Raw genomic sequence first — 115,343 nt, forward strand, 5'->3', positions numbered from 1 at the left:
GGGCTGCTGTTGCTGGAGCAGGCCGCGCAACGCCGCGCCGAACTGCGCGCGCGTGACGCGCTGAAGCGGCAGCTGCTGGCCGCACCAGGCAGCAGCGAATCCCGCAATCTGCACGGGCTGCTGGAACAGAGCGGGCAGTGGTTACGTCCCGGCACGTTGCTGCGGGATGGCGGCTATGGACTGCCGTTGGCCGATGAGCAGGCGGTACTGGCCGGGGCAGTGGCCACCGCCAGTGCGCAGGCAGTCCCTGCATGGCGGGCATTGCGCGTGCAGCTGCGCCAGGCGCTGCCAGCGCCGCAGCGCGAGGAAATGGACGCGATCGATGCCAATCTCGCCAGGCTCGGCGCGCACCTGCGCGAACAGGCCGCGCTACCGGTTACTGGCGCGGAAGCTCAATGACGAAGCGGCTGCCGCCGGCACTGCCGGGCGTGCAGTAGACGCGGCCGCCATGTGCATCGGCGATGGCCTTGACCACCGCCAGGCCCAGTCCGCTGCCGCCGCCCTGGCGCGAGCGCGAGCCATCGGCGCGCATGAACGGAGTGAAGATATCGGTATGGAGTTCCGGGTCGATGCCCGGACCTTCGTCTTCGATTGCCACCTGCACGTGTCCGGGCGTGTCATGCACGGCAATCCTCACCTTGCCCGGGCTGGCGTAGCGGCGCGCGTTTTCCAGCAGCGCCAGCAGCGCCTGGCGCAGCCGGGTCGGGTCACAGTGCGCGTTGTGTTCCTCGCGGCTGGTTTCCAGCTCCAGCACGAAGCCGGCGGCGCGGAACTGCGGGTCGACCAGGGTCATCACCGAGTGCACCTCGGCGACCACGTCGGTGCGTGCGCGGCGCACGTCCAGCCGTGCATTGTCGGACAGGCTGAGTACGCGCAGATCCTCGATCAGCCGCGACAGGCCCTCGACCTGCGCGAGCAGGCTGCGGAACTGTGACTGGTCGGGCTGGAACACGCCCTCGGCCAGGCCCTGCAGGCGACCGCGCAGGATTGTTACCGGGGTCCGCAGTTCATGGGCGATGGCCGCATGCCACATCGCACGCTCGCTCTCCATGTGCTGCAGGCGGCGCGCCATCGCATTGAAATCCTCGACCAGGGTCGCCACCTCGCCCGGCGAATTCTCTTCGACGCTGGCACGTGCCCCCAGGTCGCCGCCAGCGAGCGCGCGCACGCTGTCCACCAGTGAATTCAGGGGTGACAGGATGCGATGGGCGAGACGGAACGAGGCGGCGATGGCCAGCGCCAGGCCGGTCAGGATCACGCCGACCATCCACGCCAGCTCCGGCCCGGTCGGCAGCCAGCCTTCCGGTTCCTCGGTGCTGCCGGGGAAAAACTCGACCAGCACCGCATACAGCAACCATGACGACAGGATCATCATCACGATCACGCCGATCACCATCAGCGACATCGAGACGATGATGTGCCGGCTGAGCCCGGATCGGCGCAGGCGGCCCATCAGCGGTCGGCCATCAACCGGTAGCCGACACCCCGCACGCTGGCCGGTACGTTGACCATGCCGACTTCGTCCAGCTTGCGGCGAAGCTTGCTGACATGGCTGTCGACGGTGCGTTCCAGTGCCTCGCTTTCTGGCAGGCATTCGTGCATCAGTTCGCTGCGGCTGAAGATGCGTGTCGGCGCCAGCGCCATGCAGTGCAGCAGCTTGAACTCGGTAAGGGTGAGCAGTACTTCATGGCTGTAGCCATCGCCTTCGACGTGCACGGCGTGGGTGGCCGAGTCGATCAGCAACGGGCCCGCGCGCAGCGCCGTCGGCGTGTCCACGCGTGAGGCACGCAGCGTACGCCGCAGTACCGCACGCACGCGCGCGGCAACTTCGGCCGGATTGAATGGCTTGACCACATAGTCGTCGGCGCCCATGCGCAGCGCGGTCAGCTTGTCCAGGTCCTGGTCCAGCGCGGTCAGCATGATCACCGGCGTTTCGCCGCGCTGGCGCAGCTGGGTCAGCACGCTCCAGCCATCCAGTCGCGGCAGCTGTACGTCGAGCAGGACCAGGTCGGGGCGGGCGCTGCGGTGCAGGTCCAGTGCGCTGTGGCCATCGGCGGCGCGCAGGGTACGCAGTCCTTCGCGTTCCAGGTAGGCGGTAAGAATATCGGCGATCTCGGCCTCATCCTCGACGATCAGGACGAGGGCGGCGAGGGCGGGGGAGGCATGCATGCAGGGGCGGGGCCTTAAGGTGCTTGCCTCCATCGTATCTCCACAGTTCCTCCATCGAAACCCCATCATCGCCCCGCAGACTGCACGCTTCAGAACCTATCAGCCGCCTGCGCGGCATTGTGCACAGCAATGAGAACCTTCAGGACTCCGGTCGCGTTGATCGCGGCCCTCGCCCTGGCCATGACGGCCTGCTCCACCCCCGAAGCCACGCCCGAAGCCACACCGCGTGTCAGCGTGGTCACCGTCGGCCCGCAGGTGGTACAACGCGATGACGAACTGCCCGGCCGCGTGGCTGCCGTGCGCACCGCGCAGATCCGTGCCCAGGTGGGCGGCATCGTGCAGCGCCGCTTGTTTGACCAGGGCGCGGAAGTGAGCGCCGGCCAGGCGCTGTTCCAGATCGATCCGGCGGCATTCCGTGCCGACGTGGATTCGGCACTGGCAGCCCTTCAGCGCAGTGAAGCGGCGCTGGGCCGCAGCCGCGTGCAGTCGCAGCGCCTGCACGCACTGGCGGCCGCGCAGGCAGTCAGCCAACAGCACCGCGACGATGCCAGTGCCGAGTACGAACAGGCACGCGCTGCGGTGAACGAGGCGCGCGCGATCCTGGCCCGCCGCCAGCTCGACCTGCGCTATGCCACGGTCAGTGCACCGATTGCCGGCCGCATCGACCAGGCGCTGGTGACCGAGGGCGCACTGGTCGGCGTGGCCGATGCCGAGCCGATGGCGGTGGTGCAGCAGATCGATCAGGTCTACGTCGATGTGCGCCAGCCGGCGGCCCAGCTGGAGTCGCTGCAGCGCAGTGCCGGTGGTGGCGAACTGCCGGTGACCATCATTGGTGCAGCGGGCAAGCCACTGACCGAACGCGGCCAGCTGCTGTTTTCCGGTATCAATGTCGACACGCGCACCGGCGATGTGATCCTGCGCATCCTGGTCGACAACCCCCAGCGCCAGCTGCTGCCGGGGATGTACGTGCGTGCGAAGGTGCCGCGCGGTGCACCGGCCAGCGCATTGACCGTGCCGCAGCAGGCCGTGCTGCGCAGCGCCGGCGGCCAGGCCTATGCCTGGGTGATCGCGGGCGATGGCAAGGCGGTGATCCGCACGCTGGAGGTCGACGGCAGCGTCGATCGCCAGTGGCTGGTGCGCACTGGCCTCAAGGCGGGTGAGAAGGTGGTGGTCGAGGGCCAGGAACGCCTGCAGGAAGGCGTGGTGGTCGATGCGCGCGACTGGCAGCTGCCGGTCGCAGGCGCCGGTGCCGTGCAGGCCGGCAGCAAGGGCTGAGCCTGTTCCGGGCCGGTCCCTCCAGGAAAATCCAACATGGCACGTTTCTTCATCGATCGCCCGGTGTTCGCCTGGGTGCTGGCGATCTTCATCATCCTGGCTGGCGTACTGGCGATCCCACGGCTGGCCGTGGAGCGCTATCCGGCGGTGGCGCCGCCCAGCGTCAGCATCTACGCCAGCTACCCCGGTGCCAGCCCGCAGACGCTGAATGATGCGGTGGTCGGCCTGATCGAGCGCGAGCTGTCCAGCGTCAAGCACCTGCTGTACTTCGAATCGTCGGTGGACACCTCCGGCGAAGCGTCGATCACTGCCACCTTCAAGCCCGGCACCAATCCGGAGCTGGCGCAGGTGGACGTGCAGAACCGGATCAAGGCGATCGAACCGCGCCTGCCGCGCAGCGTGCGCCAGAACGGCCTGTTCGTGGAGGCCGCCGATTCCGGCTTCCTGATGCTGGTGGGCCTGCGTTCGCCCGATGCCAGCGTCAGCGAGGCCGCGCTGGGCGACTTCATGGCACGCAACATCATCGAAGAGCTGCGCCGCATCGATGGCGTCGGCCGCGTGCAGTTGTTCGGTGCCGAACAGGCGATGCGTGTGTGGCTGGACCCGACGCGATTGACCGGCTACGGCCTGACCATGGGCGACGTGGCGGCCGCCATCGAGCAGCAGAACCTGGAAATCTCGCCAGGACGCATCGGCGATTCGCCGGGCGTGCCGGGCCAGCGCATCACCGTGCCGTTGAGCGCCGATGGCCAATTGTCGACCCCTGAACAGTTTGCGGCCATCGTGCTGCGCGCCGGGACCGACGGCTCACGAGTGCTGCTGGGTGATGTCGCCCGCGTCGAACTGGGCGCGCAGAGCTATGCCTGGGGTACCCGCGAGGATGGCCATCCCGCCACCGCCGCCGGCGTGCAGCTGCGCCCCGGCGAGAATGCCGTGCGGACCGCATCCGCAGTGCGCGAACGCATGGCCGAACTGGCGCCGCTGCTGCCGCGTGGGGTGGAGTCGAGCATTCCGTTCGACACCGCACCCTTCGTGAAGATCTCGATCCAGAAGGTGGTGCAGACGCTGCTGGAAGCGATGCTGCTGGTGTTCGCGGTGATGTACCTGTTCCTGCAGAACTGGCGTTACACGCTGATCCCGGCGCTGGTCGCGCCGATCGCGCTGCTGGGCACCTTTGCAGTGATGCTGGCACTGGGCTTTTCGATCAACGTGCTGACCATGTTCGGCATGGTGCTGGCGATCGGCATCATCGTTGACGATGCGATCGTGGTGGTCGAAGGCGTGGAACGGATCATGGCCGAGGAAGGACTGCCACCCCGCGAGGCCACCATCAAGGCGATGCGTGAGCTGACCGGCGCGGTGATCGGCATCACCCTGGTGCTGACCGCGGTCTTCATTCCAATGGCATTCGCCAGCGGTTCGGTGGGCGCGATCTACCGCCAGTTCACCGTGGCGATGGCGGTGTCGATCCTGTTCTCGGCGTTGCTGGCACTCAGCTTGACGCCGGCGTTGTGCGCGACCCTGCTGCGCCCCAGCACCCATGGTCATCATGGTCGTGGTGGGTTGTTCGGCGCGTTCAATCGCGGTTTCGAGAAGATGACCGGGCGCTACCAGCGTGGCGTGGCCTCGGTGCTGCAGCGCAGTGGGCGGGTGATGGGCGTGTTCGCTGCCCTGGTGGCGGCCCTGCTGCTGGGCCTGCACTGGCTGCCGGGCGCGTTCCTGCCGGAAGAGGACCAGGGCTACTTCATGACCTCGATCCAGCTGCCGGCCGAAGCGACAGCCGAACGCACGCTGGCGGTGGTCGAAGCCTATGAACGGCACGTGGCCTCGCGCCCGGGCATTGCTTCCAACCAGTCCATCCTCGGCTACAGCTTCTCAGGCTCCGGCCCGAGCGCGGCGCTGACCTACACCATGCTGAAGGACTGGGGCGAGCGTGCAGGCGCCACTGCGGCTGGTGAGGTGGAGGCCGCGCAGAAGGCGATGGCCACGCTGGCCGAGGGCGAGGTGATGAGTGTGATGCCGCCGGCGATCGACAGCCTGGGGCGTTCTTCCGGCTTCTCGCTGGCCCTGCAGGCACGTACCGGGCAGAGCCAGGCGGAGCTGCGCGCGGCGTTGCAGCAGCTGCTGAAGCTGGCCGAGGCCAGCCCGTTGCTGTCGGAGGTGCACGCCGATGGCCTGCCTGCGGGCACCAGCGTGCGGCTGGACATCGACCGCGCCAAGGCCGAGGCGATGGGCGTGGGCTTCGAGCACATCAGCAGCACGCTGTCGGCAGCAATGGGCTCGCAGTACGTCAACGACTTCCCCAACAAGGGGCGCCTGCAGCAGGTGATCCTGCAGGCCGATGCGCCGCACCGGATGGAGCTGGAAGACGTGCTGAAGCTTTACGTGCGCAACAGCGAAGGCGGCATGGTCGCGCTGTCCGAGCTCGTCACCCCGCACTGGACGGAAGCGCCGCTGCAGCTGCAGCGCTATCTGGGCTTCCCGGCATTGAACCTGTCCGGTGCACCGGCCTCCGGCGTATCGACCGGCCAGGCGATGGCGGAGATGGAGCGGTTGGCCGAAGCGCTGCCGTCCGGCTTCGCCCTGCAGTGGACCAGCCAGTCGCTGCAGGAGCGTGAGTCGGGGGCGCAGGCACCATGGCTGCTGATGCTGTCGATGCTGGTGGTGTTCCTGGTACTGGCGGCGCTGTACGAGAGCTGGTCGATTCCGCTGGCGGTGATGCTGGTGGTGCCGCTGGGCCTGCTCGGCGCGGTCGCGGCGGTGTTGTTGCGTGGCATGCCCAACGACGTGTTCTTCAAGGTCGGCATGATCACCGTGATCGGGCTGTCGGCGAAGAACGCGATCCTCATCGTCGAGTTCGCGCGCCAGCTGCAGCAGCAGGGCCGCGGCCTGGTGGAAGCGGCCCTGGAGGCGGCGCGGCTGCGCCTGCGGCCGATCGTGATGACCTCGCTGGCGTTCGCGCTGGGCGTGGTGCCGCTGATGCTGGCGCAGGGCGCGTCGAAGGAAACCCAGCAGGCGATTGGAACCGGTGTGTTCGGCGGCATGGTCAGCGCGACCGTGCTGGCGGTGTTCTTCGTGCCGGTCTTCTATGTAGTGGTGCAGGGCGCGCGGCAGTGGATCGCGCAACGCCTGCGCAGGCGCCGGCCGATGCCGGAAGGATCCGTGGATGGAACGGAACATCGTTGAAGACCTGCATGAGGTGCAGCTGGCGGCGCTGGAACAGCGCCTGTGCCAGGCGTTGCTGGAGGATGACCACGCGGCAATGGCCGCGCTGGTATCGCCTGCGCTGTTCATGATGGATGGCAGCGGAGGCCGCACGCTGGATCTGCCCTGGCTGGGTGATTGGCTGGCGGGCAACCTGCAGGTGTGCGGCCTGCAGCTGCAGGCGGCGGAAACGCTGCTGTGCGGTCGCCTGGCGTTGTTGTCCAGCGACGTGCGCCTGTCGGTGCGCCAACAGGGCCGTGAGCACGAACTGGAACTGCGCCTGCTGCGGGTGTGGACCTGTAGTTCCGGCGATAGCGGCGCACAGCTGCTGTCGATGGCGGTACTGGCCGCATGAGTGCGGTCAGGCCGCTTTCAGGCCCCGCTCACCGGCAGATGGTAGGGTCGAGCCTCTCTGTAGTGTCGACAAGGAGTCGAGCCATGCGTGTAGTTCCCAGTCTGTTGGCAGCCTCCCTCGGGTTGGTGCTGGCCGCGTGCCAGCCGGCCCAGGCACCCGCTGCAAGCGGCAATGACACCCCGCCTGCCACGCCGCAGCCGAACACCAGCGCCGTGGGTGGCAACGAGACCGCCTACCAGTGTGGTGATCTGAACGTGCGCGCGACCTTCAATGGCGAGGATGCGGCCACTGTAGTGATCGGCGAACGTACCTTCGCCATGACCTCCGAACGCGCGGCATCCGGCGCCAAATATGGCGATGGCCAGGGCAACAGCTTCTGGACCAAGGGCAGCGATGACGGCCTGCTGAGCCTGAAGGGCGAAGCAGACCGTGAGTGCCACGCGGTGGAGGCTGCCGAAGGCGATGGCAGTGCCGGCAATGCCGCGTTCCGTGCCACCGGCAATGAGCCCGGCTGGCTTGCGGTCGTTGATGGCGACGCGCCTGGCCTGCAGGTGGAAGTCGACTATGGCGAGCGTCGCTTCGACGTGGCCAAGCCCACCGAAGGTGCTGACGGTTGGAGTGGCAAGGCGTCCGATGGCACCGACGTCAAGCTCAGCTTCCAGCGCACCACCTGCCAGGACGACATGAGTGGCGAGGCGTTCGAGGCCAAGGTGATGCTGACTGTCGGTACGCGCCAGTACCACGGATGCGGCAATTTCGGCGCGAAGTAACGCGTGGTTCCGCCGGAGGGTAGCGCCGGGCCATGCCCGGCGTTGCCTTCCGCGGCCGCTCCGCTCGCCGGGCATGGCCCGGCGCTACCGCCTGATGATGCATTCGATGCACGGGATCGAGCGCGGCCACGCCCGGCGTTCTTCGTTCAGCCCTCGCAGGGCTTCAGGTCCAGCTCGAACACCAGATCGTAGCGGCCGTTGATCGCGATCAGCGCTTCGCGGATCGCACAGTCACCGCGATGACGCGTGACCAGATCGGTGAAGATCTTCTCGCGGCCCTCGCAGTACTGGGCGCTGGCTTCTTCCAGCTCGCGGCGACGCTCGTCGTCGTACGCCTCTTCACCGGCGAAGTGCTGGCAGGTGTTCTCGCGCGCGAGGAAGGCCTGCACGTCGGCCGGCATCCGGCAATAGATGCGCACGTCGTCGACGTCATACACGTCGGTAGGAACCGGGCAGCCTGCGGCTGCACGTGCCTTGTCCAGCGCCTCATCGCCAGAGGACGGGTCGGTAGAGGACTCGGCTTCGGAGGTGGCCTCGACGGCGGCGGGTGCCTCCATCGGCTGAGCGACGGTCACCGCCGGTTCGGCCGGCGCGGCTTTCGGCGCAGCATCGGCATCGGCAGCGCTGTCCGCTGCCTGCGGCGAGCACGCCGCAAGCAGGGACAGGCAGCCGATCAGCGCGAGGCGCTTAGTCGGCACGGCCGGCGAATTCGCCGGTGGCGGTGTTCACCAGCACGCGCTCGCCGTTGACGATGTACTCCGGCACCATGATCTCGATGCCGGTGTTGAGCTTGGCCGGCTTCGGGCGCTTGGTGGCGGTGCCGCCCTTCAGTTCCGGCGGGGTCTCGATCACTTCCAGCACCACCGAAGCAGGCAGCTGGATCGCCACCGGCTGCTCGTCGATGACCTGCACGTAGATGCCGGTCAGGCCGTCGGTGATGTAGCCGGCGTCGTCGCCGATCACGTCCGCGTCCAGGGTGTAGGGGGTGTAGTCCTCGTCATCGAGGAACACGAAGGCATCGCCGTCCTTGTACGAATAGGTGGACTGGCGGCGCAGCAGTTCGACCTCGACCAGGTTGTCGTCGGCATCGAAGCTGGCGTCGAGCTTGTTGCCGCCCGGCACGCTGTACATGATGAAGCGGAAGCGGACGTTGCCGCCGCGACCCTGCGGCGAGCTGCGCTCGATGTCGCGGATCTGGTACACGCCGTTGTTGTACTCGACGACGTTGCCCTTCTTGATGTCGTTGGCTTTCATGGTGATCTAGGTCGTTGGGGGAGGGCGCCGTCCCGGCGCCCGGGGGGAATCACTTCGGAGCGAGGCGGGTAGCGCCGTCCAGGCGGATGGTCTCGCCGTTGAGGTAGGTGTTGCCGAGGATGAAGCCGACCAGGCTGGCGAAGTCTTCCGGCTTGCCCAGGCGCGACGGGAACGGAATCGAGGCGGCCAGCGACTGCTGCACGGCCTCGGGCATGCCGTCGACCATCGGCGTCCAGAACACGCCAGGCGCAATCGTATTGACGCGGATGCCGAAGCGCGACAGTTCACGCGCCATCGGCAGCGTCATCGAGACCACGCCGCCCTTGCTGGCCGCATAGGCAGCCTGTCCGATCTGGCCTTCATAGGCGGCGATGCTGGCGGTGTTGATGATCACGCCGCGCTCGCCGTCGGTGCCGGCTTCGTTGTGCTGCATGCGGTTGGCCGCGGCCTTGGCGACGTTGAAGCTGCCGACCAGGTTGACCATCACCGTGCCCTGGAAACCGGCCAGCGGCATCGGGCCCTCTTTGCCCAGCACGCGACCGGCGCCGAGGATGCCGGCACAGTTCATCGCCACGTTGAGGCCGCCGAGGAAATCGTGGGCCTGGTCGATGGCCGCGGTCACCGCCGCCTCATCGCTGACGTTGACGTTGAAGTAGCGGGCCTTGTCGGCGCCCAGTCCGGCAACGGCGGCAGCGCCCTTGTCGTCGTTGAGGTCGAACAGGGCCACCTTGCCGCCCTGGGCGACGAGGTGCTGGGCCACGGCCAGGCCGAGGCCGGAGACGCCGCCAGTGATCACGGCACGTACGGAAGACAGCTGCATTGAACGGTCCTGCAGGTTCGAGAACCGCCGATTCTAACGGAAGCCGGGACCGTCGCCGTTGTGCACTGCGCCGCCCGGCAAGGGCGGCGCAGTGCCACCATCAACCGGCGGCGGCCAGCGCCTGGCCGGTGCGGCTGGCAGTGGCGCGGCCAAGCAGGCCGGCCAGCCAGCGCCCGGTCTCGGCCAGGGCCGGCAGGTCCACGCCGCTGTCCAGGCCCAGGCCCTGCAGCAGATAGACCACGTCCTCGCTGGCGACGTTGCCGCTGGCACCCTTCGCATACGGGCAGCCACCGGCGCCCGATACCGCGCTGTCGACCACGCGCACGCCTTCTTCCAGGCAGGTGGCGATGTTGGCGATGGCCTGGCCGTAGGTGTCGTGGAAGTGCACGGCCAGTGCCGTCATCGGAATCTCGGCCGCCACCGCCTGCAGCATCGCCCGTGCCTTGCGCGGGGTGCCGACGCCGATGGTGTCGCCCAGCGAGATTTCGTAACAGCCCATCTGGTGCAGGGCGCGTGCAACACGCACCACGTCGGCCAGCGGCACTTCGCCCTGGTAGGGGCAGCCGAGCACGGTCGAGACGTAGCCGCGCACGCGCACGCCATCGGCGGCGGCGCGGCGCAGGATCGGTTCGAAGCGGGCCAGCGATTCATCGATGCCGGCATTGGTGTTGGTGCGGTTGAACGCCTCGGAGGCGGCGGTGAACACCGCCACTTCCTCCACGCCTACCGCACGGGCACGGTCGTAGCCCTGTTCGTTCGGTACCAGCACCGGGTAGTGGATGCCGGGCCGGCGCTGGATGCCGGCGTAGACCTCGGCGGCATCGGCCAGCTGAGGGATCCACTTCGGGCTGACGAAGCTGGTCGCTTCGATGCTGCGCAGGCCGGTGGCCGACAGGCGGTTGATCAGTTCGATCTTGTCGGCGGTGGATACCGACTGCTTTTCGTTCTGCAGGCCGTCACGCGGGCCGACCTCGACGATGCGGACGTAGTCGCTCATGCGGTTGCCCCATCGGCAGGGCGGTGGCAGACCGCCTCGATGTTGTTGCCGTCGGGGTCGAGCACGAAGGCACCGTAGTAATCCGGGTGGTACCACGGGCGCAGGCCCGGGGCGCCGTTGTCGCGGCCACCGGCGGCAAGCGCTGCAGCATGGAAGGCATCCACCTGGGCGCGGCTGGCGCAGGCGAAGGCCACGTGCACGCCGTGGCTGGCAGTGCCGCCATTGCCAAGCCAGAAGAACGGCTTGCCGTCGCTGCCGAAGCCGATGTGGTCGTGGGCGCCGGTCTGTTCGGCGGTCACTTCCATCACCACGCCGATCTGCAGTGGCGCCAGTGCCTGCAGGAAGAAGGTCTTGCTGCGCGCCAGGTCGGCGCTGGTCAAACCAAGATGATCGAGCATGTTCAGGCTTCCGTGACCCAGTGGGGTGCGCGCTTGTCGAGGAAGGCGCCCAGGCCTTCCTGGCCCTCGGCGGACACCCGCAGGCGCGCGATCAGGGCGGCATTATCGCGATCCAGGGTGTCGCGGTCATGGCTGTCGCGGACCTGGCGCACCAGCTGCTTGGCGGTGGACGAGGCGATCGGGCCGGCCTTGTCGAGCAGGGCCAGCTGGCGTTGCACGGCCTCCTCCAGGCGTTCGGGCTCGACCAGCTGGTGGACCAGGCCGATGCGCAGCGCGGTGTCGGCGTCGAAATGCTCGCCGGTGGCGAACCAGCGGCGGGCCTGGCGGGGGCCGATGGCCTCGATCACATAGGGCGAGATCACCGCCGGCAGCAGGCCGAGGCGGCTTTCGGTCAGGCCGAAGCGGGCGGAGGTGCTGGCGATGGCGATGTCGCAGCAGGCGACCAGGCCGACGCCGCCGCCGAAGGCCGCGCCATGCACCCGGGCCAGGGTCGGCTTGGGCAGCTCGTCCAGGGTGCGCATCAGCCGGGCCAGGGCCAGTGAATCCTCACGGTTGTCGGCCTCGCTGGCGGCGGCCATGCCACGCATCCACTGCATGTCGGCACCGGCCGAGAAGGAGGCGCCGTGGCCGGCCAGTACCACCGCGCGCACCGAATCATCGCGGCCGGCGGCCTCAAGTGCAGCGGTCAGACGGGCGATCAGCCCGGCGTCAAAGGCGTTGTGCAGCTCCGGCCGGTTCAGCCAGAGGGTGAGGGCGGCGCCGCTGCGCTCGATCTGCAAAGCATCGTTCATGGGATTCCAGGGTCACTCCATACCTGTATGGATCATAGCGGGCCATTGGTCATGGGCCATGACGCGACGCGGGAATGTTAGAATCGAGAACCATTTACATCCAGCAGAGAATACGCTAGATGACGCTGTCCGAACTGCCGCTGCACACCTCGGCCGTGGTCGAGTCCGTGCAGGACCTGCATGCCAACGATGCCATCGCCCGTCGCCTGCGCGAGCTGGGTTTCGTGAAGGGCGAGGAAGTACGCCTGGTGGCCAAGGGTCCGGTGGGGGGCGAACCGCTGCTGGTGCAGGTCGGGTTCACCCGGTTCGCGCTGCGGATCAGTGAAGCCAAGCGCGTCGTGGTCGACGCCGCCAGCCAGGAACGACGTGCATGACCGCCACTGCCACTACCGCCCCGCTGCGTATCGCGCTGGTCGGTAATCCCAACAGCGGCAAGACCGCACTGTTCAACCAGCTTACCGGCAGCCGGCAGAAGGTCGCCAATTACACCGGCGTCACCGTCGAGCGCAAGGAAGGCCGCCTGCGTGCGCCGTCCGGCCGCGAATTCGCCGTACTCGATCTGCCCGGTGCCTACAGCCTGCAACCGGCCAGCCTGGATGAAGCGATCACCCGCGACCTGTGCCGGGGCTTCTACCCGGGCGAAGCCGCGCCGGATGTGCTGCTGTGCGTGATCGACGCCACCAACCTGCGCCTGCACCTGCGTTTCGCGCTGGAGTTGCGCGAGCTGGGCAAGCCGATGGTGGTGGCGCTGAACATGGTCGATGCGGCGCAGCGCCGCGGCATCCAGGTGGACGTGGCCGCGCTGGAGCGCGAGCTGGGCGTGCCGGTGGTGGAGACCGTGGCGGTGCGCAAGCAGGGCGCCAAGGCCCTGGTCGAGCGCCTGGACGCGATGGTGCCGCACCTGGATGCCCCTGTGCCGGGCCCGGAAGGCGGCATCGACTACCACGCCAAGGTGCGCCAGATCCTCTCGGTGGCCGTGCGCATGCCGGCACGTACCGCGAAGATCGATGACGCGCTGGACCGCTGGCTGCTGCACCCGGTGTTCGGCCTGATCAGCCTGGCGGTGGTGATGTTCCTGATCTTCCAGGCGGTGTACGCCTGGGCCACGCCGCTGATGGATGGCATCGAGGCCGGCTTTGCCTGGCTCGGCCAGTTCGTCGGCAGCGTGCTGCCGGAAGGCCCGTTGGCCAGCCTGCTGACCGACGGCATCATCGCCGGCGTCGGTGGCGTGGTGGTGTTCCTGCCGCAGATCCTGATCCTGTTCTTCTTCATCCTGGTGCTGGAGGAATCCGGCTACCTGCCGCGCGCGGCGTTCCTGCTGGACCGCATGATGGCCGCTGCCGGCCTGTCTGGCCGCTCGTTCATCCCGCTGCTGTCCAGCTTCGCCTGCGCAGTGCCGGGCATCATGTCCACCCGCAGCATCCAGGACCCGCGTGACCGGCTGGCCACGATCCTGGTGGCGCCGCTGATGACCTGTTCGGCGCGCCTGCCGGTGTACGCACTGCTGATCGGTGCGTTCATTCCGCAGAAGACGGTTTGGGGCGTGTTCAACCAGCAGGGCCTGGTGCTGTTCGGCCTGTACGCCGCCGGCATCCTCAGCGCGCTGGCGATGTCGTGGATCATGAAGAAGTGGCGCCGCGACAAGAGCGAGCACCCGCTGATGCTGGAGCTGCCGTCGTACCGCCTGCCGCACGTGCGCGACCTGGCGGTGGGCCTGTACGAGCGCGGCATGATCTTCCTCAAGCGCGTCGGCGGCATCATCCTGGCGCTGACCATCCTGCTGTGGGTGCTGCTGTCGTTCCCGGCCGCCCCGGCCGGCGCCACCATGCCGGCCATCGACTACAGCTACGCCGGCCAGATCGGCCATGCGATGGCGGTGTTCTTCGCGCCGCTGGGCTTCAACTGGCAGATCTGCATCGCGCTGATTCCCGGCCTGGCCGCGCGCGAAGTGGCGGTGGCCTCGTTGGCCACGGTGTACGCGCTGTCTGCGGCCGATGACGATGCCGCCAGCCAGGCGCTGACCCCGCTGATCAGCGACGGCTGGTCGCTGGCCACCGCGCTTTCGCTGCTGGTCTGGTACATCTACGCGCCGATGTGCATCTCGACGCTGGCCACCATCAAGCGCGAGACCAACTCGTGGAAGCAGATGGCGTTCGCCGCGTTCTACCTGTTCGCGGCGGCCTACGTGGCCGCGCTGATCACCTACCAGGTGACCAGGGCGCTGGGAGGCGGCTGATGGATACCGGCCTGCTGCTGCAGTACCTGATCATCGCGGTGGCCGTGCTGGTCAGTGCCTGGGTGGTGCTGAAGAAGCAGTTCCCCGGCACCGTGCGCAAGCTGCGCGGGGCGCTGGCGCTGGCCCTGCTGAAGCCAGGCCGCGCCGCCTGGCTGCAGGCGCTGGGGCGGAAGATCGCGCCGCCAGCGACGGGCGGCGGTGGCGCCTGTGGTGGCTGCGACAGCTGCGGGCCGACTCCGCCGAAGCAGCACTGACGCTGCTTTTCCTGCCCTGGTGGGTGCGAACCTTGGTTCGCACGCTTGCGGGGCCCATCCACGCATGGCGTGGATCTGCTGGGCTGTGGCGCATGGCGTGGATCTACGCAGCCCGTGACCCGAGCTCTGCCGCCAGCGCCAGCCACTTGCTGCGTTGCGCCTGCGAACTGCTGCGCACCGCGCCCAGGCGGCTGATCCGCACCGGGCGGATGCCGCAGAATTCCAGGATGGTCGCGCGAATCTGGGTGATGCCCGGATCGCGGTAGATCCAGCGGTAGTACCAGGGCGGTGTATCCAGCGTGGTGATCACCCGTGCGCTGCGCCCGGCCAGCAGCCGGTCCCACCACACCGAATCGCGCCGGTAGCGGAAGGCGTACCCCGGCAGCAGCACGCGGTCGAAGAAGCCCTTCAGCAGGGCCGGCATCGCGCCCCACCACGTGGGGTAGACCAGTACCAGATGATCGCAGGCCTCGATCGCATCCGCAGCGTCCTGCAGGTCGGCTTCAAGCGGCTGGATCTGGCGATAGCCGTGCCGCAACACCGGGTCGAATTCGAGCTCGCCCAGTGCGATCAGGCGTACCTGATGGCCTGCGTTCTCGGCGGCGGTGGCGTAGCGCTGGGCGAGGGCGCCGCACAGGCTGTCGCGGTCGGGATGGCCCAGCAGGATCAGGATGGAACGGGACACGGGAACCTCGGGCAGTGGAAAGTGCGCGAGGGTGCGGCCTGCCCCTGGGGCAGAGTCAAACCCCGGTGGTGCAGCCGCTGGGTTCCAGCACGCAGTCGCCGCTTCCGGAGTGCAGCCACTGCTGCAGTTCGTCGCTGACCTGTCGCAGGGCGAGTTCGACCTGTTCCAGTCGTGCCCGTTCGCTGGCGATGTGGCTGCGCTGCTGCTCCAGCAAGGCCAGTACCGCGGGCCAGTCGAGCCGCCCATCGGGGCCCTGCAGGCGGGAGATCGCTGCCAGCGTGATGCCCAGCGCCAACGCTTGGCGGATCAGCTGCACCCAGGCCACGTCCTGTTCGCTGTAGTCGCGATAGCGGTTCACGCGTGGCACCGGCGGCAGCAGCCCGCGTGCCTCGTACAGGCGGATGGCCTTGGCGCTGGCGCCGGTCAGGCGACTGACTTCGGAAATGCGCATCGGCTCAGTCCCGCACCAGTCCGCCGTCCACCACCAGGTTCTGGCCGGTCACCGCGCGCGACCACGGGCTGGCGAAGAACAATGCAGCATCGGCGAATTCGGCCGGGGTAGTGACGCTGCGCAGCGGCGTGTTGGCCGCGATGTAGTCGAACACCGCTTCGGGTGTGGCGGCGCTGGCATCGGTGGTGCGCAGCAGTCCGCCGGACAGCATGTTCACGGTGATCCCGTGCGGGCCGAGGTCGCCGGCCAGGGTGCGGGTCAGCGACAGCAGCGCGGCCTTGGCCGCAGTGTAGTCGTGGTAGGGCACCACCGGGTTCTGGAACAGGTTGGTGCCGACGTTGATGACGCGGCCGAAACGCCGGGCCTGCATGCCGGGCAGGGCAGCCTGCACGGTGTTCAGTGCGCCGCGCACGCTGCCTTCGAACTGGGCCTGGAAGGCCGGCCAGCCGATGTCTGCGGCGTTGTCGCGGGCATCGCCATTGAACGAGAACGCCGCCAGCGCGTTGTTGACCACGGTTGTCACGCCCTGCCCGAAGTGGGCCAGTGCCTGCTGCAGCATCGCATCGACCTGGGCGCGGTCGGTGACGTCGGCCGGCAGTGCGATCGCCTGTCCGCCGAGCTCGGCAGCCAGGGCACGTGCGGCGCCTTCGCTGCGGTGGTAGTTGACGATGACGCGCGCGCCCTGTGCGGCGAAGGCGCGGGCGATGTGCTGGCCAAGTCCGCGCCCGGCACCGGTGACCAGCACCAGCTGTTCGCTGATCTGCATGAGGGAGCTGCCATCCATTGCATGAAAGGGCATGCAGCGTAGCAGCGATGGCGCTTGCCGGAGCGGGCGTGCTGCCGCTAGCCTGCAGGCATGAACCAGACTCCCCTGCGATTGCTCATTCACGGCGCCTCCGGGCGCATGGGCCAGGCCCTGCTGCGGCTGGCCGCCGAACACCCCGAAACCCTGCAGATCGCCGCCGCGGTGACCGGTCGTGCGCCGGCCCAGCGCGTGGTCGATGGCGTACCGTTCTTCGCCGCCAGCGAGCTGCCCGGTGCGCCGGTGTTCGACGTGGCGATCGACTTCAGCCTGCCGGAGGGTTTCGACCCGATGCTGGCGCTGTGCGTGGAGCGTGGCGCGGGCTTGGTCTCGGGCACGACCGGCATCTCCAGCACGCAGCGCCAGGCGCTGGAGGCGGCGGCGGCGAAGATCCCGCTGGTCTGGGCCTCGAATTTCAGCCTGGGCGTGGCGGTGCTGGACGAGCTGGTCGAGCGCGCGGCGCAGGCGGTGGCCGGCTGGGACTGCGACATTGTCGAATCGCACCATACCCAGAAGAAGGACGCGCCTTCGGGCACCGCGCTGACCCTGGGTGCCGCCGCGCAACGGGGCGGGGCGGAGCCGCACTACGCCAGCCTGCGTGCCGGCGACATCGTCGGCGAGCATCTGGTCCAGTTCACCGGCCTGGGCGAGCGCATCGAACTGGTGCACCGGGCCACCAACCGTGACATCTTCGCCCGCGGCGCGCTGTTTGCCGCCCGCCAGCTGCAGGGGCGGGCCCCGGGCAGCTATCGGGTGCGGGATCTGCTGGACGGGCCGCGTTAACCGGTAGCGCCGGGCCGTGCCCGGCGTCGGTGTCGGTTCCGCCGGGCATGGCCCGGCGCTACCAGCGGGCGCCGCATACGCCGCCGGATTGAAATGAATGCGCAATCGCCTGTTCATGAAGCGCGATAACCGCTGGCGCGAGCGCCCCGGCAGCGCTACAATTCGCACTCGCCGAATCACGAAAGCCGGACCGGTCCCAGACCGTACGTCCGCGCTTTTTTGCAACCGGATTTCCGTGAAGCGCAGGCGTGACTTCGGCAGCCCCCTCGGTAGCCAAAGTGAGATTCCCGTGACCCAAGCCGCAATCCTCGTCCTCGAAGACGGCACCGTATTCGAGGGCGAATCCGTAGGCGCGCCCGGCCTGTCCGTCGGTGAGGTGGTGTTCAACACCGCCATGACCGGCTACCAGGAAGTGTTGACCGACCCGTCCTACGCCCGGCAGATGGTCACGCTGACCTATCCGCATATCGGCAACACCGGCATGACCGACCAGGACAATGAAGCGTCCAAGGTGTGGTCGGCCGGCCTGATCGTGCGCGATGTTCCGCGCCGTCCCAGCAACTGGCGCAGCCAGGTGTCGCTGCAGGACTGGCTGATCCAGCGTGGCGTGGTCGCCATCGCCGGCATCGACACCCGCAAGCTGACCCGCATCCTGCGCGAGAAGGGCGCGCAGAACGGTGCACTGATGGCCGGCGACATCGACGTGGAAAAGGCACTGGAAGCCGCCCGCAAGTTCCCGGGGCTGAAAGGCATGGATCTGGCCAAGGTCGTCACTACCGAGAAGACCTACACCTGGACCGAGGGCCAGCTGGACCTGGACGCCAATGCCTTCGTCAGCGTGCCGGCGAAGTTCAAGGTCGTGGCCTACGACTTCGGCGTGAAGACCAACATCCTGCGCATGCTGGCCGAGCGCGGCTGCGAAGTGACCGTGGTGCCGGCGCAGACCCCGGCTGCCGAAGTGCTGGCGCTGAAGCCGGACGGCGTGTTCCTGTCCAACGGCCCGGGTGACCCGGAACCGTGCGACTACGCCATCGAAGCGATCAAGACCTTCATCGACGTGAAGATCCCGACCTTCGGCATCTGCCTGGGCCACCAGCTGCTGGGCCTGGCCTCGGGCGCCAAGACCATGAAGATGGGCCACGGCCACCATGGCGCCAATCACCCGGTGCAGGACCTGGACAACGGCCGGGTGATGATCACCTCGCAGAACCACGGCTTCGCGATCGATGAAACGACCCTGCCGGCCACCCTGCGCGTGACCCACCGTTCGCTGTTCGACGGCACCAACCAGGGCGTCGCCCGCACCGACGTGCCGGCGTTCTCGTTCCAGGGCCACCCGGAAGCGTCGCCGGGCCCGACCGACGTCGGCCCGCTGTTCGACCGTTTCGTGGTGCTGATGGAGCAGGCCAAGGCGTGATCAGTACGCCGCCGGCCCTCCGGTGGCGTCGCGATGGACCGTAAGCCGCCGCATCGCTGCTGCCCCTGGCGCGGCGCTGCGGATCAAGATTCCTGATCGACAGCGTGCGATCACCCCCCTTGTCACGCTGTACTGACTTAGAGAAGAAAATGCCCAAGCGCACTGACCTCAAGACCATCCTCATCATCGGTGCTGGCCCGATCGTCATCGGCCAGGCCTGCGAGTTCGACTACTCCGGCGCCCAGGCCTGCAAGGCCCTGCGTGACGAGGGTTACCGCGTGGTGCTGGTCAACAGCAACCCGGCCACGATCATGACCGACCCGGAGATGGCCGACGCCGTCTACATCGAGCCGATCAACTGGCAGACGGTCGAGAAGATCATCGCCAAGGAAAAGCCCGACGCGCTGCTGCCGACCATGGGTGGCCAGACCGCGCTGAACTGCGCGCTGGACCTGGCCGACCACGGCGTGCTGGAGAAGTACAACGTCGAGCTGATCGGCGCCAAGCGCGAAGCGATCCGCATGGCCGAAGACCGCGAACTGTTCCGCGTGGCCATGGGCGAGATCGGCCTGGAGTGCCCGACCGCCGCCGTCGCCCACACCCTGGACGAAGCGCTGGAGATCCAGACCCGCGTCGGCTACCCGACCATCATCCGCCCCAGCTTCACCCTGGGTGGCAGCGGTGGCGGCATCGCCTACAACCGCGAAGAGCTGGTCGAGATCGTCAGCCGCGGCCTGGAGCTGTCGCCGACCACTGAAGTGCTGGTGGAAGAGTCGGTGCTGGGCTGGAAGGAGTTCGAGATGGAAGTGGTCCGCGATACCGCGGACAACTGCATCATCGTCTGCTCGATCGAGAACCTGGACCCGATGGGCGTGCACACCGGTGACTCGATCACCGTGGCCCCGGCACAGACCCTGACCGACAAGGAATACCAGCGCCTGCGCGATGCCTCCATCGCCGTGCTGCGCAAGATCGGCGTGGATACCGGCGGCTCGAACGTGCAGTTCGGCATCAACCCGAAGACCGGCCGCGTGGTCGTCATCGAGATGAACCCGCGCGTGTCGCGTTCCTCGGCGCTGGCCTCCAAGGCCACCGGCTTCCCGATCGCCAAGGTCGCCGCCAAGCTGGCCGTGGGCTACACCCTGGACGAACTGAAGAACGAAATCACCGGTGGCCTGACCCCGGCCTCGTTCGAGCCGTCCATCGACTATGTCGTCACCAAGATCCCGCGTTTTGCCTTCGAGAAGTTCCCGGCGGCCGATGCGCGCCTGACCACCCAGATGAAGTCGGTGGGCGAGGTGATGGCCATGGGCCGTACCTTCCAGGAGTCGGTGCAGAAGGCATTGCGCGGCCTGGAAACCGGCAAGGTTGGCTTCGACCCGACCGGCCTGGACCTGACCAGCGAAGACGACCTGCAGACCCTGCGCCGTGAGCTGAAGGCCCCGGGCCCGGAGCGCCTGTTCTTCGTCGCCGATGCGTTCCGCGCCGGCATGAGCGTTGAAGAGATCTACGCACTGTCGTTCATCGATCACTGGTTCCTGGACCAGATCGAGGAAATCATCGCCGCGGAAACCGCCGTCGCCGCCGATGGCATCGACGCGCTCGACGCTGCGCGTCTGCGCAAGCTGAAGCGTGCCGGTTTCTCCGACGCCCGCCTGGCGCAGCTGACCGGCACCAACGAAGCGGCCATCCGCGCGCTGCGCCGTGCGCACAAGGTGCGCCCGGTCTACAAGCGCGTGGACTCCTGTGCCGGTGAGTTCTCCACCGGTACCGCCTACCTGTACTCGACCTACGAGGACGAGTGCGAGGCCGCGCCGACCAACCGCGACAAGATCATGATCCTCGGCGGTGGCCCGAACCGCATCGGCCAGGGCATCGAGTTCGACTACTGCTGCGTGCACGCAGCACTGGCGCTGCGCGAGGATGGTTATGAAACCATCATGGTCAACTGCAACCCGGAAACCGTGTCGACCGACTACGACACCTCCGACCGCCTGTACTTCGAGCCGCTGACCCTGGAAGACGTGCTGGAAATCGTCGAACTGGAACAGCCGAAGGGCGTGATCGTGCAGTACGGCGGCCAGACCCCGTTGAAGCTGGCGCGCGCGCTGGAAGCCAACGGCGTGCCGGTGATCGGTACCAGCCCGGATTCGATCGACCTGGCCGAAGACCGCGAGCGTTTCCAGCAGCTGGTCGACAAGCTGGGCCTGAAGCAGCCGCCGAACCGCATCGCCCGCAACGACCAGGAAGCCCTGCTGCTGGCCCGCGAGATCGGCTATCCGCTGGTGGTGCGCCCGAGCTACGTGCTGGGTGGCCGCGCCATGGAAATCGTCTACGGCGAAGCCGACCTGGCCCGCTACGTGCGCGACGCGGTGAAGGTGTCCAATGATTCGCCGGTGCTGTTGGACCGCTTCCTCGACAACGCGGTCGAGTGCGACGTCGACATCATCGCCGACAAGGATGGCAACGTCCTGATCGGCGGCGTGATGGAGCACATCGAAGAAGCCGGCGTGCACTCGGGCGATTCCTCGTGCTCGCTGCCGCCGTACTCGCTGTCGGCTGAAACCCAGGCCGAGCTGCGTCGCCAGGTGGTGGAGCTGGCCAAGGCCCTGAACGTGGTCGGCCTGATGAACACCCAGTTCGCGATCCAGACCAGCGACGAAGGTGCCGACACCATCTACCTGCTGGAAGTGAACCCGCGTGCCTCGCGCACCGTGCCGTTCGTGTCCAAGGCCACCGGCATGCCGCTGGCCAAGATCGCCGCCCGCTGCATGGCTGGCAAGACCCTGGCCGAGCAGGGCGCGACCAAGGAAATCGTGCCGGACTACTACTCGGTGAAGGAAGCGATCTTCCCGTTCGCCAAGTTCCAGGGCGTCGATCCGATCCTCGGGCCGGAAATGCGATCCACCGGCGAAGTGATGGGCGTGGGCCGTACCTTCAACGCCGCCTTCGCGCGCGCGCAGGAAGCCGGCGGCATCAAGACCCCGCCGATCGGCAAGGCCTTCGTGTCGGTGCGCGATCCGGACAAGAAGCGCGTGCTGCCGGTGGCCAAGGCCCTGCTGGCGCGTGGCTACAGCCTGGTGGCGACCCGTGGCACCGCTGCATGGCTGCAGCAGCACGGCATGGACTGCGAGATCATCAACAAGGTGGTCGAAGGTCGTCCGCACATCGTCGACTCGATCAAGAACGGCGAGATCGTCTACATCGTCAACACGACCGAAGGTCGTTCGGCGATCAACGACTCGTTCTCGATCCGTCGCGAGGCGCTGCAGCACCGCGTCACCTACTCGACCACCATTGCCGGCGCCAAGGCGCTGGTGGATTCACTGGAATTCCGTGGCACCGGCCCCGTCTGGTCGCTGCAGGAGCTGCACAAGGAGTTGAATGCATGAGAGCCCCCATCACGATGAAGGGCGCGCAGAAGCTGCGCGACGAGCTGGACCACCTGAAGTCGGTCAAGCGCCCGAAGGTCATTGCGGCCATCGCCGAAGCGCGTGAGCACGGCGACCTGAAGGAAAATGCCGAGTACCACGCCGCGCGCGAGGAACAGGGCTTCATCGAAGGCCGCATCAAGCAGCTGGAAGGCGAGCTGTCGCACGCCGAGATCATCGACGTGAGCAAGCTCAATGCCGGCTCGAAGGTGGTGTTCGGCGCCAGCGTGACGCTGGCCGACGTGGAAACCGACGAAGAGAAGAAGTACCAGATCGTCGGCGACCTGGAAGCGGACATCAAGCTGGGCCTGATCGCGATTTCCTCGCCGGTGGCGCGTGCGATGATCGGCAAGCTGGAAGGTGATTCGATCGTGATCGACGCCCCGGCCGGCCAGCGCGAGTACGAGATCGTCAGCGTCAGCTACGTGGACTGACCACGTGGCGACGGCGACCCTGCTGTTGCCTGCACGCAGCCGCTTTGCCGCGGCTGCGCTGCCGGACGATGTGGCGCGTGCGCTTGGCCGTGCCACGACGGTGCAGGTTGCGCCGGGCGAACGCGCACAACTGACGCGCCATTTCACGGTTGCCGCGCCGCACTGGCCGGTGGCCGCGTTGACCCGCCAGCGCGACGTCGGCGATGCCGCCGGCGCCAGCTGGCTGCGTGCCGACCCGGCCTGCATGGTGCCGGACATGCACGGCGCGCGGATGATGGCCTACGGCGAAACGCTGCGGCCGTCGCTGGCCGACAGCCTGGCCCTGCTGCCGGTGCTGCAGCCGTTGTTCGCCGACGCCGGTTTTGTGCTGGATGCGCCCGATCCCTCGCGCTGGTACCTGCGGCTGCCGATCGATCTGGCGTTGCCGGACTTCGACAGCCCCGACGAGGTGTTGGGCGATGACCTGTTCTCGCACCTGCCCGAAGGCGAGGGCGGTCGCCGCTGGCGAGCGCTGATGACCGAAGCGCAGGTGCTGCTGCACAACCATTCCTGGAACCAGCAACGTGCCGCGCAGGGCCAGCAGCCGATCAACTCGCTGTGGTTCTGGGGCGGTGGCGTGATGCCGGTGTCGGTGAGTACGCCGCACGCGCAGGTGCGCAGCCGCGATGCACTGCTGCAGGGCCTGGCCCTGGCCGCAGGGGTTGCCGTCGACGGCGAGCAGGCGGTGGATGCGCTGGTTGACCTGCGCCAGCTGCGCTCGTTGCAGCAGCTGGGCAACGATGCGATCCGCCCGCTGCTGGCCGCGCTGAAGCGTGGTGAACTGCGGCGGCTGGTGCTCGATTTCGAGGACGGCCTGCAGTTCCAGCTGGACCGTGGCCAGCGTTGGCAGTTCTGGAAGAAGCCGCGCCAGCTTCACGATGCCTGAAGCAGTGCTGGTAGCGCCGGGCCATGCCCGGCGGGTGCCCTAGCGGAACTCTGAAACGTAGATCGGCAGCTGCCAGATGGAGGCGCCAGAGCCACTGCAGGTGCCGCCGACGTATTCCATGGCCAGCTGCATCCGCTGCCCATCCCACGACCAGTAACGCCCGGTTTCGCAGCGATCCTGGTCGGTCTCCACGGTTTCCTCGAGAAAGAGCGCCTCCGGCGAGCGCGCGATGAGTGCGCCCTGGGTAATGAATACGGGATTGAATGGTGCCTGCTCGTTGATCACCCACGTGCCCGCCGGCACGTTGAACGCCTGGGTGTGGCAGACAACAGAGGCGAGCAGGTGATGATCGTCCAATCGCTGGATGGCGATGGAATGCGGGGCGGTCTGCTGCACATCTTTGGCGCATGCCCAGTCGGCCTTGCTGATGGGCTGCAGCAGGCGGCGCAGGTCCTCGTGTTCCTCCAGGCGTGCATCTTCCTCATGCGGCTCGACCGCCATGGAGGGTGTGGCCAGCTGCGGCTTGGGCAGGGCAGGTGGCACGCTCGACTCCGGTCCATGCCCTCGTCTCACCAGCGCGCCAGGCGTCTCCAGCCGCTGCTGGAACTGATCCATCTTCAGCATCAGCGCGGCCGCGCCGGATGCGGAGAGCGACCATGCGTGGCCCTTGCCGTCGGTGACGCTGATGGGTGAATGCTCGATGAGGGCTGCACTGAACGCCTGCACCTGGACCGGTGTCAGCGTTGCATGCTCCGTCGCCGACTCCAGTGCGCCGATGCTGCCGGCGGGTGTCCCGTCCAGCCGCAACTGCAGTTCGCCGGTAGGGGACTGTGCCTGCGCTTCGGGATCGTCAACGCTGTCGCGGGCGAGTGCCAGCCGGATCTCCACCGCGGCTCCGGGGCCGCCATTGCGCTCGATCAGCGCGGCCAGCCTCAGCGGCGCCGGTGCGCCGACACCGGCGAGACGACAGGCACGCGTGTTGTCGCAGGCCATGAACCAGTCGCCATCGGCGAACGATCCGCCCACCGCATCCGTGGCCGAAGCAGCCGAAGGCATCGTCAGCAGACCCAGCAGGAACAGGGGCGCCTGCAGTAGAGAAAGGGTGCGCATTCAACGAACCTCGCTGACCAGGGTCGGCAGGTTCCAGTGCCCGCCCGGGATGCCGCGACACAGGCCCGTACTGAACGCGCTGCTGGGTTGGAATCTGCGGCCGTCCCATGCCCAGTCCGAGCCGGAAACGCAGTCGCCGATGCCCCGACCCTTGTAGCGCGCATACAGCGTGCGGTCTTCACGCGAGAAGCCCTCGGCTTCCAGTGTGACCACCTCCGCCGCATACGGTGGCTGATCGCGCGCGATCCAGAAACCATTGCTGTAGTTGTACGCACCCATCTGGCACAGTGCTTGGACCAGAACATGGCTGCCGTCCAGGCGCTCGATCACCATTTCCGGAGTTCCCGTGTACTCGACCAGGTGCGGACAGTCGTCGCTGTCGCCGATCGTGGCAATCAGGGCGTCGCGCAGCGCTTCGCTGGTACCCAGTGTACGGTCGCCGGGTCGAGCGGCCGCCAGCGTGGCGCGCACGATCACCGGTCTGGCCCGTGCAGCCGGCAGGCTTGCCTCGGAACGGGCGCCACGCCGTACCAGGGCGCCGGGGGTGCCGATCCGCCCCTGTGCCTCGTCCATTTTCAGCAGTACGGCGGCAGCCCCTCGGTCGGAAATCGCCCAGCGCGTGCCGTTGCTGTCGATGATCTCGATGCGGGCCTGGCCGGGCAGGGCGGCCAGCAGGGCTTCAACCTGCGTGGGCCGCAGCGTCACGGCCTCATCTGCGCCGGTGTCCTGCACCGGGCCCAGATCACGGCCGTTCACCTGCAGGCGCATCGCGCCAACAGGCGCTGCGCTTTCGCCATCCTCGCCCACCCGCAGCCGTGCCTTCGCCGCCGTTCCGGGGCCGCCGGAACGCTCCAGCATCAGGCCCAGCAGGCCGTCTGCGTTTTCCAGGGCATAACCCGCGGCACGGCAGGTACCTGTGTTGTCGCAGGCCAGGAACCAGTCGTGGTGCACGAACTCGATACCGGCTGTGACCGGCGTGTTTGTGGCATGGCTGGCGAGCGGCAGCAACAGGCCGACAATCAGTGCGGACAACGGGCGATACATGGCGAATTCCGTTTCAGAAGCGAACAAGCATGGGCGATCGCCACCTCTGCGCCAAGCCCGGGAAGAGCCCGGCAAGCCGGGCGGGGTATCATGCCCGGGTCTTCCCTCACCCGGCGATGCCGATGTCCCTTGCCGCCGATGCTGTGCAGCCGTCCTCTGATACGCCGTTGATCCGCCGCCGCGATGCGGTCGCGCCCGGCAGTTGGCCGGAGGGCACGCTGCCGCTGCTGGCGCGTCTCTATGCCAGCCGCGGAGCAGGTACACCGGAGTTGGCGCAGCCGAAGCTGGGCAATCTGCACGCCCCCGAGTTGCTGACCGGCATCGACGATGCGGTGGGCCTGCTGGTCGAGGCCATCGCCAACGACAAGCGCATCCTGGTGGTCGGCGATTTCGATTGCGATGGCGCCACCGCCTGTGCGGTCGGCGTGCGTGGCCTGCGCATGCTCGGCGCACGGCATGTCTTCCACGCGGTGCCGAACCGCATGGTGCATGGCTACGGCCTGTCGCCGTCGCTGGTGGAGGAACTGGCCGCGCTGCAGCCGGACCTGCTGGTCACCGTCGACCACGGCATCGCCTGCCATGCCGGCGTAATCGCAGCCAAGGCGCGCGGCTGGCAGGTGCTGGTCACCGACCATCATCTTCCCGGTCCGCAGTTGCCGCCGGCCGATGTCATCGTCGATCCGAACCTGGACGGTGATGCGTTCCCCAGCAAATCGCTGGCCGGCGTCGGCGTGATCTTCTACGTGCTGATGGCATTGCGCCGTCAGATGCGCGAGGCCGGCGTCTTCGCCGATGGCAAGGGCCCGGACCTGACCACGTTGCTGGACCTGGTGGCGGTTGGCACCGTCGCCGATCTGGTGGCGCTGGACCCGAACAACCGTGCGCTGGTCAGCGCGGGCCTGCGTCGGTTGCGTGCAGGGCAGGGCTGCATCGGCCTGCGTGCCCTGATCGAAGCCAGTGGCCGCGACGCCGCGCGACTGACCGCCACCGACATCGGCTTCGCCCTGGGCCCACGCCTGAACGCTGCGGGCCGCCTGGAAGACATGGCGCTGGGCATCGCGCTGCTGCTGACCGAAGACCCGCGCCAGGCGCGCGAGATCGCGCAGACGCTGGAACAGATCAATTCGGAACGCCGCGCCGTGCAGCAGTCGATGACCGACGACGCCGAGCAGGCCCTGACCCGCGTGGTGCTGGACATGGCCGGGCAACGTCCGGTCGCGGCCTGCCTGTTCGATGCCGACTGGCATCCGGGCGTGGTGGGGCTGGTCGCGTCGAAGATGAAGGACCGCCTGCATCGCCCGGTGATCGCCTTCGCGCCGGCCGAACCCGGTGCCGACACCCTGCGTGGCTCGGCGCGCTCCATTCCCGGCCTGCATATCCGTGACGCACTGGCATTGGTCGATGCGCGCCATCCGGGCTTGATCGAACGCTTCGGCGGCCACGCCATGGCGGCCGGCCTCAGCCTGCGCCTCGATCACGTCGATGACTTCAAGGCCGCCTTCGTCGCCGTGGTGCTGGAAATGCTCGACCCGGCCGCGCTGCAGCAGCAGGTACTCAGCGACGGCGAACTGGCGGCGGACGAACTCGACCATCGCCACGCCGATGCGCTGCGTCTTGCTGGACCGTGGGGCCAAGGGTTCCCCGAGCCGCTGTTCGACGGCCACTTCGAAGTGGCCAACTGGCGCGTACTGAAGGAACGCCACCTCAAGCTGGAACTGCGCCTGCCAGGCGTACCCGGCACGATCAACGCGATCCACTTCGGCGGCTGGCACGGCAACGCGCCGGGCCGCCACGTGCATCTCGCCTACCGCCTGGCCTGCGACGACTACCGCGGCGGCAGCGCCATCCAGCTGATCGTCGAGCACAGCCTCCCCGCATGAAAAAGGGGACGGAGGGGATCAAGTCGCTTGTGCCTTGTTTGCCACTTGCGACTTGATCCCCTCCGTCCCCTTTTCGGGGGATCAGCGGACCTCGGTCACCAGCGTTGGCAGTTCCCAGGTGCCGCCGGGCACGCCCCGGCACAGGCCGGCTGCCACCTCCGAGGTGGCGACGAAGGCTGTGCCGTTCCACGTCCAGGTTGCCTGCGAAATACAGTCAGCGAGGCCACGGCCCTTCTGCGCGGCAATGATCTGGCCGTCGGCGTAATCAATCGCATCGCTGGTTACCCACTGCGCCTGGAACGGTGCCTGAGGGCGGGCGACCCAGTAGCCGTCGCCGGTGTTGTAGGCCGCGCGCCAGCACGGGACAGTGACCAGCACATGCTGCGCGTCCAGGCGCTGGATCTGCAGCGGGGCGTTGCTGAGCGGAACCTCGGCGTCGGTCTCCAGCAGTCCTTCGCAGCTGTTGTCCTTCAGCGTGGCACGCAGCGCCGCACGAAGCGCGGGTGAGGCGGCCAGCCGCGCAAACGCGGGATCGTCCGGAGGCGAGTCCAAGGTTGCGGCCTTGCGTACCACGGGCACCGGGAGTGCTGCCGGGACGTTGGATTCCGGCGTGCTGCCCTTGCGCATCACTGCGCCGGGTGTGCCGAGACGGCCCTGGTACTCATCCATCTTCAGCAGCACCGCTGCGGCCCCCTTGTCCGACAGCGGCCAGCGGTGGCCTGCGGCATCGGTCACGATGATCCCACCGTCGCGCACCAATGCGGACAGCAACGCACTGGTCTGCGCGGGATTCAAGCTGTGCGTGCCTTCGCCCTTGGCGGGAGCCAGGACGCCCAGGTCCTGCCGCTGGATGCGAAGGTGCAACGCGCCCTTGGGCTGGGGCTGGCCTTCTTCCGGCTGCAGCGACAGGCGACCCTGGATGGCCTGGGCAGGACCGCCGTTGCGGGTGAGCAGCACGCTCAGGGTGCTGCCATCGTCGGGGGCATAGCCGGCGGCGCGGCAGGTCAGCGTGTTGTCGCAGGCTACGACCCAGTCGTGGTGCTGGAAATACAGGCGCTTGGGCGGTGCTGCAGCGCGGGTGGCCACTGGGCAGGCCAGGACCAGCAGGGCGAAAATCAGCGGGAATCGCATCGGCATCCTTGCGCGTGTGGGAGAGTGGGGCATGGTGCCTGTGGGTGGGGGCAAAGAAAAGCTGTGCATCGTCCAACCCCGTTCCGGCTGTCCGTGCGTTCAAAGGTTCACGATCCCACTGGAGTCCGGTCATGGTCTTCGCCCGATGCTGCACTGTGTTGTTGCTGGCCCTCGTGGCCTGGCCCGCTGGCGCGCAGTCGCCACGGATCTCCCGGCCGCAGGCCACCACGCCGCTGCTGATCGCGCCCGCCGCCGAACAACCGGTGCAGCTGCAGCGCGCACGCATTGAAGGCGACGTGCAGGCCGGCGTTGCCCAGACCCGGATCACACTGGAATTCCACAACCCGAACCGGCGCGTGCTGGAGGGCGAGCTGCAGTTCCCGCTGGCCGATGGCCAACAGATCTCCGGCTTCGCCCTGGATATCAACGGCGAGCTGCGCGACGCCGTGCCGGTGCCCAAGGACCGTGGCCGCCAGGTGTTCGAGGAGATTGCCCGCCGTGGCGTTGATCCGGGCCTGCTGGAACAGACCGCCGGCAACCAGTTCCGCCTGCGCATCTATCCGCTGCCGGCCGGTGGCAGCCGCCGCGTGCAGCTGGTGATTCGTGAGCCGTTGGCCTTCGCCGGACAAGGTTGGCAGTGGACGCTGCCGCTGCAGTTCGCGGCCGGTGCAGCCTCGGTTGAACTGAAGCTGCAGGCCCCCATCACGGCCAACGCAGGAAAGACGCCGTTCCGCATCAGCGCGGGCCAGCTGCACTGGCAGGGCAAGGGCGCGCAGCTGCCGGCGCAGCTGCAGTGGAGCCTGCCCGCAGCACGTCAGGCACAGGTCCAGGTGGCGCCCTGGCAGGACGGCCACTACCTGCTGGCGCAGCTGCCCGTCCCGGTCAGCCCCACGCCACGCAGGCTGCCCAGCGAGGTCGGGTTGCTGTGGGATGGCTCCGGCTCAGCGGGCCAGCGCGACCGCACGCGCGAGTTCGCCCTGCTGGATCGGTACTTCGCCGCAATGGGTGACGGCACGGTGGCACTGACCGTGCTGCGCGACCGCGCCGAACCGGTACGGCGCTTCCGTATCCGCGCAGGCAACTGGGGCGAGCTGCGCGCGGCACTGCAGGCGGTGCGCCCGGACGGTGCCAGCGCGCTGGCCCAGTGGCAGCCGCAGCCGAGTGTGAAGGAATACCTGTTGGTCAGCGATGGCCTGCTGACCTATGGGCCGGAGCAGTTGCCGACGCTGGCACCGGATCAACGCCTGTTCGCGATCAGCAGCGCTGGTGCCCGCACCGACAGCACGCGCCTGCGCGGCTGGAGCGAATCCCATGGCGGTCGCTTTGTCGCGCTGGGCAAGGATGTGGGGGCGGCTGCCAGCACGTTGCTGTCGTCGCCGTTGGACGTGCAGGTTGATGCGGGTCGTGGCGTTCAGGACGTGGTGATCGATCGTCGCAGTGAGGCCCAGGGCTGGCTGTGGCTGCACGCACGACTGGCCGCCGACGGCGTGCCGATGCGGGTGCGCGTGGGCGGCGGCGAGTGGGAAGCGCTGCCGGCGACGCAGAAGAGCAATGACGGCGAACTGCTGTCCGGCCTTTGGGCGCAGGCGCGCCTGCAGCAGCTGGCGATCGACCGTCGCGGCAACCGCGAGGCCATGCAGCGCCTATCCCAGCAGTTTGGCCTGGTGGGGCCGGATACCTCGCTGATCGTGCTGGAGACCCTGGAGGACTACCTGCGCTATGCGATCCGTCCGTCTGGCACGCTTCGCACCGAATACGATGCACGATTCGCAGTGCAGGTGGCGGATCGCGCCGCGGCAGATCGCCAGCGCCTGGATGAAGTGGCGGCACGCTGGAAGGAGCGCCAGCAGTGGTGGAACCGCAGCTGGCCGAAGGGAATGGCGCCGCAGGCGAAGGGCGGGGCACTGGAAGTGGCTTCTGCGGACCATGCGATGGAATCGGCGCCGGTGGCGATGCTCGCCGCGCCCGCCCCTGCCGCTCCGCCTGCCCCCGCGCCGATGGCGGCAGCGGAGCAACGCATGGAAGCCAGCAGCGCGCGTGCACGTCGCTCGGCGTCTGCATCCAACAAGGCATTGGATCTGATCACGGTCACCGGCAGCCTTGTCGCCACACCCGCCGCTGCCAACGAGGGCGAGCTCGGTATCCAGCTGGCGGCGTGGCAGCCGGATTCGGCCGTCGCCCGGCGCTTGCGCCAGGGCCCGGCGTCGCAACTGTACGACCGCTATCTGGGCGAGCGCGATGCACATGCCGACAGCAGCGCATTCTTCCTCGACGTGGCCGACTTGCTGCTGGAGCAGGGCCAGCGTGAGCTGGCGCTGCGCGTGTTGTCGAACCTGGCCGAGATGGACCTGGACAACCGCCACCTGCTGCGCGTGCTCGGCTACCGGCTGATGCAGGCCGATGCCCCCGCGCTGGCGGTGCCGGTGTTCGAGCAGGTGCTGGCCATGGGCCAGGAAGAACCGCAGAGCTTCCGCGACCTGGGCCTGGCACTGGCAGCGGCCGGCAAGCCGCAACAGGCGCTGGCGCCGCTCTACCAGGTGGTCGTGCGGCCGTGGGACAACCGGTTCGATGGCATCGCCCTGATCGCGCTGGATGAGCTGAACAACCTGGTGGCACGCAGCACCCCCCGGTTGGATACCTCGGCCATCGACCCGCGCCTGCTGCAGGCGATGCCGCTGGACCTGCGCGTGGTGCTGTCGTGGGATGCCGACAACAGCGACATGGACCTGTGGGTGACCGACCCGAACGGCGAGCGCGCCTACTACGGCAACCGCCTGACCTACCAGGGCGGGCAGATGTCACAGGACTTCACCGGCGGCTATGGTCCCGAGCAGTTCTCGCTGCGCAACGCCAAGCCGGGCAAGTACAAGGTGGAAGCGAACTACTTCGGCAGCCGCCAGCAGCTGGTGACCGGGGCAACGACGTTGATGTTGCGCCTGACCACCCACTGGGGCACGCCGAAGCAGAAGGACCAGATGGTGACGATGCGGTTGAAGGACCGCGCCGAAACCGTGCTGGTGGGCGAGTTCGAGGTCCGGTAGCGCTGGGCCGTGCCCGGCGGCTGCACAGCCGGGGGATGGCCTATCCGCGCATGGCGCGGATCTACTGTACGTCTTCGACTGCCGGAAGGCGCTGGCGCGGAATCCACCGCGCCAGCGCTACGCCGCCGCCGAGGATCAACAGCGTGCCGACGGTCTGCCACAGCAGCTCGGTCGCCGGTACCTCCGGCAGCGCCGCAGTTCCGGCAAGCCAGTCGATCAACGGCCGCACCAGCAGGTAGATCAGCACCACGCCCAACACGCGCAGTATCCGCTGCACGATACCCTGCGGATCCATCGGCCAGCCACGCCATTGCAGCCACGCCACCAGCAGGCCCAGTGCGAGCAGCCGACCGGCTTCACCCACCGGAACGAAGCGGGTGGTTGCCGCCGCCCAGGCCATCAGCACGCCCAGCCCCAGCAGGACCGGCAGCTGCCAACGCTGGTTTGAGCGCATGCCTGGCATCAACTGCCACGCCAGCAACGCAACACCGATGCCGACCAGCCAGCCGGCCAGCACGTCGGCCAGGAAGTGCCGGCCCAGGTACATCCGTGACACCGCCATCAGCAGTGGCCAGCCGAACACCAATGCCCAGCGCAGCCAGCGGCGGCGGATGCCGAGCGCCAGCAGCAGGCCCACGCAGGCGGCGGTGGCTACGCCGACGTGGCCACTGTTGAAGCCATAGTCGGCATCGGGCTGCGCGCGCAGCATCGCGGTGGCCCGGGAATCAGGCAGGGACCAGAACGTGTGCCCTCCGCCATCGACCACGAACGGATGCGACGGCACCCCTTTGTCCAGCACGCGTGCGTCCACGTCCGATGGGCGGGGCAGGGCGGCACCCTGCTTGATCGCGTGGGTGGCGCAGGCCATCAGCAGTACCGCCAGCATCACGCACAGGCCGGCGCGTATTCGTGCGCCGAACGCGCAGAGCAGGATCAGCGCGGTGTAGGCCCTTTCGTAGCCGAGCAAGCTGATGAACTGCATCAGCGCCAGCATCCAGCCGCCGTCGAAGGTCTGCTGCAGCCACAGGTGCCAGTGGGTCTGGAACATCCGTTGTCCTCATGGCGCCGTGGTGGCGCGTACCACCAGTGACGATAGCGGATCGGCCTTCAGGCCGAACAGGGGCCGCAGCCAGCGGGAGCGCCGGATCAGCAGCTCGTGGATCAGCAGGCAGCCACCGAGAGTGCCCGCCAGCAGCAACGCCGGTTCCAGCCACGGGCCCAGCTGCATCGGTCGCAGCGCGTACAGCAGGACGATCAGCACGGTCTGGTGGAGGATGTACCAGCTGAACACCGCTTCGCGGCAGTAGGCCAGGCCTGGCCAGGGACGGTCCAGCAATACGCGCGCCCAGCCGAACAGCGTCAGCAGCATGCACCAGGTATAGAGCGCGCGGCCAACGCGTTCGGTCTGGGCCCAGGGCAGGGCCAGCACCCAGGCATCCAGATCGCCCACATGTGGCAGGCGGGACAGTGCGCGGATGCCCAGCTCCAGGCACAGGCCCAGCACCGCCAGGGCCAGGGTCACACGGCGCCCGCGCACCAGCAGATCCCAGCCGCGCTGCCAGCGAGCGGCAAGGAAACCGCCGAGGAACAATGGCAGCGACTCGGCATGCACGTATACGTCGTCCAGCAGGGCGTGGGTGGGGGGCCAGCGCGGCATCAGCACCAGCAGTGCCCAGGCCAACCAGGCCACCGGCAGCACCAGCAGCACGATTCCCAATAGACGGTCGCTCGGCTGCCAGCGTGGCAGCGCACCGCGCAGCGGTCGCAGCACGCAGGCCAGCACCACCGCCAGCACGGTGTAGGGCAGCAGGTACGCGAGGTACCACAGGTGGTTCCAGGTGAAGCCGTAGGCAGCACCACTGAAGTGCGCACCCGGCCATGGCTGGAACTGCCAGTAGCGCCACAGGAACCGGGCCAGCCCGGGTACCACGTCCCCCTTGTCCAGAGCTTCGTAGTAGGCCTGCAGGGACACAACGGCGACGATGCCGAACAGCAGCGGCAGCAGCAGGCGCCAGGAGCGGCGGAGGGTGTGCTGCAGCCGGCCCTGGTCGGGCAGGGAAAGGCCCAGCGCGATACCGCTGATGGCGAACAGCAGCGGCATGCGCCACCGGTTCAGCGCGATCATCGGCCACTGCAGCCATTCGGCGGTGTAGGCGCTCTTGAGATGGAAATCCCAGCCGGCCACGTAGGCCATGGCTGCATGGTAGAGGATCAGCAGGGCGAAGGCGGCGATGCGCAGGGTGTCCAGATCGTGGCGACGGTGCATGGGCTGCAGGCATCAGGAGGAAGCTGCACGCTCCGCCAGCCGAGGCCAGGATGCCAGTGGATGGGGCGCGATGGCGGCCGTTCAGGGGCCAGTGGTGGGGCTGCTGGGACCAATGGCCGGTGCGAGCGGGGCCGGATGGGCAACAATGTCAGCATGGAAAATGGAGATCCGGCGGCGTTGTCCGCCCCTGTTGCCGAGCCACCGCAGCGTCGTGGACTGACCGCCGTCTTCTGGTCATTGCTGTTCCTGGGCACGGCCGCAGGAAACGTGCTGGCACAGTGGATGCGGGCGTTGCGCGACGGGCAGTCCTTTTCCGCTGGGGCGATCTCGATCGAGGAGTTCAGCAGCGCGCTGGCAAGCCTGGGGCTGCTGGCGCTTCTGCATGCGGCGGCACGCCGCTGGCCGTTGCACGCAGACACGTGGAAGCGTCGCATCGGCTTCTACGTGCTGGGCGGCATCGGCTGGTGGCTGCTGCACGTCAGCGCCATGGTGCTGCTGCGCAAGCTGGCTTTCAGTCTGGTCGGGCAGCACTACACCTACGGCGACTGGCCGGCGCAATGGTTCTACGAATTCTTCAAGGACGTGCAGACCTACAGCCTGCTGGTGATCGCCGTGCACGCCGTGGCCTGGTTCGGTCGCCAGCGGCAGGGTGAAGCACACCTGCTGGCCGAGCCCGACGACGGTCCACCGGTCGCGGCGGTCGAGCGCCCCCAGCACTTCCTGGTGCGCAAGCTGGGCAAGGAGTTCCTGGTGGCCACCGCAGACGTGGAGTACGCCCAGGCGGCGGGCAATTACGTGAACCTGCGGGTGCGCGGACATGACTATCCGCTGCGGATCACCATGGCGGTGCTGGAGCAGCGGTTGGATCCCGCAATGTTCCTGCGCCCTCACCGCAGCTGGCTGATCCATCGCGGCCAGCTGCGCTCGATCGAGCCGCTGGACGGCGGCGAGGCCCTGCTGCACATGGCCGACGGGGCCAAGGTGCCATGCAGCCGGCGGCAGCTGCCGGTGCTGCGCCAGGCGCTGGGCGGGGCGGGCGCGGGCGCGGGCGCGACAGGCGCGGGTAGAGTCGACTGTTAGTCGACTATCGCGCGCAGCGCGAGCTCCACCGCAACCTGAATGAAAAGCAGTCGACTGGCAGTCGACTCTACAGAGGCCGGTCTACCAGAGGTTGGCTCCCAGCGGCAGGCCTGGTCCCTCATTCCGGGCACCCCCGGCCTGCGCTATCATTAGCAGTCATCTTTTGAATGCATAACCGCCGACATGATCGAACTGAATCCTGTCCGCCAGCGCATCACCGATCTGACCGATCGTGTGCTGTCGCTTCGGGGGTATCTTTGACTACGACGCCAAGAAAGAGCGTCTTGAAGAAGTAACGCGGGAGCTGGAAAGCCCCGACGTCTGGAACAACGCCGAGTACGCCCAGAACCTGGGCCGCGAGCGTTCCAGTCTGGAAAAGACCGTGGGCGGCATCGCCTCGGTGCTGGACGGCCTGACCGACGCGACCGAGCTGCTGGAACTGGCCGAATCCGAGCAGGACGAGGACACCGCACTGGCCGTGGTCGCCGACCTGGACAAGCACCAGGCGCACGTGGAGAAGCTGGAATTCCAGCGCATGTTCTCCGGCGAAATGGACAATGCGGCGGCGTTCGTCGACATCCAGGCCGGTGCCGGTGGCACCGAAGCCCAGGACTGGGCCGAGATCCTACTGCGCATGTACCTGCGCTGGTGTGAATCGCGCGGCTGGAAGACCGAGCTGATGGAAGTCTCCGGTGGTGACGTCGCCGGCATCAAGTCGGCCACGCTGCGCGTGGAAGGCGACTACGCCTATGGCTGGCTGAAGACCGAGACCGGCGTGCACCGCCTGGTGCGCAAGTCGCCGTTCGACTCGGACAACCGCCGCCACACCAGCTTCACCTCGGTGTTCGTGTCGCCGGAAATCGATGACAACATCGACATCACCATCAACCCGGCCGACCTGCGGACCGACGTGTACCGTTCGTCCGGTGCCGGTGGCCAGCACGTGAACAAGACCGAGTCGGCGGTGCGTATCACCCACATCCCGACCAACATCGTTGTGGCGTGCCAGACCGGCCGCAGCCAGCACCAGAACCGCGACAATGCGATGAAGATGCTGGCCGCCAAGCTGTACGAGCTGGAGATCCAGAAGCGCAACGCCGAAAAGGACGCCGTGGAAGCCACCAAGTCCGACATCGGCTGGGGCAGCCAGATCCGCAACTACGTGCTGGACCAGAGCCGCATCAAGGACCTGCGTACCGGCATCGAACGCTCGGATACGCAGAAGGTGCTCGACGGCGACCTGGACGAGTTCGTCGAGGCCAGCCTGAAGGCCGGCCTGGCCGTGGGCTCCAAGCGCGTCGATGCCTGATCGACGCGCCTGCGCGGATATCGTCACCCTCGTGCGCAACGCCGAGGGTGGCCGATCACGCGTTCTGTAGAGCCGAGCCCATGCTCGGCTGCTGTTGGCGCAGTAGCAGATGCGTCGAGCATGGCTCGACGCTACAACGGGCACGGCGGTAGCGATGATGCGCAGCGAAAGTGAACGCAAGGAACTCGGTGGCTTCCTCAAGGCCTGCCGCGCCCGTGTCGACCCTGCCACGCTCGGCCTGCCGGCCGGGCGCCGGCGGACCCCGGGACTGAAGCGCGAGGAAGTCGCCCTGGCCATCGGGGTCAGCGTCAGCTGGTACACCTGGATCGAGCAGGGCCGTGAAGTGCGCGCCTCGCCCGAGGTGCTGGAGCGGCTGGCGCAGGTGCTGCGCATGAGCGATGACGAGCGCGCCTATGCGTTCGCGCTGTCCGGTTACGGCGTGCCGCTGGAATCACCGGACGAGAGCGTGACCGATGGCCTGCGCCAGCTGGTGGAGGCGATGCAGCCGATCCCGGCTTACGTGCGCAATACCCGTTTCGACATCCTGGCCTGGAACCCGGCCATCGCCGACCTGTTCGTGGACTACAGCCAGCTGGCACCGCATGAGCGCAACACGCTGCGGCTGATGTTCCTGTACCCGCCGTACCGCACGCTGATCCTCAACTGGGAAGAAATGACCCGCGGCCTGCTGGCCGGCTTCCGCGCGGCGATGGCACAGGCGCCGGACAAGGCGCCGTTCCTGGCGCTGGTGGAGGATATCGCGGCGCATAGTGAGGAGTTCCGCCAGTGGTGGCCGGAGCACGATGTGCGGCGGTTCGATGAAGGTGCGAAGAAGTTGAACCATCCCACGCGCGGGTTGCTGGACCTGCAGTACGTGGCGCTGGTGCCGGAGAGCCGGCACGACCTTTCCTTGGTTACTTACCTGCCGCGTAGGTAGGTTGGTCGGCAGGGCTGCGCCCTGCACCCGCGGTAGTGCCGGCCGCTGGCCGGCAACCTCAGAAGCAACGGCAACAGCGTGCATTCCGTGGGATGGCGGGGTGGGTCCGGTTGCGGGAGACGCCATAAACCCATCCATGGGGGCTTGGCCGCGGCATCCATGCCGCGGACACTCCCGCAACCGGACCCACCCCGCCTTCGACAGTTGGCCGGCGGCCAGTAGATCCACGCCATGCGTGGATGGTTTTCGATTTGAGATATTTGATTCCGATGGAGATTCATCCACGCATGGCGTGGATCTACTGTGGCGACCGATTAGCGTCTGGGGCAGAGCCCCCTGAGTCAGGGGGCGGCCGCGAGGCGGCGGGGGTCTGGGGGCTGGTAAGTGGGGCCCGCGGTTCGCGCAGCGAAGCGTGGGAGCGGCAGCGCGCATGCGATGGGGCGTACCAGGGCGCAGCCCTGCCGAACAACCCCATTCAGGCAGGTAAGTGCAGGTCACAGGATAAGCAGACGCCTTGTTGCGTTCATCAATCGGGTCCACATTCCTGTGCAGGAGACGGGCAGCCGCCCGTTGTCGAGACACCAGGAGACCTGCATGTCCGCTGCCCCCACCACCGCCATTTCCCGCGATCCGGCCACCGGCCAGCAGATCGCCAGCCATCCCTTCGCTACCGACGCCGAACTGGAAGCCATCCTCGATCGCGGCCAGGTTGGCTTCGCCGCCTGGAGCGCCAGGAGCCTGGAGCAGCGGGCCGAGGTGCTGCGCGCGATGGCCGCTGTACTGCGCCGTGACCGCGAGAAACTGGCTGCGCTGGCCACCGCCGAAATGGGCAAGGTCCAGGCCGAATCGCTGGCCGAGATCGAAAAGTGCGCCGTGCTGTGTGACTGGTACGCCGATCATGGCGCGCAGTTCCTGCGCGACGAACCGACCCAGGTGCCCGACGACAAGGCCTACGTGTCCTACCTGCCGCTGGGCGTGGTGCTGGGCATCATGCCGTGGAACTTCCCATACTGGCAGGTGATGCGCGCAGCGGTGCCGATCCTGATGGGCGGCAACGGTTTCCTGCTGAAGCCGGCCGAGAACATCGTCGGCACCGCGCAGCTGCTCGACGCGGCCTGGCGCGATGCCGGGCTGCCGGAGGGCACCTTCATCGCCGCCAACATCAGCCGCGAGGGCACCAGCCGCGCGATTGCCGATGACCGCATTGCCGCGGTGACCCTGACCGGCAGCGTGGCCGCCGGCCGCAGCATCGCTGCCCAGGCCGGGCAGGCGCTGAAGAAGGTGGTGCTGGAGCTGGGCGGTTCCGATCCGTTCATCGTGCTGGCCGATGCCGATCTTGATGCGGCCGTCGATGCGGCGGTGGCCTCGCGCTTCCAGAACACCGGGCAGGTCTGCATTGCTGGCAAGCGCATCATCGTCGAAGAAGCAGTCTACGATCGTTTCGTGGCGCAGTTCTGCCAGAAGGTGCAGGCGCTGACCATTGGCGATGGCCGCGACCCGGGCAACCGTATCGGCCCGATGGCGCGCCAGGATCTGCTGGAACAGCTGGACGCGCAGGTGCGCGCGTCGGTCGACGCCGGTGCGCAGCTGCTGGTCGGCGGGCACCAGCTCGATCGTCCCGGCGCGTTCTATGCGCCCACCGTGCTGGCCGGAGTGGAGCCGGGCATGCAGGCCTTCGATACCGAGACCTTCGGGCCGGTGGCCTCGATCAGCCGCGCCCGTGACGCCGACCATGCGGTGGAACTGGCCAACCAGAGCGAGTTCGGCCTCAGCGGCAACCTGTGGACTGGCGACCGTGCCCGAGCCATGCAGCTGGCCCGCCGGCTGCAGACCGGCGGCGTGTTCGTCAACGGCTTCTCGGCCTCCGACCCGCGCGTGCCGATCGGCGGTGTGAAGAAGAGCGGCTTCGGTCGTGAGCTCTCGCACTTCGGCATCCGCGAGTTCGTCAACGCGCAGACGGTGTGGTTCGACAAGCGTTGACGCGCGGCTTCCATCCTTCCTGCAACGATCCACCATCAGTCCAGCGAAAAAAGGACGGCATTCCCATGTCCAAGGGTTCAGACCTGCTCGTCGCCGCACTTGAGAACGAAGGCGTCGAGCGCATTTTCGGCATTCCCGGCGAAGAGAACCTCGACGTCGTCGAGTCGCTCCGCCATTCCAGCATCGAGCTGGTAATCACCCGCCACGAACAGGCGGCGGTGTTCATGGCCGCCACCTACGGCCGCCTCACGGGCAAGCCGGGCGTGTGCCTGGCCACGCTCGGTCCGGGCGCGCTCAATTTCACCACCGGCGCCGCCTACGCGCTGCTTGGCGCGTGGCCGGTCATCATGATCACCGGCCAGAAGGGCATCGTCGCCAGCAAGCAGGCGCGCTTCCAGATCGTCGATATCGTCAGCACGATGAAGCCGCTGACCAAGCAGGCGCGGCAGATCGTCTCGGCACGTACCATCCCGACCATCGTCCGCGAGGCGTTCCGGGTGGCCCAGGAAGAGCGCCCCGGACCGGTGCTGCTGGAGCTGCCGGAAGATATCGCGGCCGATGAAGTCGAGGGCGTGGCACTGATTCCCCCGCACGCGGTGGACCGGCCGATTGCCAGCCCGGAGGCGCTGGATCGCGCGGCCGAGATCATCCGCAATGCCAAGCGCCCGCTGCTGATGATCGCCTCGGCCGCCTCGCGGCCGCAGTCCAGCGAGGCGCTGTCGGCGTTCGTGCTGCGCGCCGGCATCCCGTTCTTCACCACGCAGATGGGCAAGGGCGCGGTGGCCGGTGGCTCCGGCCTTTACATGGGCACCGCGGCGCTGACCGAACGCGACTACGTGCACATGGCCATCGACCAGGCCGACGTGATCGTGACCATCGGCCATGAGGTCACCGAGAAGCCGCCATTCGTGATGCGTCCGGGTGGGCCGACCGTGATCCATATCGGTTACTCGCAGGCGGCGGTGGAGCAGGTGTACTTCCCGCAGGTGGAGGTGATCGGCGATATCGGCCGTTCGCTGACCCAGCTGGCCGACCGCATCGAAGGCGCAGTGCCGAACGCCGACGCACTGCTGCCGTTGCGCGCGACCATCCTCGAGCATCTGGCCGACCGTGCCGAGGAGGCCGGTTTCACCCCGCAGCGGCTGGTGCATGACGTGCGCCAGGTGATGCCGCCGGACGGCATCGTGGCGCTGGACAACGGCATGTACAAGATCTGGTTTGCGCGCAACTACCGCACCCAGGTGGCCAACACGCTGCTGCTGGATAACGCGCTGGCGACGATGGGTGCAGGCCTGCCGTCGGCGATCATGGCCTCGATCCTGTACCCGCAGCGGCGGGTGCTGGCGGTGTGCGGCGACGGTGGGTTCATGATGAACAGCCAGGAGCTGGAGACCGCGCGCAGGCTGGGCCTGAACCTGGTGGTGCTGATCCTCAACGACGGCGCCTACGGGATGATCCGCTGGAAGCAGGCGGTGGATGGCTTCACCGACTACGGCATGACCTTCAGCAACCCGGACTTCGTCAGGTACGCAGAAGCCTATGGCTGCAAGGGGCATGAGGTGACCGCCATCGAGCAGTTCATCCCGACGCTGGAGGCGGCGTTCAACGAGGGCGGGGTGCACCTGGTGTCGGTGCCGATCGATTATTCGGAGAACCAGCGGGTGCTGGTGGACGAGTTGAGGCAGGCGTTCCCCGGGAACGGGTGACGGTCGCCGGGCACGGCCCGGCATTACCGATGCGGCCTCGGGGTAGCGCCGGGCCACGCCCGGCGGATTCGTGCGCCGACCGACCGCCGGGCATGGCCCGGCGCTACCGGGTCTGCCAGGGCCGGGGCAGGGCGGTTTTGGTATGCTGTGGAGCCGGCCGTGCCGGGCGCAACACCCCCCCTCACTACACGATTCCCGCAGATCCATGAGCGAAGCTACCGATACCCCCCCCGTTGACGAAAACAAGTTGATCGCCGAGCGCCGCGAGAAACTCAAAACGCTGCGTGGGCAGGGCATCGCGTACCCGAACGACTTCCGTCGCGAGGACTTCGCCGGCCGCCTGCAGGAGGAGTTTGCCAACGCTGAAACCTGGACCGCCGAGGCGCTGGAAGGCAACGGCCGCCAGGTGAAGATGGCCGGTCGCCTGATGGCCAAGCGCATCATGGGCAAGGCCAGTTTCGCGCAGATCCAGGACGAGTCCGGCCGTATCCAGCTGTTCCTGCAGGGTGCCGTGCTGGGTGATGCCTACACCGCCTTCAAGGGCTGGGACGTGGGCGACATCATCGCCGTGGAAGGCGGCCTGACCCGCACCAAGACCGGCGAACTGTCGGTCAAGGCCGAGTCGATCCGCCTGCTGACCAAGTCGCTGCGCCCGCTGCCGGACAAGTGGCATGGCCTGGCCGACGTCGAGCAGCGTTACCGCCAGCGTTACGTCGACCTGATCGTGACCCCGGAATCGCGCGCGGTGTTCATCAAGCGCTCGAAGATCATCCGCGCCATGCGCGCGTGGCTGGACAACCGCGACTTCCTGGAAGTCGAGACGCCGATGATGCATTACATCCCCGGCGGCGCGGCGGCCAAGCCGTTCACCACCCACCACAATGCGCTGGACCTGGACCTGTACCTGCGCGTGGCGCCGGAGCTGTACCTCAAGCGCCTGACCGTGGGTGGCCTGGAGCGCGTGTACGAGATCAACCGCAACTTCCGCAACGAAGGCGTGAGCACCCGCCACAACCCGGAATTCACCATGATGGAACTGTACGAGGCCTATGCCACGTACAACGAAATCATGGACCTGACCGAAGGCGTGATCCGTGACGTGGCCCAGGCCGTGAACGGTGGCACCGAAGTGGAATGGGACGGCGCGAAGATCGATCTGGGCCCGGCCTTCCGTCGCTGGCGCATGGATGAAGCGGTGCGCCACCACAACCCGGAAATCTCCGCGGCCGACTGCACCGACCGTGAGGCGCTGCTGCGTCATTGCGAGCGCTTGAAGATCCGCGTCAAGCCGTCTTACGGCTGGGGCAAGCTGCTGCTGGAGATCTTCGAAGCCACGGTCGAACACACCCTGATCCAGCCGACCTTCATCACCGATCACCCGGTGGAGGTCTCGCCGCTGGCCCGTGCCAACGACAACGATCCGGGCTACACCGACCGCTTCGAGCTGTTCGTCAACGGCAAGGAGCTGGCCAACGGCTTCTCCGAACTGAACGACCCGGAAGACCAGGCGCAGCGTTTCCAGGCCCAGGTGGCCGCGAAGGAAGGCGGCGACGACGAGGCGATGCACTACGATGCCGACTACATCCGTGCGCTGGAGTACGGTATGGCGCCGACCGGTGGCCTTGGCATCGGCGTCGATCGACTGGTGATGCTGCTGACCGGCAGCAGTTCGATCCGCGACGTCCTGCTGTTCCCCTACATGCGTCCGGAGCAGTAAGTCGCTTTTCTGACTCCTGATTGTGCGCGCCGTCGCGAAACGAGACGGCGCATTTGACGCCTCCCGCACTCGGCGTATCGTTAATGCACTACCTTGACGTCCGTTATGGCTTGATCGGCGTCAGGGGGATGACGCATCGTGGAGAGTCCGCTTCACAATGCGATGACGATCATGAACCGGGACGCATGACACGGGAGTCGGGCCGATGCAGGGTGCGAGCGTTCGCAGCAGCAGGGTATCCTCGCCTGCTGATGATCCAGCATGGTCGAGAAACCAGGCGGAGTACGCGTTGAACATCGTCATTGTTGACGACCAGACGTCCGCGCGGACGATGCTGCGTCACGTCATCGAAGACATCGCGCCGGAACTGAGCGTGTATGACTTCGGTGATCCGCTGACCGCATTGGCCTGGTGCGAGGCGCACCCGGTCGACCTGCTGCTGCTCGATTACCGCATGCCGGAGATGGACGGGCTGGAGTTCGCCCGTCGTTTCCGTCGCCTGCCCAAGCACCGCGACATCCCGGTGATCCTGATCACCGTGGTCGGTGACGAGCCGATCCGGCAGGCAGCGCTGGAAGCAGGCGTGATCGATTTCCTGGTCAAGCCGATCCGCCCGCGCGAACTGCGCGCGCGCTGCTACAACCTGCTGCAGCTGCGCCAGCAGACCGAGAACGTGAAGCAGCGGGCGTTGTCGCTGGAGCAGCGCCTGTTGGCCAGCATGCACGAGGTCGAAGAGCGCGAACGCGAAACCCTGTCGCGATTGGCCCGGGCGATCGAGTTCCGTGATGCCGGCACCAGTGCCTATCTCGAACGCATGGCCCGCGTAGCCGGGCTGATCGCCGAGCAGCTGGGCCTGCCCGAGGATGACGTCAAACTGATCGAGATGGCCGCCCCGCTGCATGACATGGGCAAGATCGCCATTCCCGATGCGGTACTTCTCAAGCAGGGCAAACTCAACGACGAGGAGCTGGCGATCATGCGCCGGCACCCGCGCATCGGCCACGAGCTGCTGAGTGGCAGCCAGAACCGTTTCATCCAGGTGGGCGCGCTCATCGCGCTGCGCCACCACGAGCGCTATGACGGCAGCGGCTATCCCGATGGCCTGGTCGGCGAGGCGATCCCGCTGGAAGCGCGGATCGTTGCTGTCGCCGACGTCTTCGATGCACTGATCTCGCCCCGTCCGTACAAGGAAGCATGGACCATGGAAGCCACACTGGCTTATCTGTACGCCCAGCGTGGGCGATTGTTCGATCCGCGCTGCGTGGATGCGCTGATGCGCGGCCGTGAGCAGCTGGACCAGATCTGCGCCGAGCATTCGATGGCGTCCGCACGCCCGGGGCTGGGCGCGTGAAACGCCTGTTGTCGCGGCTGCGGCTGCGCCTGTCCCAGCGACAGGACAGCGAGCACGGCCAGCAGATTGTCCGTATCGTCCTGATCAGCCTGATCCTTGCCTACGTGCTGTTGCCGGCGCCGCGCCACGATCTGCCGCATGGGCAGTACGTGGGTGTGCTGGCGATCGTACTGACCGGATTGAGCCTCTCCCTGCTGCTGTTCGGGTGGCTGCTGTGGCGACCGGCACGTTCCGACGCGCGCCGCGTGCTGGGCATGCTGGCCGACTACGGCCTGATCGCGGCCGGCATGGTGCAGATGGGTGAGCCGCTGGCCTGGGTCTACATCGTGGTGATGTGGGTGACGGTCGGCAACGGCATGCGGTTCGGCAACCACTACCTGTACGTGGCAGTGGCAATGGCCATGGTGAGCTTCGGCTTCACCGTGCTCCAGACGCCGTACTGGATGCAGAATTTCCGCCTGGCCATCGGCCTCTGGCTCGGACTGGCCGCCGTGCCGCTGTACTTCTCCACGCTGCTGCGGCAGCTGACCGAAGCGATGGCCGAGGCCCGGCGCGCGAGCGAGGCCAAGAGCCGCTTCCTGGCCAACATGAGCCACGAGTTCCGCACCCCGTTGAATGGCCTCAACGGTATGACCGAAGTGCTGGCGACCACGCGCCTGGATGATGAGCAGCGCGAGTGCCTCAGTACCATCCAGGCGTCCTCGCGCAGCCTGCTGGCGCTGGTGGAGGAGGTGCTGGACATCTCTGCCATCGAGGCCGGCAAGCTGCGCGTGGTGGCCGAGGATTTCGCCGTGACCGACGTGATCCAGGCGATCGGGTTGATCCTGATGCCGCAGGCCAGGGCCAAGGGCCTGGAATACCGGGTGAAGGTTGCCGACGGCGTGCCACCGCGCGTGCGCGGCGACGTCGGGCACCTGCGGCAGATCCTGTTGAACCTGGCGGGCAACGCAGTCAAGTTCACCGACCACGGCCAGGTCGAGATCCGTGTCGGTGTGGTGCATGCTGATACCAGCGGCGCGGTGCGGCTGCGCTTCGACATTTTCGATACCGGCATCGGCGTGGCGCCGGCGATGCGTGCGCGCTTGTTCGATGCCTTCGAGCAGGCGGATGTGAGCATGGCGCGCCGCCATGAGGGCACGGGACTGGGCACGACCATCGCCAAGGGCCTGGTCGAAGCGATGGACGGCGACATCGGCTATCTGGAGAACCCACCGCGCGGTAGTCACTTCTGGGTCGAGCTGCCTTTCGCGCCACCGCAGCCGATGGTGCCGGGCGCGGTCCCGACCCTGTCCGGGGAGGAGGACGCGGGGCCCGGCGGGAACGTGATTGCCTTTGCCGATCCATTCCTGCGCCATCGCGCGCGCGTGCGCAGCATGCAGATCCTGGTGGCCGACGACCACGAGGCCAACCGCATGGTCCTGCAGCGCCTGCTGCAGAAGGCCGGTCACCGGGTGCTGTGCGTCGACGGTGGTGAAGCCGTACTGGACGCATTGGCCGACAGCGAGTTCGATGCGGTCATCGTCGATCTGCACATGCCGGGCATGAGTGGGCTGGACATGCTCAAGGAACTGCGCGTGATGCAGGCCGGCGGTGGACCGCGCACGCCGGTGCTGGTGCTCAGTGCCGATGTCACGCCGGAGGCGATCCAGCGCTGCACCCAGGCCGGTGCCCATGCATTCCTGGCCAAGCCCGTGGTGGCGGTACGGCTGCTCGACACCCTGGCCGAGATCGCCAGCAATGCCCAGTTGAGGACCATGGCTGCGCCGGTCGTGCGACCCGCGGCGCCAGTGCAGGATGGCGTGCTCGACAGCAGCGTGCTGGACGAGCTGGCGTCACTGGGAATGGGTGAAGGGTTCGAGCGTGAGTTCATCCGCCAGTGCCTGGAGGACGCAGCAAGCTGCATGGGCAAGGCCGGGCAGGCGGGTGAAACCGCGCAGTGGGAGGTGTTCCGCGAGCAGTCCCATGCGATCAAGGGCGTGGCCAGCAACCTCGGACTGATGCGCGCGTCCAACCGTGCCGGCGAGTTGATGCGGATGGCCGACTGGCAGCTGAAGGCCGAATGGCGCGTACGCCTGGGCGTGCTGCAGGACGCCATCAAGGAAGGCCGGCGTGCGCTGGATGCGCGCGCCGAGCGCCGCCTGCGCGGTGCCGCCGAGGATGGCGAGGCGCGCTGAGCCTGGGCGTGTCGCGTGATAAAAAAAGCCCGGCGGCCAACCGGGCTTGAACCCATCCTGGGGGAGGGGATGAATCAGGCCGCGTCGAGACCGGCGCGACGGGTCTGGGCCTTGATCAAGCGATCCATGGTGCGCAAGGAGCGGTCGCCAAGGGCGAGGGCGGAATCGACCCATACCTTGGTGATCTCCAGCAGTTCGTCGTAGCTGACCGCCTGGGCAATGCTGCGTGCGGCGTTCATTGCCAGATAGGACTGCGGGGTGCGTTGCTGCTGGCGGATCAATTCTTCAACCGCGGCACGACCTTCGCCCTTCTTCGCCAGTACATCGACGATGCCCAGCGCATGCATTTCCTCGGCGCTGTAGACACGGCCGTCAAGGATGATCTTCTCGGCCAGGTGCGGTGACACCCGCCGGCACAGGAACGAATAGGCCCCCATGCCGGGGAAAAGGCCGAACAGCACTTCGGGCAGGCCCATTCCGCTGCCTTCCTCGGCCACGATGGTGTGGCAGGCCAGTGCCATTTCCAGGCCACCGCCAAGCGCGTCGCCCTGGATCAGGGCGATCGAACGCACGTCGCCGCCGAATCCGGTATGCAGGTGGTGCACGCCTTCCACGCACCGCTGGGCGTAGTTCAGCAGGAGGTCGCGGTTGCCTTCGCGGATCAGGCGGGTGAACAGGTCCAGGTCGCCCCCCAGGTTGTAGGCGACGGCATCGGACGCCAGCACGAAATGCCGCAACGTGCCGCTGTGGCGCTCGGCGGGGCTGCGGGTGATGGCGGCCATGAAGCTCCACATCTCGTCGAGCATGTCCTTTCGGCAGCACGGACGGATGCCGGTGGCGGCATCGGCATGCATGAACAGCCAGTGGGCATTGCCGTCGGCGCTGTCCTCGGTACGGATGGTGGCAAAACGCGAGCCGCTGCTGGGCAGCTTTTCGATGGTACTCATGGAAGGGTCCTCGGCATGCGGCCCGCAGAGTCAGGTGGGTGGCCGGCGGGCCGAACGGTCCACACACGCGGCGATGCTACACCGCCACCGGGGCGCCGCATGCGAAAGGGCCCGGAACGTTTCCGTCCCGGGCCCGAAGCCGTTCAAACTGCCCGAAACCCTTACTGGGCGGGCGTATCGCGGAGTTCGCGACGGAGGATTTTGCCGACGTTGGTCTTCGGCAGCTCCTTTCGGAATTCTACGATTTTGGGGTGCTTGTAACCGGTCAGGTTGGCCCGGGCATGTTCCTTGACCATTTCGGCGGTCAGGTTCGGGTCCTTCTTCACGATGACCACCTTGACCACCTCGCCGGATTTCTCGTCCGGCACGCCGACCGCAGCCACTTCCAGCACGCCGGGCATCATCGCGATGACATCCTCGACTTCGTTCGGGTACACGTTGAAGCCGGACACCAGGATCATGTCCTTCTTGCGGTCGACGATGTAGAAGAAGCCGTGTTCGTCCATCTTCGCCATGTCGCCGGTGTGCAGCCAGCCGTCGGCGTCGATGGCCTTGTCGGTTTCCTCCGGACGCTGCCAGTAGCCCTTCATCACTTGCGGGCCCTTGATGCAGAGTTCGCCGACTTCGCCCAGCGGCAGGATGTTGCTGTTGTCATCCTTGATGCAGGCATCGGTGGACGGGATCGGCAGGCCGATCGAACCGTTGTACTCGGTGAGGGTAAGCGGGTTGATGCAGGCCGCCGGCGACGTCTCGGTCAGGCCATAGGCCTCGACCAGGGTAACGCCGGTCACCTTTTTCCAGCGTTCGGCCACGGCGCGCTGCACGGCCATGCCGCCGCCCAGGGTGACCTTCAGCGACGAGAAGTCGACCGTGTCGAAACCGGGGGTATTGAGGAGGCCGTTGAACAGCGTGTTGACGCCGGTGATGGCGGTGAAGCGCACCGACTTGAGCTCCTTGACGAAACCCTTCATGTCGCGCGGATTGGTGATCAGGTGGTTGCAGCCACCGAACTTCATGAAGACCAGGCCGTTCGCCGTCAGTGCGAAGATGTGGTACAGCGGCAGGGCGGTGATGATCCACTCCTTGCCCATCTCGATGCCCGACGCACTGATCCAGGCCGAGGCCTGCTGCATGTTGGCGATCAGGTTGCGGTTGGTCAGCATCGCACCCTTGGCCACGCCGGTGGTGCCGCCGGTGTACTGCAGGAAGGCGATGTCGTCGTGGTCGATCTCGACCGGCGGGAGCGCGTGGCGGCTGCCCAGCTTGAGTGCCTGCCTGAAGCGGACGGCACCCTTGACGTGGTAGTTGGGCACCATCTTCTTGACGTACTTCAGCACGAAGTTGACGATCGCGCCCTTGGCGCCGAGCAGGTCGCCCAGGCCGGTGGTGATCACGTGCTTGACCGGCGTGTCGGCGATGACCTGCTCGACGGTATCGCCGAAGTTGTCGACCACGACCAGCGCGGTCACGCCGGCGTCGACCAGCTGGTGCTTCAGCTCGCGGGCGGTGTACAGCGGGTTGACGTTGACCACGGTGAGGCCTGCGCGCAGCACGCCGAAGGTGGCCACCGGGTACTGCAGGCAGTTGGGCATCATCAGGGCGACGCGGTCACCCTTCTTGAGCTTGAGCTCACCCAGCAGGTAGGCCGCGAACTGGGTGACCAGCGCATCGGTCTCACCGTAGGTGAGCACCTTGCCGAAGCTGGAGTAGGCCGGACGGTCGCGGAATTTCGCGACGGAAGCGTCGAAGACCGAAGCTACCGAATGGAACTCGTTGACGTCGATTTCGGCGGGAACGCCTTTCGGATAGCTCTGCAGCCAGGGACGATCCAGACTCATATTCCCCCTCCAGGAATCGTGATGTATTAGGTTCCGGCCCTGAGCGTAGCGACAATGGCCGTTCATTGCAGCATACCCCGCCGTAGGGAAAACGCGAAGAGGGGTTTGCGTGGCGCATTGTGCGAACGCGTCAAACGGCGCCGGGCATGGCCCGGCGCTACCGAAGGCAGGACGCGCCTGGTAGCGCCGGGCCATGCCCGGCGGGTGTTTCACCGTGAGCGGCTGGCTCAGCCCTGCTTGCGCACCGGTGCACCATTGGCCTTGTAGTACGGCGCGGTGCTGCGGGCCAGCGGGGTGCGGCCGCGGATCACGTCGGCCAGCTTCTCGGCCATCATGATGGTCGGCGCGTTGAGGTTGCCGGTCACCACCTGCGGCATGATCGAGGCATCGACGATGCGCAGGCCTTCCAGTCCGTGCACGCGGCCCTGGCCATCGACCACAGCCATCGGGTCATCGGCATGGCCCATCTTGTTCGAGCACGACGGGTGGTAGGCGGTCTCGGCATGCTCGCGGACGAACGCATCGATCTGCGCGTCGGTCTGCAGCGCGCTGCCCGGCGAGATCTCGCGGCCGCTGTACGGGGCCAGTGCCGGCTGCGCGAAGATCTCACGGGTGATGCGGATCGCCGCGCGGAACTCGCGCCAGTCCTGCTCGTGTGACATGTAGTTGAACAGGATGCTGGGATGTTCGCGCGGGTCCTTCGAACGCACGTGGATGCGGCCGCGGCTGGGCGAGCGCATCGAGCCGACGTGCATCTGGAAGCTGTGTGCCTTGATCGGGTTGGAGCCGTTGTAATTGATCGCCACCGGCAGGAAGTGGTACTGCAGGTTCGGCCAGTCGAATTCGGCGTCGCTGCGGATGAAGCCACCGGCCTCGAACTGGTTGCTGGCGCCGATGCCGGTGCCCAGGAACAGCCACTCGGCGCCGATCGCCGGCTGGTTGTACAGCTTCAGTGCCGGCGCCAGCGAGACTGGCTTCTTGCACTCGTACTGCAGGTACATTTCCAGGTGGTCCTGCAGGTTGGCGCCAACGCCCGGCAGGTGGTGCACCAGGTCGATGTCCAAGCTGCGCAGCAGGTCGGCCGGGCCGACGCCGGAGCGCTGCAGGATCTGCGGCGAGGCGATGGCGCCGCCGCACAGCAGCACTTCGCGACGGGCGGTGGCACGCTGCGGCTGGTCGTTGTGCAGCCACTGCACGCCCACCGCACGCTTGCCCGAGAACAGGATGCGGTCGGTCAGCGCGTGGGTGACGATGGTCAGGTTCGGACGCGGCTTGGCCAGGTCCAGGTAGCCGCGGGCAGTGCTGGAGCGACGGCCCTTCGGGGTCACCGTGCGGTCCATCGGGCCGAAGCCTTCCTGCTGGTAGCCATTGAGGTCGTCGGTACGCGGGTAGCCGGCCTGCACGCCGGCCTCGACCATCGCCGCGAACAGCTCGTTGTTGCCGGCCTTCGGCGTGGTCACGCGCAGCGGGCCATCACCACCGTGGTAGTCATTGGGGCCGATGTCGCGGGTTTCGGCCTTGCGGAAGTACGGCAGGCAGTCCAGGTAGGTCCAGTCTTCCAGGCCCGGCATGCTGGCCCAGTTGTCGTAGTCCATCGCGTTGCCGCGGATGTAACACATGCCGTTGATCAGCGACGAGCCGCCCAGGCCCTTGCCGCGGCCGCAGTCCATGCGGCGGTTGTTCATGAAGGGCTCGGGATCGGTCTTGTACGCCCAGTTGTAGCGCTTGCCCTGCAGCGGGAAGGCCAGCGCGGCAGGCATCTGGGTACGGAAGTCGAGCCGGTAGTCCGGGCCACCGGCTTCCAGCAGCAGCACGCTGACATCGGCATCTTCGGTGAGGCGGGTGGCCAGCACGTTGCCGGCCGAACCGGCGCCGATGATGATGTAGTCGTACTCGTTATGGGTGCTCATGGGTGTCTCCTGCAGGCCGGGGCGCGCTGCATGCAGGCGTCCCGGCGGAATGTCGGATCGGCACGATGGCCGGACGATGGGGCGCGCGCAGGGCGCGCCGGTCAGAACACGCTGGCGTAGTCGCCCAGCTCGACCTGCACCGACTTGATGCGGGTGTAGTGGCCGAGGGTGGAGATGCCGTTCTCCCGGCCGACGCCGGATTCCTTGTAGCCACCCACCGGCATTTCGGCCGGCGATTCACCCCAGGTGTTGATCCAGCAGATGCCGGCTTCCAGGCGGTGGATGATGCGGTGGGCGCGGCTGACGTCCTTGCTGACCACACCGGCGGCCAGGCCGAAGGTGGTGTCGTTGGCGCGGCGCACCACTTCGTCCTCGTCGTCGTAGGCGAGGATGCTCATGACCGGCCCGAAGATTTCTTCGCGGACAATCGTCATGTCATCGCGGCAGTCGGAGAACACGGTCGGCAGCACGTAGGCGCCATTGGCCAGCGCGCCTTCGGTGGCACGACCGCCGCCGGTCAGCAGGCGGGCGCCTTCGGCCTTGCCGCTCTCGATGTAGCGCAGCACGTTTTCCATGTGCGGGAAGCTGGTCAGCGGGCCGAAGTTGGTCTCGGCGGCCATCGGGTCGCCGATGCGGATGCGCTTGACGCGCTCGACAACGGCGGCTTCGAACGCGGCCAGCATGCTGCGCGGAACGAACACGCGGGTGCCGTTGGTGCAGACCTGGCCGGAACTGAAGAAGTTGGCCATCACCGCGATGTCGGCGGCGCGGTCCAGGTCGGCGTCATCGCAGATCACCAGCGGCGACTTGCCGCCCAGTTCCATGGTCACTTCCTTCAGCGACGAGGAGGCGGCGCTGGCCATCACTTTCTTGCCGGTGGCGACGCCGCCGGTGAAGGAGATCTTCTCGATCACCGGGTGCTCGGTCAGCCACTGGCCGATCTCGCGGCCGGGGCCCTGCACCACGTTGAACACGCCGGCCGGCACGCCGGCTTCGGTGTAGATCTCGGCCAGCCGGATCGCGGTCAGCGGGGTCACTTCGGACGGCTTGAACACCATCGCATTGCCCGCGGCCAGCGCCGGGGCCGACTTCCACATGGCGATCTGGATCGGGTAGTTCCAGGCGCCGATGCCGGCGACCACGCCCAGCGGCTCGCGACGGGTGTAGAAGAAGCTCGATTCGCGCAGCGGCAGCTGGATGCCTTCGATGGCGGTGGCCAGGCCGGCGTAGTACTCGACCACGTCGGCACCGGTGACGATGTCCACGGTGGTGGTCTCGGCCAGCGCCTTGCCGGTGTCCAGGGTTTCCAGGTGGGCCAGCTCGTCGTTGCGTTCACGCAGGATCTCGACGGCGCGGCGCAGGATGCGCGAACGCTCCATCGCGGTCATCGCGGCCCACACCTTCTGGCCGTCGGCCGCGCTCTGCACGGCGCGCTCGACGTCGGCCTGGCTGGCGACCTGCACCTCGGCGATCACTTCACCGGTGGCCGGGTTGACGGTCTTGAAGGTCTTGCCGCTGGTGGCGTCGACGCGCTGGCCGTGGATGTAGAGCTGTTGGACGGGCAGGGTGGTCATGGGGCGTACTCCTTGGAAGGGGGCGGGTGCTGAAGCGCTTATAGCGCGCCAGCCTGCAACTGGAAGTCGATGTAGCCGTAGGCAATGCGCCGGGACTTCTCGGCGTTGAACTGGCCGCCGACCAGGCTGCCGCGCAGCCACAGGCCGTCGATCATCGCGGCCAGGCCACGGGCGGCCAGGCGGGCCTGCGGGTGGGGCAGCAGGCGGTTGAACTGGTGGCACAGGTTGGAGAACAGGCGCTGGTCGTTGGCGCGCTGCAGCCGGGCCAGTTCCGGCTGGTGCATGCTCGCGGCCCAGAAGGTGAGCCAGACGCGCATCGCGGTGCCATTGATCTGGCTGTCGTCGAAGTTGCCATCGACGATGGCGCGCAGCTGGTCGCGCGGGTCGTCGCCGACGTCGGCCCGGCAGCGGGCGACCGCGTCCTTCAGCTCGCGCAGGATCTGCCGCATTGCAGCATTGAGCAGGCCGTCCTTGTCGCCGAAGTAGTGGGCGACGATGCCGCTGGACAGCCCGGCCTTCTTCGCGATGGTGGCGACGGTCGCATCGGCCATGCCGATCTCGTCGATGGTCTGGAAAGTGGCCCGGATCAGCTGTTCGCGCCGTACCGGTTCCACGCCTTTCTTCGGCATTGTCTCTCCACGGATTGCGACCCGAAGGATCGGGCTGCCCGCCATTATGCTTTTTATTGATTGAACGTTCAATCAATAAACCCTAGGATGCGCTCGCGCCCCACGCCATGGGCCCGGTTTACCGGTCCGGCCCCGCCCATGTGCTCCCTCGGACTTGATGAGACGACCCCATGTCTTCCCTGGCTCATCCCAAGCGTTCGCCCCTGCGCTTGAACCGTTTTGTGTTCTTCAGTTCCTCGGTGTCGATCGGCATCCTCGGGCTGCTCACCGTTCTCTATCCCGAAGGCAGCGAGCACTGGCTGCAATGGGCGCAGGCCGAGGTCTCGGCGGCGTTCGGCTGGTGGTACATGCTGCTGATCGTGCTGTGCCTGGGCTTCGTGCTGTGGCTGGCGTTCTCGCCGTATGGCCGCATCCGCCTGGGCCACAACGAGGAATCACCGGCGTTCGGCTACGTGGCCTGGGTGTCGATGCTGTTCTCGGCCGGCATCGGCATCGCGCTGCTGTACTACGGCGCCTACGAGCCGCTGGACCATTTCCTCAACCCGCCCGGGCAGCCTGGCGGTACCGTGGCCGCCGGCCGCGAGGCGATGGTGCTGACCTTCCTGCACTGGGGCTTGCACGGCTGGGCGCTGTACGCGCTGGTGGGCGTGGCGCTGGGCTACTTCGCCTACCGCCGCGACCTGCCGCTGGCGCTGCGCTCGGCGCTGTACCCGATCTTCGGTGAGCGCATCCATGGCCGCATCGGCGACATGGTCGATGGCTTCGGCATCCTCGCCACGCTGATCTCGATGGTCACCAACCTTGGTATCGGTGCGCTGGTGGTGCAGTCCGGCCTGGTCTACCTGTTCCACATCCCGGATACGCCGCAGGTGCTGGTGGCGATCGTGCTGGTGATGATGGTGGTGGCCACCATCGGCGTGGTTGCGGGCGTGGAGAAGGGCATCGCCTGGCTCTCCAACCTCAACGTGCGCCTGCTGTGCGGCCTGCTGCTGTTCGTGCTGGTGACCGGCCCGACCCTGCACCTGTTCGATGGCCTGATCCAGAACACCGGCGACTACCTGGGCGCCTTCGTGCGCAAGAGCTTCGACATGTACCTCAACGACCCGAAGGGCCGTGAGTGGATGGGCTCGTGGACGCTGTTCTACTGGGCGTGGTGGATTGCCTGGGCACCGTTCGTTGGTCTTTTCGTGGCGCGCATCTCGCGTGGCCGCACCATCCGCGAAGTGATCATGGGCGTGCTGCTGATCCCGCTTGGCTTCACCCTGGCCTGGCTGTCGATCTTCGGCAATACCGCCATCGACCTGGTGCTGAACCACGGCCAGGCGATCCTGGGTGAGGTGGCCCAGCACGATGCGGCGATGACGCTGTTCAAGCTGCTCGAGTACCTGCCTGCAGCGCCGTACGTGGCCGGTGCCGCGGTGGTGATCGGCTTCGTGCTGTTCCTGACCCCGGTTGATTCGGGCACGCTGATGATCGCCAACCTGTGCACCCGTCGTGTCGATGACGGCGTGGAGGACGGCCACGACGCGCCGATCTGGCTGCGCGTGTTCTGGGCGGCCGGCATCACCGTGGCCAGCGTGGGCCTGCTGCTGGCCGGCAACTTCAGCGCGATGCAGACGGCGGTGGTGCTGTGCGGCCTGCCGTTCTCGTTCACGCTGGCGTTCTACATGTGGGGCCTGCTGAAGGCGCTGCGCACCGACCCGGACGCACCGCGCCGCTGAGAGGTGGGTGTGGATGGGCATCGGCGCGTGCCGATGCCTGCCACATTTCATTGCATTCCTAGATACGTCGCATGGGGTCGTGATCGACCATGGGGTCTTCTCAAACAGGAGATCCCGATGAAGCCATGCCTCTGTGGCCTGTTGCTGTCCGTTGCGGTTCCGCTGCGTGCCGAGCCGATGCCGCCGCCGATGCGGCAGCTGGACTTTCCCGTGCTGGCGGTGGGCGACATCGGCCAGTTCCGTGTCCACGTGCCGGCCTATGCCGGCGGGCAGGGGCGCGTGTCCTACGCCGCGCATGCGCTGATGCCGGGCAGTGCCGACGATCGCGGCTACCGCTTCATCGCGGTGGCCTGCGGCGATGGTGGATTTACCCCGGTGGTGCATTACGAAGACCGTGGCGTGGTCTGTTCGCGCATCGGCCAGGCGCCACATCCCGCGTTCGAGATGGTGGTGACCGTGCTCAATACCGGCGCTGCCAATGGCGGGACGATCATGCCGGAGGGCCTGCGCGGCCTGGTGTACGACGTTGGGCCGAGTGCGGCGCCGTGGCGGATCTACGGCGTCGGGCCGTAATGCAGTGCGGACCAAGGTCCGCACCCACCCAGGGCACTCCGTCCAGTAGAGCCAGGCCATGCCTGGCTGTTGTGGGGCCGAGCCCATGCTCGGCCCCACAGATGGAACGCTACTTGCTGGCCAGCTGGCGCAGCACGTACTGCAGCAGGCCGCCATGGCGGAAGTATTCAACTTCCTTCGGGGTCAGCAGCATCACCGACACCTCGAAGGTCTTCTTCGTGCCATCGGCCTTGGTGGCGGTGACCGTGGCGCGCTTGCTGGCGCCGTCCTGCAGGCCGGTGATGTCGATCACCTCCGAGCCGTCCAGGCCCAGGCTCTGTGCGTTCTCACCGTTGCGGAACTGCAGCGGCAGCACGCCCATGCCGACCAGGTTGGAGCGGTGGATGCGCTCGAAGCTTTCGGCGATGACCGCCTTCACCCCCAGCAGCAGGGTGCCCTTGGCCGCCCAGTCACGCGACGAGCCGGTGCCGTACTCCTTGCCGGCCAGTACCACCAGCGGCACCTTGTCGGCCTTGTACTTCATGGCCGCGTCATAGATCGCCAGCTTCTCCGGCTGGCCGCCGCCGGCCGGGTAGTACAGGGTATTGCCGCCTTCCTCGCCACCGAACATCAGGTTCTTGATGCGGATGTTGGCGAAGGTGCCGCGCACCATCACGTCATCGTTGCCGCGGCGGCTGCCGTAGCTGTTGAAGTCGGCCGGCTGCACGCCGCGCTCCTGCAGGAAACGGCCTGCCGGCGAGTCCTTCTTGATGTTGCCGGCCGGGGAGATGTGGTCGGTGGTGATCGAGTCGCCGAACAGGCCCATCACGCGTGCGCCATGCACGTCGTCGATGCTGCCGGTCTGCATGGTCATGCCATCGAAGTACGGCGGGTTCTTAATGTAGGTGGAGGCATCGCTCCACTCGTACAGGTTGCCGTCCGGCGAGGCGATGGTATTCCAGCGGGTGTCACCCTTGAACACATCGGCGTAATTCTGCTTGAACATCTCCGGGCCGATGGTGGCGGCGATGACATCGCCGATTTCCTTGTTGCTCGGCCAGATGTCGCGCAGGAACACCGGCTGGCCATCGCTGCCGGTACCCAGCGGCTGGGTGGTCAGGTCGATGTCGGTGGTACCGGCGATGGCGTAGGCGACCACCAGCGGCGGGCTGGCCAGGTAGTTCATCTTCACTTCGGGGTGCACGCGGCCCTCGAAGTTGCGGTTGCCCGACAGCACCGAGGTCACCACCAGGTCGCCAGCGGTGATGCCGGCACTGACTTCGGTCGGCAGCGGGCCGGAGTTGCCGATGCAGGTGGTGCAGCCGTAGCCGACCACGTAGAAGCCGATCTTCTCCAGCTCCTTCAGCACGCCGGCCTTTTCAAGGTAATCGGTAACCACGCGCGAGCCTGGGCCGAGCGAGGTCTTCACCCACGGCTGGCGGTTCAGGCCCTTGGCGGCCGCGTTGCGCGCCAGCAGGCCGGCACCGATCATCACCGCCGGGTTGGAGGTGTTGGTACACGAGGTGATGGCGGCGATGACCACCGCGCCGTCCTTCAGCCGAACCTTGCGGTTCTCGATCTCGATGTCGGCAAAGCCCTTGGCCAGCTGCTCGTTGCCGACCGCGGCGCCGCCGCCTTCATTGACGAACGAGGACACATCCTCGCTGCGCTTGTCACGGTTGGCGGTCATGCCGACCAGCGCTTCGCGGTAGTTCTTCTGCACGTCCTCCAGCAGTACGCGGTCCTGCGGGCGCTTGGGGCCGGCCAGCGACGGCTTCACCGTGCCCATGTCCAGTTCCAGCGTGGTGCTGTACTGGGCGTGCGGGCTGCCCGGCTCGTGCCACAGGCCCTGCGCCTTGGCGTAGGCCTCGACCAGGTTGATCTGCTCTTTGCTGCGGCCGGACAGGCGCAGGTAGTTCAGCGATTCGGCGTCGATCGGGAAGATGCCGCAGGTGGCGCCGTATTCCGGGGCCATGTTGCCGATGGTCGCGCGGTCGGCCAGCGGCAGGTGCTGCAGGCCGTCACCGTAGAACTCGACGAACTTGCCGACTACGCCCAGCTTGCGCAGCATCTGGGTAACGGTCAGCACCAGGTCGGTGGCGGTGGCGCCTTCGGGCAGCTTGCCGGTCAGCTTGAAGCCGACCACCTGCGGGATCAGCATCGACGACGGCTGGCCGAGCATGGCCGCCTCGGCCTCGATGCCGCCCACGCCCCAGCCGAGCACGCCGATGCCGTTGATCATCGTGGTGTGGCTGTCGGTGCCGAACACGGTATCGGGGTAGGCCACCGCCCTGCCGTCCTTGTCCGCGGTCATCACCACGCGGGCCAGGTTTTCCAGGTTCACCTGGTGGACGATGCCGGTGTTGGGCGGTACCACCTTGAAGTTGTCGAAGGCCTTCTGGCCCCAGCGCAGGAAGCCGTAGCGTTCCTGGTTGCGCTGGAATTCGATCTTGCCGTTGAGGTCCAGCGCGTCGGGCTTGCCGAACACATCGACCTGCACCGAGTGGTCGATGACCAGTTCGGAGGGAATCTGCGGGTTGATCTGCTCGGGCGAGCCGCCGAGCTTGACCACCGCATCGCGCATCGCGGCCAGGTCGACCACGCAGGGCACGCCGGTGAAGTCCTGCAGGACCACGCGCGCCGGCATGAAGGCGATTTCGGTGTCCGGCTCGGCGGACGGGTTCCAGCGGGCCACGGCTTCGATGTGGTCGGGGCCGACGGTTGCGCCGCCGTCCTCGTGCCGGAGCAGGTTCTCCAGCAGGATCTTCATCGAATAGGGCAGGTGGGAGATATCGAAGCGCTGGCCCAGCGTGGGCAGGCTGAAGTAGTCGTAGGTCTTGCCGCCGACGTTCAGCTGGCTGCGGGTGGAGAACGAATCGCTCATGCGGGGTAACTCCTTCTTGCGGATGGCTTGCAGTGGCTCGCGCGTGGGCGGGCCTGCTTGCGGTCGCCGCGGGCCTGGTGGCCCCGGAAGTTCCAGTATGAACCCGAAACTGAATGGATTCACCCGGGCCGGGTCCGGCCTGCGGCATCGGTTCCAGACTACAGGGGAAGGTGTATGGCGTATGTCACGTTTGTGGCCGATCCTTTGCGAGGCAAGGGCTGGCGGGTCGCCGGTCCTGTTCAGGGTGGAAGTATGCCCGGGGAAGTATGTATAATTTGTGCATACTCTGGAGGGCCTACTGATGGAAGCCACTGTTGCAGAACGCGGACAGATCACCCTGCCCAAGGCGGTGCGTGATGCCCTCGGCCTGACCAAGGGCACGCTGCTGAAGGTCGAGCTGGACGGCAGCCGCATCATCCTCCGCAAGAGTGTTGACGATGCCATTTCACGGGCGCGCGGCAAGTTCGCGCTGGATGGCTTCGAGTCGTCCGACGCAGCCGTACGCGCGGTGCGTGACGAGGAGTAAGCCGTGATGATCGCCGTCGATTCGCCGGTGCTGGTCGAGCTGCTCAGCAACGGCCCGCAGGCCGATGCAGTGGAAGCCATCCTGCGGCAAAGTCTGGTCGGTGGCCGCGTAGTGGTGTGTGGCGCGACCCTGGCCGAAGTCTGCGCATCGCTGCGCGGCGGCGCCGAAGTGCTGGAAGCACTGGAAGAGATGGGCGTGCACTTCAATCCGATGGAGGCCAAGTCGGCGCTGCGTGCCGGCGAGATGCACCGCCGCCATCGCCAGCGCAGCGGCAGCCGCCGCAGCCTGGACGAATTCATGGTCGGTGCCCACGCACTGCTGCAGTGCGATGGCCTGATCACCTGGAACGACACGTTTTACCGCGACTACTTCAAGGGCCTGAAGCTGATCGTGCCGCAAGCCTGAGCCCATTTTGTTTTTTCAACCTACGCATTACCCGGGAGTTGTCATGTTGGAAGCCTACCGCCACCACGTCGCCGAGCGCGCTGCGCTTGGCATCCCGCCGCTGCCGCTGAGCGCGCAGCAGACGGCCGATGTCATCGAACTGCTGAAGAACCCGCCGCAGGGCGAGGCCGAGTTCCTGCTCGACCTGCTGACCCACCGCGTGCCGGCCGGCGTCGATGACGCAGCCAAGGTCAAGGCCTCGTACCTGGCCGCGATCGCGCTGGGCAGCGAGCAGAACCCGCTGATCAGCCGCGAGCGCGCCACCGAACTGCTGGGCACCATGCTCGGCGGTTACAACGTGGCCCCGCTGGTGCAGCTGCTGGACGACGCCAGCGTCGGCACCATCGCCGCCAACGGCCTGAAGAAGACCCTGCTGGTGTTCGATGCGTTCCACGATGTGCAGGAAAAGGCCAAGGCCGGCAACGCCAACGCCCAGGCCGTGCTGCAGAGCTGGGCCGATGCCGAGTGGTTCACCAGCAACCCGGAAGTGCCGCAGAGCCTGACCGTCACCGTGTTCAAGGTGCCGGGCGAGACCAACACCGACGACCTGTCGCCGGCACCGGACGCAACCACCCGCCCGGACATCCCGATGCACGCCCTGGCGATGCTGAAGAACAAGCGCGACGACGCGCCGTTCACCCCGGAAGAAGACGGCAAGCGCGGCCCGATCCAGCAGATCCTCGACCTGAAGGACAAGGGCCATCTGGTCGCCTACGTCGGCGACGTGGTCGGCACCGGTTCCTCGCGCAAGTCGGCCACCAACAGCGTGCTGTGGTGGACCGGCGATGACATTCCGTTCATCCCGAACAAGCGCGCCGGTGGCGTCTGCCTGGGTTCGAAGATCGCTCCGATTTTCTACAACACCATGGAAGATGCCGGCGCACTGCCGATCGAGCTGGACGTGTCGAAGATGGAGCACGGCGATGTGGTCGAGCTGCGTCCGTACGAAGGCAAGGCGCTGAAGAATGGTGAAGTGATCGCCGAGTTCCAGGTCAAGTCCGACGTGCTGTTCGACGAAGTGCGCGCCGGTGGCCGCATTCCGCTGATCATCGGCCGCGGCCTGACCGGCAAGGCGCGTGAAGCGCTGGGCCTGGCCCCGACCGACCTGTTCCGCCTGCCGGTGCAGCCGGTCGACACCGGCAAGGGCTTCTCGCTGGCGCAGAAGATGGTCGGCCGCGCCTGTGGCCTGGCCGAAGGCCAGGGCATGCGCCCGGGCACCTACTGCGAACCGAAGATGACCTCGGTCGGCTCGCAGGACACCACCGGCCCGATGACCCGCGACGAGCTGAAGGACCTGGCCTGCCTGGGCTTCTCGGCCGACCTGGTGATGCAGTCGTTCTGCCACACCGCCGCTTATCCGAAGCCGGTGGACGTGAAGACCCACCACACCCTGCCGGAGTTCATCTCCACCCGTGGCGGCGTTTCGCTGCGCCCGGGCGACGGCGTGATCCACAGCTGGCTCAACCGCATGCTGCTGCCGGACACCGTCGGTACCGGCGGCGACTCGCACACCCGTTTCCCGGTGGGCATTTCGTTCCCGGCCGGTTCGGGCCTGGTCGCCTTCGCCGCTGCCACCGGCGTGATGCCGCTGGACATGCCGGAGTCGGTGCTGGTGCGCTTCAAGGGCAAGATGCAGCCGGGCGTGACCCTGCGTGACCTGGTCAATGCGATCCCGCTGTACGCGATCAAGTCGGGCCTGCTGACCGTGGCCAAGGCTGGCAAGAAGAACATCTTCTCCGGCCGCATCCTGGAAATCGAAGGCCTGCCGGAGCTGAAGGTCGAGCAGGCGTTCGAACTGTCCGACGCCTCGGCCGAGCGTTCGGCTGCCGGTTGCTCGGTGCGCCTGAACAAGGAACCGATCATCGAGTACCTCAACAGCAACATCACGCTGCTGAAGTGGATGATCGCCGAGGGTTACCAGGATCCGCGCTCGCTGCAGCGCCGCATCGAGAAGATGGAAGCCTGGCTGGCCAACCCGGAGCTGCTGGAGCCGGATGCCGACGCCGAATACGCTGCCGTCATCGAGATCGACCTGGCCGACATCCACGAGCCGATCGTGGCCTGCCCGAACGACCCGGACGATGTGAAGACCCTGTCCGAAGTGGCCGGTGCCAAGATCGACGAAGTGTTCATCGGTTCGTGCATGACCAACATCGGTCACTTCCGCGCCGCTGCGAAGCTGCTGGAAGGCAAGCGTGACCTGCCGACCCGCCTGTGGGTGGCCCCGCCGACCAAGATGGATGCCTCCGAGCTGACCAAGGAAGGCGTGTACGGCACCTTCGGCGCCACCGGCGCGCGCATGGAAATGCCGGGCTGCTCCCTGTGCATGGGCAACCAGGCGCAGATCCGCGAAGGTTCCACCGCGATGTCGACCTCGACCCGCAACTTCCCGAACCGCCTGGGCCGCAACACCAACGTGTACCTGGGTTCGGCGGAACTGGCGGCGATCTGCTCGCGCCTGGGCCGCATCCCGACCAAGGAGGAGTACATGGCGGACATCGGCGTGATCAACGCCAATGGTGCGGAGATCTACCGCTACATGAACTTCGACCAGATCGAGGAATACCAGGACGTGGCCAAGACGGTCGCTGCCTGATGCGGTAGTGCCGGCCGCTGGCCGGCACTTCGATGAAGCCAAACGCCGCGATCCCAGGAGGGGTCGCGGCGTTTTTGCATGGGTGCCGGATTGCGCGGCGATACCGCGCTGCGCTCGCCGGGCATGGCCCGGCGCTACCGCACCTCGTGTTCCGGCATCGGCAGAAGATGCGTCACTGCACTCGGAAGTTCAAGCGGCCCAGCGTTTGGCAGTGCTGCACGGCGGCCTGCAGATCGATCGGCGCTGCCGGGACCGCCCGGCGCGCCTGATTGACCGTCGCGGCGGTCTCCCACAAACCAGGCAATGCCGAACCGTGTTCCAGCACGTAGTCGCGCAGCAGCGTGTTCAATGGGCTGGCATGATCGTGTTCAGGCACGATCACGCAGGCGCGGGTTCCCGGCTCTGCCAGCATCTGTTGCAGCAGCATCTCCAGTCGCGCAGCGCCGGCAGGAGCGTCGGCCAGCTGCAGCGGTGCGCTGTCCCGGTCCGCGGGCTGTACCTGCAACCCACTGTCGGTGAACAGAAACACGCCCATGGCGTCCAGTGGTTCGCGTGGCGTCTTCGCTGTGAGCGTCGTGTAGTCCACGTCTGGACGCGTGCACGTCTCTGGCGCGCGCCTGGCCGGCACGGCGAGGCGGACACCTTCGCGATCGACACTATGGACGTTCAGTCTGCAGACCTGACCCACGGTATCAAACTTCACTTCGTAGTCCACACCAGTGACCGGAATGATCTGTACAGCCAGCGTGCCGCTGCAGAACGCGCCCCGGTAGCGGACGTCCGCGTCGAAGATCAACGGTTGCCCTGCCTGCACGGCATATTCGCGATACTTCGGCGACTTCAGGCTGCGCATGGTTTCCGTTTCGGCGATGCCGAGGCTGACGTTACCCGCCTCGCTGTCCTGCGCGGCGACGTCTCTGGAGGCCGGCCAGCGCGGATCATCGAAGCGCCGGCTGCCGTCGGCCAGGCAGTAGGCATCGCTGAGCATGGTGACCCGTTCCGTTGCCGAGTTGAAGACCCGCACGCGCGCCGTACCGTCACCGCTGCCGGCTGTTGGCAGCGGCTCCGGGAAGAACTGTGGCAGCTTGCTGGTAAGGCGCTGCACACAGGAGGCGGCCAGTTCCCTGGCGCTGGCGCGAAGGCGCGCGTAGTCATTGGCCTGCCATTGCTCGAGCGTGGCGTCGCGCCCGGGATCATTGCAATACGCTGCATCCACCGTGCTGCCGTCGGGTTGTTGCAGGCGCAGGCGGGTAAAGTGATTGAGCTGATAGAGCTGTTGCCCCGCCTTGGGCCTCTGGTAGACCAGCGCCCACTGATTTGCCTCCACCCTCAACAGCGTTCGACCCTGGGGGATAGCGCTCGGGAACACGGTGAAGTACCGCTCCAACCAGTCATTGAGCAAACCGGGCATGAGCTCCATGGCAGGGCTGGGTACTGCACGTACACTCGTTCCGCGCAGATACCTGGGGTCAAAGCGCGTTGTGGAGCTGGCACCGAAGACCTGGCGCACGAACTGCCCGGTCTTCGCCGCGCCAGTGATGCGCTCGCCATCTTCCGGGGTGACGATGCGCAGTACCACATCGGGGTGGTGGTCATGGATCTGCTGGCCGGCGCCGGCGCTGATCGCCACGTGTTCGCTCCAGCGCGCGAGGGGCGCCGTGGGTGTCGATGGAGCGCCATCGGTTCGACCTGCACCGCTGGCGAGCGTGGGCAACAGACAGGCCGCGGCAAGCATGCTGCGTGGTGAAATCAGGCGTAATGCCATGATGAAACTCCTTGAAAAGTGGAATAGCACAGGCGGCCTTGGGCGGGCCCCCTGCTGAAAGGCGGCAGCGGGCATTCCCCAGGCCACGTTGTGCGCCAGCGGCCGGCACTACCGGGGCGTCAGGCCTGGGTAACGGCGGCCGCTTCCTCGGTTGCGGCCGGCGCTTCTGCCGGGAGCTCGGCTTCCACCGCAGGCTGTGGCAACACGCCATGGTCGGGGAACAGGCGGGGCAGCTCAGCCACGAAACGCGCGATGCAGGCCTCTGCGAAGTCACGCGAGGCGGCCTTGGCCTTCGCATAGTCGTCTGCCTGCCATTCCTGCAGCGGGGCAACCCGTGCTTCGTCCTGGCAGCGCACGCCCTGGCCGCCACTGGCGGTGCGGAACAGCTTGCGCACCACCGGGAAGCCGATGGTTACATCGTGGCGCAGCTCGTAGGGGGTCTCTGCGTCGCTGAGCTTCTGGTACACCAGCGACCACTGACCGGCGCTGGCTTCCACGGTGCGCTCGTCGCTGGGAATGGCGCCGGGATGGGCCGCGAAATAGAGTGCCAGCTGCTCGCGGATCATGCCGGGCAATGCGCCGAAGGCCGGGCTGGGCACAGAGTGGATGTCTTCGCCACGGACGTTGTTCTTGCTGAAGCTGTTGCTGGTGCCGATGTCACCCACGCCGGTGACGAACGCCAGAGCAGACAGGCCGACCTTGGCCGCGGTGACGGCAGCGGTGTCGGCGCGCATCACCAGGCGCAGCACCTGATCGCCCACGCGATTGCCGTTGGGGCCGGCACCCAGCCCTGAGGTGATCCTGATGCGCTGCAGGCTGCTGTAGTCGAGAGGGGACGCCACGGCGGCTGTGACAGTCTCGATGGCCGGATCGGCTGCGGGGGGCGCGTGCGCCACTTCTGGCGCGGTCGCCGCATCCTTTGCTGGATCGAGCGTTGACCCGCTGGTGACTGCGGAAGCCACGACAGGCGTGGGTGTGGGTGCTTCGTCGTTGGCGTAGGCCGACGGGGCCAGCAGCAGGATGGCCGCGATCGCGGCGGTGAGGCAGGTTGGGCGTAATGCCACGGTAGTACTCCTTGGGAAAACGAGAATGAGGCTCTGTGCGCGCTCTGGCGGTTGATGCCCGGCGAGGACCGAAGGTAGGGGGCGGTTCCTCAGCGCGGCGCGAATTCCTTGATCGGGAACGCATTGCAATGGGCGATCGCAGCGGCGATGTCGACCGGAGCATCGGTGGCGGCCGCCAGCAGCGACGGTGGGTAACGGAAGAGACGCAGGGCCATGGTCAAACTCCTTGGAAAAACATGACAGCCGCGCCGGCCCTTCCGGGGCCGGCATCTGAAAGAGTGAATGAGACGGTGCGATGCTGCGGGCGATCAGCCGCGGGCGAGGGCGAGCAGGCGTTCGGCGATGCGTTCCAGCGGTACCTGTTCCTCGGCCGCGCCGAGCTTGAACGCGGCGCCGGGCATGCCCCAGACCACGCTGGTGGCTTCGTCCTGGACCAGCGTCGGTGCGCCGGCCTGCCGCATTTCCAGCAGGCCGCGCGCGCCGTCGTCACCCATGCCGGTGAGGATGGCGCCGATGGCGTTGCCGCCCGCGCTCTGCGCGACCGAACGGAACAGCACGTCGACCGCGGGCTTGTGACGGTTCACCGCCGGGCCATCGTCGACGCGGCAGCGCCAGCGCGCACCGTCGCGGATGATGCGCAGGTGCTTGCCGCCTGGGGGCAGGTAGGCATGGCCGGGCAGTACCGCTTCGCCATCGCTGGCCTCGCGCACGGCCATCGCCGAGTGCCGATCCAGTCGCTCGGCGAAGGCGCTGCTGAAGCTGGCGGGCAGGTGCTGGGTCATCACCACGGCGGGAGCATCGGCAGGCATGCCTTCCAGCACCACGCGCAGCGCTTCGGTGCCGCCGGCCGAAGAACCAATCGCGATCAGGCGGTCGGTGGTGCGGAACTGCGGTGCAGCCGGGCGCATTGCAGGAGCTGCTTCCAGCAGGAGTTTCGGAGCGGCCGCACGCACCAGCGGGCGCACCCGTGAGCGCGCCGCCATCTTGACCTTGGCGATGATCTCATCGGCGTAGCCCTGCAGGCCGCGCGCGACGTCCAGCTTGGGCTTGGAGACGAAGTCCACCGCGCCCAATGCCAGCGCCTGCAGCGTGGTGTCGGCGCCGCGTTCGGTCAGCGACGAGATCATCACCACTGGCAGCGGGTGCAGCCGCATCAGGTTTTCCAGGAAGGCCAGGCCGTCCATGCGTGGCATTTCCACGTCCAGCGTGATCACGTCCGGGGCCAGGCGCTTGATCTTCTCGCGCGCCAGCAACGGGTCCGCTGCGGTGCCGACCACGTCGATGGTCGGGTCGCTGGACAGGATCTCGGTGAGCATCTGGCGCACGACGGCGGAGTCGTCGACGATCAGGACCCGGCAGGGGGCGTTGCCGGTCAGGGTCATTCGAACAGCTCCACGCCACCGGTGACCGGAGCCTTGGACAGGCGCGCACGCACCGCCGATTCGGTAGCGGCCACTTCGGCTTCGTGGGCATGCGGCAGGCGCTGCACCACCACGCGGCCGGTATCGGCGAAGAACCAGATCTTGCGCGGATGGATGCCGCACAGGTCCTCGGCGATGATCGGAATATGCTCGGCCTGCAGGTACTGGCGCACGAACTCGGCGTTGCGGGTGCCGACCGGATTGCTGGTGAAGCCCTTCAGTACGTTGGCGCCGCCGAACACCTTTGCCTCGATGCGCTTGCGGTGCGCGCCGCGCTTGAGCATGTCGTTGATCAGCAGTTCCATCGCATAGCTGCCGTAGCGCGCGGGCGCACCGTCGCCGGCGTTGCCTTCCGGCAGCAGGAAGTGGTTCATGCCACCGATCTTCAGCACCGGGTCGCGCAGGCAGGCGGCCACGCACGAACCCAGGGTGGTGGTCAGCGCGGTGGTGTCATCGACCACCAGGTACTGGGTGGGGAGCAGCTTGGCGGCAATGGTCTGGAAGCGCGCATCCTGGTAGCGCATCACATCGTCGGTACGCAGTGAGGCGTTCATGCGCCGGCCTTTGCCGCGCGGCGGTACAGGGTGCGCCCGCAGGGCTGGATCAGGTCGGCGGCGTGCAGGTAGTTCTCCGAGTGTCCGGTGTAGAGCAGGCCATCGTCTGCAAGGTGCTGTACCAGGCGGCCGAGGATGGCGCGCTGGGTCGGCTTGTCGAAGTAGATCATCACGTTGCGGCAGAACAGTGCGTCGAACGGACCGCCGACGTCGTAGCGCGGGGCGAGCAGGTTCAGCGGACGGAACTCGATCAGCTCACGCAGCGCCGGCAGCACGCGGCACTGGCCCTCGTTGGGACCGCTGCCACGCTGGAAGTAGCGGCGGCGCAGGTCGGGGTCGAGGTTGGCGACGCGATCGATGTTGTAGACGCCACGGCCGGCGGTGGCCAGTACCTGGGTATCGACGTCGGTAGCGACGATGCGCACCGGCGGCTTCAGCGTACCGAAGGCCTCGCAGGCGGTGATCGCCATCGAATAGGGTTCTTCGCCGGTGGACGCCGCGCACGACCACAGCAGCAGCGGCGTGCGGCCGGAGCGCTGCTGCAGCTCTTCGCGCAGCTTGTCGAAGTGGTGCGGCTCGCGGAAGAACGAGGTCAGGTTGGTGGTCAGGGCGTTGGTGAACGCCTGCCACTCGTCGCCGTCTTCCTGCTCCAGATGGTCCAGGTACTGCTGGAAGCTGCGCATGCCCAGCGTGCGCAGGCGGCGTGAGAGGCGGCCATACACCATGTCGCGCTTTGCCGGCGCCAGGGCGATGCCCACGCGCTGGTAGATCAGGTCGCAGACGCGGCGGAAATCACGGTCGGCGAACTCGAATTCGCGCGGGCCGGTGACGATGGGAGTAGGACTTTGCACGGGGGACGTGTCCATCGGCGAGGGCGGTGGCCGAAGCCACCGCGGGTGGGTCTCAGAATTCCTGCCAGTCGCTGTCGCTGGCCACGAAAGTACTGGCGTTGCTGCTGCGGCGGACCGGCGCGGGCGTGCGGGTCGGCTGCGGACGGGCCACGGTGGTGACGCGCGCCGGTTCCACGCGTTCCGCCACAGCCTTCACTGCGGCGGAAACCTGGTTGTCGAGGCGGAAGATCGCCACGGCGTCGGCCAGCTGCGCGGCCTGGTCTTCCATCGCACGTGCGGCCGCCGTGGCTTCCTCCACCAGCGCGGCGTTCTGCTGGGTGGTTTCGTCCATCTGCACCACGGTCTGGTTGACCTGCTCGATACCAGCGCTCTGTTCCTGCGACGCGGCAGAGATCTCGGCCATGATGTCGGTGACGCGCTGCACCGAGGCGACGATCTCGCCCATGGTGCTGCCGGCCTGATGCACCAGGCTGGAGCCTTCGGCGACCTTGCCGACCGAATCATCGATCAGGCCCTTGATCTCCTTGGCGGCGGCGGCCGACCGCTGCGCCAGGGTGCGCACTTCGCTGGCAACCACGGCAAAGCCACGGCCTTGCTCACCGGCGCGCGCGGCTTCCACCGCAGCATTCAGCGCCAGGATGTTGGTCTGGAAGGCGATGCCGTCGATGACCGAGATGATCTCGGCGATCTTCTTCGACGAGGCTTCAATGGCCGACATGGTGGTGACCACCTGACCGACCACACTGCCGCCCTGCGAGGCGACGCCGTGCGCGCCGATGGCGAGCTGGTTGGCCTGGCGTGCGTGCTCGGCGTTCTGGCGCACGGTGGAGGTCAGTTCCTCCATCGAAGCAGCGGTCTCTTCCAGGTTCGCGGCCTGCTGCTCGGTACGGCGCGACAGGTCGCTGTTGCCGGAGGCGATCTCGCCGGCGGCAAGGGTGATGCTGGAGGCACTGGCCTGGATCTGGCCGACGATCTGGGTCAGCTGCGCGACCGTGGTGTTGGCGTCGTCACGCATGCGCGCGAACACGCCCTGGTAGTCACCCTGCATGCGCGCGGTCAGGTCACCTTCGGCAATCGCCGACAGCAGCTGCGAGAGCTTGCCGAGGTTGTCATCGCTGACCGCCATCATCGCGTTGAGGTTTTCCAGCATCAGGCGGAAATCGTGATCGAAGCGCTGTGCGTCGCCACGACGGCTGAAGTCGCCGGCAGCGGCGGCACTGGCCAGTTGCTTGATTTCGGCGTTGATGCGGCCGAGGTTGGCCTTGACGGTGTCGACGGTGGTGGTCATCGCCGCCTTTTCGCCGGGGTAGCGGGCGATGTCGCGGCTCAGGTCGCCGACCGCGTACTGCTGTACCACGTCCAGCACGTCATGCAGGGTCTGCACGTGGCTGCCGACCAGGGTATTGGTCTCCTGCACCATCAACCCGTACTCGCCGGGGAAGGCACTGGCGTCGATCCGGTAGCTCAGTTCGCCGGCATCGTGACGGCGGGCCATTTCGCGCTGGCCGCCGATCACCGCGTGCAGCTGCTGCTGCATGCCGGACATGGCCTCCAGCAGGCGGCCGGGTTCGTCATGCGCCTGCGGACCGATGTGGCTGTCCAGCTTGCCATTGGCGATGCCTTCGGCGACGGCGGTGGCCTGCTTCAGCGGGCGCGCGATGCGGTTGCCGATGACCCAGCTCAGGGCGAGGACGATCAGCACCAGCACGCCACCGGAGACTGCCATGATGGCGGTGAACACCAGCGCCTGCTGCTGCACGTCGTCCATGTAGACGCCGCTGCTGACCACCCAGTTCCAGGGCGCGAACAGGCCGGCGTAGGCGACCTTCTCGACTTCGCCCTTGCTGCCGGGCTTGGCCCAGCGATAGTTGACGAAGCCGCCGCCGGCCTTGGCCGCTTCGACCTGGTCGTAGTAGATGCGCACGCCGTCGTCGGTACGGAAGTCCTTCATGTCCTTGCCGACCAGGTCCTTGCGGAACGGGTGCATCAGCAGGCGGTAGCCGGTGTCGTAGATGTTGAAGTAGTACGTATCGTTCTCGGCACGCATCGATTCCAGCGCCTGCAGTGCGGCGCCCTTGGCGGCGTCCTCGCTGAGCTCGCCGGTGCCGGCCAGGCGATGGTAGTGCTGCAGGATGCCGTAGCTGAGTTCGACCTGGGTCTTCAGCGCGGTCTTGCGGGTCTCGGTGAGGTCCAGGTACTGCATGCGGGCGGCGATCACCGAGAGCGCGATCACGCCGAGCGCGATGAGCAGCGTCAGCAGGTTGAGCTTGCGCCGGACGGAGAGATTGCTGAAGTAGTGTTGCCAGCGATGCAGGAGATTCATCGAGCAGGACCAGGTCGAAACGGGCGGGCGGCGCCGAGCCGGTCACGGCGGGACAAGCGGTGACAACCCCGTTATCGGCCGCTGGGGCGGGGGATTGAGGTGTCGTGTCCGAACGTATTCAGGTTTTCTTGCAGCGGCGGCTGCGGCGCTGCCTGCGGCAGGCTTTTGAAGCAACGGCAACAGCAACAGCAACAGCAACAGCGGTTGGTCGGCACTGGATTGTCAGTAAGTGGCTGGGCCGGGGTGGGCAGGCAGGACACGCCGTAAACCCCCCTCCGGGGTCCGGCCCAGCCGCTGGCGGCTGTGCGTTCGGGCGCTTGCGAAGCAGTGCTTCGCAAGCAAAGCGCCCTCACCCTTGGGGGCTCGATGGCGCCATCGGTCCTGCCTGCCCACCCCGGCCCAGCCCTCTCGGCACTTCGGTGTCGGACGGAAAGAGCGTTGGGTTTCCAAGTGGAAAGAGGGGTCAGATCCGTTTTCCTGTGGAAAACGGATCTGACCCCGGAAGCAATGCGGCTGTTGCTCTTGCTCTTCATTCTTCAATCCGGGATGGACGCGCACGGAAAGTGTCCGTGGCCGGGAGGGTGGGTTGCGCAGGGGTGTCCGCGGCATGGATGCCGCGGCCAAGCCCCCAGGGACGGGTTCACGGCGTCCCCTGCGCAACCCACCCTCCCGGCCAACCCTCGCTAGCCAAGTGCTTTCCGCGACCACCCGGAGGGGCTTCGCCGTTGGCTGGACAATCAGATGCCCCAGATACCCCGTAAACGAAAACGCCCCAGCGCAGGGCCAGGGCGTTCTCGTGCGTCAGGTCAGGCAGGCATCAGAATTCCTGCCAGTCCCCGTCGGCCAGTTCCGTGGCCATCGGGCGACCACCCGCGGTGCGGCGGGCGGGCGGGGCGGCCGGAGCCGGTGCTGCCGGTGCAGCAGCACGCGGGGCCGGGGCAGCGGCGCGCGGCGGGGCAACCACGGTCTCGGCTTCGTCGACCACGAAGATCGACACGGCTTCGCTGAGGTGGCCGGCCTGTTCTTCCATCGCACGGGCCGCAGCGGTGGCTTCTTCCACCAGCGCAGCGTTCTGCTGGGTGGTTTCGTCCATCTGCACCACGGTCTGGTTGACCTGCTCGATGCCGGCCGACTGCTCCTGCGAAGCCGCAGAGATCTCGGCCATGATGTCGGTCACGCGCTGCACCGAGGCGACGATCTCGCCCATGGTCGCGCCGGCCTTGTGTACCAGTGCCGAGCCGTCGTTGACCTTGCCGACCGAATCATCGATCAGGCCCTTGATCTCCTTGGCTGCGGCGGCCGAGCGCTGGGCGAGGGTGCGCACTTCGCTGGCGACCACGGCAAAGCCACGGCCCTGTTCACCGGCACGGGCGGCTTCCACCGCGGCATTCAGCGCCAGGATGTTGGTCTGGAAGGCGATGCCGTCGATGACCGAGATGATCTCGGCAATCTTCTTCGACGAGGCTTCGATGGCCGACATGGTGGTAACCACCTGGCCGACGACGTCGCCGCCCTGCGAGGCGACACCGTGCGCGCCGATGGCGAGCTGGTTGGCCTGGCGGGCATGTTCAGCGTTCTGGCGCACGGTGGAGGTCAGTTCCTCCATCGAAGCAGCGGTCTCTTCCAGGTTCGCGGCCTGCTGCTCGGTACGGCGCGACAGGTCGCTGTTGCCCGAGGCGATTTCGCCGGCGGCCGAGCTGATCGCGCGGCTGGACTGCTTGATGCGGGTGACGATCTCGCTCAGCTGTGCGGCGGTGGCGTTGGCGTCGTCGCGCATGCGGGCGAACACGCCCTGGTAATCGCCGTGCATGCGCACGGTCAGGTCACCCTGCGACAGTGCGGCAAGCAGGCCGGAGATCTGCTCGATGCTGCCGGCATTGGCGTCCAGCAGACCGTTGATCTGCTGTGCCAGCTGCAGGAAGAAGCCTTCCTTGTCGCTGGCGTCGATGCGGCCGGACAGGTCGCCGGCAGCCGCCTGGGCGATGACGCGTGCTACTTCGGCTTCGACCAGGGCTTCCTGGGTGCGGTCGCGCCATTCCACCACGTAGCCGACGGTGTCACCACCTTCATTGCGGATGGTCGACACCACCTGCGCGAACTGGGCATCGCCGTACTGCATCGGGCGACGGGCGACGCCGTGCGCCTTCAGGTTGCCCAGCAGGGTCTGGTCCATCTCGCCGCGGTGTTCCAGCACGGTGACCGGCTTGCCGATCAGCGAGGCCTGGGCGTCGAAGTCCGGCAGGTCGCGGCGCACTTCGTCCTGGTACTGGCTCAGGGTCTGCTGCAGGGCGCGGTTGCTGTAGACGATGGTGTTGCTGGTATCGGTCAGGTAGACGCCGGTGGAGCTGTAGTCCAGCGCGGTGCGGATGCGCAGATTCTCGCGGGCAACGGCCTGGTCGGTTTCGATGCGCTCGCGCAGGTCACGCTGCATGCGCTGCATGGCCTGCATCAGCTCGCCCACTTCGTCCTGGCGGCTGACATCGATATGGCCATCGAGCTTGCCGCCGGCGACGTCATTGGCCACCGACACGGCGCCACGCACGCTGCCGACCAGGGCGCGGGCGAACAGCCAGACCAGCACCAGGCCGAGTGCGGCGCCGCCCAGCAGGGCGATCACGGTCAGCACGGCCGAGGCGGAATAGGTGGACGCGGCCTCTTCGCGCGAGGCGCGGGCGAGGCGGTTGTCTTCGGCGATCAGCGCTTCCAGCGCCGAAGCAGCCTTGCGGTGCTTGGTGCGGGTCTCGCCCACGAAGGTATCGATGGCATCGTCCGGCAGGTCCAGTTCCAGCATCTCGGTGACGCTGTCATAGGAGGCCAGGGCGTCCTTCCATTCCTTGGCGAAGGTATCGAACAGCTTCTTCTGCTGCGCGTTGTCGACCAGCTTCGGGTAGTCCTTGATCGACGTGTCCATGCTGGTGCGCAGGTCGACGGCCTGCTTGCGCGCGTCGGACTTGACGTCATCGCTGGCGCGGATCAGCTGCTGGTAGGCGGCATTGCGGTACTCGCCCAGCATGCCGCGCATCTCGCCGGCCATGCGGATGCTTTCCATGCGCGAACCGGCCAACTCGGTGGTGACGTTGTTCAGCGAATGCAGTCCGCGATAGGCGACGATGCCCTGCAGCAGCATCACCAGCAGGAGGACACCGAAGGTCAACAGCAGCTTCGGCATCAGTTTCAGGTTGTTGATCCACGGCATGGGCGTTGCGATCTCCTAAGGCAGACGCGTCCGGGCATCGGGCCCGGTTGCAGCAGAAACCACGCCGGCACGAGCTCCGGCGTGGTTCGACGGACAGCGGATTACTTGATGTTGGCCAGCTTCAGGCCCGCCGGCGAGCTGACTTCGATTTCCGCGCGCGAGGCGTCGCGCTGGATCTTGCCGATCACGCACACGGTCTTGCCTTCCAGGGTTTCCAGCGGGAAGGAGAACTTGCCGCGGTTCTCGCCGGCGATGCGGGCCGAGAAGGTGTGGCGCGGGAAGGCACCGCCCATGTACAGGAAGGTCGGCTGGCCTTCGGAACCTTCTGCGTAGCGGGCCTTTTCGACCTTGCCACAGACCATGCCGTCCTTGCCGACCGAACGCGGGGCCAGTTCCGGCGGGATCATGTCGGCCGCCTGGGCGAACGCGGAGGAAGCGGTGGTGGCCAGGACAGCGGCCGAGACGAACGCAAGCAGGGACTTCATCGAGGTGTATCTCCGGGGATGGTGATGGTCGTTCCGGTTCCGCGCGCTCCTGCGCGACCGGCTTCTGTCCCCCTATCGGCACTGCCGGGGGGAACTGAAGGGTTTTGTGACCAGAACGTGAAGCAGGTCCGCTGGGTCAGGCGGCAGCGTCTTCGGCGAGGGTGGTCTGGCCCATGTCGGCGCTGTCGAGCAGGGTCTCGATGTCCAGCAGGATCAGCATGCGGTCGTCGTGGGTGCCGATGCCGGAGATGAAGCGGGTATCGACCGCAGCGCCGAACTCCGGGGTCGGGCGGATCTGCTCGGCCGACAGCGGGATCACGTCCGACACGCTGTCGACCACGATGCCGACCACGCGGTCTTCGACGTTGAGCACGATCATCACGGTGAAGGCGTCGTAGCGGGCATTGTCCAGGCGCAGCTTCAGGCGCAGGTCGATGACCGGCACGATGGTACCGCGCAGGTTGATCACGCCCTTGATGTAGTCCGGGGCATCCGGCACGCGGGTGACCGCATCGTAGCCACGGATTTCCTGCACCTTGAGGATGTCCACGCCGTAATGCTCGGCGCCGAGGGTGAAGCTGAGGAATTCGCCACCGGCGCTGGCGGCGGAGCTGGTCTTGTCGTTCATCGAGGGGTCCTGGTTCTGCCGGAAGTCCCGGTGTCAGGCTCGATATCGGCCCTGCGTGGGGGGACTTTAGGTGCCGGGGGGAGGCATCCACGCATGGCGTGGATCTACCGGGGCGGGGCGGGCATCCGCATATGGCGTGGATCCGCCGAAGATCGGTAGTGCCGGCCGTTGGCCGGCAACGGCAATGTGCGGGTTGCCGGCCAGCGGCCGGCATGACCCATTGAACGCGCCCTACAGCTCGCCGTTGCGGCGGGCCTTGCGCTGGCGGTCGATGCGGAAGATGTAGCGCTGGATGGCGCTGTCGCCACCGCGCGGCAGGCTGTCAAAGCGCATGCCTACGCGCTTGACCTCGATGCCGTTGGGCTGTCGCTGTGGCAGCAGGTTGCAGACCACCAGCTCGATGTCCAGGTCCGGGCCATCGGGCAGCGACAGCTGCGCCGGGTAGCGCTTCTGCAGGCCGAACACGGCGCAGTCGTTGGGTACCACTACGGCCAGGCCACCACCGCTGATGTCCACCACCCGCATCGACAGCGCTTCGGCGCGGGCTTCGCCGGGCGGCAGCAGCAGCTGTGGCGAGTCGGTGACCGGGGTCTCGAGCCGGTACAGCTCGCGGCGTTGCAGGTGCACCAGTTCGTCCGGCAACGGGGCGCGGAAGGCGACGTGGCCATCGTTGTCCACGCGCTGCAGCGCGTGCAGGCGGAACCGCACGAGGACACGTTCAAGCTGGGCGAAGCAGAGCAGATGGTCGGCCTGCTCGGCGGCACGGTTCGATGCTTCCTGCGGGCTGCCGTCGAGCAGCAGGTAGTCTTCGTCCTCGTCCAGATCAAGCAGGGCGGTCGGGAACGAACGATCCCGGCCGTCGATATGCGCATTGATCAGTGATCGCTGGTCGATCAGCGAGCGCAGCAGCTGCCGCAGCTGGCGGGGGTTGCGGACCAGGAAGCGTTCGTCCGCGGCGTCGGCCGCGTGGACATCGTGCAGTTCAGTGTCGTGGCCGTCGGACATGGAATCTGTGATCAGGGGCGGGCGCCAGCACGCGTTGGCGCGAGGCTCGATGGGGATATCGGCCTCTGCATTGGATTATGAAGTGAGATTTGCATCACTTTCCATGCGTAAGGGGTCAGAGCCCTTTCCCGTGGGAAAGGGATCCGGCTCCGTGGCTCTCGGCATCGGTAGATCCACGCCATGCGTGGATGCCTTCTGCGTGGGGTCGGATCCCTCCTCCACGGAAGAGGGATCCGACCCCGGTGTCCTCAGAACTCCTGCCAATCACCCTCGGCAGCCAGCGCCGGCTGGGCGGCCGATGCGCGCAACGGTCGTGCCGGTGCTGCCTTGGTGGCGGGCAGGGCAGCCGCGACCTGGCGTGGCTGCGGCGCATTTGCCAGCCGTGCCGGTGCAGCGGCGACGCCCTGCGATGCCAGCCGGAAGCGCGCTACGGCTTCGCCCAGCTGCACGGCCTGGTCTTCCATCGCACGTGCGGCAGCAGTGGCTTCTTCCACCAGTGCAGCGTTCTGCTGGGTGGTTTCGTCCATCTGCACCACGGTCTGGTTGACCTGCTCGATGCCGGCACTCTGTTCCTGCGAGGCAGCGGAGATCTCGGCCATGATGTCGGTCACGCGCTGCACCGAGGCGACGATCTCGCCCATGGTGCTGCCGGCCTGATGGACCAGGCTGGAGCCTTCGGCGACCTTGCCGACCGAATCATCGATCAGGCCCTTGATCTCCTTGGCGGCGGCGGCCGACCGCTGGGCGAGGGTGCGCACTTCGCTGGCGACTACGGCAAAGCCACGGCCCTGTTCACCGGCACGCGCGGCTTCCACCGCGGCATTCAGCGCCAGGATGTTGGTCTGGAAGGCGATGCCGTCGATGACCGAGATGATCTCGGCAATCTTCTTCGACGAGGCTTCGATGGCCGACATGGTGGTGACCACCTGACCGACCACACTGCCGCCCTGCGAGGCGACACCATGCGCGCCGATGGCGAGCTGGTTGGCCTGGCGTGCGTGCTCGGCGTTCTGGCGCACGGTGGAGGTCAGTTCCTCCATCGAAGCAGCGGTCTCTTCCAGGTTCGCGGCCTGCTGCTCGGTACGGCGCGACAGGTCGCTGTTGCCGGAGGCGATCTCGCCGGCGGCAAGGGTGATGCTGGAGGCACTGGCCTGGATCTGGCCGACGATCTGGGTCAGCTGCGCGACCGTGGTGTTGGCGTCGTCACGCATGCGCGCGAACACGCCATTGAACTGGCCGTCCATGCGCGCGGTCAGGTCGCCGGCAGCAATGGACTGCAGCAGCTGCGAGAGCTGGCCGAGGTTGCCGTCAGCCACCTGCATCATGGTGTTGAGGTGCTCGATCATCAGCTTGAAGTCGTGCTGGAAACGCTGGGCGTCGCCGCGTTGGCTGAAGTCACCTGCTGCCGCTGCTGCAGCCAGCTGCTGGATCTGCGTATTGATTGCCAGCAGGCTGGCCTTGGCTGCATCCATCGACTCGTGCAGGATCGCGCGGCTGCCGGGCAGGCGGCGTGCATCCGGGGTGAGATTGCCGATGGCGTACTGGTTGAGCACGTCGATGGCATCGCGGATTGCGTCGAGGTGTTCGAAGATCACGGTGTTGATGCCGCCGGCCAGCTGGCCGTAGACGCCCGGGAAGTCTTCCGGAATGCGGTGGCTGATGTCCGGGCCGGCATGCATCTGTGCCATCAGCTGGGTCTGCTCGCTGAAGCGGCGCAGCATCGCGGTCATGTCGGCGGTGGCGGCCAGCATCTTGCCGGCTTCGTCCTTGCTGGTGGCCTGGGTGCTGACGCTGAGGTCGCCACGGGCAACCGCCTGGATGGCATGAACTGCCTTGCCCAGGGGGCCGGTCACTGCGCGCGAGATGACCGTGGCCAGTGCCGCGGCCACCAGCGAAAGTAGCACGATGCAGCCGATGATGGCGATCATGCTGGTGCGGTGGGTGGCATTGGCATCGGCGATCTTGCCGTCCATCAGGCCGGCGATGTGGGTGCCGAGGGTCTTCATCGCGGCGAACAGGTCGCGGCGCGCCGGGCGCGACTGCTCGTCGGAGATCTGCTGTGCGAGGGCGCCGTCACCAGCGGCCACGGCAGCGCGCATCGCCTTGTTGGCGGCAAAGTAGCGTTCCAGCTGCACGTTCGCCGCGCGATACAGTTCACGTTCCTTGGCCAGCGCCGGCAGTGCCGAGTACGCGGCCAGCTCGTCATGCACGGCCTTGGCCGTGTCGTCCATGCGCTTGTTGTAATCGGTCACCTTGTCCGGCTGGTCGAGCATGCTCAGCAGGGCCAGTTCATAGGTGCGGAACTCGCCCAGCTGCGAGCGCGCCTCGCCCAGATGCTGCACCGACGGAATGTCGTTGCCAGCCATCTCGCCGAGCTGCTTGTTGGCTTCGCTCAGGCGCAACAGCGCGAACGCGCCGAGGATCAGGGTCATCAGCGTGGTGAGGGTGAACCCCACGGCCAGCTTGCGGGCGATGGGCAGATCTTGGAACCACTTCATGCAGGGTGCTCCAGGTGGGCAGGGCGCCGGCGCTGTTGCGTCGGCTGGGGGTGGTTGCAGAGCGAACGGTGGTGCCCGGTGGGGGTTCGGTGACTGCCGTCATTGCGGAATAACGGCGCGACCTGCGCGGACTTTATGGACGCAGATCACATTCGGATGCGTAGGGATGAAGGCGCGAAAGTGGCGTGGTGGCAGGGCTTTCGCTTGGGTGGCGTGGTTGCCCGCGAAACTATCGTGGCGACGAAGTTCACGGAATGGGCGGCGCCGTTTGTCGGGGTCAGATCCCTTTCCTGCGGAAGGGGATCTGACCCCCATGGCAGAACGCGCGCAAACAAAAACCGCCACCCCGGAGGGCGGCGGTTTCATGAACGCATGCAGGATGGATCAGGCGGCCTGCGGCATCCGCAGCGAACGCACCAGCCCACCGATGTCGACGATCAGTGCCACGCGGCCGTCACCAAGGATGGTGGCACCGGACACCCCACCGATGCGGCGGTAGTTGTTCTCGATGTTCTTCACCACCACCTGCTGCTGGCCGACCAGCTCGTCCACTTCCAGTGCGATCTTCTGGCCATCGCCTTCGACCACGACCACCAGCGATTCGCTGCCCGGTGCACGGTTGCCGTAGCCGTAGTACTCGCTCAGCGAGAGGATGGGCAGGTACTCGCCACGCACGCGCAGCACGCGGCCTTCGCCGGCCATGCTGCGGATGTCCTCGGCCTGCGGCTGCAACGCCTCAAGCACATAGGCCAGTGGCAGGATCAGGGTTTCGCCGGCCACGGCCACGGTCATGCCATCGAGGATGGCCAGGGTCAGCGGCAGGCGGATCAGTGTGCGGGTACCGGCGCCGAGGCTGCTTTCGATCTGCACCTCGCCACCCAGCGCCTGGATGTTGCGGCGGACCACGTCCATGCCGACGCCACGCCCGGACAGGTCGGTGACCGCATCGGCGGTGGAGAAGCCGGGCTGGAAGATCAGGTCCCAGACCTGCGAATCGGTCGGGTTGTCCGGCACGGCCAGGCCGCGTTCGGTGGCCTTGGCCAGGATCTTGGCGCGATCCAGGCCGCGGCCGTCGTCGCTCACTTCAATGACGATATGACCGCCTTGATGCGAAGCGGCCAGGGTGATCGTGCCGGTCTCGTCCTTGCCCGCGCCGCGGCGCACATCGGGCATTTCCAGGCCGTGGTCGATCGAGTTGCGCACCAGGTGCACCAGCGGATCGGCGATCTTCTCGATCAGGCCCTTGTCCAGCTCGGTGCCTTCGCCGACGGTGCGCAGGCGCACCTGCTTGCCGAGGCGGCTGGACAGGTCGCGGACCAGGCGCGGGAAGCGGCGGAACACCGCATCGACCGGCAGCATGCGCACGCCGATCACTGCTTCCTGCAGGTCGCGGGTGTTGCGTTCCAGCTGGTCAAGCCCGGCGAACAGGCTCTCGGCGTGGACCGGGTCCAGCGCGTGGGAGACCTGCTTGAGCATGGCCTGGGTGATGACCAGTTCGCCGACCAGGTTGATCAGCGCATCGACCTTGTCGACGCTGACGCGGATCGAGGTCTCGGCTTCCTGGCTGGCAGCGCCGCCGGCGGCGGGCGCAGCAGGCGCTGCAGGTGCGGCGGCAGCGGGCGTGGAAGGGGCTGCTGCAACGGGTGCCTGGGTGGCCAGGCTCGGCGGCGCTGCCGGACGGATGTCCAGCTCGCAGTCGTCCAGTACCCAGGCGAAGGTGTCTTCGATCTTGCTGCGCGGCACCTTGCCGACCAGGCCCAGGTCCCACGCCAGGTGGGCCTCGAGCGGGTCGAGCTGGGCAAAGCCGGGCAGGCGTTCCATGCGCGCGGCCACCTGCAGCGAACCGAGGTGTTCCAGTTCGCGGATGATGCGCAACGGGTCGTTGCCGCTCATGAACAGCGACGGTGCCGGGGTGAAGCCGATCTGCCAGGCTTCCGGCGTATCGTCCACCTTGGCGGCGGCAGCGGCCGGCGCGCTCGGTGCGGCCTGGCCGGAGAGAACGGCTTCCAGGCGTGCCTTCACCGCAGCGACAGCGGCGGGGTCGGCAGCCTGGCCGTGCTCGGCCTCGCGCAGCAGCGCGCGCAGCACGTCCACCGAGGACAACATGGCATCGACAGCGTGGCCTTCCAGGGCCCGCTTGCCGGCACGCAGCTCATCGAGCAGCGTTTCCAGCACGTGGGTCAGGCCGGCGATGGCATCGAAGCCGAAGGTGCCGGCGCCGCCCTTGATGGAGTGGGCGGCGCGGAACACCGAATTGATGATCTCCGCGTCCTGCTGCCCCGATTCCAGGGCCAGCAGGCCAGCCTCCATCGCGTCGAGGCCTTCGCGGCTCTCCTCGAAGAAGGTGGCGTGGAAGCGTTGCAGGTCCATGCTCATGGCAGTGGTGGTCCGGAAGCGAAGAGGGGGAGCGGTGCGGGGCGATCAGCCCAGCACTTTCTGCACGGTGGCGACCAGCTGTTCCGGATTGAACGGCTTGACCAGCCAGCCGGTGGCGCCGGCGGCCTTGCCTTCGGACTTCTTGTCGGCGGCCGATTCAGTGGTCAGCATCAGCAGCGGGGTGAACTTGTAGTCCGGCAGCTGGCGCAGTTCGCGGATCAGCGCGATGCCGTCCATGTTCGGCATGTTGACGTCGGTGACCACCGCGTTGAAGCGTTGGCCCTTGGCGCGACCGAGCGCGACCGCGCCGTCTTCGGCTTCTTCGACGGCAAAACCGGCCGAGGTGAGGGCGAAGGAAACCATCTGGCGCATCGACGCCGAATCGTCCACCACCAAGATACGTGCGCTCATGCAGCGTTCTCCACAGATTTCAGGTTGTCATGGGTTACGTCCAGGCCCAGGGCCTGGGTGACGCCCAGCAGGCGCGCGGCGTCACGGAAGGTTGCGGTGCAACCGTGGAAGCCGGTGCCCAGGCCTGCCTCGCGGCGGGCCTGCACGAAGGCACACAGCACCTGCACGGCGGCCGTGTGGATGCGGGCGACCTGGCTTGCATCCAGGGTCAGCTCGCCTGCCTGCGCCACCAGCGGGGCGAGGCGGTTCTTGAGCTCGGTGCTGCTCTCGATGCCGAGATCCTCACCCAGTTCGACAGTGCTCATCGTTGCTCCGGACAAACGGTTCCGTGATCCATAACGGCACCCCGGCAGGGTTCTTTAGAAGAATCGACGCGGTGCGTCGATGCGGGCGCTGCTGAAAAGGGGACGTGAAAAGGGGGTGGAGGGAATCAAGTCGCGAACGCCCCTGCGATCTGCCCGCCGTCAGCCGGGTCGGCGCTTTGCGCCGACGCGTTTCCTGTCGGGGACGCCGTTGCTACAGGCAGCCTCGGAGCGGCGCGGGCATTTGCGACTTAATCCCCTCCGTCCCCTTTTTTCGTTCAACTCAACAGACGTGTGGCGTCCAGCAGGATCATCGGGCGCTGGCTGACCCGGGCGACGCCGCGGAACAGATCATTGGAGATCTGGCAGATGCGGGCGGTATCCGGGGGTTCGATCTGCGAATCGGTGAGGTTGGCGACATCTTCCACTGCCGACACACGCAGGCCGATGGTCTCGCCATCCTCTTCCAGCACCACGATGCGGGTCTGGGCGTCGTCTTCCGCCGCCGCGGCACCGAGGTGCAGGCCGAGGTCCATTACCGGCACCACCTGGCCACGCAGGTTCATGATCCCGAGCATCGCCGGTGCGGTGCCGCGCAACGGCAGCAGCGGCACCGGCAACACCACTTCCTGCACTTTCAGCAGTTCGAGCGCATACGCCTGGGTCCCGCAGCGCAGGCGCAGCCAGCGCGAGGTGCGCTCGCCGGCGCGGCGGTTCTGCGGGTGTGGGCTGCTGGCGGGCTGGTGTGCCTGTGCCTGCAGCTCCTGCCAAGTGCCGGGACGGCTGGTGGCCGGGGCATCCACGGCAACGCGCGGGGGCGGCGCGGCTGCAGCGCGTGCAGCCGGGGCAGGTACGGGTGCAGGGCGCGGTGCAGGGCGCGCGACCACGGCCGGCGGCGGCGTGGGGACATCCTCGCCACCGGCGGCGGCTTCGAATGCTGCCTGCAGCCCCGGGCTGTCAGTGTGGGCGAGGTGATGGCTGTCGGCCGCGTCGGTCTCGTAGATCACTTCGTCGGGCAGGTCGTCCCAGGTGGGCTCTGGGCCGGCCTTGGTTGTGACCGGAGCGAGGGCGGGCGCGGTCTCATGAGCGACCTCATCGGGCAGGTCGTCCCATGTCGGCTCGCGTTCGGCGGCCGCTTCGCTCGCCGGGCGCGGCCCGGCGCTACTGCTGGTGGCGGCCTCGAAAGCGGCCTCCAGCGCGGCCGTGTCCTCGGCTGCGGCGACGGTTCCGGTTTCATGGATCACTTCGGCCGGCAGGTCGTCCCAGGTGGGCTCGCGTTCCGTGTCGGTCACGGTCACGGTCGCGGGCGTGGAGGCGGCGTCGAAGGCGGCCTCCAGGGCTGCGTCGTCTGCAGCGGGCTGCGCGACGACGGCGTCCGTCTCGTAGATGACTTCGGCGGGCAGGTCGTCCCAGGTCGGCTCACGCTCGGGCGCTACCGCGCTCGTCGGGCAGGGGCCGGCGTTGTCGGGTGACGGCGTGGCAGGCGGCGTCGCCACAATCGCTTCGCCCAGCAGTTCGTCCAGGTAGTCGTCCAATACGCCTGTGCTGTTCATGCGGCCTGCTCCAGGGCGCGGGCATCCTCGCCGAGGATCCAGTTCAGTGCACGGCGGTAGGCAGCCAGGCCACGGCCTGGGTAGTCCTCGCCGACACTGGGCAGGGTCAGGCCTGCGGCATTGCTGATGCGGGTGTCGATCGGAATCGCGTCTTCCCACACCCGGGTGCCATGACGATCCTGCATGGTGCGCAGCGATTCGTTGCCGGCGCGGGTGCGGCGGTCGAACAGGGTCGGCAGGATCGAGATCGGCAGGGGGCGGCGGCGCGAGCGCTCGACCATCTCGCCGGTGCGGACCATGCCGTCCAGGCCATGCAGGGCCAGCGGCTCGGCCTGGGTGGGAATGATCAGGCGGTCGGCAGCGGCCAGCGCGTTGATCATCAACAGGCCAAGGGTGGGGGCACAGTCCAGCAGGATGTAGTCGTGCTGGCCCTGGTGGCGTGCCAGCGCGTTCTGCAGGGCCAGGCCGAGGCCGGGCTGGTTGGCGCTGCGGCGTTCCAGCGTGGCCAGCGCCGACTGCGCGCAGACATAGTCCAGGCCGTGGATGTTGCTGGCATGGCACAGGCTGGAAAGATCTGCCGGCGGGGCGCCGAACAGTTCCAGTACGCCGGCCGGCGGCGGATCCACCGGCACGCCGAAGGCGCGGCTGAGCGAGGCATGCGGATCGAGGTCGATCAGCAGCACGCGATGGCCAAGCGCGGCCAGGCCACGGCCGAGGGCGAGGGTGGTGGTGGTCTTGCCGACTCCGCCCTTCTGGTTGGCGACTGCCCAGATGCGCATCGGTTTACTCCTTCATTGCCGGGGGAACGGCGGCGCCGACACGGCTGCCAGCCGGCACCGGCGGCAACTTCACCGGTGCGATGGGGGAGGTGGGGGCGCTGGCCGGAGTTGCGGCGGCTTGTTCGGTAGTGGTGTCGGTGGCGCCGGTGGCCGCGTTCAGGCGCTGGCCGAGCGGATCCACCGAATGCGAGGTATCGGCCAGGATGATGACCATCACCCGGCGGTTGCGGTTGCGGCCCTGCGCACTGTCGTTCTCTTCGCGCGGGCGGAACTGGCCATAGCCGACCATCGCCAGCCGCGACGGCTGCACGCCCTGGTCGGCGAACAGGTGCACGACGCTGGCCGCGCGTCCGGCCGACAGCTCCCAGTTGGAGGGGAAGGTGGCGGTGGCGATCGGCACGTTGTCGGTATGGCCTTCCACGCGCACGCTGTTGGGAACGTCACGCAGCACCTCAGCCAGGCTGGCCAGCGTCTGCCGTGCATGCACGTCCAGCGCGGCCGAGCCAGTGGGGAACAGGATGTCGCTGTTGATCTCCACTTCGATCCACAGCTCGGTGCGGCGCACGCTGATCATGCCGCGGTCGATCAGCGGCGCCAGCGCGGCGGTGAGGCGGTCGGCGATGCTGTTGAGCTGGCGCTCGGCACGGGCGATCTGTTCCTGGTTGTGCACCGAAACCGGCATGCGCATCTGCGACGCCATCGACGGCAGCAGGGTCGGGTCGTGCGACGGCGCCGGCGCGGAGGGGCCGACCTTGGTGCCGGACTTGATCACCGACGGGCTGTCCCAGCCGCCGCCCTGCACCTGCTTGTTGCCGACCTGCACCGGGTTGATCGTGCGCGGCGCACCACCAAAGGCATCGGTGAGTGCGTCGGCCATGATCCGGTACTTGCCCTCGTTGACCGAGGAGATCGCGTACATGACCACGAAGAAGGCGAGCAGCAGCGTCATCAGGTCGGCATAGGGGATCGCCCATGCTTCATGGTTGGCGTGCTCTTCGTGGTGCTTGCGGCGGGCCATGTCAGTGCAGGAAGCCGGAGAGGTTGGTTTCGATGTTGCGCGGGTTCTCGCCCTGGGCGATCGATATCAGGCCTTCGATGACCATTTCGCGGTCGCGCGTGTTGTGCGAGATCACACTCTTGAGCTTGGCGGCGATCGGCAGGAACAGCAGGTTGGCCGAGGCGATGCCATAGATGGTGGCGGTGAACGCGGCAGCGATGCCGTGGCCCAGCTTGCTCGGGTCGGCCAGGTTCTTCATCACCGCGATCAGGCCGAGCACGGCGCCGATGATGCCCAGCGTGGGCGCGTAGATGCCCATCGCCTCGAATACCTTGGCACCGGCCTGGTCCTGGTGTTCCTGGCTGCCCAGTTCGATTTCCAGCATGTGCCGCATCGATTCGGGCTCGATGCCGTCCACCAGCAGCTGCAGGCCCTTGCGCAGGAACGGGTCCTGCTGCGCTTCCACCTGCGATTCCAGGCCCAGCAGGCCCTGGCGACGGGCGATGTTGCTCCACTCGACGATCTGCTGGATCAGTTCGCGGCGATCGCTGTGCGGCGGGCGCACGACCCAGCGCACGATCTTGAACGCATGCTTGAACACTGCCGGCGAAGTGTGCAGCAGGATCGCGGCAACGGTGCCGACGATGACGATCACGAACGCCGCAGGCGACCACAGCGATGCCAGGCCGGCGCCCTTGAGGATGCTGCCACCGACCAGCGAGGCCAGGGCGAGAAAGAGTCCAATGAGGCTGAGTCTATCCATGGTTCCGGTATCGGCTTGTATGAATGGGACTTGAGACACCGGGAGAACGCGTACAGACGGTAGTCACAGTTTTCGGGTCGCCGGGTCATGCCCGGCGGGGTTCAGCGGATGCCGTCCACGTCCAGGATCAGTGCCATGCGACCATCGCCGATCAAGGTTGCACCGGCATAACCGCGCAGGCCGCGCAGGGCTTTCGGCAGTGGCTTGATGACCACTTCCTCGCGCCCGCGCACCTGGTCCACGACCAGTCCGAAGCGCGCTTCACCGGCCTGCAGCACCACGATGGTCAGCAGGGTCGACGCGGCGGGCGTCACATCCAGCCACTGGCGCAGGTCGACCAGCGGCAGGGTGTGCGAGCGGCGGTCGAGCACGGCGCGGCCATCGAACCAGCCCAGCGACGTGCGCGGTGCGTGCAGCACTTCCATCACACGCGCCAGCGGTAGCGCGTAGACGTCCTCGCCGGCCTGCACCAGCAGGGTCGGCAGGATCGCCAGGGTGAGCGGCACGCGGATCAGGAAGCGGCTGCCACGCCCCAGTTCCGACTGGATCTGGATCTGGCCGCTCAGTTCGCGGATGCGCGACTGCACCACGTCCATGCCGACGCCGCGGCCGGAAATATCGGTGACCTGCTGCTTGGTCGAGAAGCCGGGCAGGAACACCAGGTGCAGGCATTCCTCGCTGCTCAGGCGGGCAGCGGCTTCCGGATCGATCAGGCCCTTTTCGCGCGCCTTGGCACGCAGCTTTTCCGGGTCGATGCCGGCGCCATCGTCCTGCACCTCGATGCTGACGTAGTCACCTTCCTGCTGGGCGGACAGGCGCACATGGCCCATCCGCGGCTTGCCCTGCGCTTCACGCAGGTCGGGCATTTCCACGCCGTGGTCGATGGCGTTGCGGACCAGATGCACCAGCGGGTCGGCCAGCGCTTCGACCAGGTTGCGGTCGAGCTCGGTCTCGGCGCCGACCAGCTCGAGGTCCACTTCCTTCTTCAGCGAGCGGGCGACGTCGCGGGCGACCTTGGGGAAGCGCGAGAACACCTTGCCCACCGGCTGCATGCGGGTACGCATCACCGCCGACTGCAGGCGGGCAGTGGCGATGTCCAGCGTCGATACGGCGCGGTCCAGCTCCTCGTCGCGCAGGCGTGCACGCAGGGTCTTCAGGCGGTTGCGTGACAGCACCAGTTCGCCGATCAGGTTGACGATCGCATCCAGGCGTTTGGTGTCCACGCGCACGGTGTGCTCGGCCTCGGCCATCGGCTTGGCTGCAGGCTTGGCTGCGGGTGCCGGGACGGGGGCCGGGCGCGGTGCTGCGGCGGGTGCCGCCGCGACGGCGGCAGCAGGCTTGGTGCCTGGCGCAGCGCCACCGTGCAGCTGGTCCAGCAGGGCTTCGAACTCGTCTTCGCTGATCAGGCCGTCGTCGGCCTTCTTCGCCGGCGCGACTGCGGTCGGCGCGTTGCCGCCGTGCAGCTGGTCGAGCAGGGCCTCGAATTCGTCGTCGGTGATCAGATCGCTGCCGCCTGCCGCAGGCGCGGCCGCAGCGACCGGTGCGGCAGTGCCACCGTTCATGTCGAACTGCGCGATCAGGTCCGGCGGCGCATAGCCCGGCTCGGTACCGGAGGACACGGCGTCCAGCATCGACTGCAGGTAGTCCAGCGATTGCTGGGCGGCGTCGAAGTGGTGGGCCTGCAGTACCGCCTGCCCGGCACGCGCGATGCCAAGTGCTTCTTCAGCGGCGTGGCACAGCTCGACCATGGCGGTGACGCCAAGGAAGCCGGCGCCGCCCTTGAGCGTGTGGTAGCCGCGGAACACCGCGTTGAGTTGCTCGGTGTCCTGCGGTGCCTGCTCCAGCGACACCAGCTGTTCGCCCAGGCGATCCAGGATTTCCTGGGCCTCGATGATGAAATCGGCAGTGATGTCGTCGGATACCGCGCTCATGCTTACAGCCCCAGATCCGACAACAGGTCGTCGGCGTCGTTCTGCGAGACCGCGTGGCGGTCCAGTCCCTTCAGTGCCGGCCCGGCCAGTTCCGGATCGGTGCGATGCTGTTCCGGCGGCAGGCCGAGTGCGCCAAAGCCCTCGTGCACGCGGCGGACGATGCCGACCACGCGACGGATGATCTGCCCGGTCAGGTCCTGGTAGCTCTGGGTCAGGGCGATCTCGGTCAGGTTGTGGCGGATGCGCTCGAGCTGCGCGTCCTGGCCCGGCTGCAGGCCTTCGGCGCGCAGCTGTTCGGTCAGGCTGCGGCATTCCTCGGCCAGGTCCAGGGTGCGGTGCGTGGCCTGTTCGGTCATCGCAACCACGTGGTCAAGGCGTGCGCAGGCGTCGTCCAGCTCGCCGGCCTCGCTGGGCACGGTCGGCAGTTCACCCAGTGCCTGTCCCAGCTCGCGGGCCAGCCGCGAGAGGCCGCTCATCATCGGCTGCGTACGCAGCGCGACCAGTCCGTCGATGCGTTGCCGCCAGGCGGCTTCGTCACCGGACTCCAGTGCGTCCAGGGCTTCCTGCAGGCGCAGGGCGAGGGCGTTCTTGTCGACCGTGGTATCCATCAGGCGCTGGCCGCCAGGCGTTCGAAGATCTTGCCGAGCTTCTCTTCCAGCGTCTGCGCGGTGAACGGCTTGATGATGTAGCCGTTCACGCCGTTCTGGGCGGCTTCGATGATCTGCTCGCGCTTGGCCTCGGCGGTGACCATCAGCACCGGCAGGGTCTTCAGCTTGGCATCGGCGCGGATCGCCTTCAGCAGCTCGATGCCGGTCATCACCGGCATGTTCCAGTCGGTGACCACGAAATCGAACGGCTGGCTCTGCAGCAGCGACAGCGCGGCATGCCCGTCCTCGGCTTCGGCGGTGTTGGTGAAGCCCAGATCGCCCAGCAGGTTCTTGACGATTCGACGCATGGTCGAGAAGTCGTCGACGATCAGGATGCGCATGTTCTTGTTCAAAGCAGAGTTCCTTTGTTGTTCATTCCGGGCGGCCGGGGGCAGCCGCCTCGGGCATGTTCATTCTTCCAGGCCGGCGTCCGCCGCCTCGAAAATCTTGAGCCGGCCACGCAGGCGCAGCACCGCCTGGCCGTGGATCTGGCAGACCCGCGACTCGCTCACGCCGAGCACCGCGCCGATCTCCTTCAGGTTCAGTTCCTGCTCGTAATAGAGCGAGAGCACCAGTTGTTCGCGCTCGGGCAGGTGGCCGATGGCCTTGCCCAGCTCGCGGCCGAACTCGCCGCGCTCCAGCACCTGCTGCGGGGTCGGGCCGCCCTGGGCGACGGTGTCCAGCTCGCCCTGGTCCTCGATGCGCGATTCCAGGCTCAGCACCTGGCCGCGTGCGGCGTCTTCCATCAACCGCAGGTATTCGGGCAGTGGCATCTCCATCGCGGCGGCCACTTCGGTGGCGCTTGCGGCGCGGCCGCTGCTCTGTTCCAGGCGGCGGATGGTGGCGGCGGCATCGCGGGCACGGCGGTGCACCGAGCGCGGCACCCAGTCTCCACGGCGGATCTCGTCGATCATCGAACCGCGGATGCGGATCGATGCATAGGTCTCGAACGAGGCGCCCTGATCGGCGTCGTAGCTGCGCGAGGCTTCGATCAGGCCCATCATGCCGGCCTGGATCAGGTCGTCCACTTCAACGCTGGCCGGCAACCGCGCGGCCAGGTGGTGGGCGATGCGCCGCACCAGGTCCGAGTGCTGGGCGATGACCTCGTTGGCCGCCGAGCGCTGGACCTCCCGGTACTGGGCTGCACCTTTCATGCGGCCACCCCGCGCTGCTTGAGAATGCGCTCAAGGAAGAACTCGACGCCGCCACGCGGTTCGGTCGGCGCCTGCCAGCGCGCGGTGCGACGCGCGATCTCGGTGATCGCCAGCGCCGCCGGGCTGGACGGGTAGGCCTTCACCACCGGCTGCTGGCGCTGCACCGACAGGCGCAGCCAGTCATCCTGCGGTACGCAGCCCAGGTAGTTCAGCGAGACATCGGCGAGGAACTTCTCGCAGACACGGGTCAGCTTCTCGTACAGCACGCGGCCCTCGTTGGGGTCGCGCACCATGTTGGCCACCACCTGGATGCGGTCCACGCCGCGTTCGCGCGAGAGCACCTTGATCAGCGCGTAGGCGTCGGTGATCGAAGCCGGTTCGTCACAGACCACCACCACGGTGTCCTGCGCCGCCTGGCAGAAGGTCAGCACGCCGTCGGTGATGCCCGCGGCGGTGTCGACCACCATGATGTCCAGTTCGCGTTCCAGCTCTGAGAACACGTTGACCAGGCCGACGTGCTCGGCCGGGGCCAGCTCGGCCATGTGCCGGCGGCCGGATGCGGCCGGCACTACCAGCACGCCGTTCGGGCCTTCGACGATGACGTCTTCCAGCGAGCAGCGGCCGGCGACCAGGTCGGCCAGCGTAAAGGTGGGATTCAGCCCCAGGATCACGTCGATGTTGGCCAGGCCAAGATCGGCGTCCAGCAGCAGCGTGCGCTTGCCCATGCCGGCCAGTGCCACGGCCAGGTTGGCGGACACATTCGTCTTGCCCACGCCGCCCTTGCCACCGGTCACGGCAATGGTGCGCACAGGGCCGAGCGGCTCGCTGCGGGTGGCCGACAGCGGGAAGGTCTTGGTCAGCTTGGCGTACTCACGCGACGGCATGGTTCAACTCCGGGTTGCAGGGCATATCGGCCGCTCGGCGCAAATCTTCAAGGCGAAGTACAAGATTGGCTGCACTGGCCCGGTGCAGGTCGTCCGGAACGTCCTGGCCATCGGTCACCCAGGTGATCGGCAGGGCATGGTCCACGGCCACCGACAGGGCGTTGCCGAAGCGGCCGGTCTCGTCCAGCTTGCTCAGTACCAGGCCCTGCAGGTTGGCGGCGCCGAAGCGGCGGACCACCTCGTCCATGTCGCCGAAGCTGGTGTTGGCCGGCAGCACCAGCAGGGTGCGCACCTGGCGGGCGGCGCGCAGCCACTGCAGCTGGGCGGCCAGTGCGCGGTCGCGCGGGCCCAGCCCGGCGGTATCGATCAGCACCAGCTTGTAGTCCTTCAGGCGTTCCAGCAGCTGGTCCAGGTCGGTGCCGCTGTTGGCCTCGTGCACGGCGATGCCGAGCTGGCGGCCGTAGCCGTACAGCTGCTCGCGGGCGCCGATGCGGGTGGTGTCGGTGGTCACCAGGGCGACGTCACGCGGCGCGTGCTTCTCGGCGAAGCGCGAGGCCAGCTTGGCGATGGTTGTGGTCTTGCCGGCGCCGGTCGGGCCGACCAGGGCGATCACGCCGCCTTCTTCAAGCGGGTCGACCGGGGCGATCGGCAGCTTGCGCGAGATCAGCCCCAGCATCAGGCCGCGGCCGCGATGGGCCTCGGTCTCCAGCGGGATCTGCATGGCCACGTCGCGGGCCAGCCCGGCGTCGAAACCGTACTCGTCCATCAGGTCCAGCGCGGTGGCGCGCACCGGGCAGCCGCGCAGGCGCTCGTCGGTGAAGCGGTTCATCTCGCGCTCGATCACCTGGCGCATGCCGGCCACTTCCTGGCGCAGCTGGCGGATCTCGGCGTCGTCCTGGGCAACCACGGTCAGCACCGGGGCCGGGGCGAGGGTGGGCTCCGGCGCGGTTTCGACGCTGGCATCGGCCAACGCCGGTTCGCTGGCGGCGATGGCCGGCTGCGGTTCGGCGACGGCCGTGGTCGGCAGCGGCGGCGGCTGCAGCGCCGCCGGCACGCTTTCGTGATGCGCCTCGTGCGGCGGATCGATCTGGAAGCGGGCGCGGTTGGCCGGCACGGCGGCGGCCGGTGCGACGATGGCTTCAGCGAACGGAGCGAAGATCTGTTCCGGCAGCGCCGGTTCGTTGACGGCGGCGCGCGCCAGAGTGGCTGCGAAGCCGGTGCTGCCGCGGGTCGGCACGATCTCGTCGGCGCTGTCCAGGGTGCGGCCGGTGGCACCAACGGCCGCACGGGCGAGGGCGGCCACGGCCGAGGTGGTGGCGGCCACCGGCTCCGGCGCCGGGGCAGTGCTGCGGCGGCGGGTCACCGCGGCGATCACCGCGTCTGCGGCGGTGCGCGGCTTGGGTGCCGGCGGAGGGGCGACGTCACGACGCGAGGCTTCCAGTGCGCGCTGCACGGCGCTCTCATCGTAGTTGGCCGCGGCGACGATCTCGATGCCTTCCTCGATCCGGCGGTTGGACAGGATCACGGCGTCAGGACCATGTTCCTTGCGCACCAGGTTCATGGCCGAGCGCATGTCGGCGGCGACGAATCGTTTGATTTTCATGCTGTGGTCACGGGACGAAGACGGCGGGGTGGCGGTCGGAGAACTCGGGTGGTCGGTGGTCTGCACGGTGCGGGTTCCCCTTGGTATCTGTCTGTTGCGTTGGTTCGAAAGTGGTGTCTGTTTTCTGGCGCATCGGAGGGCGGCGTCAGCTGATCGTTCCGACCAGCTTCAGGCGCTTGTCCTCCGGCACCTCGCTGTAGGCCAGGACCGACAGCGACGGAACGCTGTGGCGGACCAGGCGCGCCAGCGCGGCGCGCACCGGGCCCGGTACCAGCACGACCGCCGGCTCGTTTCGCGCTTCCTGCTTGCTGACACATTCGGCCAGGCTCTGGTGCAGTCGCTCTGCGAGTCCGGGTTCCAGCGCGGCGCCGTTGCCCTGCGTGGACTCCTGCAAGACACGTTCCAATTGCGGGTTGAGGGTGAACACCGGAAGCTCCGCCGACATTCCGGCGATCTCCTGCACGATGAAGCGGCCCAGCGCGGTGCGCGCGGCAGCGGTCAGCACGGCCGGGTCCTGGCTGCTGGGCGCGTGTTCGACCAGTGCCTCGGCGATCTTGCGCAGCTGGCGGATCGGAATGCGCTCCACCAGCAGGTTCTGCAGCACGCGCACCACCGCCGACAGCGGCAGCGCCTTTGGCGTCAGATCTTCGACGAGCTTGGGCGCGCTCTTGGCCAGGTTGGCCAGCAGGTGCTGCACTTCCTCGTGGCCGAGCAGTTCCGGCGCGTGCTCGCGGATCAGGTGCGAGAGGTGGGTGGCGACCACGGTGGCCGGGTCGACCACGGTGTAGCCCAGCGTTTCGGCCTGGGCACGCTGGTGCGGCTGGATCCAGGTGGCATCCAGGCCGAACGCGGGGTCCTTGCCGGCGATGCCTTCCAGTGCGCCGAGGGCACTGCCGGGGTCCAGCGCCAGTTCGCGGTCCGGATGGATTTCTGCGGTGGCCACCGGCACGCCATGTACCAGCACGCGGTAGCCGTTGGCCGGCAGCTCCAGGTTGTCGCGGATGTGCACCGAGGGAATCAGGAAGCCGACATCCTGGGTCAGCTTGCGGCGCACGCCCTTGATGCGCGCCATCAGTTCACCGCCCTGGTTGCTGTCCACAAGCGGGATCAGCCGGTAGCCGACCTCCAGGCCCAACGGATCGACCGGGCGCAGCTCGTCCCAGCTCAGTTCGGCGGTCGGTGCCGGCGCGGCCGGGCGGCCCAGTGCATTGAGCGCAGCGGCGTCATTGCCTGCGGCTGCCGGATCGGTGGTGGCAGCCTTGCCCTTGCGATAGACCTTCCACGCGATGAAGCCGAGGATCGCGGACAGCGTCAGGAAAGCGACGTTGGGCATGCCCGGCACCAGGCCGACCACACCGATGATGCCGGCGGTGATCGCCAGCGCACGGTACTGGCCGAACACCTGGCCGGTCATGGCCTGGGCCATGTCCTGCGAACGCGAGGCGCGGGTGACCAGCATCGCGACCGCGCTGGACACCAGCAGCGCCGGCAGCTGCGCCACCAGGCCGTCACCGATGGAGAGCAGGGTGTAGGTGGCGGCGGCGTCGCCGAACGGCATGCCATGCTGCAGCACGCCCACGGCCAGGCCGCCGAGCATGTTGATGAACAGGATCAGGATGCCGGCGATGGCGTCGCCGCGGATGAACTTGCTGGCACCATCCATCGCGCCGTAGAAGTCGGCTTCCTCGCGGACCTCTTCACGGCGCAGCTTGGCTTCTTCACGCGTCAGCAAACCGGCGTTGAGGTCGGCGTCGATCGCCATCTGCTTGCCGGGCATCGCGTCCAGGATGAAGCGCGCGGTCACTTCGGAGACGCGGCCTGCGCCCTTGGTGATGACCACGAAGTTGATGATGGTGAGGATCGCGAAGACCACGATGCCGACCGCGTAGTTGCCGCCGATCACGAATTCGCCGAAGGCGGCGATGACCTTGCCCGCGGCGTCGTGGCCGTTCTGCCCGTTGAGCAGGATCACGCGGGTGGACGCCACGTTCAGCGCCAGCCGCAGCATGGTGGTGATCAGCAGCACGATCGGGAAGATCGTGAAATCCAGCGGGCGCTTCACGTAGACCACCGCCAGCAGCACCATCAGCGAGATGGCGATGTTGAAGGTGAACAGGGCATCGAGCACCGGCGCGGCGAGCGGCACCACGACCATGGCCAGCAGGGCCAGCACGATCAGCGGTGCGCCAAGACCCTGGCGGATCATTTCCAGGGCGCGGCGGGTGTTGAATCCGGTGGAGGGCTGGGCGCTCACGGGCGGCCTCCCTTGCCGAATTCATCCACCTGGATGTGCGGGGCGTCCGGCATCGGGCCAGTGCGCCAGGCGCGCAGCTGGTAGACGTATGACAGGACCTGGGCGACGGCCGAATACAGTCTCACGGGGATTTCCTTTCCGAGTTGGCCTTCCCGATACAAGGCGCGTGCCAAAGGCGGGGCAGAGACAATCGCGACCTTGTTGCCGTCGGCCACCTCACGGATGCGCAGGGCGGTCTCGTCCACGCCCAGCGCGACCACGGTGGGGGCGTTCATGGCCCCGCCTTCGTACTTCAGGGCCACCGCGTAGTGGGTGGGGTTGACCACCACCACGTCGGCGGTGGGCACCGCTTCCATCATCCGGCGGTTGGCCATCTGCTGCTGCAGCTGGCGGATGCGGCCCTTCACCTCTGGGCTGCCTTCGCTTTCCTTCATTTCCCGGCGCAGCTCTTCACGGGTCATCTTCAGCTTGCGCATCCAGTTCCAGCGCTGGTACGGCGCGTCGATGGCGGCCAGCACCAGCATGGCGCCGGCGGTGGCCAGCAGCAGGCGCAGGGTGAAGCCGAGGCCGTCGGTGATGGCGGTCTCCAGCGGGTGATGGATCAGCCCACGCAGGGTGTCGAAGCCGGTCCAGACCACCAGGCCGGCGGCGACGCCTACGAAGGCCACGCGCAGCAGCGATTTGGTGAACTCGGCGATGGCCTCCGGGCCATACAGGCGCTTGAGTCCGCTCATCGGGTTCATGCGGTTGAAGTCCGGCAACATCGCTTTCTGCGACCAGCGCAGGCCCCCCATCACCAGCGGTGCGACGAAGCTGGCCAGCAGGCAGACCAGCACCAGCGGCGCGATCACCAGCATGAACTGCAGCAACAGGTCGCCGAAGTGGCCGAACAGCTCCTTCGGATTCTGCCGCAGGCTCTGTTCCGGGCTCAGCGCCTGCTTCATCCAGGCCGCGGCACCGCGGCCGATCGAGCCGCTCATCGCCATCACCGCCAGCACGCCGGCGCCGAACACGGCGGCGGTGCCGAGTTCGCGCGAGCGCGGCAGGTTGCCCTGTTCACGGGCGTCACGCAGGCGTTTTTCGGTCGGTTGTTCGGTCTTTTCGCCGGCGGATTCGTTCTCGGACATCACGGGGCACTGCGGCAGGGGATGCCGGGGTGCGTGCAAGAACCGTTCCACGCATGGCGGGTGGCGCATCCACGCATGGCGTGGATCTACAGGAGGAAGTCACAGGAACCGTTCCGTGATGGCGGGCGGCGGCACGGGTAACGCCGGACCGTGCCCGGCGCAATCATCCGTCCGGCGTCACCGGCTGCAGCGGAATCGACAACATGCTGTCGCTGTGCCAGTCCACCCGCAGCGGTTCGCCCGCATCGGCCACGCTCTCGTCGCTGACATCGCGCCCGGTACCGTGGTTCACCTGGTGCATCGCGTCCTTCAGTACATCCACCTTCACCAGCAGGCGGCTGCCGGCGGCCAGTCGGCGCGCCACCATGCGCGTGCGGTCGAAGGGCAGGCGGGTCCATTGCCCGGGTTGCAGCAGCTGGCGCGTTGTCGGGTCGCGTACATGGCTGGCCCGGCCCATGTAGTAGGACAGCTGCATCCGACGTCCATCGGCGAGCAGCTCGTACAGGGTGACAGTGAAATCGAAATCCCGCTTGTTGATCCTGACCTTCAGGTCGCCGGAGAAGCTGCCAACCATGTCCATGGAACGGGTGAACGGGTCGGAGACGAAGGACAGCGCGGTATCCACCTCGTCCCGCGCGGCGATGATCGGGAACGGGTAATAGCCATGCCGAATTTCATTGCGGTCGGCCATGTCCACGGTCTGCCGCAGCTGGCCTGGTACGGGTGGCTGTTCCTGCAGCCGGTGGTAACCATCGGACGATGCCTGGTCGGCGGAGAGGTGGTAGCGGCGGTGATCGCCTGCGGCCGCCTCCAGCGTTGCCGCATGGCCCCACGTGTTGGCGCCCATCAGCTGATAGTTCACGCGGTTGGGCACCAGCGCCGGTCGCGGGGCACCGCGCAGTACATGGTCCAGCCATTGGAAGGTCAGTGCGGGCGTGTCGAACTGCGCGACAGGCTCCAGCTCATATCCACGCAGCTGCATCGGCTTGAGCGCCGACTGCGCGCCGCCATGGTCGTAGGGGCCGATCAGCAGGGCATGGTCCGCATCGGGGCGGTGCCGCAGGTGGTCCTTGAAGTACTGCAGTGCCGAGATCTGGCCATCGTCGTAGTAGCCGGTGATGGTCAGCACCGGTATGCGGATGTCGTTGAACTGGTCGCCATGCGGGACCATCGCCTGCCAGTAGGCATCGTAGGACGGGTGGGCCAGCCAGCGCTGCAACCATGGGTTGGGTGTGCCATCGACCTGGTCGATCTGCCGGTAGGGGCGGCCGGATGCATACCAGCGTCGGCCGAGCTGGGACCAGCGGCGGTTCTGCGCGTAGGTATCCTTGTCCAGCATCGGGCCATTGGCCACGTAGAACGCCCAGCCATAGTTGGCACTGAGGAACACGTTGTTCTCCATCGGCAGGCCCTGGCCGGGGATGGCGGCAACGTAGGGCACGATGGTCTTCAATGCGGGATGGTGATGGCGCGCCGCCGCCCAGGCAGTGAAGCCCTCGTAGCTGCCGCCATACATGGCCACCCGGCCATCGCTCCATGGCTGGCGGCTGATCCAGTCGATGGCCGCGTTGGCGTCCGCGCCGTCATTCTCGTAGGGGGCGATGGTGCCGCTGCCCTGGCCCTTGCCGCGCGCATCGACCACGATGCCGGCGTAGCCATGTGCGGCGGCCAGCAGCATCTTCTGCCGGTTCTTGGGTGGATCGGTGTAGATGGTGAACAGCATTGCTGTCGGCAGGGGCATCGATGCGGCGCGAGGCCGGGCCAGCTGCGCCGACAGCACGACGCCATCGCCGGCGGGGATGCGCAACGCGTCGTCGACGGCGAAGCGACGCTGCTCTTCGGCCGCGACCAGCGGAGGAGCCAGTGTGGCGGCCAGGGTCTGTGCACGCAGTACCGCCCGCAGCCGCAGCAGGTCCAGGGCGACGGCCTCGTCGATGGTCGCGGCCCCCGCCTGCGCGGCGATGGCCTGCTCCAGCTGGGCGCGCACCGGGGCTGGCTCGACCGAGAGCGCGGCATCGGCCTGCACCGCGGCAACGTCGTCGAGGGCGGAGAAGGTGCTGTGGAAGGCGCGCGCATACCCCGCTGCGTCCTGCTCACCGGCGGTGGCGAGCAGCAGCATCGGCACCCAGCGTTGCGCTGCCGCGGTATCACCGTCGCTTGCCAGCGATGCGCGTGCCTGCTGGATCGATCGCCGCGCTTCGGCCGTCTGGCCCATCGCCAGCAATGCGTGGCCGCGCTGTGCATCGGTCAGGCTGGGGGACTTCAGCACGCCCTTGCCAAGGGCCTGCAGGGCAGCGTCGACCTGGGCCGGGGAAGCATCGGCTGGCAATGACCACGGCAGATCAGCGGCGGTGGCGTGGCCAACAGCAAGGGCCAGCAACAGGCCAGCAAGGGTGGTGCGTAGGGCCACGGACGCTTCCTTGGATGACAGTGGAACGGCGCATCCACGCATGGCGTGGATCTACCGAAGGCCAACCAATGGTAGCGCCGGGCCGTGCCCGGCGGGAGCCGAGCACAGGCTCGGCTCTACAGGGGCGCGTTGTCACTGGGCGGCGGACTCTGCGCCAGTTCCACCCGCGGCCGCGGCAGGTCGTGCAGCTGCATGAAGCGCGCGGCATCGACCGGCCGGCCCAGCAGGTAGCCCTGCAGGTAGTCACAGCCCAGACGCTCCAGGTAGGCGCGCTGGGCGGCGGTTTCCACGCCTTCGGCGACGATGTCCATGTCCAGCGCATGGCCCAGCGCCACGATCGCCGAGACGATCACCACGTCCTCGGCGCTGTGCTCCAGGTCGCGCACGAACGCGTGGTCGATCTTGATCTCGGTGGCCGGCAGCCGCTTCAGGTACAGCAGGCTGGAATAGCCGGTGCCGAAATCGTCGATGGAAATGCCTACGCCCAGTGCCGACAGTGCCTGCAGCAGGCGCAGGCTGGTGTCGGTATCGCGCATCACCGTGCTTTCGGTGATTTCCAGCACCAGGTGCCGTGGCGCGATGTTGTGGCGCTCGATCACCGTGCGCACGTCCTGCAGCAGGTGCGGCGAGCTGAACTGCACCGGCGACAGGTTCACCGACATCGACCAGCCCTCATGACCGGCATCGTGCCATCGCCGCAGCTGCTGGCAGGCCTGGTCCAGCGCCCAGCGCCCGATGTCGTTGATCGCGCCGCTGCGCTCGGCCAGGCGGATGAATCGATCGGGCGGAATCAGGCCATGTTCCGGATGCCGCCAGCGGATCAACGCCTCGGCGCCGGCCACCTTCTGCGTCGCCACGCGGATCTTGGGCTGGAAGTTCAGGAACAACTGGTCGCTGCCGATCGCCCGGCGCAGGTCGGCCAGCAGCCGGAACTGCTGCTCGGCACTGTCGTTCATCCAGTCCGCGAACAGCACGAAGGCGTTGCGTCCGGATTCCTTGGCCTGGTACATCGCCGCGTCGGCAAACGCCATCAGCTGCCGCTCGCTGGCGGCATGGTCGGGGCAGATCGCCACGCCGATGCTGGCGGTTACCTGCAGTTCGTTGTCCGGCAGCAGCGGCCCGCTGCCGACCGCCTGCAGGATGCGCCGGGCGAGGGTAGGCAGATCCTCGTCGTGCTCGATGCGCACCACCAGCACGAACTCATCGCCGCCCAGGCGGGCCAGCATGTCATGGGGGCGCAGCAGCTGGCGGGTGCGCTCGGCCACCGCCACCAGCAGCGCGTCGCCGGCCTGGTGGCCATAGGCATCGTTGACCTGCTTGAAGCCGTCAAGATCCATGAACATCACTGCGAAACGGCTGCCGCCCTGTTCGGCCTCGGCCAGCGCCTGCACGATGCGCCGCTGCAGCAGCAGGCGGTTCGGCAGGCGGGTGAGCGGATCATGCAGTGCAGCCTGGGTCAGCTCCTGCTGCGCGTCGGTCAGCGAGGTGCTCAACATCGAGTTGCGCAGGCGCAGCAGCTGGGCCTCGACCCGCTGGTCCAGCCACGACACCACCAGCACCACGGCCAGGATTGCGACGGTCAGCAGCACCACCAGCATGGCCAGCCATTCGCTCTGCAGGCCATCGCCGACCGCCGCGCCGCAGATGCTGCCTTCCGGAAAGCGTGCGGCGGCCATGCCGGTGTAGTGCATGCCGACGATGGCCAGCCCGAGCAGGCCGGCGGCCGCGAGCCGGTCGCCCACACGGGTGCGCTGCGCGCGCAGGCGGAATGCCACATACAGCGCAGTCCACGAGGCGGCGACCGCCACCATCAGCGAGAACAGCAGCCAGCCCGGGTCATAGTCGATGCCGGGTTGCATGCGCATGGCGGCCATGCCGACGTAATGCATGCCGGCGATGCCGGTACCCATCAGCAATGCCCCGCCGGCCAGGCGGGGATGCGGCAGGGTGCGCAGTGACACCAGCCACAGCGCGAACACCGACGAGGCGATCGCCAACGCCAGCGAGAGCAGGGTGATGGGCAGGTCGTAGCCCAGTGGAATGGGCAGGTCGAAGGCGAGCATGCCGATGAAGTGCATCGACCAGATGCCCAGGCCCATGGCGAAGCCGCCCCCCAGGCGCCACCACCACGCCGCGCCCTTGCCTGGTGCGGTGACGGTGCGCCCGGCCATCGCCAGCGCGGTGTAGGAAGCCATCACGGCGACCAGCAACGAGATCGCCACCAGCCACGGATTGTACGTGCCTACCAGCATTCGTCAGTCTCCCGGACCTGCCTGTCGACGGAAACCACGGTGGGGCATGCATGAGGCAGGTCGACGCAGTGCGCCGACCAGACGCGGCGTCCCCCCTGGGCGCCGCGCATTCACTCTAGCGCGCGGACCCGGGGGGACGGCAATCACCAGAGCGTGAAATCCGCTCCCTGTGGCGCCGACCCCGCGTGGGCTCGGCTCCACCGAAAGGCGGTCAGCGCGTGACCGCGTCCGCAGCCTGGAAGGCGGCATCGAACAGGCGCTGCACCGGCGGGCCCATTTCGCCGGCCAGCAGGGCCAGCAGGAACAGGCCCAGCAGCAGCGAGACCGGCAGGCCCAACTGGATCGGGTTCAGCGCCGGCGCGGCGCGGGCCAGTACGCCGAACGCCAGATTGACCGCCAGCATCGCCACCGTCAGCGGGATGGCCAGGGTCAGTGCGCCGCGCAGTACGGTCAGCAGGAAGGTCGGGGCAATGCTGAAGAACGCGTGCGGGTCGGGCAGCGGGGCGCCGATCGGCAGTGCCCGGTAACTGTCCACCACCAGCGAGATCAGCGCCAGGTGGCCATTGGCGGTGAAGAACAGCAGGCCGAACATCAGGTAGAACCACTGCCCGATCACGCCGGAGGTGCCGCCGCGCAGTGGGTCGCTCATCTGCGCGAAGGCCAGGCCGGTGCCCTGGGCGATCAGTTCGCCGGCCAGCGCACCGGCTTCGAACACCAGGCGCAGCAGGAAGCCGATGGACACGCCGATGGCCAGTTCCCGCGCGATGGTCAGCACGGTGGCGGCATCGAAGCCGGTCCAGTCCGGTACCGGCGGCAGCAGCGGTGCCAACGCGATGGCAAGGGTGCCGGCCAGGATCACGCGGATCCGCGCCGGCACCGCGCGGGTGCCGACCATGGGCATGGCCATGGCCACCGCACCGATGCGCAGCATGGTCCACAGTACGGTGCCGATCATGCCGAAGGCCTGCAGGCCGTCGGCAGCCATCTGGGTGGCGGCGTCCATCGAAGCGTGTGTCCTAGCCGATCAGGTGCGGGATGCGCTGGAACAACAGCGTGGTGAATTCAACCAGGTGGCCGATCAGCAGACTGCCCAGCGCGAACAGCACCGCGGTCAGCGCCGCCGCCTTGGCGACGAAGGCGATGGTCGGTTCGTTGAGCTGGGTCGCGGCCTGCACGACGCCGACCACCACGCCCACCACCAGTACGGTGAGCAGCAGCGGGCCGGCCACCCACAACACGGTGATCAGGCCGCCACGCAGTTCGGTCAGGGCAAGTTCGGGAGACATGGTCTTTCCATCGGTAGCGCCGGGCCGTGCCCGGCGACGCTCATGTAGCGTCGAGCCATGCTCGACGGCCGTTGCGGGGTTGGATCAAGCCGGATTGAAGCTCGCCGCCAGCGTGCCCACGGTCAGCACCCAGCCATCGACCAGCACGAACAGCAGGATCTTGAACGGAGCCGACACCAGCATCGGCGACAGCATCATCATGCCCATCGACATCAGCACGCTGGCCACCACCAGATCGATGATCACGAACGGGATGAAGATCAGGAAGCCGATCTCGAAGGCGGTCTTCAGCTCGCTGGTGACGAACGAGGCGACCAGCACCGGGAACGGGATCGCATCGGGGCTGGCGTAGGTGCCGTGCCCGGCGATGCCGGCGAAGGTCATCAGGTCGGTCTCGCGGATCTGCGCCAGCATGAAGGCGCGCAGCGGCGTGGTGGTCAGCGTCCAGGCGGTCTGGAAGTCGATGTCGCCGTTGAGGTAGGGCGCCATGCCGGTGCTCCAGGCCTTGTCCCAGGTCGGCAGCATGATCATCGCGGTGAGGAACAGGGCCAGGCCCAGCAGCACCTGGTTGGACGGTGTCTGGCCGGTGCCCAGTGCCTGGCGCAGCAGGCCCAGCACGATGATGATGCGGGTGAACGAGGTCAGCACCAGCAGCATCGACGGGATCAGGGTGATCGCCGTCATCAGCAGCAGGGTCTGCAGCGGCAGGCTGACCGGTGCACCGCCGATCTTGCCGACGTTGATGTCCGGCAGCGGCGTGGTCGGTGCGCCGGGCGCGGCGAACGCCAGTGCCGGCAACAGGCACAGGGCAAGCAACAGCAGCCACGGCATCAGGGTGGCAAGACGGGTACGGGTGACACGCATGTCAGGGGTCCTTGCGCAGCCGCTGCTGCAGCAGCTGGGCGAAATTCGGCAGGTTCTTGAAGTCCGGCACGCGTACCGGCGCCGGTGGCGGCAACGGTTCGGGCAGGGTATGCAGGGTATTGATGCCGCCGGCGGTGACGCCCAGCAGCAGCTGCTGGCCGTTGACCTCGACCACCACCACGCGTTCCTTGGCGCCGACACTGAGGCTGGCCACCAGCTTCATGCCTTCGGCAGGGCGGAAGCCGCTGCCGGGCATGCGCTTGAGCAGCCAGCCCAGGCCGATGACCAGGGCCAGCACCGCCAGCAGCGCCAGCACCGCACCGAACAGGCTGGGTGCGGCGGCCGCATGCTGGCCGACCTGCGGGCCAACCGGGGCGGCGGCCTTGCCGAACGCCAGCAGGGTGGAGGCCAGCAGGCTCAACGCAGTCTCCGGATCCGCTCGCTCGGGCTGACCACGTCGGTCAGGCGCACGCCGAAGCGGTCATTGATCACCACCACTTCGCCGTGGGCGATCAGGGTGCCGTTGACGAACACATCCAGTGATTCGCCGGCGCCGCGTTCCAGCTCCACCACCGAGCCCTGGTTGAGCTGCAGCAGGTTGCGGATCGGCAGGCGCGCGCGACCGACTTCCAGCGACAGCGTCACCGGCACGTCCAGGATCACGTCCAGGTTCAGGTCCGGGCCGTTCGCCTCGTCGGCCTGCAGGCTGCTGAACTGGGCCGGGGTGGGTTCGAGGGCGTCGATATCGTTCATTGCGGGTCTTCCTGGATGACGGGTACGCGCGGGCGGGTGCCCGGCGGATGGGTAGCGGTGATCTTCACGGCGTTCATGCCGTTGGCGATGCCGAACTCGCCGGTGAACACCGGGATGTTCTCCACGCACAACGGCACCTGCGGACTGAGGTCGATGGGCAGGATGTCGCCGACCTTCAGCTGGGTCAGGTCACGCAGCGTCATGCGCTTGCTGGCCAGGACGCTGGACAGGGTCACCTCGGCGATGTTGAGCTGCTCGCGCAGGGTCTGGCCCCAGCTCTCGTCGCGGTCGTTGCGGTCGCTCTGGATGCCGGCGTCGAGCAGCTCGCGGATCGGCTCCAGCATCGAGTAGGGCAGGGTCACGTGGATGTCGCCGCCACCGCCATCGAGCTCGACGTGCAGGCGGCACACCACCACGTACTCGCGCGGCGTCACGATGTTGGCGAAGTGCGGGTTGATCTCCGAGTTGATGTACTCGAAGTCGACATCCATCACCGGTGCCCAGGCCTCGCGCAGGTCGGCGAAGGTCTGCTTCAGCAGCAGGTGGATCACCCGCATTTCGGTGGCGGTGAACTCGCGGCCTTCGATGCGGGTCGGGTAGCGCCCGTCGCCACCGAAGAAGTTGTCGACGATGGCGAACACCAGGGTCGGCTCGAACACGATCAGGCCGGTGCCACGCAGCGGCTTGAAGCGGATCAGGTTCAGGTTGGTCGGCACATACAGCGAGTGCATGTAGTCGTTGAACTTGATCAGCTCGATGCCGCGTACCGACAGCTCGGCCGAGCGGCGGATCAGGTTGAACAGGCCGATCCGCCACAGGCGTGCGAAACGCTCGTGGACCATTTCCAGGGTCGGCATGCGACCGCGGATGATGCGGTCCTGGCTGGCGAAGTCGTACGAGCGTGCTTCGCCTGACGGTGGTTCCGCATCGGTCTCGACCGCGCCACTGTCCACGCCGTGGAGCAGGGCATCGATCTCGTCCTGGGACAACAGATCATTCATCGGTGGGCCCTTACTGGGTCACGAAGCTGGTGAACAGCAGGTCGTCGGCACCATTGCTGCCGGTCTCGGCCTTGAGCACTTTCTGCACTTCGGCCAGCGACGCAGCCTGCAGCTTCTGCTTGCCGGCGACATCGGCGATCTGCTCGGGGCTGACCTGCGAGAACAGCATCAGCAGGCGCGCACGGATGGCCGGTGCGTGGGTCTTGATCGCTTCCAGCGCGGCCGGGTCGCGCGTCATCAGCTGCACTTCCAGCTGCAGGTAACGCGGGCCATCGACCGGGCCGTTGAGATTGACCACGAAGGCCGGATCCAGCGCGAAGTACTGGGCCGGAGCCGGCGTCGCTGCCTTCTTCGGCGCCTGTGCGGCCTTTTCCTCGTGCTTGGACTGGGTGAAGAACCAGACGCCGCCACCGGCGGCTGCGGCGGCCAGTACGGCCACCAGGGCAGTGATCAGGATCGGACTGCGCGGCTTGGCGGCCTTGTCCTTCTCGGCGGTCTTCTTGGTTTTGTCAGCGGCTGCGGCCACGGGGTGAAGCTCCTGAGGGTTGCTTCACCGGGATATGCAAGGGGTGTGCCGAAGATGGGGCCGAGGGGGTGACGGAATTCCGTCGGGTTGCCGGCGTTCCGCCGGGCATGGCCCGGCGCTACCCTGTCCTGATGGGGGCCGACCTTGGCCGGCATGGCCCCGGTGGGTGCCAACCTTGGTTGGCACACCTGTCAGGCGTACGCGTCCAACAACCCGCGCTGGCGGATCAACTGCGCGGACGACACGCTGGTGTCGCCCGGCGACGGTTCTCCGTCACCGGCCATGCCGCCGGCGCCGGATTGCCCCGACGCATTGCCGTCACCGCCGGGGGCCTGGTGGCCGACATCAGCGTGTGCCAGCTGGAAGCCCTGTTCGCCCAGCAGTTCGCGCAGGCGCGGCAGGCTGCTTTCCAGTGCCTGCCGCACGTCCACATGCGGGCTGCTGAAGCTGGCATGTACCTTGTCGCCGTTCAACTGCAGGCGAACATCCACCGGGCCCATGTCGTCCGGGCTGAGGCGGATATGGGCATGGCCGATCTTCTGGTCGGCCAGCCAGCCCAGGCGCGCGCCGATGGCCTGGTCGAAGCCGTCGTCGCCGAGCACCGGCTTCGGCGTCGGTTCGCCGTTGAAGACTGCATTGCCGGCGGTGAGCGCGGCCTTGAGGTCCTGCAGTGCTGCCGGAGCAGGGGCGTGCAGGAGCGGGGCAGAGACACGGTCGCCGATCGTGGCCGGGTCGCTGCCCTCGCCGCGGTCGCCGCGCTTGCCGCCGGGCAGGATCATCTCCGGCAGTGGCAAGGTCGTGGCGTCGTCGGTGCTGGCGGCCGACGGTTTGTTGTCAGCCGCTGGTGTGGCGACGGTAGCCGGGGCGGTGGCGGGCAGTGCTGCTCCGGTCGTGGCGGGCAGCGCCGTGCCGTCACTGGCGAGCGCCGGCGCACCCGCAGCCGCGGCCGCGGGCAGAGCCGCCGCCGGGTCGGTGGGCGTGGGCATGGCCAACACCAGGCCCGCCAGGCCCAGCGGGGGCCAAGGCGCGTCCTCTGCTGCGTTGGGCTTGTCCTTGTCGGTACCGGGTGCACCGGCCATCGACGGCAGCGGCGGCAGGGCGGGGGCTTCGCCAGGGGGAGCGTCTGCATCCGCGCTGTGCTCTTCCGGCGCCTGGCCATTGCCGTCGGCGGTCGATGGCGGGCTCGATGTGGACGTGCCTGGCGACGCTGGCGTGGCCGGTGCCGGCGAGGCAGGCGTGCCGCCCTGCAGCAGCTGGCTGAATTCCTTGTTGCCCTCACTGCGCGGCGCACGCGTTGTACCGCCGCCGGCATTCTGGGTCTGCGCGCTGGCGCTGCTGGCGAGTGGGGAGGGCATCACGAGCGGCCTCCCTGCTCGGTGCCGTCCTGGTCTTCGGCCTGCACCAGGCGCGCGCGGCGCGCACCGATGTCGTCCATCTCGCGCTGGTCGCGGCGGTCGGTCACCACTTTCTCCTGCGCACGGTAGCTGGCGGCAAGCTGTTCCAGCACGGCCTTGTCACGGCTGGCCAGGATCAGGCGGGCACGTTCGGCCTCCACTTTCTCGCGGTTGCCGTTGACCGTGGCCTGCTGCTGCTCGACGGCACTGTCCAGGCGGTCCAGGAAAGCGCGCCGGTTCAACAGCTGCGCCGGGCTGGTCGCTGCCATCTGCGCGTTTGCATACTCCTCGGCATAACGTCGCAGTTCGTCCAGTCGCGATAGATGAGTGTCGAGCACGCGCTGGCGCTCGGCGAGGTCTCGGGCGACCGCGTCCTCGTGTTCCTGGGCCCGCTTGAGCAGGGGGTCGATGCGCTTGGACTGGTTCATGGCTTAACTCTCTTGTTCCACCAGGCGCTGCAGTGCCGCCTGGCTGTGCGGGAGATCTGCGGCCCTGGCAACGTCCTGGCCGAGGAACTCCATGATTTCCGGCCAACGTTCCAGGGCTTCGTCGGTGGCCGCGTCGTTGCCACGCTGGTAGGCACCGATGGCGATCAGGTCGCGGTTGGCCGAGTAGGCCGAGACCAGCCGCTTCAGCTTGCGGATGCGCAGGCGCCACGGCTCGTCGGCGATTTCCGTGACCACGCGGCTGACTGACGATTCAACGTCGATGGCCGGGTACAGGCCGCTGTCGGCCACGCGCCGCGAGAGAAGGATGTGACCATCGAGGATCGCGCGTGCCGCATCGGCGATCGGGTCCTGCGGATCGTCGCCCTCGGTCAGCACGGTGTAGAACGCCGTGATAGAGCCACGCCCCTTGGCGCCGTTGCCGGCGCGTTCGACCAGCGCCGGCAGCTTGGCGAACACCGACGGCGGGTAGCCGCGGGTGGTCGGCGGCTCGCCGACCGACAGGCCGATCTCACGCTGTGCCTGGGCAAAGCGGGTCAGCGAATCCATCAGCAGCAGCACGTTCAGTCCCTGGTCGCGGAACCATTCGGCGATGGCGGTGGCACGGTAGGCGCCGTGCAGGCGCGCCAGTGGCGGCCGGTCGGCCGGGCTGGCCACCACCACAGCGCGGCGCAGGCCTTCCTCGCCCAGCGTGGTTTCGACGAAATCACGTACTTCGCGGCCACGTTCACCGATCAGGCCGACCACGATCACGTCGGCGGCGGTGTAGCGGGTCATCATGCCGAGCAGCGTGGACTTGCCGACGCCGGAACCGGCGAACAGGCCGACACGCTGGCCGCGGCCGATCGGCAGCAGCGCGTTGATCGCGCGCACGCCCACGTCCAGCGGCTGGGTGATCGGTTCACGTGCCAGCGGATTGATCGAGACACCGGCCATGCCGACGTGGCCCTCGGCGCGGATCGGCCCCTTGCCGTCCAGGGGAACGCCATCGCTGTCGATGACCCGGCCGAGCAGGCCTTCGCCCACTTCCACGCCACCACGGCGTGCCGAAGGCACCACGCGGGCGTTGGGCAGCAGGCCGTGCAGCTCGGCACTGGGCATCAGGTAGGTGCGCTCGCCGGCGAAGCCGACCACTTCGGCATCGACCCAGCCGCCGTCGACCACTTCCACTTTGCAGCTGGCGCCCAGCGGCGCCTCGCAGCCAACCGCTTCCAGGGTCAGCCCGACCGCGCGGCGCAGCACGCCCTCGCGGATCAGGCCGCGACCATGCGCGGTATCCACGCGCAGGCCGTCGAGGCGACGGGCCAGGCGCAGGTTGCGGGCCATGGCCCAGTCGGCGGGCGGTGGTGTCGGCTGCGATTCGAGCGTCATGCGCCTGCTCCGGTCTGGCGGATCACCGCATCCAGCGCGCCACGCAGGCGGGCTTCCAGGGTGCCGTCGATGCGCACGGCTTCAGCGTGCACACGCAGGTCGCCGCGGCTGAGGCTGGTGTCAGGCACCAGTCGTTGCTGCGGCGACAGGTTCAGCAAGGGGGCGAGGGCAGCGATGTCGTCGGGGTGCAGGCGCACCTCGACTTCGCGGGTGCTGCCACCGACCGCGTCGATGGCCTCGCCGACCAGCTGCGCCAACAGCGCAGGGTCGGCCTCGTAGGCACGCCCGACCAGCGCACCGGCAATGCGCACGGCCAACTCGCCGAGCGCACCGACCACTTCATTCTCCAGCCGCACCAGCGGCCGGCTGAAGTTGTCGAGGATGCCCTCGATCTGCGCGGCGAGGCGACGCACCTCGGCCTGGCCCTGGCCATAACCGTCGGCGTGGCCGTGCTGGAAGCCTTCCTTCTCCGCGCTGTCCTGGATCGCCTGGATCTCCTCCAGGGTCGGCAGCTGAAGCGGCGGCTCGGGTTCGTGTTCCGGGTCCGCCTCGGTAAGTTCGAACACATCCTCCTGCGCCAGCGCCGGTTCGGGCGGGGCCAGCAGGTCCGGGGCAAGCCAGCGCACGACGTTGCTCACAGCATGGCCTCCGCGCTGCCACCGATGGTGACGGTGCCTTCATCGGCCATGCGCTTGACGATGGCCAGGATCTCGCGCTGCGCGCCTTCCACGTCGGACAGGCGCACCGGGCCGCGGGCTTCCATGTCTTCCAGCAGGATCTCGGCCGCGCGCTGCGACATGTTGCGGGTGATCTTGTCGCGCACCTTGATGTCGGCACCGCGCAGGGCCAGGCCCAGGCGCTCGCCGCTCACTTCGCGCAGTACCAGCTGCATTTCGCGATCGTCCAGATCGACCAGATCGTCGAACACGAACATCAGGTCCTGGATGCGGTTGCTCAGCGGCGCATCGATGCGTGCGATCTCGCCCAGGATGGCCTGGTCCTGGCCGCTGTCCATGAAGTTAAGGATGTTGGCCGCGCACTGCACGCCGCCGATGTTGGACGACTTCAGGTTCTGGTTGCCGGCGAACTGGCGCTCCATGATCTCGTTGAGTTCATTCAGCGCGTTCGGCGGAATGCCGTCGAGGGTGGCGATGCGCAGCAGTACGTCGACGCGGGTGCGGTCGGGCAACAGCTTCAGCGCGTCGGCGGCCTGGTCGGTTTCCAGGTGCGCCATCACGATGGCGATGATCTGCGGGTGCTCGTTGCGCACCAGGTCGGCCACCGCGCGCGGGTCCATCCACTTCAGCGCGTCCAGGCCGGTGGTGTTGCGGCCGAGCAGGATGCGGTCGATCAGGTTGCCGGCCTTCTCGCTGCCCAGCGCCTGCACCAGCATGTTGCGGATGTAGTCGTCCGAGCCCACGCCCAGCGAGGTCTTCGAGCCCAGCTCCTGGCCGAACTGGTCCATCACCCGTTCCACCTGCTCGCGGGTGATGTCGGTCATGGTGGCCATGGCGATGCCGATCTTCTGCACCTCCTTGGGTTCCATGTGGCGCAGCACTTCGGCCGCGTCCAGTTCACCCAGCGAAAGCAGCAGTACGGCGGCGCGCTGTACGCCAGTCAGTGCTGCCTCAGTCATTGGCCACCCAGCCCTTGACCACCTGGGCCACGCGCTTGGAGTCGGTCTTCACGGCTTCACGCGCCATCCGCAGTCGTTCCTCATATGAATCCACCGGCAGGGCCAGTGCATCCGGCCCGCCCAGGCTTGCCCGGTCGGCGCCCAGCACCGGCAGCGGGGTGCCATCGTCATCGACCAGCTGCACGTCCGCGGTATGCGGTTCCAGTGCGTGCTCGTCGTTCTTCTTGTTCTGGCCGGTGATCGCACGCAGCGCCGGGCGCAGCACGCCGAACAGCAGCGCCAGCACCACCACTGCGCCGAGCAGCATGCGGCCGGCATCGTGCACCCACGGCAGTTCCCACCAGGCCGGGCCTTCGACCGGCGTGGTATCCCGCACGAACGGGGCATTCATCACCGACACGGTGTCGCCACGCTCGGCGTTGAAGCCGACAGCCTGCTTCACCAGCGCCTCGACGCGGGTCAGTTCGGCGGCCGACAGCGGCTGCGGCGCAACCTTGCCATTGGCGCCAGCACGCGGCACGTTGTCGACCAGCACCGCCACCGAGACACGCTTGATGCGGCCGGCCGGCTGGCGGGTGTGCTGCAGAGTGCGGTCCAGCTCGTAGTTGCGGGTGGCGTTCTTGCTGCTTTCGGTCGGGGCCTGTGCGGTGGCCGGTGCGGCCTGCTGGCCCGGCGGGCTGTTGCTGGTCGCACCCGGCACACCCTGCGGACCCGGGGTACTGGTGGTGTTCTCGCTCATCTGCTCGCTGCGCAGCTTCTGCGGCTCGCCGTTATAGAGCTCGCGGGCTTCCTCGGTCACCGAGAAATCCATGTCCACGCTCACTTCCGGGTTGACGCGGCCGGGGCCGGTCATCGGTTCCAGCAGCTCGCGGATGCGCTGGTTGAACGAGGTTTCCTGGCGACGCACCTGTTCGAACTGTGCAGCGTTGACCGCCGCCTCGCTGTTGGGGTCGGTGATGCTGAGCATGCGCCCGCTCTGGTCGACCACGGTCACCCGTTCCGGGGCGAGATCCGGGATGCTGGCCGCGACCATGTGCACGATGGCGTCCACCTGGCTGCGTTCCAGCTGCTGGCCGCCGCGCAGTTCCAGGGTCACCGAAGCGCTGGCGACATCGCGCTGGCGGGTGAAGGCGCTGGGCTTGGGAATGGCCAGGTGCACGCGCGAATCACGCACCGGGCGCAGCGTGTTGATGGTGCGCGACAGCTCGGTTTCCAGCGCGTGCTGGTAGCGCGCGCTTTCGACGAATTGGCTGACGCCGAAGCCCGGGTCGCGTTCCATCAGCTCGAAGCCGAGCTTGCCGCTGTCGGTCAGGCCGGAGCCGGCCAGCTTCAGGCGGGCGTCGTGCAGGTTCTTTTCCGGCACGGTGATGCCGCCGGTGGCCGGGTCGAGTGCGAACGGAATCTGCGCGGCGCGCAGCAGGTCGGTCGCTTCAGCAGTCGCCTTCTGGTCCAGGCCGGTATACAGCGGGACCATGCCCGGCTTCTGTGACCAGAAGAACACGGACAGGCCTGCCGCCACCGCCACCGCGATCATCGCCATCAGCCCCAGCCGACGGGTGATCTGCAGACTCTGCAGGCGGTCGAACCATTGCCCGGCCTTCTCGGAGTTCAGGCTGTCCTTGGAGAGCGTCAGTGCCATGCGTCAATGTTCCTTACAGCGGCATGTTCATCACGTCCTGGTAAGCCTGGACGAGACGGTTGCGGACTTCCACGGTGGCGCGGAAGGCGATCTGGGACTGCTGCGAGGCGACCATCACCTTGGCCAGGTCGGCGCTGGGATCGCCCATTTCGAAGGCCTTGGCCAGCGCGCCGGATTTCTGTTGCGCATCGTTGACGCCGGCAATCGCACCACGCAGGGTTTCGGTGAAGCTGGCCGGCTGGACCCGCGGTGCGTCCAGCACCGTGCCCGGCAGGGCGTTGCTGCGCGGCGTTTCGCCCAGCGGGTTGAGCGCCGGCTGTCCCATCTGGGTCTGATAGGAGCGGATCTGCGAAAGGATCGAAGTGACGGAGTGGGACATCTGCAACGGTTCCAGAAACAGGGATGGGGTTGTCTGCTGGAGCCAGTGCAAGTGCCGTGCCGAAACCGCTTTTCGATTCAGTGAGATGAGGGTTGGGGGTTTGCTGGCAGGGCTGCGCCCTGCACCCGCCAAAGCAACAGCAACGTCAACGTCAAGGGCGGGCTGTCCGTGGGATGGCGGGGTGGGTCCGGTTGCGGGGGACGCCGTAAACCCGTCCTTGGGGGCTTGGCCGCGGCATCCATGCCGCGGACACCCCCGCAACCGGACCCACCCCGCCTTCGACAGTTTCACGCTGCTGTTGGTGGGTGCCGACCGTTGGTCGGCATGCTGCTCCTGGTGGGTGTCGACCTTGGTCGACACGCTTGAGCCACGGCATGGATGGATGGCGCGTTTCTGGGCTGTGACGCGTCATTTCACCGGCGTCGGTTTTTTGGCCTGGGATTGCAGGGGCCAACGGCCGGCGTTCTGGCGCTGTAGACGCGCGGGGATCTGCCCCGGGTTCTGGAAACACGAACGCCTGGGCAAGCCCAGGCGTTCGTGCCCCCTTCATGCTGGTGACGCAGTTCAGCCGGCCAGCTCGGCCTGCTCGCGCTCGATGCCGTACTTGCGCAGCTTTTCCACCAGGGTGGTGCGGCGCAGGCCAAGCAGCTGGGCGGCGTGGGCGACCACGCCCTGGGTGCGTTCCAGTGCTTCGTTGATCAGGCCCAGTTCGATGCTGGCCATGTGGTTGCGCAGGTCCATGCCTTCGTCGGGAAGTGCGGCCGGTGCCGCCGGGCGATTGACGGCGATGCCGTGCTCCAGCGCCGGCTGGTTGCCGCTGCCGGGTGTGTGGAACGAGAAGCTGCGCAGGTCCAGTCGCTCTTCGCTGGCGGCGGGCGGTGCCGGCGCCGGTGTAGCGACGGCGGCCAGTGCCGCATCGCCACGATAGCGGGCCGGCAGGTCCTGTACGCGCACCGAGCCACCCGGATGCAGCACGGCCAGTCGTTCGACCAGATTGGTCAGCTCGCGCACGTTGCCCGGCCATTCGTAGCCGGCCAGTGCCTGCAAGGCTTCCGGGGTGAAGCGCACTTCGCCACGGCCGGTGCGGGCCAGCTGCGCGGCGATGGTTTCCACCAGTGCCGGCAGGTCCTCGCGACGCTCGCGCAGCGCGGGTACTTCAATCGGGAACACGTTCAGTCGGTAGAACAGATCCTCGCGGAACTTGCCCTCGGCAATACGTGTTTCAAGGTCGCGATGGGTCGCCGCCACCACGCGCACGTTGCAGCGGATGGTCTGGTTGCCACCCACGCGCTCGAAACTGCGCTCCTGCAGCACGCGCAGCAGCTTCACCTGCATCGGCAGGCTCATGTCGCCGATTTCATCGAGCAGCAGGGTGCCGCCTTCGGCCATTTCGAAACGACCCTTGCGGGCGGTCAGTGCGCCGGTGAAGGCACCTTTTTCATGCCCGAACAGCTCGCTTTCCAGCAGGTCCGCCGGAATGGCGCCGCAGTTGATCGCAACGAACGGGCCGTCACGACGCGGCGAGCGCTGATGGATCGCGCGCGACACCACTTCCTTGCCGGTACCGGATTCACCCAGCACCAGCACGGTGGTATCGAACGCGGCCACCTGCTCGATCATGGTGCGCAGTGCGGTCACCGCCGGGCCGTTACCGGTCGGTCCCTGGTCCTGCGCGGCACCGGCCTGGTGCTCGGCGTCCAGGCGCTTGAGGCTGGCGCGGCGCAGAAGGGCTTCCATCTGCGCGTGGCGCAGCGGTGTTTCAAGCGGCCAGATATTGGCTTCGTGCAGGCCGTGCTGCTGTGCGAATGCAGAGGCATCACCATCGGCCAGCAGCACCGGCGGTGGCAGGCTGCTGCCGCCCAGCCAGTTGTAGAGTGCAGTGCTGGCCGCGTTGTCGTCCAGGCTGCCGACGATCACCGCCATCCAATCGTTCTGGCGCTGCCGGCCCAGATCGAAGTCGGCCGCGTCGGAGACCCAGCGCGGGTTGAAGTCCATGAATTCCAGCAGGGCAACGGTGCGCTCTGCACGCACGGCGTCGTTGTCCAGCACCAGGATGCGCGATTCGCTCACGACTGTTCCTCCCTGAGGCCTTCCAGGATCGGCATGACTTCCTGGATGTAGGACAGCTTGCTGACGAAATTGTCGGCGCCGGCACGCAGCGCGTGCTCGCGATGCTCGGCGTCGTCGAAGTGGCTGGCGATCACGATGTACGGTGCATCGTCCTGCGACTTGATCAGGCGGGTGGCCTGCAGGCCACCCATCTCCGGCATTGCCAGATCCATCAATACGACCTGCGGGCGCAGCGTTTCCGAACGCTCGATCGCTTCCAGGCCGTTGCCGGCGCTGCCGACGATCTGCAGCCAGTCGATCTTGCGGAAGTGGCGCATCGCCGCATTGATGAAGCCCTCGTGGTCATCGACCAGCAGGACCGTGAGCTTGTTCATGTCCAACATCCTTTTCAGCCCACCCGGGCCAACAGCGGTTGCCTGGCGCCGAGCCGGCGCCGTTCACGGGCCGGGGCGATGTCCAGTTGTTCTCGGTATTTTGCGACGGTTCGACGGGCAATGTTCACCCCCTGGCGCGACAGCAGGCCGGCAATGGCCTCGTCGGCCAGCGGGCGACCGGCCGGTTCGGCGTCGATCAGGCGGCGCACCATGGCCTTCACGGCCTGGCCGGAGACGCTGGCACCTTCCAGGCGCACGGCGAAGAAGTGCTTCAGTTCGAAGGTGCCGCGCGGGGTCTGCAGGAACTTGCCGGTGGTGATGCGCGAAACGGTGGATTCGTGCATGCCGATTTCTTCGGCCACTTCCTTCAGAGTCAACGGCGCCATGGCTTCCTCGCCACGCACCAGGAACGCTGCCTGGCGCTCGACGATCACCCGCGCGGTGCGCAGCAGGGTGTCGTAGCGCATCGACAGGCCGCGGCTGAACCAGCGCGCTTCCTGCAGCATTTCGCGCAGTGCCGGTGCGGCCTCGCTGGTCTCTGCCAGCGCCTGTTCGTACTGGCTGTTGATGGAGACGCGGCGGCTGGTGGTCGGGTTCAATGCCACCTTCCACTGGCCATCGGCGTGCCAGGCGACCACGTCCGGAACCACAACGGCATTGCGTTCCGGCAGCAGGCTGTCGCCCGGGCGTGGCTGCAGCGACAGGATCAGGCGTACCGCTTCGCGCACGTCGTCGATTTCGGCGTCGTGCTGGCGGGCGAGGGCAGGGTAATCATGTGCGGCCAGCGCATCGAGCGCGCCGTCCAGGATGCGCGTGGCCAGGTGGCGGGCAGGCACCACGCCGTGCAGGCTGCGCAGCTGCGCCTGCAGGCCCTCGCGCAGGTCCTGCGCGGCCATGCCGGCCGGTTCACCGTGCAGCAGCTGCTGGCGGATGGCTTCGACGCCGTCCGCAGCGATGTCGAACTGTGCGCTGGCCAGCAGCTGCAGCTGGTCCAGCGGGGCCTGCAGGTAGCCGGCCTCGTCGCAGTGGTCCAGCCAGAATGCGGCCACTGCCAGCTGGCGATCATCCATGTCGAGCGACAGGCGCTGCAGCACGCGCAGCTGCGGGTCGGTCGATTCGCCGGCGGCGATGCGCGCCATGCGATCGTCATCACCGTCCTGCCAGCTGGTACCGGCCACGTCCCACATCGAGGACTCCGGCAGCTCATCGAACGCGGCGGTTTCCAGCGTCGTGGCGGCAACCTCGGTGGCGTCGGTGGCCGGTGTTTCGGGTTCTTCGATTTCCAGCAGGGGATTGGAGTCCAGCAGGCGCTGGATTTCCTGTTCCAGGTGCAGGCCATCGAGCTGCAGCAGCCGGATCGACTGCAGCAGCTGCGGGGTGAGGTGAAGTTGTTGGCCCAGCTGGGTCGAGAGTGCAGCCTTCATCGTGGTTCCCCGGCACCGCTCCCCGGCGCCTTGTGGAACGCATCTTGCTTTTGATCCGGCGGGGGCGGAATCAGGGGGTTCCTGAGGCGTCTCGTGGATATCCCTACGGGATGTAGGGAAAACCCCTACATGGACGCGGGATATTGACGATGTGCGAGGCTAAGGTATTGATTTGTAGTGCTGGATCCGCCGTATCCGCCGTCGGTCGTGTACGTATTCCTGTCAGGGAGCGTCAGGATGACGGGATTTCGTCGCCGATGCGGGATGCCGCGGGTTGGCAGTAGAGTCAACTGTTAGTCGACTGCTCTGTTGGTCGACTGCTGTCCGATCACACTCTGGGAAAGTCCCGCGCTCCGCGCGCAAGTCGACTGACAGTCGACTCTACCGGCAATCGCGACTCTACCGGCAATCGACTCTACCGGGCATTTTCCCGCCGACCGCCGCGGGCGCGGATCACTCCAGCTCGTGCTGGTGGCGCGCGGCCAGCAGCAGGAGATCGTTGGCGCGACGGCAGCCCAGTGACTCCATCATGCGTGCGCGGTGGGTTTCCACCGTCTTGACGCTGATGCCGAGGTCGGCGGCGATTTCCTTGTTGCTTTCGCCCTTGCCGATGCGGCGCAGGATCTCGCGCTGGCGTGGCGACAGCGCGGCGATGCCGGTGGGTTTCTCGCGGCCGAGCATCGGTGCCAGCATCTTGGCGGAGATCTGCGGGCTCAGGAACACCTGGCCGGCATGCGCCGCACGAAGCGCCAGTTCCAGTTCCTGCGGCGCCGCATCCTTGACCACGAACCCGACCGCGCCGCGGTCAAGCGCATCGCGCACGTGCGCGGCATCGTCATGCATGGTCATCATCACAACCCGGGTACCAGGCGCGCGCAGCCGGATATCGCTGAGCGCTTCCAGACCTGTACGGCCCGGCAGTGACAGGTCCATCAGCACCACGTCCGGTGCGTGCTGCAGGGCCAGCTGCAGCGCCTGTTCGGCGTTGCTGGCCTCCGCCACCAGCTGCACGTCGGCAAACCCCTGCAGAAGCCGCGCCAGGCCGGCGCGGACCAGGGTGTGATCGTCGACGATGAGAACTCGCACAGGCACGCAGCAGGTCCGTGTAGGGGAGTCCACCTTAACTTAGCTGAACGGGCGCGCCAAGGC

General features: G+C 67.4%; 96 protein-coding genes and 1 pseudogene (1 of these 97 only partly in view). 28 read left to right on the top strand and 69 right to left on the bottom strand.

Going from position 1 to position 115,343, the window contains the following annotated elements; all coding sequences use genetic code 11:
• On the top strand, positions 1–399 hold the final stretch of the coding sequence (locus QP552_RS09680) for a DUF4105 domain-containing protein (RefSeq protein ID WP_286075762.1). The gene continues 1,365 nt to the left of window position 1, outside the view; only the last 399 of its 1,764 coding nucleotides appear in the window; its start codon lies off the left edge, out of view; it ends in the stop codon at positions 397–399.
• Here the strand turns inward: QP552_RS09680 and QP552_RS09685 are convergent.
• Together QP552_RS09685 and QP552_RS09690 are read right to left on the bottom strand one after the other, a co-directional pair.
• Positions 377–1,453: an ATP-binding protein gene (locus tag QP552_RS09685; protein WP_106550422.1), complete on the bottom strand. Its 1,077-nt coding sequence runs from the start codon at positions 1,451–1,453 to the stop codon at positions 377–379. The two genes, QP552_RS09680 and QP552_RS09685, sit on opposite strands and share 23 nt — an antisense overlap.
• The gene (locus tag QP552_RS09690) at positions 1,453–2,169 is read right to left on the bottom strand and encodes a response regulator (RefSeq protein ID WP_180848859.1); all 717 of its coding nucleotides are present in this window, start codon (positions 2,167–2,169) and stop codon (positions 1,453–1,455) included. Before QP552_RS09690 ends, QP552_RS09685 begins: the two co-directional genes overlap by 1 nt.
• Positions 2,170–2,298: 129 nt before the next feature.
• Here QP552_RS09690 and QP552_RS09695 point away from each other — a divergent pair, with 129 nt between their 5' ends.
• From QP552_RS09695 to QP552_RS09710, 4 genes are all read left to right on the top strand, one after another.
• Positions 2,299–3,444, top strand: coding sequence for an efflux RND transporter periplasmic adaptor subunit (locus QP552_RS09695; RefSeq protein ID WP_286075764.1), 1,146 nt, complete (start codon positions 2,299–2,301; stop codon positions 3,442–3,444).
• 36 nt (positions 3,445–3,480) lie between these two features.
• Positions 3,481–6,630 (top strand): multidrug efflux RND transporter permease subunit, encoded by a 3,150-nt coding sequence (locus tag QP552_RS09700; RefSeq protein WP_286075765.1) that lies wholly within the window; start codon positions 3,481–3,483, stop codon positions 6,628–6,630.
• A complete protein-coding gene (locus tag QP552_RS09705; RefSeq protein ID WP_111113405.1) occupies positions 6,611–7,003 on the top strand; it encodes a nuclear transport factor 2 family protein in 393 nt (130 codons plus the stop codon). Before QP552_RS09700 ends, QP552_RS09705 begins: the two co-directional genes overlap by 20 nt.
• 83 nt (positions 7,004–7,086) lie before the next feature.
• Positions 7,087–7,773 carry an MliC family protein gene (locus tag QP552_RS09710; protein ID WP_111113406.1) on the top strand — a complete coding sequence of 229 codons (687 nt, stop codon included), beginning with the start codon at positions 7,087–7,089 and terminating at the stop codon, positions 7,771–7,773.
• A gap of 146 nt (positions 7,774–7,919) precedes the next feature.
• Here QP552_RS09710 and QP552_RS09715 read toward each other — a convergent pair whose 3' ends face one another.
• The 6 genes from QP552_RS09715 to QP552_RS09740 all read right to left on the bottom strand — a co-directional run bounded on the left by QP552_RS09715 (position 7,920) and on the right by QP552_RS09740 (position 12,033).
• On the bottom strand, positions 7,920–8,471 hold the full coding sequence (locus QP552_RS09715) for a hypothetical protein (protein ID WP_286075766.1): 552 nt from the start codon (positions 8,469–8,471) through the stop codon (positions 7,920–7,922).
• A complete protein-coding gene (gene yeiP / locus QP552_RS09720) occupies positions 8,461–9,027 on the bottom strand; it encodes an elongation factor P-like protein YeiP (protein WP_005409468.1) in 567 nt (188 codons plus the stop codon). Before yeiP ends, QP552_RS09715 begins: the two co-directional genes overlap by 11 nt.
• A 49-nt stretch (positions 9,028–9,076) precedes the next feature.
• Positions 9,077–9,847 (bottom strand): SDR family oxidoreductase, encoded by a 771-nt coding sequence (locus QP552_RS09725; protein ID WP_111113408.1) that lies wholly within the window; start codon positions 9,845–9,847, stop codon positions 9,077–9,079.
• Positions 9,848–9,947: 100 nt separating this feature from the next.
• The gene (locus tag QP552_RS09730) at positions 9,948–10,844 is read right to left on the bottom strand and encodes a hydroxymethylglutaryl-CoA lyase (RefSeq protein WP_106550414.1); all 897 of its coding nucleotides are present in this window, start codon (positions 10,842–10,844) and stop codon (positions 9,948–9,950) included.
• Positions 10,841–11,242: a VOC family protein gene (locus QP552_RS09735; RefSeq protein ID WP_053442944.1), complete on the bottom strand. Its 402-nt coding sequence runs from the start codon at positions 11,240–11,242 to the stop codon at positions 10,841–10,843. Before QP552_RS09735 ends, QP552_RS09730 begins: the two co-directional genes overlap by 4 nt.
• A 2-nt stretch (positions 11,243–11,244) precedes the next feature.
• Positions 11,245–12,033, bottom strand: a complete 789-nt coding sequence (locus QP552_RS09740; RefSeq protein ID WP_111113409.1) for an enoyl-CoA hydratase/isomerase family protein — start codon at positions 12,031–12,033, stop codon at positions 11,245–11,247.
• 119 nt (positions 12,034–12,152) lie between these two features.
• On the opposite strand from QP552_RS09740, the gene QP552_RS09745 reads away from it, so the two are divergent.
• The 3 genes from QP552_RS09745 to QP552_RS09755 are packed head-to-tail and all read left to right on the top strand — an operon-like array spanning position 12,153 to position 14,523.
• A complete protein-coding gene (locus tag QP552_RS09745; RefSeq protein ID WP_005409473.1) occupies positions 12,153–12,407 on the top strand; it encodes a FeoA family protein in 255 nt (84 codons plus the stop codon).
• A complete protein-coding gene (locus QP552_RS09750; RefSeq protein WP_111113410.1) occupies positions 12,404–14,269 on the top strand; it encodes a ferrous iron transporter B in 1,866 nt (621 codons plus the stop codon). The genes QP552_RS09745 and QP552_RS09750 overlap by 4 nt, the downstream gene beginning before the upstream one ends.
• Positions 14,269–14,523 (top strand): DUF6587 family protein, encoded by a 255-nt coding sequence (locus tag QP552_RS09755; protein WP_111113411.1) that lies wholly within the window; start codon positions 14,269–14,271, stop codon positions 14,521–14,523. The genes QP552_RS09750 and QP552_RS09755 overlap by 1 nt, the downstream gene beginning before the upstream one ends.
• A 103-nt stretch (positions 14,524–14,626) precedes the next feature.
• Here QP552_RS09755 and QP552_RS09760 read toward each other — a convergent pair whose 3' ends face one another.
• Genes QP552_RS09760 through QP552_RS09770 form a run of 3 tightly spaced genes read right to left on the bottom strand, consistent with a single transcriptional unit; the run spans position 14,627 to position 16,443 of the window.
• Positions 14,627–15,208 carry an NAD(P)H-dependent oxidoreductase gene (locus tag QP552_RS09760; protein ID WP_286075767.1) on the bottom strand — a complete coding sequence of 194 codons (582 nt, stop codon included), beginning with the start codon at positions 15,206–15,208 and terminating at the stop codon, positions 14,627–14,629.
• 55 nt (positions 15,209–15,263) lie between these two features.
• Positions 15,264–15,659 (bottom strand): MerR family transcriptional regulator, encoded by a 396-nt coding sequence (locus QP552_RS09765; RefSeq protein ID WP_106550409.1) that lies wholly within the window; start codon positions 15,657–15,659, stop codon positions 15,264–15,266.
• Positions 15,660–15,663: 4 nt separating this feature from the next.
• Positions 15,664–16,443: a 3-oxoacyl-ACP reductase gene (locus tag QP552_RS09770; RefSeq protein ID WP_286075924.1), complete on the bottom strand. Its 780-nt coding sequence runs from the start codon at positions 16,441–16,443 to the stop codon at positions 15,664–15,666.
• Between the two features lie 120 nt (positions 16,444–16,563).
• On the opposite strand from QP552_RS09770, the gene QP552_RS09775 reads away from it, so the two are divergent.
• The 5 genes from QP552_RS09775 to QP552_RS09795 all read left to right on the top strand — a co-directional run bounded on the left by QP552_RS09775 (position 16,564) and on the right by QP552_RS09795 (position 23,451).
• Positions 16,564–17,244 carry a dihydrodipicolinate reductase C-terminal domain-containing protein gene (locus QP552_RS09775; RefSeq protein WP_286075926.1) on the top strand — a complete coding sequence of 227 codons (681 nt, stop codon included), beginning with the start codon at positions 16,564–16,566 and terminating at the stop codon, positions 17,242–17,244.
• A 289-nt stretch (positions 17,245–17,533) separates the two neighbouring features.
• Complete coding sequence (carA, locus tag QP552_RS09780) at positions 17,534–18,661, top strand: glutamine-hydrolyzing carbamoyl-phosphate synthase small subunit (RefSeq protein ID WP_111204707.1); 1,128 nt, start codon at positions 17,534–17,536, stop codon at positions 18,659–18,661.
• Between the two features lie 149 nt (positions 18,662–18,810).
• Entirely contained in the window at positions 18,811–22,053 is a 3,243-nt protein-coding gene (carB, locus tag QP552_RS09785) for a carbamoyl-phosphate synthase large subunit (protein ID WP_286075768.1), read from the top strand.
• Between the two features lie 8 nt (positions 22,054–22,061).
• Positions 22,062–22,526, top strand: coding sequence for a transcription elongation factor GreA (gene greA / locus QP552_RS09790; protein WP_026347191.1), 465 nt, complete (start codon positions 22,062–22,064; stop codon positions 22,524–22,526).
• Positions 22,527–22,530: 4 nt separating this feature from the next.
• Positions 22,531–23,451: a phosphoglycerate mutase gene (locus QP552_RS09795; protein WP_106550404.1), complete on the top strand. Its 921-nt coding sequence runs from the start codon at positions 22,531–22,533 to the stop codon at positions 23,449–23,451.
• Positions 23,452–23,490: 39 nt separating this feature from the next.
• Here QP552_RS09795 and QP552_RS09800 read toward each other — a convergent pair whose 3' ends face one another.
• Together QP552_RS09800 and QP552_RS09805 are read right to left on the bottom strand one after the other, a co-directional pair.
• Positions 23,491–24,444, bottom strand: coding sequence for a DUF1176 domain-containing protein (locus QP552_RS09800; protein ID WP_286075769.1), 954 nt, complete (start codon positions 24,442–24,444; stop codon positions 23,491–23,493).
• Positions 24,445–24,561: 117 nt separating this feature from the next.
• Positions 24,562–25,605 carry a DUF1176 domain-containing protein gene (locus QP552_RS09805; RefSeq protein ID WP_286075771.1) on the bottom strand — a complete coding sequence of 348 codons (1,044 nt, stop codon included), beginning with the start codon at positions 25,603–25,605 and terminating at the stop codon, positions 24,562–24,564.
• 122 nt (positions 25,606–25,727) lie between these two features.
• On the opposite strand from QP552_RS09805, the gene recJ reads away from it, so the two are divergent.
• Complete coding sequence (gene recJ / locus QP552_RS09810) at positions 25,728–27,485, top strand: single-stranded-DNA-specific exonuclease RecJ (protein WP_286075772.1); 1,758 nt, start codon at positions 25,728–25,730, stop codon at positions 27,483–27,485.
• 81 nt (positions 27,486–27,566) lie between these two features.
• Here recJ and QP552_RS09815 read toward each other — a convergent pair whose 3' ends face one another.
• The gene (locus tag QP552_RS09815; RefSeq protein ID WP_286075773.1) at positions 27,567–28,616 is read right to left on the bottom strand and encodes a DUF1176 domain-containing protein; all 1,050 of its coding nucleotides are present in this window, start codon (positions 28,614–28,616) and stop codon (positions 27,567–27,569) included.
• Positions 28,617–28,747: 131 nt separating this feature from the next.
• Between QP552_RS09815 and QP552_RS09820 the strand changes: the two genes are divergently transcribed.
• The gene (locus tag QP552_RS09820; RefSeq protein WP_286075774.1) at positions 28,748–31,657 is read left to right on the top strand and encodes a VIT domain-containing protein; all 2,910 of its coding nucleotides are present in this window, start codon (positions 28,748–28,750) and stop codon (positions 31,655–31,657) included.
• Positions 31,658–31,718: 61 nt separating this feature from the next.
• On the opposite strand, the gene QP552_RS09825 is transcribed toward QP552_RS09820, so the two are convergent.
• Both QP552_RS09825 and QP552_RS09830 read right to left on the bottom strand, forming a co-directional pair.
• Positions 31,719–32,705, bottom strand: a complete 987-nt coding sequence (locus tag QP552_RS09825; protein WP_286075775.1) for a phosphatase PAP2 family protein — start codon at positions 32,703–32,705, stop codon at positions 31,719–31,721.
• Positions 32,706–32,714: 9 nt separating this feature from the next.
• Complete coding sequence (locus QP552_RS09830; protein WP_286075776.1) at positions 32,715–33,923, bottom strand: acyltransferase family protein; 1,209 nt, start codon at positions 33,921–33,923, stop codon at positions 32,715–32,717.
• Positions 33,924–34,058: 135 nt separating this feature from the next.
• On the opposite strand from QP552_RS09830, the gene QP552_RS09835 reads away from it, so the two are divergent.
• The 8 genes from QP552_RS09835 to QP552_RS09870 all read left to right on the top strand — a co-directional run bounded on the left by QP552_RS09835 (position 34,059) and on the right by QP552_RS09870 (position 46,177).
• Positions 34,059–35,003, top strand: a complete 945-nt coding sequence (locus QP552_RS09835; RefSeq protein WP_286075778.1) for a LytTR family DNA-binding domain-containing protein — start codon at positions 34,059–34,061, stop codon at positions 35,001–35,003.
• Positions 35,004–35,186: 183 nt separating this feature from the next.
• A protein-coding gene (gene prfB / locus QP552_RS09840; protein WP_099551678.1) for a peptide chain release factor 2 occupies positions 35,187–36,312 on the top strand; the annotation gives its coding sequence in 2 pieces (ribosomal slippage) (positions 35,187–35,261 and positions 35,263–36,312; 1,125 coding nt in all).
• A 154-nt stretch (positions 36,313–36,466) separates the two neighbouring features.
• Positions 36,467–37,249 (top strand): helix-turn-helix transcriptional regulator, encoded by a 783-nt coding sequence (locus QP552_RS09845; protein ID WP_021204557.1) that lies wholly within the window; start codon positions 36,467–36,469, stop codon positions 37,247–37,249.
• A gap of 594 nt (positions 37,250–37,843) precedes the next feature.
• Positions 37,844–39,229 (top strand): NAD-dependent succinate-semialdehyde dehydrogenase, encoded by a 1,386-nt coding sequence (locus QP552_RS09850; protein ID WP_286075780.1) that lies wholly within the window; start codon positions 37,844–37,846, stop codon positions 39,227–39,229.
• A gap of 65 nt (positions 39,230–39,294) precedes the next feature.
• Positions 39,295–40,935, top strand: a complete 1,641-nt coding sequence (locus QP552_RS09855; RefSeq protein WP_286075781.1) for an acetolactate synthase large subunit — start codon at positions 39,295–39,297, stop codon at positions 40,933–40,935.
• Positions 40,936–41,140: 205 nt separating this feature from the next.
• Entirely contained in the window at positions 41,141–42,652 is a 1,512-nt protein-coding gene (lysS, locus tag QP552_RS09860) for a lysine--tRNA ligase (RefSeq protein ID WP_106550809.1), read from the top strand.
• Between the two features lie 205 nt (positions 42,653–42,857).
• Positions 42,858–44,003 carry a two-component system response regulator gene (locus tag QP552_RS09865; protein ID WP_106550808.1) on the top strand — a complete coding sequence of 382 codons (1,146 nt, stop codon included), beginning with the start codon at positions 42,858–42,860 and terminating at the stop codon, positions 44,001–44,003.
• Positions 44,000–46,177 carry a response regulator gene (locus QP552_RS09870; protein ID WP_286075784.1) on the top strand — a complete coding sequence of 726 codons (2,178 nt, stop codon included), beginning with the start codon at positions 44,000–44,002 and terminating at the stop codon, positions 46,175–46,177. Before QP552_RS09865 ends, QP552_RS09870 begins: the two co-directional genes overlap by 4 nt.
• A gap of 74 nt (positions 46,178–46,251) precedes the next feature.
• On the opposite strand, the gene QP552_RS09875 is transcribed toward QP552_RS09870, so the two are convergent.
• The 5 genes from QP552_RS09875 to betI form a co-directional block, all read right to left on the bottom strand.
• Positions 46,252–47,124 carry a crotonase/enoyl-CoA hydratase family protein gene (locus QP552_RS09875; protein WP_106550805.1) on the bottom strand — a complete coding sequence of 291 codons (873 nt, stop codon included), beginning with the start codon at positions 47,122–47,124 and terminating at the stop codon, positions 46,252–46,254.
• Between the two features lie 161 nt (positions 47,125–47,285).
• Positions 47,286–48,962, bottom strand: coding sequence for a long-chain fatty acid--CoA ligase (locus QP552_RS09880; protein ID WP_111111789.1), 1,677 nt, complete (start codon positions 48,960–48,962; stop codon positions 47,286–47,288).
• Positions 48,963–49,189: 227 nt separating this feature from the next.
• Positions 49,190–50,872 carry a choline dehydrogenase gene (gene betA, locus QP552_RS09885; protein WP_010482497.1) on the bottom strand — a complete coding sequence of 561 codons (1,683 nt, stop codon included), beginning with the start codon at positions 50,870–50,872 and terminating at the stop codon, positions 49,190–49,192.
• Between the two features lie 101 nt (positions 50,873–50,973).
• On the bottom strand, positions 50,974–52,446 hold the full coding sequence (gene betB, locus QP552_RS09890; protein WP_111111790.1) for a betaine-aldehyde dehydrogenase: 1,473 nt from the start codon (positions 52,444–52,446) through the stop codon (positions 50,974–50,976).
• A gap of 38 nt (positions 52,447–52,484) precedes the next feature.
• On the bottom strand, positions 52,485–53,075 hold the full coding sequence (gene betI / locus QP552_RS09895; RefSeq protein ID WP_106550801.1) for a transcriptional regulator BetI: 591 nt from the start codon (positions 53,073–53,075) through the stop codon (positions 52,485–52,487).
• A gap of 170 nt (positions 53,076–53,245) precedes the next feature.
• Between betI and QP552_RS09900 the strand changes: the two genes are divergently transcribed.
• Both QP552_RS09900 and QP552_RS09905 read left to right on the top strand, forming a co-directional pair.
• Entirely contained in the window at positions 53,246–54,796 is a 1,551-nt protein-coding gene (locus tag QP552_RS09900; RefSeq protein ID WP_049453529.1) for a BCCT family transporter, read from the top strand.
• 117 nt (positions 54,797–54,913) lie between these two features.
• Positions 54,914–55,369: a hypothetical protein gene (locus QP552_RS09905; protein ID WP_286075786.1), complete on the top strand. Its 456-nt coding sequence runs from the start codon at positions 54,914–54,916 to the stop codon at positions 55,367–55,369.
• 109 nt (positions 55,370–55,478) lie between these two features.
• On the opposite strand, the gene acnA is transcribed toward QP552_RS09905, so the two are convergent.
• Positions 55,479–58,232 carry an aconitate hydratase AcnA gene (gene acnA / locus QP552_RS09910; protein WP_286075787.1) on the bottom strand — a complete coding sequence of 918 codons (2,754 nt, stop codon included), beginning with the start codon at positions 58,230–58,232 and terminating at the stop codon, positions 55,479–55,481.
• Between the two features lie 301 nt (positions 58,233–58,533).
• On the opposite strand from acnA, the gene QP552_RS09915 reads away from it, so the two are divergent.
• Genes QP552_RS09915 through acnB form a run of 3 tightly spaced genes read left to right on the top strand, consistent with a single transcriptional unit; the run spans position 58,534 to position 61,798 of the window.
• Positions 58,534–58,758: an AbrB/MazE/SpoVT family DNA-binding domain-containing protein gene (locus QP552_RS09915; RefSeq protein ID WP_005409505.1), complete on the top strand. Its 225-nt coding sequence runs from the start codon at positions 58,534–58,536 to the stop codon at positions 58,756–58,758.
• Between the two features lie 6 nt (positions 58,759–58,764).
• Positions 58,765–59,163: a type II toxin-antitoxin system VapC family toxin gene (locus tag QP552_RS09920; RefSeq protein WP_008267153.1), complete on the top strand. Its 399-nt coding sequence runs from the start codon at positions 58,765–58,767 to the stop codon at positions 59,161–59,163.
• Positions 59,164–59,206: 43 nt separating this feature from the next.
• Positions 59,207–61,798 (top strand): bifunctional aconitate hydratase 2/2-methylisocitrate dehydratase, encoded by a 2,592-nt coding sequence (gene acnB, locus QP552_RS09925; RefSeq protein ID WP_099554761.1) that lies wholly within the window; start codon positions 59,207–59,209, stop codon positions 61,796–61,798.
• Positions 61,799–61,970: 172 nt separating this feature from the next.
• Here acnB and QP552_RS09930 read toward each other — a convergent pair whose 3' ends face one another.
• The 47 genes and pseudogenes from QP552_RS09930 to QP552_RS10160 form a co-directional block, all read right to left on the bottom strand.
• Positions 61,971–63,563 carry a hypothetical protein gene (locus QP552_RS09930; protein WP_146260302.1) on the bottom strand — a complete coding sequence of 531 codons (1,593 nt, stop codon included), beginning with the start codon at positions 63,561–63,563 and terminating at the stop codon, positions 61,971–61,973.
• Between the two features lie 119 nt (positions 63,564–63,682).
• The gene (locus QP552_RS09935; protein ID WP_286075789.1) at positions 63,683–64,627 is read right to left on the bottom strand and encodes a hypothetical protein; all 945 of its coding nucleotides are present in this window, start codon (positions 64,625–64,627) and stop codon (positions 63,683–63,685) included.
• Positions 64,628–64,716: 89 nt separating this feature from the next.
• Positions 64,717–64,842 (bottom strand): hypothetical protein, encoded by a 126-nt coding sequence (locus QP552_RS09940; protein ID WP_258393972.1) that lies wholly within the window; start codon positions 64,840–64,842, stop codon positions 64,717–64,719.
• A gap of 93 nt (positions 64,843–64,935) precedes the next feature.
• Positions 64,936–66,009 carry a chemotaxis response regulator protein-glutamate methylesterase gene (locus QP552_RS09945; protein ID WP_106550796.1) on the bottom strand — a complete coding sequence of 358 codons (1,074 nt, stop codon included), beginning with the start codon at positions 66,007–66,009 and terminating at the stop codon, positions 64,936–64,938.
• Positions 66,006–66,602, bottom strand: coding sequence for a chemoreceptor glutamine deamidase CheD (cheD, locus tag QP552_RS09950; protein WP_014037083.1), 597 nt, complete (start codon positions 66,600–66,602; stop codon positions 66,006–66,008). Before cheD ends, QP552_RS09945 begins: the two co-directional genes overlap by 4 nt.
• Entirely contained in the window at positions 66,599–67,468 is an 870-nt protein-coding gene (locus QP552_RS09955) for a CheR family methyltransferase (RefSeq protein WP_111111795.1), read from the bottom strand. The genes cheD and QP552_RS09955 overlap by 4 nt, the downstream gene beginning before the upstream one ends.
• 37 nt (positions 67,469–67,505) lie before the next feature.
• Complete coding sequence (locus QP552_RS09960; protein ID WP_286075790.1) at positions 67,506–69,776, bottom strand: methyl-accepting chemotaxis protein; 2,271 nt, start codon at positions 69,774–69,776, stop codon at positions 67,506–67,508.
• 817 nt (positions 69,777–70,593) lie between these two features.
• Positions 70,594–72,972 (bottom strand): methyl-accepting chemotaxis protein, encoded by a 2,379-nt coding sequence (locus tag QP552_RS09965; protein WP_106551409.1) that lies wholly within the window; start codon positions 72,970–72,972, stop codon positions 70,594–70,596.
• 101 nt (positions 72,973–73,073) lie between these two features.
• Positions 73,074–73,457, bottom strand: coding sequence for a hypothetical protein (locus tag QP552_RS09970; RefSeq protein ID WP_005409515.1), 384 nt, complete (start codon positions 73,455–73,457; stop codon positions 73,074–73,076).
• A 136-nt stretch (positions 73,458–73,593) separates the two neighbouring features.
• A complete protein-coding gene (locus QP552_RS09975; protein ID WP_099552079.1) occupies positions 73,594–74,085 on the bottom strand; it encodes a chemotaxis protein CheW in 492 nt (163 codons plus the stop codon).
• A 231-nt stretch (positions 74,086–74,316) separates the two neighbouring features.
• Positions 74,317–75,090 carry a flagellar brake protein gene (locus QP552_RS09980; protein WP_111111593.1) on the bottom strand — a complete coding sequence of 258 codons (774 nt, stop codon included), beginning with the start codon at positions 75,088–75,090 and terminating at the stop codon, positions 74,317–74,319.
• Positions 75,091–75,338: 248 nt separating this feature from the next.
• The gene (locus tag QP552_RS09985; protein ID WP_111111592.1) at positions 75,339–77,588 is read right to left on the bottom strand and encodes a methyl-accepting chemotaxis protein; all 2,250 of its coding nucleotides are present in this window, start codon (positions 77,586–77,588) and stop codon (positions 75,339–75,341) included.
• 384 nt (positions 77,589–77,972) lie between these two features.
• Positions 77,973–79,964: a chemotaxis protein CheA gene (locus QP552_RS09990; RefSeq protein ID WP_286075791.1), complete on the bottom strand. Its 1,992-nt coding sequence runs from the start codon at positions 79,962–79,964 to the stop codon at positions 77,973–77,975.
• Between the two features lie 45 nt (positions 79,965–80,009).
• Positions 80,010–80,375, bottom strand: coding sequence for a response regulator (locus QP552_RS09995; RefSeq protein WP_005409521.1), 366 nt, complete (start codon positions 80,373–80,375; stop codon positions 80,010–80,012).
• Positions 80,372–80,680 (bottom strand): STAS domain-containing protein, encoded by a 309-nt coding sequence (locus tag QP552_RS10000; protein WP_005409522.1) that lies wholly within the window; start codon positions 80,678–80,680, stop codon positions 80,372–80,374. Before QP552_RS10000 ends, QP552_RS09995 begins: the two co-directional genes overlap by 4 nt.
• A 275-nt stretch (positions 80,681–80,955) precedes the next feature.
• Positions 80,956–82,230 (bottom strand): chemotaxis protein CheW, encoded by a 1,275-nt coding sequence (locus tag QP552_RS10005; RefSeq protein WP_286075792.1) that lies wholly within the window; start codon positions 82,228–82,230, stop codon positions 80,956–80,958.
• Positions 82,227–83,009, bottom strand: coding sequence for a ParA family protein (locus QP552_RS10010; RefSeq protein WP_126930403.1), 783 nt, complete (start codon positions 83,007–83,009; stop codon positions 82,227–82,229). Before QP552_RS10010 ends, QP552_RS10005 begins: the two co-directional genes overlap by 4 nt.
• Positions 83,010–83,181: 172 nt before the next feature.
• A pseudogene (gene motD, locus QP552_RS10015) lies at positions 83,182–84,027 on the bottom strand (flagellar motor protein MotD); the annotation flags it as partial.
• A 1-nt stretch (position 84,028) separates the two neighbouring features.
• A complete protein-coding gene (locus QP552_RS10020) occupies positions 84,029–84,769 on the bottom strand; it encodes a flagellar motor protein (RefSeq protein WP_286075796.1) in 741 nt (246 codons plus the stop codon).
• A gap of 101 nt (positions 84,770–84,870) precedes the next feature.
• Complete coding sequence (locus QP552_RS10025) at positions 84,871–86,700, bottom strand: chemotaxis protein CheA (protein ID WP_286075797.1); 1,830 nt, start codon at positions 86,698–86,700, stop codon at positions 84,871–84,873.
• Between the two features lie 2 nt (positions 86,701–86,702).
• Complete coding sequence (locus tag QP552_RS10030) at positions 86,703–87,308, bottom strand: protein phosphatase CheZ (RefSeq protein WP_006442968.1); 606 nt, start codon at positions 87,306–87,308, stop codon at positions 86,703–86,705.
• Positions 87,308–87,700, bottom strand: a complete 393-nt coding sequence (cheY, locus tag QP552_RS10035) for a chemotaxis response regulator CheY (protein ID WP_005413247.1) — start codon at positions 87,698–87,700, stop codon at positions 87,308–87,310. The genes QP552_RS10030 and cheY overlap by 1 nt, the downstream gene beginning before the upstream one ends.
• A 57-nt stretch (positions 87,701–87,757) precedes the next feature.
• Entirely contained in the window at positions 87,758–88,501 is a 744-nt protein-coding gene (locus QP552_RS10040; RefSeq protein WP_005413248.1) for an RNA polymerase sigma factor FliA, read from the bottom strand.
• A complete protein-coding gene (locus QP552_RS10045; RefSeq protein ID WP_008267550.1) occupies positions 88,498–89,385 on the bottom strand; it encodes a MinD/ParA family protein in 888 nt (295 codons plus the stop codon). Before QP552_RS10045 ends, QP552_RS10040 begins: the two co-directional genes overlap by 4 nt.
• Positions 89,372–90,988 carry a flagellar biosynthesis protein FlhF gene (flhF, locus tag QP552_RS10050; protein WP_286075798.1) on the bottom strand — a complete coding sequence of 539 codons (1,617 nt, stop codon included), beginning with the start codon at positions 90,986–90,988 and terminating at the stop codon, positions 89,372–89,374. Before flhF ends, QP552_RS10045 begins: the two co-directional genes overlap by 14 nt.
• 145 nt (positions 90,989–91,133) lie before the next feature.
• On the bottom strand, positions 91,134–93,194 hold the full coding sequence (flhA, locus tag QP552_RS10055) for a flagellar biosynthesis protein FlhA (RefSeq protein WP_286075927.1): 2,061 nt from the start codon (positions 93,192–93,194) through the stop codon (positions 91,134–91,136).
• A gap of 44 nt (positions 93,195–93,238) precedes the next feature.
• Entirely contained in the window at positions 93,239–94,369 is a 1,131-nt protein-coding gene (gene flhB, locus QP552_RS10060; protein WP_099479196.1) for a flagellar biosynthesis protein FlhB, read from the bottom strand.
• Between the two features lie 163 nt (positions 94,370–94,532).
• The gene (locus tag QP552_RS10065; protein WP_286075799.1) at positions 94,533–96,779 is read right to left on the bottom strand and encodes a CocE/NonD family hydrolase; all 2,247 of its coding nucleotides are present in this window, start codon (positions 96,777–96,779) and stop codon (positions 94,533–94,535) included.
• A 116-nt stretch (positions 96,780–96,895) separates the two neighbouring features.
• Positions 96,896–99,031: a bifunctional diguanylate cyclase/phosphodiesterase gene (locus QP552_RS10070; protein WP_286075800.1), complete on the bottom strand. Its 2,136-nt coding sequence runs from the start codon at positions 99,029–99,031 to the stop codon at positions 96,896–96,898.
• Positions 99,032–99,242: 211 nt separating this feature from the next.
• Positions 99,243–100,034 carry a flagellar biosynthetic protein FliR gene (fliR, locus tag QP552_RS10075; RefSeq protein ID WP_111111808.1) on the bottom strand — a complete coding sequence of 264 codons (792 nt, stop codon included), beginning with the start codon at positions 100,032–100,034 and terminating at the stop codon, positions 99,243–99,245.
• A 13-nt stretch (positions 100,035–100,047) separates the two neighbouring features.
• A complete protein-coding gene (locus QP552_RS10080) occupies positions 100,048–100,317 on the bottom strand; it encodes a flagellar biosynthetic protein FliQ (RefSeq protein WP_005413254.1) in 270 nt (89 codons plus the stop codon).
• 84 nt (positions 100,318–100,401) lie between these two features.
• Positions 100,402–101,181: a flagellar type III secretion system pore protein FliP gene (fliP, locus tag QP552_RS10085; protein ID WP_049431111.1), complete on the bottom strand. Its 780-nt coding sequence runs from the start codon at positions 101,179–101,181 to the stop codon at positions 100,402–100,404.
• 1 nt (position 101,182) lies between these two features.
• Positions 101,183–101,602, bottom strand: coding sequence for a flagellar biosynthetic protein FliO (gene fliO / locus QP552_RS10090; RefSeq protein ID WP_286075801.1), 420 nt, complete (start codon positions 101,600–101,602; stop codon positions 101,183–101,185).
• The gene (fliN, locus tag QP552_RS10095) at positions 101,599–101,934 is read right to left on the bottom strand and encodes a flagellar motor switch protein FliN (RefSeq protein WP_005409543.1); all 336 of its coding nucleotides are present in this window, start codon (positions 101,932–101,934) and stop codon (positions 101,599–101,601) included. The genes fliO and fliN overlap by 4 nt, the downstream gene beginning before the upstream one ends.
• Positions 101,931–102,935: a flagellar motor switch protein FliM gene (gene fliM, locus QP552_RS10100; RefSeq protein WP_099552062.1), complete on the bottom strand. Its 1,005-nt coding sequence runs from the start codon at positions 102,933–102,935 to the stop codon at positions 101,931–101,933. Before fliM ends, fliN begins: the two co-directional genes overlap by 4 nt.
• A 10-nt stretch (positions 102,936–102,945) precedes the next feature.
• Positions 102,946–103,461, bottom strand: coding sequence for a flagellar basal body-associated FliL family protein (locus QP552_RS10105; protein WP_286075802.1), 516 nt, complete (start codon positions 103,459–103,461; stop codon positions 102,946–102,948).
• Positions 103,462–103,652: 191 nt separating this feature from the next.
• Positions 103,653–104,816 (bottom strand): flagellar hook-length control protein FliK, encoded by a 1,164-nt coding sequence (locus QP552_RS10110; protein ID WP_286075803.1) that lies wholly within the window; start codon positions 104,814–104,816, stop codon positions 103,653–103,655.
• Positions 104,816–105,283, bottom strand: a complete 468-nt coding sequence (gene fliJ, locus QP552_RS10115) for a flagellar export protein FliJ (protein WP_005413256.1) — start codon at positions 105,281–105,283, stop codon at positions 104,816–104,818. The genes QP552_RS10110 and fliJ overlap by 1 nt, the downstream gene beginning before the upstream one ends.
• A gap of 3 nt (positions 105,284–105,286) precedes the next feature.
• The gene (locus QP552_RS10120; RefSeq protein ID WP_106549935.1) at positions 105,287–106,672 is read right to left on the bottom strand and encodes a FliI/YscN family ATPase; all 1,386 of its coding nucleotides are present in this window, start codon (positions 106,670–106,672) and stop codon (positions 105,287–105,289) included.
• Positions 106,669–107,310 (bottom strand): FliH/SctL family protein, encoded by a 642-nt coding sequence (locus QP552_RS10125; protein ID WP_111111806.1) that lies wholly within the window; start codon positions 107,308–107,310, stop codon positions 106,669–106,671. The genes QP552_RS10120 and QP552_RS10125 overlap by 4 nt, the downstream gene beginning before the upstream one ends.
• Positions 107,307–108,293, bottom strand: coding sequence for a flagellar motor switch protein FliG (fliG, locus tag QP552_RS10130; RefSeq protein WP_024958226.1), 987 nt, complete (start codon positions 108,291–108,293; stop codon positions 107,307–107,309). Before fliG ends, QP552_RS10125 begins: the two co-directional genes overlap by 4 nt.
• Before the next feature lie 7 nt (positions 108,294–108,300).
• A complete protein-coding gene (gene fliF / locus QP552_RS10135) occupies positions 108,301–109,947 on the bottom strand; it encodes a flagellar basal-body MS-ring/collar protein FliF (protein WP_286075804.1) in 1,647 nt (548 codons plus the stop codon).
• A gap of 13 nt (positions 109,948–109,960) precedes the next feature.
• On the bottom strand, positions 109,961–110,326 hold the full coding sequence (fliE, locus tag QP552_RS10140) for a flagellar hook-basal body complex protein FliE (RefSeq protein ID WP_286075805.1): 366 nt from the start codon (positions 110,324–110,326) through the stop codon (positions 109,961–109,963).
• A 564-nt stretch (positions 110,327–110,890) separates the two neighbouring features.
• Positions 110,891–112,396 (bottom strand): sigma-54 dependent transcriptional regulator, encoded by a 1,506-nt coding sequence (locus QP552_RS10145; protein ID WP_286075806.1) that lies wholly within the window; start codon positions 112,394–112,396, stop codon positions 110,891–110,893.
• The gene (locus tag QP552_RS10150) at positions 112,393–112,770 is read right to left on the bottom strand and encodes a response regulator transcription factor (protein ID WP_005409556.1); all 378 of its coding nucleotides are present in this window, start codon (positions 112,768–112,770) and stop codon (positions 112,393–112,395) included. The genes QP552_RS10145 and QP552_RS10150 overlap by 4 nt, the downstream gene beginning before the upstream one ends.
• A gap of 14 nt (positions 112,771–112,784) precedes the next feature.
• On the bottom strand, positions 112,785–114,194 hold the full coding sequence (gene rpoN / locus QP552_RS10155; RefSeq protein WP_286075807.1) for an RNA polymerase factor sigma-54: 1,410 nt from the start codon (positions 114,192–114,194) through the stop codon (positions 112,785–112,787).
• A 453-nt stretch (positions 114,195–114,647) separates the two neighbouring features.
• On the bottom strand, positions 114,648–115,280 hold the full coding sequence (locus QP552_RS10160) for a response regulator transcription factor (protein WP_005413261.1): 633 nt from the start codon (positions 115,278–115,280) through the stop codon (positions 114,648–114,650).
• Positions 115,281–115,343: the final 63 nt, after the last annotated feature.

The organism is Stenotrophomonas sp. 59 (assembly GCF_030291095.1).
GTDB classification, from domain to species: Bacteria; Pseudomonadota; Gammaproteobacteria; order Xanthomonadales; family Xanthomonadaceae; genus Stenotrophomonas; species Stenotrophomonas maltophilia_Q.

Bases quoted from the DNA above. Each gene is read 5' to 3' on its own strand.
- QP552_RS09685 (WP_106550422.1), bottom strand. From the start codon at position 1,453: ATGGGCCGCCTGCGCCGATCCGGGCTCAGCCGGCACATCATCGTCTCG.
- QP552_RS09690 (WP_180848859.1), bottom strand. From the start codon at position 2,169: ATGCATGCCTCCCCCGCCCTCGCCGCCCTCGTCCTGATCGTCGAGGAT.
- QP552_RS09695 (WP_286075764.1), top strand. From the start codon at position 2,299: ATGAGAACCTTCAGGACTCCGGTCGCGTTGATCGCGGCCCTCGCCCTG.
- QP552_RS09700 (WP_286075765.1), top strand. From the start codon at position 3,481: ATGGCACGTTTCTTCATCGATCGCCCGGTGTTCGCCTGGGTGCTGGCG.
- QP552_RS09705 (WP_111113405.1), top strand. From the start codon at position 6,611: ATGGAACGGAACATCGTTGAAGACCTGCATGAGGTGCAGCTGGCGGCG.
- QP552_RS09710 (WP_111113406.1), top strand. From the start codon at position 7,087: ATGCGTGTAGTTCCCAGTCTGTTGGCAGCCTCCCTCGGGTTGGTGCTG.
- yeiP (WP_005409468.1), bottom strand. From the start codon at position 9,027: ATGAAAGCCAACGACATCAAGAAGGGCAACGTCGTCGAGTACAACAAC.
- QP552_RS09725 (WP_111113408.1), bottom strand. From the start codon at position 9,847: ATGCAGCTGTCTTCCGTACGTGCCGTGATCACTGGCGGCGTCTCCGGC.
- QP552_RS09730 (WP_106550414.1), bottom strand. From the start codon at position 10,844: ATGAGCGACTACGTCCGCATCGTCGAGGTCGGCCCGCGTGACGGCCTG.
- QP552_RS09735 (WP_053442944.1), bottom strand. From the start codon at position 11,242: ATGCTCGATCATCTTGGTTTGACCAGCGCCGACCTGGCGCGCAGCAAG.
- QP552_RS09740 (WP_111113409.1), bottom strand. From the start codon at position 12,033: ATGAACGATGCTTTGCAGATCGAGCGCAGCGGCGCCGCCCTCACCCTC.
- QP552_RS09745 (WP_005409473.1), top strand. From the start codon at position 12,153: ATGACGCTGTCCGAACTGCCGCTGCACACCTCGGCCGTGGTCGAGTCC.
- QP552_RS09750 (WP_111113410.1), top strand. From the start codon at position 12,404: ATGACCGCCACTGCCACTACCGCCCCGCTGCGTATCGCGCTGGTCGGT.
- QP552_RS09755 (WP_111113411.1), top strand. From the start codon at position 14,269: ATGGATACCGGCCTGCTGCTGCAGTACCTGATCATCGCGGTGGCCGTG.
- QP552_RS09765 (WP_106550409.1), bottom strand. From the start codon at position 15,659: ATGCGCATTTCCGAAGTCAGTCGCCTGACCGGCGCCAGCGCCAAGGCC.
- QP552_RS09770 (WP_286075924.1), bottom strand. From the start codon at position 16,443: ATGGATGGCAGCTCCCTCATGCAGATCAGCGAACAGCTGGTGCTGGTC.
- QP552_RS09775 (WP_286075926.1), top strand. From the start codon at position 16,564: ATGGGCCAGGCCCTGCTGCGGCTGGCCGCCGAACACCCCGAAACCCTG.
- carB (WP_286075768.1), top strand. From the start codon at position 18,811: ATGCCCAAGCGCACTGACCTCAAGACCATCCTCATCATCGGTGCTGGC.
- QP552_RS09800 (WP_286075769.1), bottom strand. From the start codon at position 24,444: ATGGCCTGCGACAACACGCGTGCCTGTCGTCTCGCCGGTGTCGGCGCA.
- QP552_RS09805 (WP_286075771.1), bottom strand. From the start codon at position 25,605: ATGTATCGCCCGTTGTCCGCACTGATTGTCGGCCTGTTGCTGCCGCTC.
- recJ (WP_286075772.1), top strand. From the start codon at position 25,728: ATGTCCCTTGCCGCCGATGCTGTGCAGCCGTCCTCTGATACGCCGTTG.
- QP552_RS09815 (WP_286075773.1), bottom strand. From the start codon at position 28,616: ATGCGATTCCCGCTGATTTTCGCCCTGCTGGTCCTGGCCTGCCCAGTG.
- QP552_RS09820 (WP_286075774.1), top strand. From the start codon at position 28,748: ATGGTCTTCGCCCGATGCTGCACTGTGTTGTTGCTGGCCCTCGTGGCC.
- QP552_RS09825 (WP_286075775.1), bottom strand. From the start codon at position 32,705: ATGTTCCAGACCCACTGGCACCTGTGGCTGCAGCAGACCTTCGACGGC.
- QP552_RS09830 (WP_286075776.1), bottom strand. From the start codon at position 33,923: ATGCACCGTCGCCACGATCTGGACACCCTGCGCATCGCCGCCTTCGCC.
- QP552_RS09835 (WP_286075778.1), top strand. From the start codon at position 34,059: ATGGGCAACAATGTCAGCATGGAAAATGGAGATCCGGCGGCGTTGTCC.
- QP552_RS09845 (WP_021204557.1), top strand. From the start codon at position 36,467: ATGATGCGCAGCGAAAGTGAACGCAAGGAACTCGGTGGCTTCCTCAAG.
- QP552_RS09850 (WP_286075780.1), top strand. From the start codon at position 37,844: ATGTCCGCTGCCCCCACCACCGCCATTTCCCGCGATCCGGCCACCGGC.
- QP552_RS09855 (WP_286075781.1), top strand. From the start codon at position 39,295: ATGTCCAAGGGTTCAGACCTGCTCGTCGCCGCACTTGAGAACGAAGGC.
- lysS (WP_106550809.1), top strand. From the start codon at position 41,141: ATGAGCGAAGCTACCGATACCCCCCCCGTTGACGAAAACAAGTTGATC.
- QP552_RS09865 (WP_106550808.1), top strand. From the start codon at position 42,858: ATGCAGGGTGCGAGCGTTCGCAGCAGCAGGGTATCCTCGCCTGCTGAT.
- QP552_RS09875 (WP_106550805.1), bottom strand. From the start codon at position 47,124: ATGAGTACCATCGAAAAGCTGCCCAGCAGCGGCTCGCGTTTTGCCACC.
- QP552_RS09880 (WP_111111789.1), bottom strand. From the start codon at position 48,962: ATGAGTCTGGATCGTCCCTGGCTGCAGAGCTATCCGAAAGGCGTTCCC.
- betA (WP_010482497.1), bottom strand. From the start codon at position 50,872: ATGAGCACCCATAACGAGTACGACTACATCATCATCGGCGCCGGTTCG.
- betB (WP_111111790.1), bottom strand. From the start codon at position 52,446: ATGACCACCCTGCCCGTCCAACAGCTCTACATCCACGGCCAGCGCGTC.
- betI (WP_106550801.1), bottom strand. From the start codon at position 53,075: ATGCCGAAGAAAGGCGTGGAACCGGTACGGCGCGAACAGCTGATCCGG.
- QP552_RS09900 (WP_049453529.1), top strand. From the start codon at position 53,246: ATGTCTTCCCTGGCTCATCCCAAGCGTTCGCCCCTGCGCTTGAACCGT.
- QP552_RS09905 (WP_286075786.1), top strand. From the start codon at position 54,914: ATGAAGCCATGCCTCTGTGGCCTGTTGCTGTCCGTTGCGGTTCCGCTG.
- acnA (WP_286075787.1), bottom strand. From the start codon at position 58,232: ATGAGCGATTCGTTCTCCACCCGCAGCCAGCTGAACGTCGGCGGCAAG.
- QP552_RS09915 (WP_005409505.1), top strand. From the start codon at position 58,534: ATGGAAGCCACTGTTGCAGAACGCGGACAGATCACCCTGCCCAAGGCG.
- QP552_RS09920 (WP_008267153.1), top strand. From the start codon at position 58,765: ATGATCGCCGTCGATTCGCCGGTGCTGGTCGAGCTGCTCAGCAACGGC.
- acnB (WP_099554761.1), top strand. From the start codon at position 59,207: ATGTTGGAAGCCTACCGCCACCACGTCGCCGAGCGCGCTGCGCTTGGC.
- QP552_RS09930 (WP_146260302.1), bottom strand. From the start codon at position 63,563: ATGGCATTACGCCTGATTTCACCACGCAGCATGCTTGCCGCGGCCTGT.
- QP552_RS09940 (WP_258393972.1), bottom strand. From the start codon at position 64,842: ATGGCCCTGCGTCTCTTCCGTTACCCACCGTCGCTGCTGGCGGCCGCC.
- QP552_RS09945 (WP_106550796.1), bottom strand. From the start codon at position 66,009: ATGACCCTGACCGGCAACGCCCCCTGCCGGGTCCTGATCGTCGACGAC.
- cheD (WP_014037083.1), bottom strand. From the start codon at position 66,602: ATGAACGCCTCACTGCGTACCGACGATGTGATGCGCTACCAGGATGCG.
- QP552_RS09955 (WP_111111795.1), bottom strand. From the start codon at position 67,468: ATGGACACGTCCCCCGTGCAAAGTCCTACTCCCATCGTCACCGGCCCG.
- QP552_RS09960 (WP_286075790.1), bottom strand. From the start codon at position 69,776: ATGAATCTCCTGCATCGCTGGCAACACTACTTCAGCAATCTCTCCGTC.
- QP552_RS09965 (WP_106551409.1), bottom strand. From the start codon at position 72,972: ATGCCGTGGATCAACAACCTGAAACTGATGCCGAAGCTGCTGTTGACC.
- QP552_RS09970 (WP_005409515.1), bottom strand. From the start codon at position 73,457: ATGAAGTCCCTGCTTGCGTTCGTCTCGGCCGCTGTCCTGGCCACCACC.
- QP552_RS09975 (WP_099552079.1), bottom strand. From the start codon at position 74,085: ATGAACGACAAGACCAGCTCCGCCGCCAGCGCCGGTGGCGAATTCCTC.
- QP552_RS09980 (WP_111111593.1), bottom strand. From the start codon at position 75,090: ATGTCCGACGGCCACGACACTGAACTGCACGATGTCCACGCGGCCGAC.
- QP552_RS09985 (WP_111111592.1), bottom strand. From the start codon at position 77,588: ATGAAGTGGTTCCAAGATCTGCCCATCGCCCGCAAGCTGGCCGTGGGG.
- QP552_RS09990 (WP_286075791.1), bottom strand. From the start codon at position 79,964: ATGAGCATGGACCTGCAACGCTTCCACGCCACCTTCTTCGAGGAGAGC.
- QP552_RS09995 (WP_005409521.1), bottom strand. From the start codon at position 80,375: ATGAGCGCACGTATCTTGGTGGTGGACGATTCGGCGTCGATGCGCCAG.
- QP552_RS10000 (WP_005409522.1), bottom strand. From the start codon at position 80,680: ATGAGCACTGTCGAACTGGGTGAGGATCTCGGCATCGAGAGCAGCACC.
- QP552_RS10005 (WP_286075792.1), bottom strand. From the start codon at position 82,230: ATGAACAGCACAGGCGTATTGGACGACTACCTGGACGAACTGCTGGGC.
- QP552_RS10010 (WP_126930403.1), bottom strand. From the start codon at position 83,009: ATGCGCATCTGGGCAGTCGCCAACCAGAAGGGCGGAGTCGGCAAGACC.
- QP552_RS10020 (WP_286075796.1), bottom strand. From the start codon at position 84,769: ATGGATAGACTCAGCCTCATTGGACTCTTTCTCGCCCTGGCCTCGCTG.
- QP552_RS10025 (WP_286075797.1), bottom strand. From the start codon at position 86,700: ATGAGCGCGGTATCCGACGACATCACTGCCGATTTCATCATCGAGGCC.
- QP552_RS10030 (WP_006442968.1), bottom strand. From the start codon at position 87,308: ATGGATACCACGGTCGACAAGAACGCCCTCGCCCTGCGCCTGCAGGAA.
- QP552_RS10040 (WP_005413248.1), bottom strand. From the start codon at position 88,501: ATGAAAGGTGCAGCCCAGTACCGGGAGGTCCAGCGCTCGGCGGCCAAC.
- QP552_RS10045 (WP_008267550.1), bottom strand. From the start codon at position 89,385: ATGCCGTCGCGTGAGTACGCCAAGCTGACCAAGACCTTCCCGCTGTCG.
- flhF (WP_286075798.1), bottom strand. From the start codon at position 90,988: ATGAAAATCAAACGATTCGTCGCCGCCGACATGCGCTCGGCCATGAAC.
- flhA (WP_286075927.1), bottom strand. From the start codon at position 93,194: ATGATCCGCCAGGGTCTTGGCGCACCGCTGATCGTGCTGGCCCTGCTG.
- flhB (WP_099479196.1), bottom strand. From the start codon at position 94,369: ATGTCCGAGAACGAATCCGCCGGCGAAAAGACCGAACAACCGACCGAA.
- QP552_RS10070 (WP_286075800.1), bottom strand. From the start codon at position 99,031: ATGCTGGTAGGCACGTACAATCCGTGGCTGGTGGCGATCTCGTTGCTG.
- fliR (WP_111111808.1), bottom strand. From the start codon at position 100,034: ATGGACGCCGCCACCCAGATGGCTGCCGACGGCCTGCAGGCCTTCGGC.
- QP552_RS10080 (WP_005413254.1), bottom strand. From the start codon at position 100,317: ATGTCTCCCGAACTTGCCCTGACCGAACTGCGTGGCGGCCTGATCACC.
- fliP (WP_049431111.1), bottom strand. From the start codon at position 101,181: ATGCGTGTCACCCGTACCCGTCTTGCCACCCTGATGCCGTGGCTGCTG.
- fliN (WP_005409543.1), bottom strand. From the start codon at position 101,934: ATGAACGATATCGACGCCCTCGAACCCACCCCGGCCCAGTTCAGCAGC.
- fliM (WP_099552062.1), bottom strand. From the start codon at position 102,935: ATGAATGATCTGTTGTCCCAGGACGAGATCGATGCCCTGCTCCACGGC.
- QP552_RS10110 (WP_286075803.1), bottom strand. From the start codon at position 104,816: ATGCCCTCCCCACTCGCCAGCAGCGCCAGCGCGCAGACCCAGAATGCC.
- fliJ (WP_005413256.1), bottom strand. From the start codon at position 105,283: ATGAACCAGTCCAAGCGCATCGACCCCCTGCTCAAGCGGGCCCAGGAA.
- QP552_RS10120 (WP_106549935.1), bottom strand. From the start codon at position 106,672: ATGACGCTCGAATCGCAGCCGACACCACCGCCCGCCGACTGGGCCATG.
- fliF (WP_286075804.1), bottom strand. From the start codon at position 109,947: ATGGCACTGACGCTCTCCAAGGACAGCCTGAACTCCGAGAAGGCCGGG.
- fliE (WP_286075805.1), bottom strand. From the start codon at position 110,326: ATGTCCCACTCCGTCACTTCGATCCTTTCGCAGATCCGCTCCTATCAG.
- QP552_RS10150 (WP_005409556.1), bottom strand. From the start codon at position 112,770: ATGAACAAGCTCACGGTCCTGCTGGTCGATGACCACGAGGGCTTCATC.
- rpoN (WP_286075807.1), bottom strand. From the start codon at position 114,194: ATGAAGGCTGCACTCTCGACCCAGCTGGGCCAACAACTTCACCTCACC.